At 65.0% G+C, this 115343-nt stretch carries 56 protein-coding genes, 1 pseudogene and 2 riboswitches (1 of these 59 running past the window's edge); of the genes and pseudogenes, 23 read left to right on the top strand and 34 right to left on the bottom strand.

All coding sequences use genetic code 11. The features are described from left to right. Positions 1-18255, bottom strand: an 18255-nt coding sequence (locus AC5Y49_RS18390; protein ID WP_499889567.1) for an amino acid adenylation domain-containing protein, incomplete at its 3' end; no start/stop codon positions are given. A gap of 774 nt (positions 18256-19029) precedes the next feature. On the opposite strand from AC5Y49_RS18390, the gene AC5Y49_RS18395 reads away from it, so the two are divergent. Beyond that, on the top strand, positions 19030-19254 hold the full coding sequence (locus AC5Y49_RS18395) for a hypothetical protein (protein ID WP_499889569.1): 225 nt from the start codon (positions 19030-19032) through the stop codon (positions 19252-19254). Positions 19255-19257: 3 nt separating this feature from the next. Here the strand turns inward: AC5Y49_RS18395 and fadD11 are convergent, their stop codons facing one another. Both fadD11 and AC5Y49_RS18405 read right to left on the bottom strand, forming a co-directional pair. After that, on the bottom strand, positions 19258-21084 hold the full coding sequence (gene fadD11, locus AC5Y49_RS18400) for a fatty acid--CoA ligase FadD11 (protein ID WP_499889572.1): 1827 nt from the start codon (positions 21082-21084) through the stop codon (positions 19258-19260). A gap of 22 nt (positions 21085-21106) precedes the next feature. Continuing rightward, positions 21107-21892: an enoyl-CoA hydratase/isomerase family protein gene (locus AC5Y49_RS18405; protein WP_499889576.1), complete on the bottom strand. Its 786-nt coding sequence runs from the start codon at positions 21890-21892 to the stop codon at positions 21107-21109. 69 nt (positions 21893-21961) lie between these two features. On the opposite strand from AC5Y49_RS18405, the gene AC5Y49_RS18410 reads away from it, so the two are divergent. Then, the gene (locus AC5Y49_RS18410) at positions 21962-23212 is read left to right on the top strand and encodes a metal-dependent hydrolase family protein (protein ID WP_499889578.1); all 1251 of its coding nucleotides are present in this window, start codon (positions 21962-21964) and stop codon (positions 23210-23212) included. Between the two features lie 4 nt (positions 23213-23216). On the opposite strand, the gene AC5Y49_RS18415 is transcribed toward AC5Y49_RS18410, so the two are convergent. After that, the gene (locus AC5Y49_RS18415) at positions 23217-24455 is read right to left on the bottom strand and encodes a GNAT family N-acetyltransferase (protein ID WP_499889579.1); all 1239 of its coding nucleotides are present in this window, start codon (positions 24453-24455) and stop codon (positions 23217-23219) included. A 163-nt stretch (positions 24456-24618) separates the two neighbouring features. Here AC5Y49_RS18415 and AC5Y49_RS18420 point away from each other — a divergent pair, with 163 nt between their 5' ends. Continuing rightward, positions 24619-26937 (top strand): MMPL family transporter, encoded by a 2319-nt coding sequence (locus AC5Y49_RS18420; RefSeq protein WP_499889581.1) that lies wholly within the window; start codon positions 24619-24621, stop codon positions 26935-26937. Here AC5Y49_RS18420 and AC5Y49_RS18425 read toward each other — a convergent pair. Then, positions 26934-27830 carry a DMT family transporter gene (locus tag AC5Y49_RS18425; RefSeq protein WP_499889585.1) on the bottom strand — a complete coding sequence of 299 codons (897 nt, stop codon included), beginning with the start codon at positions 27828-27830 and terminating at the stop codon, positions 26934-26936. The two genes, AC5Y49_RS18420 and AC5Y49_RS18425, sit on opposite strands and share 4 nt — an antisense overlap. A 36-nt stretch (positions 27831-27866) precedes the next feature. Then, entirely contained in the window at positions 27867-28256 is a 390-nt protein-coding gene (locus AC5Y49_RS18430) for a MerR family transcriptional regulator (RefSeq protein ID WP_499889588.1), read from the bottom strand. A 60-nt stretch (positions 28257-28316) separates the two neighbouring features. Here AC5Y49_RS18430 and AC5Y49_RS18435 point away from each other — a divergent pair, with 60 nt between their 5' ends. After that, positions 28317-28766 carry a PPOX class F420-dependent oxidoreductase gene (locus tag AC5Y49_RS18435; protein ID WP_499889589.1) on the top strand — a complete coding sequence of 150 codons (450 nt, stop codon included), beginning with the start codon at positions 28317-28319 and terminating at the stop codon, positions 28764-28766. Then, positions 28759-29796 carry an MBL fold metallo-hydrolase gene (locus AC5Y49_RS18440; RefSeq protein WP_499889590.1) on the top strand — a complete coding sequence of 346 codons (1038 nt, stop codon included), beginning with the start codon at positions 28759-28761 and terminating at the stop codon, positions 29794-29796. The genes AC5Y49_RS18435 and AC5Y49_RS18440 overlap by 8 nt, the downstream gene beginning before the upstream one ends. Here AC5Y49_RS18440 and dnaE read toward each other — a convergent pair. After that, positions 29762-33289, bottom strand: a complete 3528-nt coding sequence (gene dnaE / locus AC5Y49_RS18445; RefSeq protein ID WP_499889591.1) for a DNA polymerase III subunit alpha — start codon at positions 33287-33289, stop codon at positions 29762-29764. The two genes, AC5Y49_RS18440 and dnaE, sit on opposite strands and share 35 nt — an antisense overlap. Positions 33290-33477: 188 nt before the next feature. Between dnaE and AC5Y49_RS18450 the strand changes: the two genes are divergently transcribed. Further along, complete coding sequence (locus AC5Y49_RS18450) at positions 33478-33696, top strand: dodecin family protein (protein WP_065013640.1); 219 nt, start codon at positions 33478-33480, stop codon at positions 33694-33696. On the opposite strand, the gene AC5Y49_RS18455 is transcribed toward AC5Y49_RS18450, so the two are convergent. Both AC5Y49_RS18455 and AC5Y49_RS18460 read right to left on the bottom strand, forming a co-directional pair. Beyond that, positions 33693-34484: an SDR family NAD(P)-dependent oxidoreductase gene (locus AC5Y49_RS18455; protein ID WP_499889593.1), complete on the bottom strand. Its 792-nt coding sequence runs from the start codon at positions 34482-34484 to the stop codon at positions 33693-33695. The genes AC5Y49_RS18450 and AC5Y49_RS18455 overlap by 4 nt on opposite strands. A gap of 6 nt (positions 34485-34490) precedes the next feature. Beyond that, complete coding sequence (locus AC5Y49_RS18460) at positions 34491-35507, bottom strand: SDR family NAD(P)-dependent oxidoreductase (RefSeq protein WP_499889595.1); 1017 nt, start codon at positions 35505-35507, stop codon at positions 34491-34493. A gap of 127 nt (positions 35508-35634) precedes the next feature. Here AC5Y49_RS18460 and AC5Y49_RS18465 point away from each other — a divergent pair, with 127 nt between their 5' ends. Beyond that, positions 35635-36009, top strand: a complete 375-nt coding sequence (locus AC5Y49_RS18465; RefSeq protein ID WP_499889597.1) for a group I truncated hemoglobin — start codon at positions 35635-35637, stop codon at positions 36007-36009. 103 nt (positions 36010-36112) lie between these two features. Next, entirely contained in the window at positions 36113-36880 is a 768-nt protein-coding gene (locus AC5Y49_RS18470) for a class I SAM-dependent methyltransferase (RefSeq protein ID WP_499889601.1), read from the top strand. A gap of 1 nt (position 36881) precedes the next feature. Here AC5Y49_RS18470 and AC5Y49_RS18475 read toward each other — a convergent pair whose 3' ends face one another. Together AC5Y49_RS18475 and lspA are read right to left on the bottom strand one after the other, a co-directional pair. Continuing rightward, positions 36882-37808 carry an RluA family pseudouridine synthase gene (locus AC5Y49_RS18475; protein WP_499889605.1) on the bottom strand — a complete coding sequence of 309 codons (927 nt, stop codon included), beginning with the start codon at positions 37806-37808 and terminating at the stop codon, positions 36882-36884. Then, positions 37801-38364, bottom strand: coding sequence for a signal peptidase II (gene lspA / locus AC5Y49_RS18480; RefSeq protein WP_499889607.1), 564 nt, complete (start codon positions 38362-38364; stop codon positions 37801-37803). The genes AC5Y49_RS18475 and lspA overlap by 8 nt, the downstream gene beginning before the upstream one ends. A gap of 88 nt (positions 38365-38452) precedes the next feature. On the opposite strand from lspA, the gene AC5Y49_RS18485 reads away from it, so the two are divergent. After that, positions 38453-39361 (top strand): asparaginase, encoded by a 909-nt coding sequence (locus tag AC5Y49_RS18485; protein WP_499889611.1) that lies wholly within the window; start codon positions 38453-38455, stop codon positions 39359-39361. Here the strand turns inward: AC5Y49_RS18485 and AC5Y49_RS18490 are convergent. Further along, entirely contained in the window at positions 39326-40696 is a 1371-nt protein-coding gene (locus tag AC5Y49_RS18490; RefSeq protein ID WP_499889613.1) for a DNA polymerase IV, read from the bottom strand. The genes AC5Y49_RS18485 and AC5Y49_RS18490 overlap by 36 nt on opposite strands. Positions 40697-40730: 34 nt before the next feature. Here AC5Y49_RS18490 and AC5Y49_RS18495 point away from each other — a divergent pair, with 34 nt between their 5' ends. Further along, positions 40731-41297 (top strand): class I SAM-dependent methyltransferase, encoded by a 567-nt coding sequence (locus tag AC5Y49_RS18495; RefSeq protein WP_499889616.1) that lies wholly within the window; start codon positions 40731-40733, stop codon positions 41295-41297. A gap of 68 nt (positions 41298-41365) precedes the next feature. Here the strand turns inward: AC5Y49_RS18495 and ileS are convergent, their stop codons facing one another. Both ileS and AC5Y49_RS18505 read right to left on the bottom strand, forming a co-directional pair. Further along, a complete protein-coding gene (gene ileS, locus AC5Y49_RS18500; RefSeq protein WP_499889618.1) occupies positions 41366-44470 on the bottom strand; it encodes an isoleucine--tRNA ligase in 3105 nt (1034 codons plus the stop codon). Between the two features lie 234 nt (positions 44471-44704). Then, the gene (locus AC5Y49_RS18505; protein WP_499889620.1) at positions 44705-45079 is read right to left on the bottom strand and encodes an ACT domain-containing protein; all 375 of its coding nucleotides are present in this window, start codon (positions 45077-45079) and stop codon (positions 44705-44707) included. Positions 45080-45205: 126 nt separating this feature from the next. Here AC5Y49_RS18505 and AC5Y49_RS18510 point away from each other — a divergent pair, with 126 nt between their 5' ends. After that, on the top strand, positions 45206-45973 hold the full coding sequence (locus AC5Y49_RS18510) for a chymotrypsin family serine protease (protein WP_499889622.1): 768 nt from the start codon (positions 45206-45208) through the stop codon (positions 45971-45973). A 46-nt stretch (positions 45974-46019) separates the two neighbouring features. Further along, positions 46020-46781: a lipase family protein gene (locus AC5Y49_RS18515; protein ID WP_499889623.1), complete on the top strand. Its 762-nt coding sequence runs from the start codon at positions 46020-46022 to the stop codon at positions 46779-46781. 53 nt (positions 46782-46834) lie between these two features. Here the strand turns inward: AC5Y49_RS18515 and AC5Y49_RS18520 are convergent, their stop codons facing one another. The 5 genes from AC5Y49_RS18520 to AC5Y49_RS18540 all read right to left on the bottom strand — a co-directional run bounded on the left by AC5Y49_RS18520 (position 46835) and on the right by AC5Y49_RS18540 (position 50379). Then, the gene (locus AC5Y49_RS18520; RefSeq protein ID WP_499889625.1) at positions 46835-47056 is read right to left on the bottom strand and encodes an Rv1535 family protein; all 222 of its coding nucleotides are present in this window, start codon (positions 47054-47056) and stop codon (positions 46835-46837) included. A gap of 258 nt (positions 47057-47314) precedes the next feature. After that, a riboswitch (M-box (ykoK) riboswitch) is annotated at positions 47315-47483 on the bottom strand. Between the two features lie 165 nt (positions 47484-47648). After that, entirely contained in the window at positions 47649-48776 is a 1128-nt protein-coding gene (locus AC5Y49_RS18525) for an NAD(P)H-dependent flavin oxidoreductase (RefSeq protein WP_499889627.1), read from the bottom strand. A gap of 51 nt (positions 48777-48827) precedes the next feature. Continuing rightward, positions 48828-49415, bottom strand: a complete 588-nt coding sequence (locus AC5Y49_RS18530) for a carboxymuconolactone decarboxylase family protein (RefSeq protein ID WP_499889629.1) — start codon at positions 49413-49415, stop codon at positions 48828-48830. A gap of 53 nt (positions 49416-49468) precedes the next feature. Then, positions 49469-49933: a hemerythrin domain-containing protein gene (locus AC5Y49_RS18535; protein ID WP_499889631.1), complete on the bottom strand. Its 465-nt coding sequence runs from the start codon at positions 49931-49933 to the stop codon at positions 49469-49471. A gap of 5 nt (positions 49934-49938) precedes the next feature. Further along, positions 49939-50379: an OsmC family peroxiredoxin gene (locus AC5Y49_RS18540; RefSeq protein ID WP_499889633.1), complete on the bottom strand. Its 441-nt coding sequence runs from the start codon at positions 50377-50379 to the stop codon at positions 49939-49941. Between the two features lie 169 nt (positions 50380-50548). Further along, a riboswitch (ZMP/ZTP riboswitch) is annotated at positions 50549-50627 on the top strand. Between the two features lie 39 nt (positions 50628-50666). Between AC5Y49_RS18540 and AC5Y49_RS18545 the strand changes: the two genes are divergently transcribed. After that, entirely contained in the window at positions 50667-51359 is a 693-nt protein-coding gene (locus AC5Y49_RS18545) for a pyridoxine/pyridoxamine 5'-phosphate oxidase (RefSeq protein ID WP_499889635.1), read from the top strand. 57 nt (positions 51360-51416) lie between these two features. Further along, on the top strand, positions 51417-52091 hold the full coding sequence (locus AC5Y49_RS18550; protein WP_499889638.1) for a methyltransferase family protein: 675 nt from the start codon (positions 51417-51419) through the stop codon (positions 52089-52091). 12 nt (positions 52092-52103) lie between these two features. Here the strand turns inward: AC5Y49_RS18550 and AC5Y49_RS18555 are convergent, their stop codons facing one another. Both AC5Y49_RS18555 and AC5Y49_RS18560 read right to left on the bottom strand, forming a co-directional pair. Next, a complete protein-coding gene (locus tag AC5Y49_RS18555) occupies positions 52104-60158 on the bottom strand; it encodes an amino acid adenylation domain-containing protein (RefSeq protein WP_499889689.1) in 8055 nt (2684 codons plus the stop codon). A 113-nt stretch (positions 60159-60271) separates the two neighbouring features. Continuing rightward, the gene (locus AC5Y49_RS18560; RefSeq protein WP_499889640.1) at positions 60272-84556 is read right to left on the bottom strand and encodes a non-ribosomal peptide synthase/polyketide synthase; all 24285 of its coding nucleotides are present in this window, start codon (positions 84554-84556) and stop codon (positions 60272-60274) included. A 568-nt stretch (positions 84557-85124) separates the two neighbouring features. On the opposite strand from AC5Y49_RS18560, the gene AC5Y49_RS18565 reads away from it, so the two are divergent. After that, complete coding sequence (locus AC5Y49_RS18565; RefSeq protein WP_499889642.1) at positions 85125-86543, top strand: cytochrome P450; 1419 nt, start codon at positions 85125-85127, stop codon at positions 86541-86543. A gap of 232 nt (positions 86544-86775) precedes the next feature. On the opposite strand, the gene AC5Y49_RS18570 is transcribed toward AC5Y49_RS18565, so the two are convergent. The 6 genes from AC5Y49_RS18570 to AC5Y49_RS18595 all read right to left on the bottom strand — a co-directional run bounded on the left by AC5Y49_RS18570 (position 86776) and on the right by AC5Y49_RS18595 (position 92931). Then, on the bottom strand, positions 86776-88041 hold the full coding sequence (locus tag AC5Y49_RS18570) for a glycosyltransferase (RefSeq protein ID WP_499889644.1): 1266 nt from the start codon (positions 88039-88041) through the stop codon (positions 86776-86778). Between the two features lie 209 nt (positions 88042-88250). Continuing rightward, a complete protein-coding gene (locus AC5Y49_RS18575; RefSeq protein ID WP_499889645.1) occupies positions 88251-88619 on the bottom strand; it encodes a nitrile hydratase accessory protein in 369 nt (122 codons plus the stop codon). Then, entirely contained in the window at positions 88616-89281 is a 666-nt protein-coding gene (gene nthB, locus AC5Y49_RS18580; RefSeq protein ID WP_499889648.1) for a nitrile hydratase subunit beta, read from the bottom strand. Before nthB ends, AC5Y49_RS18575 begins: the two co-directional genes overlap by 4 nt. Next, entirely contained in the window at positions 89278-89919 is a 642-nt protein-coding gene (gene nthA / locus AC5Y49_RS18585) for a nitrile hydratase subunit alpha (RefSeq protein WP_499889652.1), read from the bottom strand. The genes nthB and nthA overlap by 4 nt, the downstream gene beginning before the upstream one ends. Positions 89920-90090: 171 nt before the next feature. Next, positions 90091-91335 carry an argininosuccinate synthase-related protein gene (locus tag AC5Y49_RS18590; protein ID WP_499889655.1) on the bottom strand — a complete coding sequence of 415 codons (1245 nt, stop codon included), beginning with the start codon at positions 91333-91335 and terminating at the stop codon, positions 90091-90093. A 315-nt stretch (positions 91336-91650) separates the two neighbouring features. Next, positions 91651-92931 carry a glycosyltransferase gene (locus AC5Y49_RS18595; protein ID WP_499889657.1) on the bottom strand — a complete coding sequence of 427 codons (1281 nt, stop codon included), beginning with the start codon at positions 92929-92931 and terminating at the stop codon, positions 91651-91653. A gap of 459 nt (positions 92932-93390) precedes the next feature. Here AC5Y49_RS18595 and AC5Y49_RS18600 point away from each other — a divergent pair, with 459 nt between their 5' ends. Beyond that, the gene (locus AC5Y49_RS18600; RefSeq protein WP_499889659.1) at positions 93391-94188 is read left to right on the top strand and encodes a GAP family protein; all 798 of its coding nucleotides are present in this window, start codon (positions 93391-93393) and stop codon (positions 94186-94188) included. Positions 94189-94303: 115 nt separating this feature from the next. On the opposite strand, the gene AC5Y49_RS18605 is transcribed toward AC5Y49_RS18600, so the two are convergent. Together AC5Y49_RS18605 and AC5Y49_RS18610 are read right to left on the bottom strand one after the other, a co-directional pair. Further along, complete coding sequence (locus AC5Y49_RS18605) at positions 94304-95218, bottom strand: sulfotransferase family protein (protein WP_499889661.1); 915 nt, start codon at positions 95216-95218, stop codon at positions 94304-94306. Positions 95219-95325: 107 nt separating this feature from the next. After that, positions 95326-96720: a WS/DGAT/MGAT family O-acyltransferase gene (locus tag AC5Y49_RS18610; protein ID WP_499889663.1), complete on the bottom strand. Its 1395-nt coding sequence runs from the start codon at positions 96718-96720 to the stop codon at positions 95326-95328. 228 nt (positions 96721-96948) lie between these two features. Here AC5Y49_RS18610 and AC5Y49_RS18615 point away from each other — a divergent pair, with 228 nt between their 5' ends. The 3 genes from AC5Y49_RS18615 to AC5Y49_RS18625 all read left to right on the top strand — a co-directional run bounded on the left by AC5Y49_RS18615 (position 96949) and on the right by AC5Y49_RS18625 (position 100607). Then, a complete protein-coding gene (locus tag AC5Y49_RS18615; protein WP_499889665.1) occupies positions 96949-98217 on the top strand; it encodes a glycosyltransferase in 1269 nt (422 codons plus the stop codon). 122 nt (positions 98218-98339) lie between these two features. After that, complete coding sequence (locus AC5Y49_RS18620; protein ID WP_499889691.1) at positions 98340-99095, top strand: GAP family protein; 756 nt, start codon at positions 98340-98342, stop codon at positions 99093-99095. 78 nt (positions 99096-99173) lie between these two features. Beyond that, a complete protein-coding gene (locus tag AC5Y49_RS18625) occupies positions 99174-100607 on the top strand; it encodes a hypothetical protein (RefSeq protein WP_499889667.1) in 1434 nt (477 codons plus the stop codon). Between the two features lie 17 nt (positions 100608-100624). On the opposite strand, the gene AC5Y49_RS18630 is transcribed toward AC5Y49_RS18625, so the two are convergent. After that, a complete protein-coding gene (locus tag AC5Y49_RS18630) occupies positions 100625-101524 on the bottom strand; it encodes a class I SAM-dependent methyltransferase (RefSeq protein WP_499889669.1) in 900 nt (299 codons plus the stop codon). 68 nt (positions 101525-101592) lie between these two features. Next, positions 101593-101952: a hypothetical protein gene (locus tag AC5Y49_RS18635; RefSeq protein ID WP_499889671.1), complete on the bottom strand. Its 360-nt coding sequence runs from the start codon at positions 101950-101952 to the stop codon at positions 101593-101595. Positions 101953-102259: 307 nt separating this feature from the next. Here AC5Y49_RS18635 and AC5Y49_RS18640 point away from each other — a divergent pair. Next, a pseudogene (locus AC5Y49_RS18640) lies at positions 102260-102954 on the top strand (hypothetical protein); the annotation flags it as partial. An 82-nt stretch (positions 102955-103036) separates the two neighbouring features. Here AC5Y49_RS18640 and AC5Y49_RS18645 read toward each other — a convergent pair. Continuing rightward, the gene (locus tag AC5Y49_RS18645; RefSeq protein ID WP_499889693.1) at positions 103037-103453 is read right to left on the bottom strand and encodes a type II toxin-antitoxin system VapC family toxin; all 417 of its coding nucleotides are present in this window, start codon (positions 103451-103453) and stop codon (positions 103037-103039) included. Beyond that, positions 103450-103677, bottom strand: a complete 228-nt coding sequence (locus AC5Y49_RS18650) for a ribbon-helix-helix domain-containing protein (protein WP_499889672.1) — start codon at positions 103675-103677, stop codon at positions 103450-103452. The genes AC5Y49_RS18645 and AC5Y49_RS18650 overlap by 4 nt, the downstream gene beginning before the upstream one ends. 187 nt (positions 103678-103864) lie before the next feature. Between AC5Y49_RS18650 and AC5Y49_RS18655 the strand changes: the two genes are divergently transcribed. From AC5Y49_RS18655 to AC5Y49_RS18665, 3 genes are all read left to right on the top strand, one after another. Continuing rightward, on the top strand, positions 103865-105259 hold the full coding sequence (locus tag AC5Y49_RS18655) for an MBL fold metallo-hydrolase (protein WP_499889674.1): 1395 nt from the start codon (positions 103865-103867) through the stop codon (positions 105257-105259). After that, positions 105256-106356, top strand: coding sequence for a sulfite oxidase (locus AC5Y49_RS18660; RefSeq protein ID WP_499889679.1), 1101 nt, complete (start codon positions 105256-105258; stop codon positions 106354-106356). Before AC5Y49_RS18655 ends, AC5Y49_RS18660 begins: the two co-directional genes overlap by 4 nt. A 148-nt stretch (positions 106357-106504) precedes the next feature. Then, the gene (locus AC5Y49_RS18665) at positions 106505-107161 is read left to right on the top strand and encodes a methyltransferase family protein (protein ID WP_499889695.1); all 657 of its coding nucleotides are present in this window, start codon (positions 106505-106507) and stop codon (positions 107159-107161) included. A 25-nt stretch (positions 107162-107186) separates the two neighbouring features. Here the strand turns inward: AC5Y49_RS18665 and AC5Y49_RS18670 are convergent, their stop codons facing one another. Then, positions 107187-115343, bottom strand: partial view of a non-ribosomal peptide synthase/polyketide synthase gene (locus tag AC5Y49_RS18670; protein WP_499889680.1) — the final stretch only. 13788 nt of this gene lie beyond the right edge of the window; only the last 8157 of its 21945 coding nucleotides appear in the window; its start codon lies beyond the right edge, outside the window — the gene reads right to left on this strand; it ends in the stop codon at positions 107187-107189.

The following is a 115343-nucleotide window of genomic DNA, read 5'->3' on the forward strand; positions in this document are numbered from 1 at the left end:
GTGTTGGGGGCGTGGCATTGCTTGGAGTGGGGCGCGGGCGGGGGCGTCGTGGTGGCGGTGTAGGTAGTCGGCCAGGTTTGCCACGGTGGAGGCGTCGAATAGGTAGCGCACGGGGACTTGTCTGTTGAGTGCTGATTGCAGTCGTGCGCTGACTCGGGTGGCGATCAATGAGTCCCCGCCCAGGGCGAAGAAGTCGTCGTCGAGTCCGACGCGGTCTAGTCCTAACACTTCGGCGAATACGTCGGCGACGATCTTTTCGGTCTGGGTCTGCGGCGCCCGGAAGGGTGTGGTGGCAAACACCGGTGCTGGCAGTGCTTTTCGGTCGATCTTGCCCGAGGAGGTCAACGGGAATTCGTCGAGCACCATGATTTGGGCCGGCACCATGTAATCGGGCAACCTTGTGCTCAACCATTGCCGCACCGCGCTGATCTTGGTGTTGGTTTGGGGATCATTGGCGTAGGTGTTGCGTTGGTGGACCCCGGCGGGAGGCAGGTAGAGGTCGGTCAGCGGTGGGGCGTGCTGGCCATCGCAGTCAGCGGGGATAACCAAGACGGCATCAAGAGTGCCCGGTTGGGCACCCCAGGTGAGCGCCACGTGGTAGCCGGCGGTTTGACCCAGGCGATGCAATTGTTCGGGAGTGGCGGCCTCAGCGGCCACGCTGGCCGCTTGGGCCACCGCATCGGCGAGCGGCAGCCCAGCGGCCAAGCCGGCTTCGATACCGACATCAGTGATCAGTCCGGCGCGGGGAATATCGGTGATGCGCACGACGTCTGGACGTTGCGATATCAACTCGGCATGCAGTCCACTAAGGCCGGCACATTGAGTCCATGCCCAGCTGGGCGCACCAGCCAATGAACGAACCGCTGTGGGGGTCTTGTGGATGGTGACGTCATAGCGATACCGGGTCAACTCGTTGTCGGCCAACCCACATTTGACTTCGATATCGAGCCCGGCCACCGATGCATGGTCGGCGGCCCAGGTGGTGAAAAACTCTGGAGCCAGCAGCAATTCAGGCTCACCAAGCACGGCGCGATGGACTCGTTGACGAATCTCAGCGGTGTCCTCACCGGTGGTGCGGGCAAGCGCGACACCGGTCTGAAACGCGCTTTGCAAGCTGTGGTTACGCACATCGCCGATGAACAACGCCCCACCAGGTGCCAGCAATCGCATCGCCACCACCAACACATCGGTCAGATACCCCGCACTGGGGAAATACTGGATTACCGAGTTGAGCACCACCACATCGAAATGGCCCTCAGGCAGCCCATCGGCCACATCGGCCGGCTGCACCCGCAACTGCACCCGATCCCCCCACGGCTGCCCAGCCCCCAGCGCCTGCAGCCGCTGAATCGTGGGCGCAGAGAAATCGGTACCCCAATACTCCACACACACCGGGGCGATCTGCGACAACACCAGCCCCGAGCCCACGCCGATCTCCAACACCCGCCGCGGCCCCAAAGCCATGATCCGATCCACCGTGGCCGACCGCCACTCCACCATCTCCTCAAGTGGAATCGGATCATCGGTGTAGCTGCTATTCCAGCCCCGGAAATCCATGCCGAACCCCGACACCGCGACATCAGCGTCATACAGCTTGTCGTAGATGTGTTGCCACTGGCCAACAATTTCGGCCTCGTCATCAGCGACAGTGACGGTGTGCTCAAGAGCCACATAGGCGACCAAATGCGAGCCAGTGTCACCGTGATGCACCGTGGCCGCGCCCTGGATGACCTGCGGACAAGCCAGCAGCGCGTTTTCAATTTCACCCAACTCCAGACGCTGTCCACGCAACTTGATCTGAGTATCGGCCCGGCCCAGATACTCCAAAGTGCCCGCAGACGTCCAACGCACCACATCACCGGTGCGATACATCCGCGCCCCCGCACCCCCATAGGGGTTGGCCACAAACCGTTCCGCAGTCAACTCCGTGCGCCCGATGTAACCATGGGCCAACGCCGGCCCGGCCAAATACAGCTCCCCCACCACCTTGACCGGCGCCGGACTCAGCCGCCCATCAAGCACCAGCGCACTAACCCCCGGAATCGGACCACCAATACTGACCGGCTGCCCCGCCACCAACGCACCACAGCTAGCCCAAATCGTGACCTCGGTCGGACCATAGGCGTTAAACATCCGCCGACCCGGCGCCCAAGCGGCCACCAACTCCCCCGCACAGGCCTCCCCACCAGTGATCAACGTGCCCAACCCATCTAGACGAGCGCGATCCAACGACGCCAGCACCGTCGGAGTCAACAACGCCGCACTGACCCGCTGAGCCTGCAACAACGCAGTCAACGCCTCCCCGCCATAAACATCCGCAGACGCCACCACCAACGCCGCCCCCGAGGCCACCGCCAACAACCACTCAAAAACCGACGCATCAAAAGTCGGCGCAGCCACCATCAACACCCGCGCACCCGCGCCCAACCCGAACACCTCACGATGGGCCGCCGCCACCCCCAACAGACCCGCGTGACTGACCGCCACCCCTTTAGGAACACCAGTAGATCCCGAAGTGAAGATCACATACGCGGTGTTATCCACTCCCAACGGAGCCAACCGCTGAGCATCGACAATCGGATCCGCACTGCCCCCACAAAGGTCCAAACCGTCGACGCGCAGCACCGGCCGCGGCCCAGCCGCCACCAGATCATCAGCACCGCAAGTCAATACACACACAGCCCCTGCCGCATCCAACACCGCAGCAATCCGCTCCACCGGATGAGCCCGATCCACCGGCACATACACCCCACCAGCCTTGAGCACCGCCCACCACGCCACCACCAACTCCACACACCGATCCATCGCCACGCCCACCGCACGCTCAGGACCCACCCCCACCTCAATCAGCACCCGCGCCAACCGCGTCGAGCACCCATCAAGCTCGCCATACGACAGCCGCCGGCCACCATCGATGACCGCCACCGCACCCGGATCGGCAGCCACCGCCGCCGCCAACAACTGCGGCGCCACCCCCACCGGCGCACCCACCCCCACACCAGACCACCCCGCCAGCACCAAATCCCGCTCACCGGCATCCAGCAACGACACCTCACCCACCACCACCGAGGCATCAACAGTCACCGCCTCGACCACCCGCCCAAACCAAGCCACCAACCGCTCGACAGTGGCCCGGTCAAACAAATCCGTGGCATACAACACCACCCCCGCAGCCATCGGCGCACCCGGATCCTCAGTAGCCACCTCACTTAACTCAATATCCAAATCAAATTTGGCGGTGCGGGTAAACACCGCCAACGGCTCAACACCGACCCCATCGAGCACCATCTCGGGACGCACATTGTTCTGGAAAGCCATCGCCACCTGAAACAGCGGATGATGCGCCGCAGAACGCACCGGATTAAGCTGCTCAACCAACAACTCAAACGGAACATCCTGATTGCTATAGGCATCCAGCGCCTTCTGACGCACCCGCTCAAGCACATCACTGAACCGATGCCCAGAATTGACACCCACCCGCAACACCCACATATTGACGAAAAACCCGACCAAATCATCAAGCGCCGCATCCGCGCGCCCCGCAATCGGCGAGCCCATCACCACGTCATCACCGGCCCCAACCCGGTGCAACACCACCGCCAACACCGCCTGCAACACCATCGAAGCCGTCGCATTATGCGCAGCCGCCACCCGCTTAACCCCCGCCCACACCAGCGGATCAATACGCAACTCCACCGCTTCACCGCGATAACTAGGCACCGGCGGACGAACCCGATCCGTCGGCAGCGACACCACCTCAGGCAGATCAGCCAACTCCTGCAACCAATACCGCAACTGCCCAGCAATCACACTGCCCGGATCAGACTCCACCCCCAACCACTCCTGTTGCCACAACGCATAATCGGCATACTGCACCACCAACGGCACCCACCCCGGCGCCCGCCCCACACACCGACTGGCATACGCAACCCCCAAATCCCGCGCCATCGGCGCCAACGACCAACCATCAAAAGCAATGTGGTGCACCACAATACCCACCACATACTGCTCACACCCCACCGCAAAAACCTGCACACGAATCGGAATCTCAGCCGACAAATCAAACCGATACCCCGCCAACCCCACCAACGCCGCCACCACATCACCCTCCGGCAACGACACCACCGCCGCATCCCCGACCCGCCACATCCCCGACCGAGCCGGCAACACCTCCTGGAACGGCACACCATCCACATCAGGAAAAACCGTCCGCAACGACTCATGACGCGCAATCACATCATCAAGCGCCGCCCCAAACGCCTCAACATCCAACGCCCCACTCACCCGCAACGCAGTCGGCATGTTATACGTCGCAACCCCACCCTCAAACCGATCGATAAACCACAACCGACTCTGCGCAAACGACAACGGAATCACCGCGGGCCGCGCAACCGGTATTAACCGCGGACGCCGGCCCGCCTCCGCACCAATACGGGGTGCCAGCTGGGCCACCGTGGGCGCTTCGAACACCGCACGCACCGCCAAACCCGCATCCAGGCCGGTGTTGATCGCGGCGACCAGGCGCATCGCCAAGATTGAATCCCCACCTAAGTCGAAGAACGAGTCGTCGACCCCAACCCGCTCCAGCCCCAATATTTGGGCGTAGATGCCGGCCAGGATTTCCTCTATCGCATCGCCTGGGGCGCGGTAATGATCGGTGTCCTGGTAGTCGGGTGCCGGCAGAGCGCGGGTGTCGAGTTTGCCGTTGGGTGTCAACGGCAACGCCTCGATCGCCACCACGGCGGCTGGCACCATGTAGGCCGGGAGTCGGTCGGCCAGCGCGGTGCGCAGCTCGGCGGGATCGGCGGTGCCGGTGATGTAGCCGACCAGGCGTTTGGTGCCGGGGTGGTCTTCGCGGGCGATCACCACCGCCTGCTCGACACCGGCCAAACCAGCTAGGGCCGTTCGGATCTCGCCGAGCTCGATGCGATACCCGCGGATCTTGACCTGATCATCGGCGCGGCCCAGATACTGCAACTGCCCATCGGCGCGCCAGCTCACCAAATCCCCGGTGCGATACATCTTTTGTCCGACGCCGCCGAATGGGCACGCCACAAACCGGGCTGCGGTCAACCCCGACCGCCCCAGATACCCACTCGCCACACCACTGCCGGCGACGTAGAGCTCGCCGACCACCCCGGGCGGTACCGGGCGCAACCACGCATCGAGCACGAACACCGCCGCCGTCGACACCGGCGCACCAATGGGTGCCGCCCCCGAACCCGCCACCAGTGGGGCGCTCATCGACGCATACACCGTGATCTCGGTCGGCCCATAGGCGTTGATCACCACCCGCCCCGGCGCCCACCGATCCACCACCTCAGCCGGACAGGCCTCCCCGCCGAGCAATACCGCCACCGACTCCAACCCCTGCGGCGACAACGCGTTCACTGCCGACGGGGTTTGGGTCAACACAGTGACGTGCTCACCAATCAACAAGTCGTGGAACTCATCGGGTGAGGTGACCACCGACTCGGGCACAATCACCAACCGGCCCCCACCCAACAACGCCGCCCAAATCTCCCACACCGAAAAGTCAAACGCATACGAATGGCACTGCGTCCACACCTGCACATCGGGCAACTGCGCCGGGGTCGATCGCGCCAGGTGACCCAAATTGCGGTGCGTGACCGCCACCCCCTTCGGGACACCGGTAGTGCCCGAGGTGTAGATGAGGTAGGCGATGTCGTCGGGAGCCGGATCCGGCAACGCCGTGTCAGGCTGACCGTCCACCGCCGCGTCGTTGACGTCAATGACCGTGACGTCATGACCATCCAGCCCCGCCGCCAACGCAGCGGTGGTGACCGCGACAACCGGCGCGGCGTCGGCGAGCATGAACTCCAGCCGCGCATCGGGCAGCGCCGGATCGATCGCCAAATACGCCGCCCCCGTCTTAAGCACCGCCAACATCGACACAATCGCCTCGGCCGAGCGCTCCAACACCAACGCCACACACTCACCGCGGCCCACACCCCGGCCAGCCAGTAAGTGCGCCAACCGATTCGACGCCGCATCCAACTCGCGATAAGACAGCGACCGCCCCTCAAAGCTGACCGCCACCGCATCCGGTTGACAGGTCACCCGCTCGGCGAACAACGCCGGAACCGACACCGGCGTGTCGGCAGGGGCGGTCAATACTGCCCGATTACCCAACTCGGCCAACCGCGCGTGCTCAGCTGCGTCGAGCACATCGATCGACGACAGCCGCCGATGCGGATCAGTGGTCATCGCCGCCAACACCCGCTCAAAGCGTGCGATCAACGCTGCGATGCTGGCCGCATCGAACACATCGGTGCGAAACTCCACTGCTCCCGAAATCCCAGCGGGCTCACCGCCCTCGGTGAAGCGTTCGGACAATGAAAACGCCAAATCCATCCGGGCAGTGGGGACATCCACCGGCAGCGGGATGACCTGCACATCACCCAAACTCAGTCGGGCAGCGGGATCCTCGGCGGCGTTCTGCCAGGCCAACGCCACCTGCACCAGCGGATGATGGGCCAGGCTTCGGGCCGGGTTGAGCCGCTCCACCAACACCTCAAAAGGCACATCCTGGTGCTCGTAGGCCGCCAGGCTGCGGGCGCGCACCTGAGCCAACAAATCCGCCACGCTGGGATCGCCACCCAGATCGATGCGCAGCACCAACGTGTTGACGAAAAACCCGATCAACTCATCCAGGGCCGGGTCGCGGCGCCCAGCGATCGGGAACCCCACCGCCACATCAGAGCTGGCGCTAAGCCTGCCCAACAACACGCCCAGCGCTGCCTGCATCACCATGAAACTCGTCGCATTATGCTCGCGAGCCACCCGAATGACCTGCTGCTGCAACTGTGCGGGCCACTGCACCGCCACCGTGGCTCCACGCTGATCGGCCACCGCCGGATACGGCCGATCGGTGGGCAACACCAACCGCTCGGGCATCCCGCCCAGCGCATCCCGCCAATAACTCAACTGCGTGGCGATCAGACTCTGACCATCGTCGAAATTGCCAAGGATTGCCCGCTGCCACAATGTGTAATCGATGTACTGCACCGCCAACGGCGACCACGTGGGCCCTTGCCCGGCACAGCGGCTGGCATAGGCCACCCCCAAATCGGCCACCAGCGGGGTGATCGACCAACCATCAGCAGCAATGTGATGCACCACCGCCGCCAACACATGCTCATCCTCGGCGACACGGAAAAGCTTTGCCTGCAACGGGGTTTCGGTAGCTAGGTCGAAGGTGTGCCGCACTGCGGCATCAATAGCCTCCTGCAGCTGGCTTGTCGACCATGCGGTGGCATCGACGACCTCCCAGCCGAAGTCAACCTGCTCCGCAGAAACCACCACCTGCCGCGCGATCCCCTCCACCACCGGGAACAACGTGCGCAGGCTTTCATGGCGGACCACCACATCGCGAAGCGCCGCACCCAACGCCGCCACATCCAATGCCCCACTGATCCGCAGCGCCGTCGGCATGTTGTGCACCGGCGAGGGCCCCTGCAATTGATCCAAGAACCACAACCGCTGCTGAGCAAACGACAACGGCACCACCGCGGGCCGCTCACCAGCCACCAACGGCGCCAACCCATCACCACCAACACCAATACGCGATGCCAACTGGGCCACCGTGGGCGCCTCGAACACGGTGCGTACTGAAAGGCCAGCGTCTAGGCCCGTGTTGATCGCGGCGACCAGACGCATCGCCGACAGTGAATCTCCACCTAAATCGAAGAACGAGTCGTCGACCCCAACCCGCTCCAACCCCAAAATTTGGGCGTAGATGCCGGCCAAGATTTCTTCGACGGCGCTGACCGGCGCGCGGTAGCGCTCGACGCCCTCGTAGTCGGGTGCCGGCAAAGCACGAGTGTCGAGTTTGCCGTTGACCGTCAACGGCAACGCCTCGATCGCCACCACGGCGGCTGGCATCATGTAGGCCGGCAACCGCTCAGCCAGCGCGGTGCGCAGCTCGGCGGGATCGGCGGTTCCGGTGATGTAGCCGACCAGACGTTTGATGCCGGGTTGGTCTTCGCGGGCGATCACCACCGCCTGCTCGACCCCATCCAAACCCGCTAGGGCCGTTTGGATCTCACCGAGCTCGATGCGATACCCGCGGACCTTGACCTGATCATCGGCGCGCCCCAAATACTGCAACTGCCCATCAGCGCGCCAACTCACCAAATCCCCGGTGCGATACATCCGCATATCGGCCCCGCCGAATGGGCAAGCCACAAACCGGGCTGCGGTCAACCCCGACCGCCCCAGATACCCACACGCCACACCACTGCCGGCGACGTAGAGCTCGCCGACCACCCCGGGCGGTACCGGGCGCAACCACGCATCGAGCACGAACACCGCCGCCGTCGACACCGGCGCACCAATGGGCGCCGCCCCCGAACCCGCCACCAGTGGGGCGCTCATCGACGCATACACCGTGATCTCGGTCGGCCCATAGGCGTTGATCACCACCCGTCCGGGCGCCCACCGATCCACCACCTCAGCCGGACAGGCCTCCCCGCCCAACAACACCGCCACCGACTCCAACCCCTGCGGCGACAACGCGTTCACTGCCGACGGGGTTTGGGTCAACACAGTGACCCGCTCACCAATCAACAAGTCGTGGAACTCATCGGGCGAGGTGACCACCGACTCGGGCACAATCACCAACCGGCCCCCACCCAACAACGCCGCCCAAATCTCCCACACCGAAAAGTCAAACGCATACGAATGGCACTGCGTCCACACCTGCACATCCGGCAACTGCGCCGGGGTCGACTGCGCCACATGACCCAAATTGCGGTGCGTGACCGCCACCCCCTTGGGCACACCCGTAGTCCCCGACGTGTAAATCAGATACGCGATGTCCTCGGGAGCCGGATCCGGCAACGCCGTGTCAGGCTGACCGTCCACCGCCGCGTCGTTGACGTCAATGACCGTGACGTCATGACCATCCAGCCGCGACCCAAAAGCAGCGGTGGTAAGCACCGCGACCGGCGCCGCGTCGGCCACCATGAACGCGATGCGCGCCTCCGGCAGCGCCGGATCGATCGCCAAATAGGCCGCCCCGGCCTTGAGCACCGCCAACATCGACACAATCGCCTCAGCGGAGCGCTCCAACACCAACGCCACACACTCACCGCGGCCCACACCCCGGCCAGCCAGCAAGTGCGCCAACCGATTCGACGCTTCGTCAAGTTCACGATAGGTCAGCGAACAGCTGTCCGAGGTCACCGCGACCGCCTCCGGGCAGCGGGATACCCGCTCGGCGAACAACGCAGGGACCGAAAGCGCCGGCAATACGGATTGGGTTAACACCATCCGATTACCCAGCGCATCCAACCGCGCATGCTCAACCTCATCGAGCGCATCCACTGACGACAACGGCTGCCCTGGATCGGCAACCATCGCCGCCAACACCCGCTCCAACCGCTCGACCAACGCTTCAACACTCACCGCGTCAAAGACATCGGTGTCGAATTCGACGCGCAGGCCGAGTTCGAGGCCCGGGCGGGCCGCCACGGTCAACGGGTAGTGGTTGTGTTCGCGACTGTTGACCTCGGTGATAGCCCACTCGTGGTCGCCCAACAATGCCGCGGTGTCGATCGGGTAGTTCTCGTACACGAACAAGGTGTCGAAAAGCTGTTCGTGGCCGGTGATGCGGTGAATTTCGTTGAGCGCCAAATGCTGGTGCTCAAGTGTGCGGTTCTGAGTGTTTTGCAGCTGGTCCAACAGGTCGGTGGTGGTGGTTGCCGGCGTGACGTTCGCCCGAACCGGCACGGTATTGATCAGCAGGCCGACCATCGATTCTGCCCCGGCCACCTCGGCAGGCCGCCCCGAGACGGCGACGCCGAAGGCGACATCGTGGTGGCCGGTCAGCCACATCAGCGACTGCGCCCAGGCGCCTTCCAGCACAGTGTTGACGGTGGTGTGGCAGGAGCGCGCCAGCTCGCTAAGGGCCCGCGTGGTCTCCTCGGACACGCGAAACGCTTCAACGCGTCGCGGTCCTAGCCCTAATCGGTCTGGCGGGCCGACCAATGTGGGCGCGTCAAAGCCGGCGAACGTCTCACGCCACGCCGCGCGGGCAGCGTCAAGATCCCGACCGGCCAGCCAAGTGAGAAAGCTGCGATACGACCCGGCGGCGGGCAGCCGCTGCCGGTGATAGCTGGCGAAGATCTCCTGCAGCAGGATTGGCAGTGACCAACCGTCGAGCACGATGTGGTGATTGGTGAGCACGAACCGGTGCCGGTCTGGTGCGCTGCGGATGAGGGCAGCCCGAAAGGCTGGCTGCCCGTCGAGCTCGCAGACCGCCGCGCGTTCGACGGCACACAGTCGCTGCATCTGCTCGTCGACATCGAGGTCTTCGCCGTCCAGCTCGACATAACGCCATCCCGCCGCGGGATCAGCCGGGATGATCTGGAGCGGCTCATCAAACCGGTCACAGAATCGGGCCGCCAGGTTGGGATGCCGGGCAACGACCGTGTGCACGGCATCGCGCAGGCGGTGCTGGTCAAGGGCACCGATCACAGTGAAGTCGAGCTGCACCGCATATATATCGTCATCGCTGGCCTGTGCGGTGTTGGCGTGAAAAAGCAGCCCCTGTTGCAGGGGGGTCAGCGGCAAAACGTCGGCAATCTCATATTGCTGGTGGAGCTCGTCGATCTGCTGCTGGCTTACTCGAGCGGGCGCGATATCGGAGGGGGTAAGGCCGCCGCCACCGCATCGCACATGCGCGCAGATGCCCGCCAGGGCGTCGAACCACAGCTGGCTGAGGCGGCTGATCTGGGTGTCGTCCAGCGCCGAGGGGGCCCAGGTCCAGGCGGCGTGCAACTGCGGGCCGGCCTCGGTGTCGACGGTGCCGGCGTTGAGTTCGACGGTGTGCCCCAGTGGCATCGGTATCGCTGCGGCGGCGGTGACTGAGACGCCATCCTGGCAGATACGCCACTCAATCCCGTCGGCGATCGGGGCGCCCAGTCTGCCGAGGTAGTTGAATCCGATGGTGGGGTCGGCGTCGGGCAGGTCGACGTCGGGGTTGAGGTAGCGCAGCAGTCCGTAGGTCAGGCCCTCGGGCAGGGCGCGCAGTTGTTCTTTGGCGTCTTTGATGACCGGGCCCAGCGCCGCCTCGCCGGCGATGACCTGAGACCAGTGCAGCCCGGCGAGGTTCAACGCCACCGGGTACTTGGTGGTAAACCAGCCCACCGTGCGGGAGAGGTCGACGTCGGGGGCGAGCTCGTCGTGGCGGCCGTGGCCTTCGACATCGATGGCCAGCGGCGTAGCGGTGGTGTCAAGCAATTGCGTCAACGCCAAGCCGTAGGCGATCAGCAGGATGTCTTGGATCCCGGCATGAAACGCGGCCGGGACCTCACCGAGCAGCAGGCGGGTGGTCTCGATGTCCAATGCAGCGGTCAAATGCCCAGCGCTGGCATAGGTGTCGTGCTCGGGCTGCACCGCCGGCAGCGCCGAGGTGATCGCCACCACCTGCCGCCAGCGCTCGGCTTGCTCGACCACCACCGCAGCACTCGCATGTTCGCTCAGCAGCGCTGCCCAGCGGGCAAAGGAGGTTCCGGTCACCGGCAGCGCGATCGGTTGGCCGTGATGATGTTGGGCCCAGGCGATGTTGAGGTCTTCCAGCAGAATCCGCCACGACACCGCATCCACGGCCAGGTGGTGAATGATCAGCGCCAGCTGACGCGTCGAGGTCGCCCACAGTGCACTGACCATCACCCCGGCAGCCGGGTCCAACATTGAGCGGGCCGCCACCAGCGCCTCATCACCCAACACGTCCACCGACACCACATGCGCAGTCACTGAGCCCGGAGCGGGCACCTGCAGCGACCACCCGCTGCCACCGTCATCGGTGACGCGGCACCGCAGCATGGCGTGGCGATCCAGCAGCGCCTGCACCACCACCGCCACGTCGGCCTCGGTCACCTCGGCCGGGGCTTGGACGACCACCGTCTGGTTGAACTGGTCCACCCCACCGCGGCTGCTGTGGATCTCGCCCAGCCACGCGATGATCGGGGTGCTCGCCACCGCACCCACGCCCTCATCGACCGGGCCGACCTCACCGCCGGTGACCGTCACCACCGAAGCCAGCCGGGCCACGGTCTGTTCGACGAAAATGTCGCGCGGTCGACACAGCACCCCTGAGGCTCGGGCCCGGGCCACCACCTGCATCGACAAAATGCTGTCCCCGCCCAGATCGAAGAACGAGTCATCGACCCCGACCCGCTCCAACCCCAAAACCTGCGCGTAGATGCCGGCCAGGATTTCCTCGATCGCATCGCCGGGGGCGCGGTAACGCTCGACGTCCTGATACTCCGGTGCCGGCAAGGCGCGGGTGTCGAGTTTGCCGTTGACCGTCAACGGCAACGCCTCGATCGCCACCACGGCGGCTGGCACCATGTAGGCCGGCAACCGCTCGGCCAACGCGGTGCGCAGCTCGGCGGGATCGGCGGTGCCGGTGATGTAGCCGACCAGCCGTTTGGTGCCGGGTTGGTCTTCGCGGGCGATGACCACCGCCTGCTCGACACCGGCCAAACCTGCTAGGGCGGTTTGGATCTCGCCGAGCTCGATGCGATACCCGCGGATCTTGACCTGATCATCGGCGCGGCCCAAATACTGCAACTGCCCATCGCCACGCCAGCTCACCAGATCCCCGGTGCGATACATCCGCGCCCCCGCACCCCCATAGGGGTCGGCCACAAACCGCGCCGACGTCAACCCCGACCGCCCCAGATACCCACACGCCACACCACTGCCGCCGACGTAGAGCTCCCCCACCACCCCGGCCGGTACCGGGCGCAACCACTCATCAAGCACAAACACCGCCGCCGTCGACACCGGCGCACCGATCGGCGCCGCCCCCGAACCCGCCACCAGTGGTGTGCTCATCGACGCATACACCGTGATCTCGGTCGGCCCATAGGCGTTGATCACCACCCGCCCCGGCGCCCACCGATCCACCACCTCAGCTGGGCAGGTCTCCCCGCCCAACAACACCGCCACCGACTCCAACCCCTGCGGCGAGAGCGCATTGACCGCCGACGGCGTCTGGGTCAACACATTGACCCGCTCGCTGACTAACAGCGCATGGAACTCATCGGGTGAACTCGCCACCGACTCGGGCACAATCACCAGCCGGCCCCCACCCAGCAACGCCGCCCAAATCTCCCACACCGAAAAGTCAAACGCATACGAATGGCACTGGGTCCACACCTGCGCCTGCGGCAACTGCTTTGGCGTCGACTGCGCCAGGTGACCCAAATTGCGGTGCGTGACCGCCACCCCCTTGGGCACACCCGTAGTGCCCGACGTGTAAATCAGATACGCGATGTCCTCGGGAGCCGGATCCGGCAACGCCGTGTCAGGCTGACCGTGCACCGCCGCGTCGTTGACGTCAATGACCGTGACGCCATGACCATCCAGCCGCGACCCAAAAGCAGCGGTGGTAAGCACCGCGACCGGCGCGGCATCGGCCACCATGAACTCCAGCCGCGCATCGGGCACCGCCGGATCGATCGCCAAATACGCCGCCCCAGCCTTAAGCACCGCCAACATCGACACAATCGCCTCGGCCGAGCGCTCCAACACCAACGCCACACACTCACCGCGGCCCACACCCCGACCAGCCAGCAAGTGCGCCAACCGATTCGACGCCTCATCCAACTCGCGATAAGACAGCGACCGCCCCGCACAGCTGACCGCCACCGCCCCCGGTTGACAGGTCACCCGCTCGGCGAACAACGCCGGAACCGGCGCGGGCTGAGTCAACACTGCCCGATTACCCAACTCCTCCAGACGGGCGTGCTCACCCGCGTCGAGCACATCGATGGACGACAGCCGCCGATGCGCATCTGTGGTCATCGCCGCCAGCACCCGCTCAAAACGTGCGATCAGCGCTCGGATACTGGCCGGGTCGAACACATCGGTGCGGAATTCCACCGTCCCACCGATGCCCGCCGGCGCACCGCCCTGAGTGCGACGCTCCGCCAGCGAGAAGCTCAGATCCATTCGGGCGGTATGGGTATCGGCCGGCAGCTGCGCCACCGTCAGATCACCCAACGCCAACCCGGGAGCTTCGCTGTCGTGGCCGGGCACGTTCTGCCAGGCCAACGCCACCTGCACCAGCGGGTGGTGGGTCAGGTTTCGGGCCGGGTTGAGCCGCTCGACGAGCACCTCGAAGGGCACGTCCTGGTTCTCGTAGGCGGCCAGGCTGCGCTGCCGCACCTGCGCCAGCAACTCGGCGACGGTGGGATCGCCGCCCAGATCGATGCGCAGCACCAAGGTGTTGACGAAAAACCCGATCAACTCATCCAGGGCCGGGTCGCGGCGCCCAGCAATCGGGAACCCCACTGCCACATCAGAACTGGCGCTAAGCCTGCCCAACAACACCGCCAAGGCGGCCTGCATCACCATGAAACTGGTCGCGTTATGCTCACGCGCACACTGGGCCACCTGCTGCTGCAACTCGGCACACCAACTCAGCGCCATCGTGGCACCACGCGAATCGGCCACCGCCGGATACGGCCGATCAGTAGGCAACACCAACCGCTCGGGCATCCCAGCCAACACATCCTGCCAATAACCCAACTGCGTGGCGATGCGGCTACCGCTGTCGTCGAAATCCCCGAATTGGGCGCGCTGCCACAACGTGTAATCGATGTACTGCACCGCCAACGGCGACCACGTGGGCCCTTGCCCGGCACAGCGGCTGGCATACGCCACCCCCAAATCACGCACTAGCGGGGTGATCGACCAACCATCAGCAGCGATGTGATGCACCACCGCCGCCAACACATGCTCATCCTCGGCCACGCGGAAAAGCCGCGCCCGCAACGGAATCTCACCAGCCAAATCAAATGGATGACGCGTCACCGCATCAATAGCCTCCTGCAGCTGGCTTGCCGACCATCCGGTGGCATCGACGACGTCCCAGCCGAAGTCAACCCGCTCCGCAGAAACCACCACCTGCCGCGCGATCCCCTCCACCGCCGGGAACAACGTGCGCAGGCTTTCATGGCGGATCACCACATCGCTCAGCGCCGCACCCAACGCCGCCACATCCATTGCCCCACTGATCCGCAGCGCTGTCGGCATGTTGTGCACCGGCGAGGGGCCCTGCAATTGATCCAAGAACCACAACCGCTGCTGGGCAAACGACAACGGCACTACTGCGGGCCGCTCACCAGCCACCAACGGCGCCAACACATCTCCACCAACGCCGATACGCGGTGCCAGCTGGGCCACCGTGGGCGCCTCGAACACCGCACGCACCGCCAAACCGGCATCCAGGCCGGTGTTGATCGCGGCAGCCAGACGCATCGCCGACAGCGAATCCCCACCCAAATCGAAGAACGAGTCGTCCACGCCGACCCGCTCGAGCCCGAGAATCTGGGCATAGATACCGGCCAAGATTTCCTCGATCGCATCGCCCGGGGCGCGGTAACGGTCAGTGTCCTGATAATCCGGTGCCGGCAGAGCTCGCTTGTCGACTTTGCCATTTGGCGTGAGCGGCAACGTGTCCAAGACGATGACCGCGGCCGGGATCATGTAGGCCGGGAGCCGGTCGGCTAGCGCAGTGCGCGCCTGGGCAGGGTCGACGGTGCCGGTCACATACCCGATCAGCCGCTTGTCGCCCGGGCGGTCCTCACGGGCGATCACCACCGCCTGCTCGACCCCGTCGAGCGCGTCCAGGGCGGTTTGGATCTCGCCGAGCTCGATGCGATACCCGCGGATCTTGACCTGCTCGTCCGCACGCCCCAGATAGCGCAGCTGCCCATCGGCGCCCCAACGCACCAGATCACCGGTGCGATACATGCGCATACCGGCTCCGCCGAACGGACACGCCACAAACCGGGATGCGGTCAACCCCGCCCGGCGCACATACCCCACACCCACGCCGCGGCCCGCCACATACAACTCACCGACCACGCCGGCCGGCACCGCCCGCAACCACCCGTCGAGCACAAACAACGCCGCCCCCGCCATCGGCGCACCAATGGGCACCACCCCCGGCCGTGCCACCAGCGGCGCACTCCTGGACGCATACACCGTGATCTCGGTCGGACCATAGGCGTTGACCATCACCCGCCCCGGCGCCCAGCGCTTTACCAACTCGGCCGGACACGGCTCACCGGCCACCACCAACGCCACCGAACCCAAACCCTCGGGCGAGAGCATCCCAACCGCCGAGGGGGTCTGACTCAACACACTGACCTGCTCACCAACCAACAAGTCATGCAACTCATCTGGTGAGCCGACCACCGACTCCGGTATCACCACCAGCCGCCCGCCGCCCAGCAGCGCAGACCAGATCTCCCACACCGAAACGTCAAAGGCCAAGGAATGCCACTGCGTCCACACACCCGTGCGCGGCACGCCGGGATCAAATGACTCCACCAGCTGGGTCAGGTTGTGATGGGTGATCGCCACCCCTTTAGGCACCCCGGTAGTACCCGAGGTGTAAATGAGGTACGCGATATGGTCCGGGCTTGGCGCCGGCAGCGCGGCGCTGGGTTGGCTGTTGATCGCCGGATCCTCGACATCGACGACCAACAGGTCCAGCCCGGGTAGACGCCCCACCACATCCGCGGTGGTAATTACCGCCACCGCCGCAGCATCGGCGAGCATAAAACCCATCCGCGCTCGTGGACACTGCGGATCGATCGGCAGATACGCCGCTCCCGTCTTGAGCACCGCCAGCATCGCCACGACTGCTTCCGCGGAGCGTTCCAACAGCAGCCCCACACACTGTCCCGCGCCCACCCCGTGACCAGCCAACAGATGCGCCAACCGGTTAGCCGCCTCATCCAGGTCGCAATACGTCAGCGACCGACCCGCACAGCTGACCGCTACGGCCTCTGGATGACAGGTCACCCGCTCGGCGAACAACGCCGGAATCGACGCCGTCGGGCATGCCGGCTGGGTCAAAACCGCCCGATTACCCAGCACATCCAACCGGGCATGCTCATCCTGATCGAGCACATCCACCGACGACAACAACCGCCCCGGGTCAGCAGCCATGGCCACCAGCACCCGCTCCAACCGATTCGCCAAATTGCGGAGATCACAATTCGGAAGCAATTGCCCCGCACCCGGTGTGCTGAGAAAAAGCTGATCCTCATCCCGGAAGAAGACCAGCCGAAACTGATCCCCTAGGCCATCGTGGGTCAGGGTCGCCGTCACCGCAGAACCAGCGAGATCCGCCAGATGTGTCGTCGGGATGAAATTAACCGCTATCCGATTCGAGATCTGCTCAGAGCCGCGGAGACGTGCCGCACTCTCGATGGTGTGCACTGGGAACCGCTGATGCTGCAGCGCTTCGTGGATCCGCGAGTCAACGTGTTCGCAAAAGCTTGTGACCGTGGCACCCGGCGATGCTTTTAGCACTAATGGGACCACACCGGAAATCATTCCGGGCACCACTTTTGACTCCAGACGAACGCGCCTGCTTACCGGAAAATCAAATACGACCTCTGAACTTTCAGCATCGCATCCACCAACTAGCAGTGCGGACGCTGCGGTCATCACTGACGATCGATGCACACCTAGCGCCCGGGCCAACTCATCGATCCCAGCAACTGCGGAAGGGTTCAATTGAACCGGCGCAGCCGTTACATGGGCATCATGCCCGTTCGTAGCATTCGCCAACCGATAACGCGGTTCGCTTTCGGACGGGAGGTTTCTGGCCCAGTATTCCTGATCATCCAGATAATCGGGAGACGCCTCGTACTCCAACTCGCAATCAATGAGATCACTCAGCGACCCAAAGTAAGTCGGAGGAATTGACCCACCAACAGCAATAGCGCTATAGATAGTTGCAATTCGATGCAGAACTAGAGCAAGGCCGATTCCGTCCGCTACTATATGATGGCAGCATACGAAAACATAAAATTCATCTGTACGTGTCTGCAATAACGCAAATTTGTACAGCGGCCCACTTAACGGCATTGCCGTCTGCTGAATCGACGAGGCTAGCCGATAAGCGTCCTGCTCGGGATCCTGCGATCCGATCAAGTCATAATGAGCCAGCTTGACGGGCGGATCATCAACCACTCGTTGAATAACCTGGCCATCAACCTGGAAAAACGCGGCCCTTAGTGGCTCAGCCTCGCGGACCACTCGACGGACCGCCCACTCCAACAAGTCGAGGTCAACCGGGCCCGCGATTCGCGCAAATACGCCGACTTGCCACCTGGCACCGAAACGACCTGTTTCCTCTGCAAGCCATATGTCGAGCTGGCCACGCGTTAACGGAAATACCCGATCAGCGACATCCATCGAAGCCCCCTGCAACGGATGCAAATTCAAGATTTATGTGTCGAACACTGGGCTTGCGCCAAGCCTCCCGCGCAAACCCCTCATCCCCGCGATCCCCCGGAGCTGATCACTTGACTATTCCGCGGCTGCGTCAAGCGGGATAGGGTAATCACCTACCCCAATCGAATGACCCCTCAGGAAATCCCGGTCCTGTCGGCATGCGATTTGCGCGTCGTGACGTCGGCGTCAGAGATGAAGACGCGCTCGTTGCCCAGCGCACGGCCGAGCCCCTCGAATACCCGTTGCGGTATGAATCACTGAGACTGCAGCACAAATCTCATCGAACGCCGAACCGCTGCGCCACCCCGCCGGTACATCCGCGAAACCCCTCCGCATGCTGCCCTTCCTATCGTTAACCAAAGTAAGGAAGCTGCCGCCTGTCATCATCGCACGGATCGGAACACGGACGATGGATCAATCGTGCGTAATGTTACGACGACTGATGGCGTCGTTCGGGCAATCAAGTTAAATCGCAGCGGGATCTTTCCTGCGTGCAACGACACGCTTGTTACAAATGCTGAAATTGTGATAGGCGAGTTTCTTGAGGCAGAAGATAAATGATTGTCGGTTTTGCGGAGGAGCCCTGCGGGGGAAGCCTGCGAGTGTGCGGTTCCATCCGCCTCAGCCGCGTGTCGCGTATGAAAGCGCACAATCGGCGCAGACATCCGGAGCTTCTTGGCAGTTCAGGGTGTGTTTCGGCTAGCCGAAAACTAGAGTGCCGGGTATCCTGAACTCATGACCACCTCCCAGCACGTCGACGCGCTAACCGGGCCCAAGCCGGCCGGGATGCTGGTCGCCGGTGTGCCGTGGCCAGCCCACAAGCTGGTCGCGCTGCTCGCGGGGCTGGCCACGTTGCTGATCGTCGGAGTGCTCACCGCCAGCGCGGCGCCCTCTGTCCTGGCCGCCGCAGCCGTGGCCGTCACGGCCGGACTGGTGTCCAAGTTGGTATTGCGCGCCTAAACCTCACGCCGGTTGCGTCGCGGACGAGGCTTTGGGTTCGTGCACGTCCGGTCCCGGTTCGCCGGCGTACAACTCCTCGATTTCGGCGGCGTACTTGGCGGCGATCGGCCGTCGTTTGAGTTTCATCGTCAGGGTGATTTCCTCACCGCCGGGCTCCCACAGTGTCGGCAGCACTCGAAAGCGCTTGATCTGCTCGACGCGCGAGAGCTTGGCGTTGCCCTCGGCGATCCCGGCCGCGATCCCCGCGATCACCTCCGGGTCGGCCGCGAGAGCTGCCGGCGAGGCATCGGCGAGTCCGTGTTGGGCCGCGTACGGGCCGACCGAGTCGGCATCGAACACCATCAACGCGGTGTTGTACGGTCGCCCATCCCCGACGGTGACCATCGCGCCGACCATAGGGCACGCGGCCAGGATCGCGTTCTCGATATTGGCCGGCGACATGTTCTTGCCGGCCGCATTGATGATCAACTCCTTTTTCCGGTCGACCACCCGCAGATATCCCTCGGAGTCCACGTCGAGAATGTCACCGGTGTGCAGCCAGCCGTCGGCGTCGATCGCATCGGCGGTCTTCGCCGGCTCTTTGCGATAGCCCTTCATCACCAGCGGACCGCGCACCAGGTATTCGCCGTCTTCGGCGATCTTGGATTCCAGCCCGGGAAGCAGCTTGCCGACGGTTCCCAGCCGCCCTTCGCGCGGATGAAAAACGCTGGCAACACAACTCAGCTCCGACATGCCCCAGACCTCGGCAATCGGGATGCCGATTCCGGCAAAGAAGCCGAGGGTCTCCTTCGGGATCGGCGCCGCCCCCGACACCGCCCACCGCAGCTGGTCCAATCCGAGCTTGGCGCGCAGCTTGGACAGCACCAACTCGTCGGCGGTGGTCCACTCCGCCGCCACGTCATCGGGCACCGGGTCTCCGGCGATCAATGCCGCAGCGCGCTTCCCGCTCACCGCCAGTGCCCATTGCAACGCCTGCCGCCGCTCCTCGTCGGGTTCATTCGCGACGGCGAATTGAATTGCGGCCTTGAGCTTTTCCCATACTCGGGGCACGGCTCCCCAAATGGTCGGCCGAACATCGGGCAACGCGGCCGCGATGGCACGCGCGTCGGAAACCACGGTGATCTGCGTGCCGAACACCTCTTGGTTGTAGAGCGCCATCATCCGGTCGGCGATATGCGCGGAGGGCAGGAACGACGTGATTCGGTCGCCGAATTCGACACCGAGAACGGCGTCGAGCGCCTGTCCTTCAAACAGCAGGTTGGCGTGCGTCATCTCCACGCCCTTGGGGTTTCCGGTCGTGCCGGAGGTGTAGATGAGCGTGACGATGTCGTCGGGTTGCACTGCACGCCAAGTCGATTCGAAGTCGAAATCGTCGGCGCCGGCGGCGTACAGATCCTCCAGAGACAGCGTTCCCTCCGGTGACCCGTCGATACACACAATGTGCTCGATGGGCGCACCGCTGGCTTGGATCCGCTCGACGTACTGCGCCTCGCACATCACCACTTTGGTTCCGGCGTTGCCGAACAAGTAGGTCAGCTGTTCGGCGGGCAGGGTGTTGTAGACCGAGAACGACGTGGCGCCGACGTGCTGTGCGCCCACCTCCAGGGGGTAGAACTCCACCCGGTTGGCCATCATCAGCGACACCGTGTCGCCGCGGCGCACCCCCAGCCCGGCCAGCCCGGCAGCGACCCGGCGTACCTGCGCCGCGTACTCGCGCCACGTCATGGTCTGGGTGTCGCCCGGGGTGCGAAGCGCGACGGCGTCGGGGTCGATCGCCGCCGTGCGCTGGAATGCGTCTGGCAGGGTGGTCGGACGCTCGGCCGTGGTCATATCGGTTCTCCTCCTTGGATGCTCAGCGGCGGCGTACCCGGTCCAGGTAGGCCTCGGCGGCTTTCCGCGACTCGGAATCGTGCAATGCAGTGACCAGAACGTCTGCGTCACTCCAGCTTCGCGCGGTGGCCACCATCCCGTCGGCCACGGCGTTGGTGTGGCGCTTCGTCGCGGCGAGCGTCAGCGCCGACTTGGTGAGTAGTTGTTGCACCAGTTGTTCGACCTCCTCGTCGAGATCGGTCTCCGGCACCACGCGGTTGAGGAATCCGGCTGCCTTGGCTTCATCGGCTCCGAATGGTCGACACGTCATCACCAGTTCCTTGGTAAGTGCGGGGCCGATCTCGCGCACCAGCCGCGGGATGCCGCCCCAGGCCAGCGGGATGCCGAGATCGACCTCGGGTATGGAAAACCGAGCCGAGTCGGCCGCGACCCGCAGGTCGCATGCGGCCGCGAGCACCAGTCCGCCGCCGACACAATGACCATGCAGCCGCGCGACGGTCACCGCACGCATGGCTTCGACGGCGTCGGCCATCCGCCGCCCGGCGTCGGCGGCTTCCCGCGCTGCGCCGGCCCCGTCGGCGGGATTGGTGAACACCGCCAAGTCCGCCCCGGCCGAGAACGCGCGACCATTGCCGCTGACGACGACGACTTTGACCTCAGGCCGGGCGTCGAACCAACGGGCGGCGGCCACCAGTTCGTTCAAGGTCTGCGTGCTGAGCGGGTTGAGCTTCGCCGGCCGGTTCAACGTGATCGAACCGCGTTGGCCATCAGCCACCACCTCGACAGTCGTCGGGTCGTGGGCTTCCATGTCTCCGACCGTAGGTCGCCGGGCAGGGCGCGGTGCCCAGAATCGACGTATGTTCTAGAGACTATGGCCATGGCAGCAACCTTGATCACCGGTGCGAACGTGTGGGACGGGGTGTCGGACGCCGCAGCGCCGCGGCACGTGCTGGTCGCCGACGGCCGCATCCAACGAGTCGAGGAGACGATCGACGCTCCTGCGGACGCGGAAGTGCTCGACCTGTCCGGGCACACCCTGACCCCGGGCTTCATGGACTGCCATACCCACGTGACATTGACACCGCCGCTTGGCCCGGCCACGGCCGCCGACTCCAGCACCGCAAAGACGTTGAAGTCGCTGCCGGTGCTACGGGCGCTGCTGCACAACGGCTTCACCACGGTGCGCGACCTCGGGTGTGGCGATCTCGACTATCCGACGGTCGACCTGCGCAACGCGGTAGCGGCTGGCATCATCGAGGGACCGCGCATGCTGGTGGCGCCACATATGATTTCGGCGCGCGGCGGCCACGGCGACTTCAGTGGATTCCTCGCCGACGAGTATCAAGGCTGTTCGCGACCACTGGAACTGGCGGCCGCCGATGGCGCCGACGAGATCCGCACCCGCGTCAGACAAGAGATTCGCGCCGGCGCGGACTGGATCAAATTCGGTGCGACCGGTGGCTTCGCCTCGCCGTCCGACGACCCCGGGCACGCCACCTACAGCCAGGAAGAGATGGACATCTTGGTCGCCACCGCGGCCGACCTCGAAATCCCGGCTACCCCGCACAGCTACGGCGACGACGGCATTCAACGAGCCGTCCGGGCCGGGGTGCGCAGCATCGAACACGGCAACCTCGCCTCGGCCGACACGCTGCGGATGATGGAGGACGCCGGGGTTTTTATGGTGCCGACTCAGTACGCGATCGTCTCCGGTGCCCGGCGCGACGAAAACGACCCGCTGTTGGCCGCCCTTCCGGAGTACGCGCTACGCAAGTTCCGCAAATACCGCGGCCCGCTGCTGGATGCTGCCGATCGGCTGGCCGGCAGCAACGTGCGGATTGCGTTCGGCACCGACGCCGGCATGTTTCCGCATCACGAGAACTGGCGGGAGTTCCCGATGATGGTGTCGACCGGCATCTCGCCGTTGCGTGCCCTGCGAGCAGCCACCAGCGTTGCGGCCGAACTGCTGCAACTCGACGACCTCGGTGTGATCGCCGAGGGCAAGATCGCCGATCTGATCGCCATGCCCGGCGACCCGTTCGCCGACATCGAGGTCACCGGTCAGGTCGACTTTGTCATGAAAAATGGTGTGATTCACAAACATCCGGCCGGAACACCGCCGAGCTAATGGGTCAAAAAAGGGTGCCGCAATAAGGTGCCCGGTCGGTACTGAAGGCGGCGTCCAGGTTTCGTACCGCACCGCTACGCAACTCGATGATGCGGTTGGCCCGGTGAAGTTCCGACGCCGGATGCGCACCCATGTAGATCGTTCCCAGTTCACCCAGACCGATTTCGACGTCGGCGGGACCGTCATGTGGCGTGCACTTTCCGGCACCGTCACGAGTCTGCAGCAGGAATCGTCCACCGGCGACGTCAAACGGATCTGTGACGTCCAGTACGACGTCAGCGTCGGCCGAGTACACCCGCGCTCCGAGCGCTTCGGGCACGTTCATGATTCGTATCCAGAGGAAATCACCCACCCCGGTCGTTTGAGCGGCACGCAGATCCTTGAGTTTGAGCGGAAGCGGATCGTCGGGCGGGACCTCGATTTCTATGTGCTCGAACACGTCCAAAGCCAACAACGCCTCGAGCAATTCGGTATGTGCTTCGTCCGTGATGGGGCAGAAGTCTTGGACAACCACGGTGCCGAACGGCGGCCGGAACGCGTGTGCCGCCGCTCCGACCACCCGGTATGTCAGGAAGCCGTCGGGATGGACGATGAAATTGAGCGCCGATCCGTCATCGCGCTGCGTCACTCTGTCTTCCAGAAAGTCGGACCACCAGGCGCTGTCCCGGGTCAGTGCGCCATGAGTCGCGGCACGCCATCGCTCGTAAATCCGGGGTAGTTGGTCTCTTGCCGCCGAAGCGCTGACTTCCCGTGCCCGCCTTACGCTTGGCGCGACTCGCAGCTTGGCAAAACGTGGCTCGATACGGAAAGCCCGCGCATAGCTCGCCACGCCGGCGCCCAAGGTCTCGTAAGCGGTTGGCCGGGTAGGGACACCACAAATGAACGAATAACCGCGGTCCAACAGGATTCCGGCGCCCTGGACGCTGATCTTCTGCCAAATTCCCCTTCCCTGATGTGATGCCGCCACGGTTGCCATGGTCAGCCACGCAGCACTGAGACTGCCGCCACCGGGCACGGTGACCTCCAGGCTGTAGCACAGCGAGGTTCCGACCACCAAAGGGTGCTGCGGATCGGACATATCCTCGGCAACCACAATGTCGTCGAGTTTGACCCGGCGCTTCCAGGCTTCGAAGTCCCCCGGCTCCGCGGAAAGTCCGAATGCGCGCGCCTGGTTCTCATAGACCGCCTGCAAGTCGCCATCGGATGGATGCCTGATTTTGATGGCGTCGTCCGTTGCGTTCATCGGTCATCCTTGCGGTTCAGTGCGGGTTCCGCCTGCGTACAGGTACCCACCGAATGAGCCGGCCAACCAGGAGCTCGCAACCCGATGTCCCCATCCAAGTGGTCAGGCGGCCCGAACCGGGTATGCGGTAGCGGCGGGCGAGCGACAGCGGAGGGACGCCGAGATGCTGCAAGCAACCACTCGACTTGCCATTAGCGCACCGCGACGCATCATCGCGGTCGCAGTCCTGGTTGCCTTGGCGGCCGCGGTGTTCGGCATCCCGGTGGTCGGCAGCTTGTCGGGCGGCGGCTTTCAAGACCCGAACTCGGAATCTGCCCGCGCGACGAAGTTGCTCAGGGACAAGTTCGGCCAAACCGATCAGAAGATGCTGATCGCGGTGACAGCACCTGCAGGCGCCCGCAGTGATCAGGCCCGCCGGGTGGCCACCGGCATCGTCGACCACCTGAAACGATCCCCGTGGGTGTTGGACGTGTCCTCGGCGTGGACATCGCCGCAGACCGCCGACCGGCTCATCAGCAAGGACGGCAAGTCCGGGTTGATTGTCGCCGGGCTGAAAGGCGGGGAGAAGACCGCGCAGAAATACGCCAGCACCCTCACCCGCGAACTGGTGCATGACCGCGACGGCGTCACCGTGCGCGCCGGTGGCATGGCGGTGGCCTATGCCCAGATAAACCACCTGAACAAGCGCGACCTGCTGCTGATGGAGTCCATCGCGATTCCACTCAGCTTCGTGGTACTGGTCTGGGTGTTCGGCGGTGTGGTGGCGGCGGCGCTGCCGATTGTGTTGGGGGCCTTGGCCATTCTCGGCACCATGTCAATGTTGCGGCTGATCAGCTTCGTTACCGACGTGTCGTCGTACGCACTGGACCTGTCCATCGCGATGGGTCTCGCCTTGGCAATCGACTACAACCTGTTGATCATCAGCCGCTACCGCGAGGAGTTGGCCCAGATGGGTGATCGGGAGCAAGCGCTGTTGCGGACCATGGCCACGGCCGGGCGCACCGTGCTGTTCTCTGCCACCACTGTCGGCTTGTCGATGGCCGTGATGATGGTGTTTCCGATGGATTTCTTGAAATCGTCGGCCTACACCGTGGTTGCCACCGCAGCGGTTGTTGTGGCGGCAACTGTCGTGGTGACACCGGCGGCGATCGTGCTGCTGGGGCCGAGACTGGACGCGCTGGACGCCCGCCCCCTGGTCTGCCGGATGCTGCCGCGTGCGAAGTGGTGCCGCGACCACGCGCACAAGACACCCGACTCGCTGTTCTGGTACCGATCGACCAAGTTCGTCCTGCGCCATGCCGTGCCGGTTGGTCTGAGCGTGGTCGCACTGCTCCTGCTGTTGGGCGTCCCGTTCCTCGGCGTGAAGTGGGGCTTTCCCGATGAACGCGTGCTGCCCCGATCGGCTTCGGCGCGCCAAGTCGCCGACATGTTGGACAACGACTTCCCCGACGGGATAGGGACGGCGGTGTCCGTCGTCGTCCCCGACGCACGTGGCGTGACCCGCGTCGACTTAGAGCGTTACGCCGCCGAGCTGTCACGCGTACCTGACGTGTCGGCGGTCACCGCACCGACTGGAACGTTCGTGGCCGGGCGCCTGATTGGACCGCCCGACGCGCCCACCGGTATCGCGCACGGCAGTCCATTCCTCACTGTCGCCAGCACCGCGCCGCTGTATTCGGAAGCCTCGGCCAGGCAGCTCGACCGGTTGCATGAAGTCGCCGGACCGGCCGGGCGGTCAGTGGAGATGACCGGGCTGGCGCAGATCAACCGCGACAGCGTCGACGCGATCACCAAGCGGCTTCCGCTCGTGCTGGGACTGATCGCCGTCATCACGTTCACGCTGCTGTTCTTGCTTACCGGCAGCGTGGTGATACCGGTGCAGGCGCTCGTGTGCAACGTGTTATCGCTGACGGCGGCATTCGGCGCAATGGTGTGGATCTTCCAAGACGGACACCTCGGCGCACTGGGGACGACCCCGAATGGGACGTTGAATGCCAACATCCCGGTGTTGTTGTTCTGCATCGCTTTCGGGCTGGCCATGGATTACGAGGTCTTCCTGGTCTCGCGGATGCGTGAGTTTTGGCTGACGTCCGGAGCCGCGGACAAGGTGCGACCGAGCGCGGCCGACGCCCACGCGGCCAGCGACGAGAGCACGGCCCTGGGCATAGCGGGCATCGGCCGGGTGGTCACCGCGGCTGCGGTGGTGATGTCGATTACGTTTGCCGCATTGATTCCGGCGCAGGTGTCGTTCATCCGAATGCTCGGTCTCGGCCTGACACTTGCGGTACTGGTCGACGCCACCCTGGTGCGAATGGTCCTGGTTCCGGCTTTCATGCACCTGGTTGGTCCGCGGAGCTGGTGGGCGCCCAAACCGTTGGCGTGGCTGCATCGACGGTTCACACCCCGGGGAACCGATGACCCGTCACAGCGCACGGCCGACGTGGAGCTGGAGCGGGCTTCGTCCGTGAGCGACCGAAGTTAGCGTCGCTGCGCAGCGAGCGCACCGACTGGCCGGCGGCGCCGTGAAGCCTCTCCTCGAATCCGCGCGAGCGCGAAGATTGCCGCCGTCATCACCAAAGCGGCTGCCGCCAGCGCAATCATCCTGGCACGACCGGTGTCCAGCGTCTCGCCGAGGACGGCGATACCCAGCGCTGCCGCCACTACCGGCTGCGACACCTGCAGCGTCGGCATCGACGCGGTCAGGGGCCCGGCCCGGAACGCTGATTGGCTCCACACGAGACCTCCCAGTGCGACCAGTAGCCAGGCATACAGCTCGGGTGTCCGGACCACCGCCCACCCGCCATCGCCCAGCCGGTGGACGACTTCCTTGGTGAGTACGGAGAAGACACCCCAGAGCGAACCCGATACGAAGGCGAACAGCACTGCAGCCAAAGCACCATCCCAAATCCGGCCGGCCACGATGCATCCGATTAGCGGCGGTCCCAGTACCGCCACCGCACCGGCCCACGTCTGAAGCGATGCGCTCGAACGACCGGCCTGCGGATGTCCCACGGTGACGATCACCGCAACGGCCACAGTCAACGACGCGGCCCAAATCCACTCTCGGCCGGTCACCGTGCGATGTGACAACGCTGCGCTGATCGGCAGGGCAAACAGTATCGACAACATGAGCAATGCCTGCACCAGCAACACCGACCCCTGAACCAGCGCGGCCGCCTGCAGCCCGATACTTGCCAGCAGGATCAATGTGCCGCACAGCCAGCGCTGATCGCGCAGGAGCTTCACGATTAGTTTGACGTGGCCGGTCCCTGCGTCAGTGATCCGTTGCGTTGCGCGTTGCTGCAGAACGTCGCCGATCGCGATGCACAGCGCAGAGCTCAGCGCGAGCAGAGCGGCAATGTGCACTGTGGCCATGTACCCGTTTTCGCGGCCGCGCCGTCGGGGTCGGGCTCAGGCCGGTATTGCCGGGTGAATCCCGCAGGTACAGGCGTCGATCGACGGGCAAGTGCAGCGCATGCCCCACTCGATCACCGCCCGCGCTCGCGCGAGCGAGGCCAGCTGGGCGTCGATCTCGGCGAGTTTGGCCTCGGCGAGAGCCCGGCTGACCGGACGTCCCGGCGCGTCGTCGGCGAATAGCAGCTGTATCTCGTCGAGCGCGAATCCGGCGGACTTGCACAGCCGGATCACCTCGAGTCGGGCCAGCACCGCGTCGTCGTAGCGACGCTGACCGCCCACCCGGTCCGGCGCCGGGACCAGACCAATCTGCTCGTAGTAGCGCAAGGTGGTCGCCGCGACACCGGCTTCGCGCGCCACTTCTCCGATCGTCAATGCCGCGGCCATCGGACCCTCCTGATATTCGAGCTTGACTTAGAGTCAACTCTAAGCTGTTGACTCGGTGGCATGCATACCCAATGCCTCGATGAGTTGCGCACCACCCGTTATGCGATGCTCCGGTCGTTTCGCCGCGACGGCACGCCCGTCGACACCCCGATCTGGTTCGGGTTCGATGGACCGACCGTGGTGTTTCGCACCAAAATCGGTCCCAAGACCCGACGGCTGGCGGCCCACCCGGAGGTCGAACTCACCGCCTGCGACCACCGGGGCCGAGTGCGCCCGGGGGCGTCGAAGCTCACCGGCCACGCCACGATCCTGTCGGACGCCGACGCCGATGCCGGCAATCGCATGTTGCACGAGCGGTACGGCTGGCAATGGAACATCGTGCCGCTGATCAAGGTGCCGGGTGTCACCAACGTGAACCGAGACCTGAGCCTGCGCGAGAAGCTGCGGCGCGCCCGTTATCGTGGCGTCTGGCCCGGCTTTGTGATTGTCGGGATCGCGCCCCATGCCTGATCCCGTCCGCTCCCCCGGTGTCATCGAATGCTGCACCGCCGCAGCCGGACTCGTTTGGGGCATGATTCGACCCCGGCAACCGGATCAGCGGTTCATCCGTAGTGTCGTCGACGTGGGGCTGCCAAATCCTGGTGCCACCGTGACCGTGACCGCACTACCGCAAATGCCGCGCTCGGTGCCGACCGCGATGATCGTGGAGGGTACGTTTGCGCCCCGACGGGTGCAGAACTCGTTGACGTCGTTTCTCGTCAGGCATCCAACGGCGACGTTCATCGTCGACCCTGCCGTGTGCGTCGACGTCGAACACCGGGCCATCGCCCAGCTTTCCGCGGCATTGCGTCCTGCGGTGCGTCCGCCCGCGAACACCATCCCCACGATCACCGCGCTGGAACAGCTGGCCACCACCCCCGAGTTGGATTTCGCGCTCCCGACCCACTCGCACTGGGACCACGTTTCGGGCCTGCTGGACATGCCCGGACTGCCAGTCCGGCTGCACCGCACCGAATATGACTGGGTCAACACCGGGCCGGTGGCCCCGGCGGGCGGGGTTCGCGATTCGCTGCGCGACCGGCCCGTCGTCGAATACGAACTCGACGGACCGCCGGTCCTGACCTTCACCAGAAGCCACGATGTGTTCGGCGACCGCTCCGTCATTCTGGTCGACCTCGCCGGACACACCCCCGGCAGCGTCGGCGTTCTTACCCACACCGCCGAGGGCTGGATACTGATCGCGGGTGACGCGGCGTGGCACGAGCTGCAGATCGAAAAAATCCGGCAAAAGGCAAGCTATCCAGGCGTTTTGGCCGACGAGAACCGCGGCGAAACATTCCGGACACTGCAGCGGCTGCACCTGGCGCGCCATGCGGTGACGATCATCCCGACCCACGACCACCAGGCGGTCCTGCAGTTACCCGCCTCCTCGACCCGCGAGCGTGAAACCCTTGCGAAAAACTCGCGAAAAACTCGCAACAGTTTCACGCTCGGCGCAAAAGATTTCAGCCCAGGCAGCCGGGACCCAGCAGCGCCTTGAGGTCGCCCATCAGCGCGGGCGATGGCGTCACCCGCAGCGAGGCGTCCAACTCCAGCGTGGTGATCCGATCCCCGCTGATCAGCCGCAAGCGCACCTGCGACGTGCCCGGATGGCGGGCCAGCACCTGTTTGAGCGCGCTGACCTTGTCGATGGTGCACTGGCGGGTGGGCAGGCTGACCGCCAGCGGCCGATCGACCTGTGCGCTGGAAAAATCTGGCACCACAAGCTCGTTGGCGATCAGGCAGACCCGGTCGTCGGAGATCTTCACCCGCCCGCCGACGAGGACCACGGCGTCGTCGACGATGTCGGCGCCGTAAGCGGTGTAGGTGTGCGGGAAGAACATCACCTCGATACCACCGGTCAAGTCTTCCAATTGTGCTGATGCCCAGGGCATCCCGTTCTTGTTGACCCGTCGGTTGACTGACGCCAGAATGCCGCCCACCCGTACCGAAGTGTCGTTGGGCACGTCGCCGTCGAGTATCGCCGGAATGGGCGTATCCACCTGGGTGGCCAGCAGATGTGCGATCCCGTTGAGCGGATGACCGGACACGTACAAGCCGAGCATTTCGCGCTCCAGCGCCAACTTGTGCTTGTCCTCCCACTCCTCGGTGGGCACTTTGATCGCGAACACCGACTCTGCAGCGGTATCGCTGCCGCCGAACAAATCGAACTGTCCCATCGCCTCGGCCTTTTTGGTGCCCAGCACCGAGTCCACCGCGTCGGTGTGCACGAGGAACAAACCCTTACGCGGATGACCCAACGAGTCGAACGCGCCGGCTTTGATCAGCGACTCGGTGACCCTCCTGTTGCAGGCGGCGATGTCGATCTTGTTCAGATAGTCGGAGAAGTCGGTGAACTTACCCTTATCGGTACGCGTATTCAGCAGTGAGGCAACGACATTGGCGCCGACGTTGCGCACCGCGCCCAGTCCGTATCGGATGTCGGTGCCGACCGAGGCGAAGTTCAGCCCGGACTCGTTGACGTCGGGGGGCAGCACGGTGATGCCGAGCTTGCGGCAATCGGCCAGGTAGACCGCCGCCTTGTCCTTATCGTCGCCGACCGAGGTGAGCAGCCCAGCCATGTATTCGGCGGGATAGTTGGCTTTGAGGTAGGCCGTCCAGTAGGACACCATGCCGTACCCGGCGGCGTGCGATTTGTTGAACGCGTAGTCGGCGAACGGCAGGATGGTGTCCCACAGCGCTTTGATCGCGCCACCCGAGAAACCGTTGGCCTTCATACCTTCGGAGAAGCCCTCGAACTCCTTTTCCAGCACTTCGCGTTTCTTCTTGCCCATCGCTTTACGCAGAATGTCGGCTCGGGCCAGCGAGTAGCCGGCCACCTTCTGCGCGATGCGCATGATCTGCTCTTGGTAGACGATCAGGCCGTAGGTCTCGGCGAGAATTTCGCGCAGCGGTTCCTCGAGTTCGGGGTGGATGGGTTTGATGGCCTGCCGGTTGTTTTTGCGGTCGGCGTAGTCGTTGTGGGCGTTCATGCCCATCGGGCCGGGGCGGTACAACGCCAGTACTGCGACAATGTCTTCGAACCCGGTGGGCTGCATGCGGCGCAGCAGGTCGCGCATCGGCCCACCGTCGAGCTGGAACACGCCCAGCGTGTCGCCGCGGCCCAGCAGCTCGTAGGTGGCCGGGTCGTCGAGCGGCAGTGACTCGAGGTCGAGGTCAATTCCCCGGTTGGCCTTGATGTTGTGGATCGCGTCGCCGATGATCGTCAGGTTGCGCAGCCCGAGGAAATCCATCTTCAGCAGGCCGATCGCCTCACACGACGGGTAGTCCCATCCGGTGATGATCGCGCCGTCCTGCGGCCGCTTCCACAGCGGAATCGCCTCGGTGAGCGGTTCGCTGCTCATGATGACCGCGCAGGCGTGCACGCCGGCGTTGCGGATCAGCCCTTCCAGGCCGCGCGCGGTCTGGTAGATGGTCCGCACATCGGGGTCGGTGTCGATCAGGCCGCGGACCTCGGCGGCCTCCTTGTAGCGCTCGTGGTTCGGGTCGGTGATGCCGGACAGCGGAATGTCTTTGGCCATAATCGCCGGCGGCAGGGCCTTGGTGATCCGGTCGGCGATCGCGAAGCCGGGCTGGCCGTAGTGGATGCGCGCCGAATCCTTGAGCGCGGCTTTAGTTTTGATGGTGCCGAAAGTGATGACCTGCGCGACCCGGTCCTGGCCCCACTTGTCGGCGGCGTAGCGCACCATTTCACCGCGGCGGCGGTCGTCGAAGTCGATGTCGATGTCGGGCATCGAAGTACGTTCCGGGTTGAGGAACCGCTCGAAGAGCAGACCGTGCGGGATCGGGTCGATGTCGGTGATGCCCAGCGCATAAGAGACCAGCGAGCCGGCCGCCGAGCCGCGGCCGGGACCGACCCGGATGTCGACCGAGCGCGCATAGTTGATCAGGTCTGCCACGATCAGGAAGTACGACGGAAATCCCTTGCCGCAGATGACTTCGATCTCGTAGGCGGCGCGCTCGGAGTAGCCGTCCGGGATACCGCCGGGAAACCGTCGTCGCAAGCCGCCGTCCACCTCGTGCCGTAACCAGGACGCCTGGTCGTGGCCCTCGGGCACCGGGAACACCGGCATCCGGTCGCGGGGAGCCCACACGTCGGCATAGGAGCTGACCCGCTCGGCGATCAGCAGCGTGGCATCGCACGCGCCGGGAAGCTCGTGATCCCAGATCCCCCGCATCTCGGCGGCCGACTTGAGGTAGTAGCCGTCGCCGTCGAACTTGAACCGATTGGGATCCGACAGCGTCTTGCCGGTCTGCACACACAGCAGCGCCTCGTGGTTGTGCGCGGCGTCGCGGGTGACGTAATGGCAGTCGTTGGTGGCCAGCGCGGGGATGTTCAGCGTCCGGCCGATCTCCAGCAGCCCCTCTCGCACCCGGCGCTCGATGTCCAGGCCGTGGTCCATCACTTCAAGGAAGTAGTTGTCGGCGCCGAAGATCTCCCGCCACTTGGCCGCCGACTCCAGCGCTTCGCGGCGCTGCCCGAGCCGCAGCCGTGTCTGGACCTCGCCGGACGGGCAGCCGGTGGTGCCGATGATGCCGGCGGCGTGCTCGGCGACCAGCTCGGCATCCATCCGCGACCACTTGCCGAGCTGCCCTTCGAAGGAGGCCAACGAGGACAGCTTGAACAGGTTGCGCAGGCCGGTGGCGTTCTCGGCGACCATGGTCAGGTGGGTGTAGGACCCGGATCCGGACACGTCGTCGCTCTTCTGGCCCGGGTCACCCCACAAAACCCGGCGGGTATCGAACCGCGACGCGGGCGCGACGTAGGCCTCCACCCCGATAATCGGCTTGATACCGGCTTCCGTGGCGGCGTTGTAGAACTCGCTGGCGCCGAACATGTTTCCGTGGTCGGTCATCCCGATCGCCGACATCTCCAGCCGCTGCGCCTCGGCCAGCATCGGCGCGATCTTCGCGGCACCGTCCAACATCGAGTACTCGGTGTGGTTATGCAGGTGCACGAAGGATTGGTTCATAGGGACGCCAGTCTATGACCGGGTGCCGACATGTGATCGGCGTGTCGCGAGGCGTGTCTGCGCGGTCTGGGTGCGCGCCGAGCGTGAACTGGTTGCGACCATCTGGCCGGATCGTGGCAACGACTTCACGCTCGGCGGCGTAATCGATTCCTCGGACAGGTCCGGCCGGGCTCCTCTAGCTTGAGCGCATGAGCGTGTACAGGGTCACCGACCTTATCGGGACGAGCACGGTGTCGTGGGAGGACGCTGCGGCGCAAGCAGTGCGACGGGCGCAGGAGACCATCGACGACATCCGCGTCGCCGAGGTTGTCGAGCAGGATCTGGCCCTGGACGCGACGGGTGGGATCACCTACCGCACGAAGCTCCGGCTCTCGTTCAAGATCAGGCCGCGAGGGTCTACCGCCTAGCCGCGCAGCTGCCGGACGATCCGCAGCGCGGGCAGCAGCACGCTGCGCGGCGCGAACCGGCCGCCCATGCTGGCGACCTTGGGAACGATCCCCGGCACCACGCTGCGCTTACCCTCGAGCATCCCCGCGATCGCGGCTTCAGCTACCTCTGGCGGCGAGACCTGCGCGATGCGAACGTTCACGTGCTCGGCATCGGCGATCTGGGCCCACTCGGTGGGCACCGGACCCGGACACAACACCGTGCAGGAGACTCCGGTTCCGTGCAGCCCCTCGTGGACGGCTTCGGAGAAGGTCTGAACAAAGGCCTTGGTGGCCGAATAGACCGCCATGCCCGGCAACGGCTGAAACGCCGCGATCGAGGCGATGTTGAGCACCGCACCGGCGCCGCGTTCGACCATTCCGGGCAGCGCCGCGTGCGTGAGTTCCATCAACGCCAGCGCGTTGAGCGTGATCTGTTCGCTTTCCCGCTCGACCGGCAAGGTATGAAAAGCACCGCTGGTGCCGAAGCCGGCGCTGTTGCACAAGCCGGCGATCGGTGTGTTGGCGATGTGCTCGACCAGCGCTACCCGGCTTTTGATGTCGGCCAGGTCGAGGGGCATGACGTCGACGCCGACCGAATGTTGGTCGCGCAGTTCGTCGGCGAGCTCGTCGAGGCGGTCACGACGCCGCGCGACCAGCAGCAGCGGGTAACCGCGCCGGGCCAGGCCGCGGGCCAGCTCGGTGCCGATACCGGAGGAGGCACCGGTGACGACGACGGTTGCCTGATTGTCAGGTTTGGGCAGGCTCATGATCACTCACCAATGAATTCCGCGGGTCGCTCGCACGAACGTCTCGCTGCGCTTGTCGAATTTGTTTGTGTCCCCGGGCTTTTCGCTGCCCTGAGCGGCTGCGGAGTCGTCGAACATACTGAACGCACGGTTGCGGACCAGGTCCATCACCAGCGGGCTGACGGCATCAGCGACCGCGGCGAACTGGCCGAACGGTGAGCTGACCCGACGTGGTCGGTGCACGATCGCGTCGGCGAGCACACCGGCTGCCTGATCGGGCGTCAGCGTCGGGAATTTGTCATACATGGTGGTCGGGCTGATCATCGGGGTGCGAACCAGCGCCATGTGCACGGTGGTGAACCGGACGTCGTCGTTGACTGTTTCGGCTTGCAACGCGTCGCAGAGCGTGTCGAGGGCGGCCTTGCTGGCGATGTAGGCGCCGAAGCGCGGTGCGCGGGTCTGCACGCCCGCCGACGACACGTTGATGATCTGGCCGAAGCCACGCTCTCGCATCCCCGGGGTGAATTTGAGGATGAGTTGCACCGCGCCGAGGTAGTTCAACTGCATGGTGCGCTGGTAGTCGTGGATCCGGTCGTAGGACAACTCGAGCGAGCGCCGAATGGAGCGCCCCGCGTTGTTGATGAGGATGTCGACTCCGTCGAGATCGGCCAGCACCTGGTCGGCCATCGCGGCGATGGCGTCCATGTCGGACAGATCGCACGGATAGATGTGAGCAGTCCCGCCCTCGCCGCGGATGTCGTCGGCGACTTTCTCCAGCTTCTCCGGGGTGCGCGCAACGAGCACCACCTCGCCGCCGGCGCGGGCGATTTTCTTGGCGGCCGCTTCCCCGATGCCCGACGACCCGCCGGTGATCAGGCTGACCCTGCCATCCACGGCGTCGCGCAGCGAGCGGCCCTCGACCGCGTCGAGCAGATTTCGCAGATAAAACGGGCGGTAGCGGCCCGCGGAGTTCGGAGTGTTGACGATGTTGGACACCGCGGCCACTGGCTTTGCTACGAGGTTGGTGAGGTCACCGAGATTCATGGGTCGAGTCTGCTACACCGCAATGGCGGGTTTCGGTGATTCGTGGGCAATCGGGTTGTTACGTCAGGCAATCGCCCCGTGACGGCGGCCTAACGGCCGCGCAACCCTTGGATGGTCGGCTATCGGTATGGAATCGCTCTACGACAGAATCGGCGGCTACGAAGCGCTCGAAGTGGTTGTCGAGGACTTCTACGCGCGTGTGCTTGCCGACGGTGAACTCGCAGTCTTCTTCGCGGGGACGAATATGAACCGGCTGAAAGGCAAGCAAGCCGCCTTCCTGGCCGCCGCGCTGGGCGGGCCGGAACCCTACTCCGGCGCGTCGATGAAGCAGGTGCATCAGGGCCGGGGAATCGCCATGCACCACTTCAACCTGGTGGCGGGTCACCTGTGTGACGCGTTGGCGGCGGCCGGAGTAACCGCCGAGACGATCAGCGAGATCGTTGCACTGCTCACCCCGCTGGCCGGCGACATCGCCTCGGACGTCGAGGCTGCGCGGATCTGAGTTCGGGTTTTCTCTCGCCGAGCGTGAAACTGTTGCGAAATTTCGCGCGATTTTTCGCAATGGCTTCACGCTCGGTGCACGAACGACAATGGACAATGCATCCATGCCGCAAACGTTCGACGAGCTGGTGGCGGAAGCCGCCGCAGCCCCGGTGGACGGCTGGGATTTCTCCTGGCTAGACGGGCGCGCCACCGAACAGCGCCCGTCGTGGGGATATCAGCGGCTGATGAGTCGGCGGCTGGCGGACGCGTCGGCCGCGCTGGACCTGCAGACCGGGGGCGGCGAAGTGTTGTCCGGCGCCGACAAGTTTCCGCCGACGATGGCCGCCACCGAGTCCTGGCCGCCGAACCGGGCTCGTGCCGCCAAGCTGTTACACCCCCGCGGCGTGGTGGTCGTCGCGACCACCGACGAGCCGGTGTTGCCGTTCGCCGACGAGGCGTTCGATGTGGTGACCAGCCGCCATCCGATCACGTTGTGGTGGAGCGAGATTCACCGGGTGCTACGACCAGGCGGCACCTACTTGGCCCAGCACGTCGGGCCGGCGACCATGGTCGAGCTGATCGAGTTTTTCCTCGGACCAAAGCCGGCGGTGGGAGCCGAACGGGACCCTGCCGTCGAGCGGGCCCAGGCAACCGCCGCCGGTCTGGAGATTCTGGACATGCGGATGGAGCGACTGCGCGCAGAGTTCTTCGACGTCGGCGCCGTCATCTACATTCTGCGCAAGGTGATTTGGACGGTGCCCGACTTCACTGTCGACCGCTACCGAGACCGGCTGTGTGAACTCCACCAGCGCATCGAGGCGCAGGGCCCGTTCGTCACGCATTCCACCCGGACGCTTGTCGAGGCCCGCAAGCCCGGGCAATCGACCTGAGTCACCCGTCGGCCCGCAGCACATCCAGCGCGTGCTGCAGGTCCGGCGGGTAGGGGCTGACGATCTCCAGCTGCCGACCGTTGCCCGGATGGGTGAACGACAGCGCTCGCGCATGCAGCCATTGCCGTTCCAGGCCAAGCTTTTTCGCCAGCTTCGGGTTGGCGCCGTAGGTCAAGTCACCGCAGCACGGGTGGTGCAGGGCCGCGAAGTGCACCCGAATCTGGTGGGTGCGACCGGTTTCCAGGTGGACGTCGAGCAGGCTCGCCGCCACAAACGCTTCCAGGGTGTCGTAGTGAGTGAGGCTGTGCCGGCCGTTGGCGGTGACGGCGAACTTCCAGTCGTGGCTGCGGTGCCGGCCGATCGGCGCGTCGATGGTGCCGCTGGACGGATCCGGATGTCCCTGCACCAGCGCGTGATAACGCTTGTCGACCGTGCGCTGTTTGAACGCACGCTTGAGTGCGGTATAGGCGCGATCGGAGATCGCCACCACCATCACACCCGACGTGCCGACGTCGAGGCGATGCACGATGCCCTGCCGTTCATGGATGCCCGACGTGGTGATTCGGTAACCGGCGGCGGCCAGCCCGCCCAGCACCGTCGGCCCGCTCCATCCCACCGACGCGTGGGCCGCCACCCCTGCGGGTTTGTCGACGGCGACGATGTCCTCGTCGGAGTACAGCACCGTCATGCCCTCGATGTCGACGGGCGTGTTCTCCAGCGGTGCGGGCGCCTCAGGCAGCCGGACGTGCAACAAGGCGCCGGCGGCCAGCCGATCGGACTTGCCTGCCGGCACGCCGTCCAGTTCGACTTCGCCGTCTTCGGCCAGAGCCGCCGCGGCGGTTCGCGACAACCCCAGCAGACGCGCCAGCCCCGCATCCACCCGCATGCCCGCCAACCCCTCAGGGATCGGCATCGACCGGTCAGGCATCGGGCTTACGGCGGCCCACGGTGTCGAAGTCGAAGCCGAACACCGACAGCGCGACCAGCAGGATCGCTCCGCCCACCACCGACGGGTCGGCCACGTTGAACACCGGCCACCAGCCGATCGACAAGAAGTCCACGACATGGCCGCGCAGCGGGCCCGGGGAGCGGAAGAACCGGTCGACCAGGTTGCCCATCGCGCCGCCGAGGATCATGCCCAGCCCGACGGCCCACCACGGCGAGACCAGCCGACGTCCCATCCAGAAAATGCCGACCACCACGCCGGTGGCGATCAGCGTCAACAGCCAGGTGTATCCGGTTGCCATCGAAAACGCCGCCCCGGAATTGCGCACCAAAGTCCAGGTGACGGTGTCGTCAATGATCGGCACCGGTTGGCCCGGGGTTAGCAGTTTGACCGCGATCACCTTGGTGATGATGTCGAGCGCCAGCACGACCGCCGCGACCGAAAGCAGCAGGCGCAGCCGTCGCGGCGGCGCGGGAGCTTCGGCGTCTCCCGCCGTCGTGACCGGCTCGGCCGATCGTGTTGGTTCCTCAGTGGACAAGCGCCGCTCCTCCTCATCGCTTCGTCCCCAGCTTCGCGGGGACCCCGCTGCATCGTCTCGCCGGCGGCTACACCCCTATCATCCCAGCATGGGCCGCCTCACCGTTATCGCCACCGGCGGCACGATCGCCACCAGCACGGATGCCGACGGTGTGCGACGGCCGACCCGCGGCGGCGCCGACCTGACCGCCGGCCTCGACGTGGACGTGGTCGACGTGCTGGCGCTGGACAGCTCGCAGCTCACACCGGCCGACTGGGATGTGATCGGCGCGGCAGTGCGGGCCGCCGCCGAGCACGGCGCCGCGGGGGTGGTCGTCACCCATGGCACCGACACTCTCGAGGAGACGGCGCTGTGGCTGGACCTGACGTATGGCGGCCCGGTCCCGGTCGTTCTCACCGGAGCGTTGCGCAGCGCCGATGCGCCCGATGCCGACGGCCCGGCCAACCTGCGCGACGCGCTGTCGGTGGCGGCCAGTTCTGCTGCCCGCGACCTGGGGGTGCTGGTGTGTTTCGGTGGGCGGGTGCTGCAGCCGTTGGGTCTGTACAAGGTGGCGACGGGCTTCACTGGGGCGCTGCTGGGCACCGTCGACGGTGGGATCGCCGAACCGAAAGCCCGCCCCTACCTGGGCGAGTTGAGCGCCGCGGCCGGCCCGCGGGTGGACATAGTCGCGGTCTACCCGGGCAGCGACGCGGTGGCACTGGATGCCTGCGCCGCCGCGGGCGCGCGGGGCGTGGTGCTGCAGGCGCTGGGATCGGGTAACGCCGGCGCGGCGGTGATCGACGGGGTGCGCCGGCTTCGTGCCGACGGCGTGGTGGTCGCGGTGTCCACCCGGGTCGCCGGCGGCCGGGTCAGCCCGGGTTATGGCCCCGGCCGCGACCTGGTCGACGCCGGCGCGGTGATGGTGCCGCGGCTGCCGTCCAGTCAGGTCCGGGTGCTGGTGATGGCGGCCCTGGCCGCGCAACTACCGGTGCGCGACGTCGTCGGCCGCTGGGGCTGATTCGACCAGCGCCGCAACGTATTCCGGCCACTGGAGGCTGTCGATGGGATTGGCGGGAGTGAGTTCGCCGGTGACGAGGGGAAACGTGCGGGCCGGGCCCGGTCCGGTGCTGCGGGTTTCGAACCGCACCGTGACCACGCCGTGGCCGGCGCCCTGCACCCAGCCGTGCCCGAACGCGCGGTGCATGACGTCGTCGCCGATCCGCCACGTCGTCGCGTCCGGCTCCACGTCTGCGGCGTGATCGGCTTCCGAGGTTTCCGCCGAGACCTCCAGGCCAGGGAACAGCGATTCCTGGCGGACGTCGGACAGACCCGAAAACCCAACGCCGAGTAGCCGAATCGGGCCGACTTGGCGCGGATCCAGCAGCAGGCGGCGAGCCACCGCGGCCAACGCGGCGGCATCGGCGGTGGCATAGGGCAGGGTGGCCGAGCGGGTCAGTGTGCTCATGTCGGATTTCTTCAACTTCACCGTGACCGTGCGCGCGCCGCGGCCATCGCGGGACAGCCGCTGGTGGGCGTGCTCGGCGATCGGGCCGACCGCGTCGCGCAATTCGTCGAGGGTGGTCAGGTCGGCCGGGAAGGTGGATTCGGCGCTGATCTGCTTGGCTTCGGCACGTTCGGCGACCGGGCGGTCGTCGATGCCGCAGGCCAGCCGGTGTAGGGCGGGGCCGATCGTGGCGCCCAAGATGCTGGCCACTTCGGGCTGGCTCAGCGCGGCCAGCTGCCCGATCGTTTCGATGCCGAGTCGATGCAGCTTCTCTTCGGCGACCGGGCCTATCCCCCACAGCCTGCGCACTGGAAGCCCGCCCAGCAGCGCCGTCTCCTCGGCGCGCCTGACCACCCGGATCCCGTCGGGCTTGGCCAGACCCGAGGCGATCTTGGCGATCTGCTTGCCCGAACCGGCGCCGACGGAAGCGACCAGGCCGGTCTCGTCGCGCACCCGTCGACGCAGGTCCTCGCAGTAGGCCTCGACGTCGGCGGCTGAGGAGCCGGCCAGTTCCGAAGGCTCGGCGAACGCCTCGTCGAAGGACAGCTGCTCGACGACGGGCACCGCGTTGCGTACGGTCTCGAACACCCGCCGGCTGGCCACCCCGTAGACCACCCCGCGCGGCGGCAGCACTACCGCCTGGATGCCGACGAGTCGACGGGCCTGATGCATCGGCATCGCCGAACGGGCGCCGAAAACCCGGGACTCGTAGCTGGCGCCGGCCACCACGCCACGGCCCCCCAGCCCGCCGACCAGCACCGGGCGGCCGCGCAGGGTCGGTCGAGTGAGCTGCTCGACGGACGCGAAGAACGCGTCCATGTCGAGGTGCAGCACCCAGCGGGAGTCCACAGCAATCGATGCTATTGCGCTAGCGTCTGAATCCATGGCCATGAATCTGTGTCACCGGTTGTGTTGCAGCTCGACCCGCTACTTCAAAGCTGTCGAGGACGGGCTGCTGCCATGGGTGCTCGGCGACATCGACTTGGGCGACAACGTGCTCGAGATCGGACCGGGTTACGGCGCCAACATCCGGGTGCTGATCGACAAGACCCCGCACTACACCGCCGTGGAAATCGACCCGCCGATGGCGCAGCGGTTGCAAGGACGGTACGGCGAGCAGGCGCGCATCATCAACGGGGATGGCACCGACACCGGGCTGCCGTCCGACGAGTTCAGCTCGGTCGTGTGTTTCACGATGCTGCACCATGTGCCGACACCAGCGTTGCAGGACCAGTTGTTCGCTGAGGCGTTTCGGGTGCTGCGGCCTGGCGGAGTGTTCGCGGGCAGTGACAGCGCGGCGTCAACCCTGTTCTCGATTTTGCATTTCCGCGACACCTGCAACCCGGTGTCGCCGGACACCCTGCCGGACCGGTTGCGCGCGGCGGGTTTTGACGATGTCGACGTGGATGCTAATCGCCGTCGACTACGCTGGCGCGCGGCCAAGGCCTAGCTGTTGCGCCGAGATCGACGCTAGCGCCAAAAATCGTGACAAATCCAGCGCTAGCGTCGATCTCGGTGCTAGACCTTGGTCAGCGATACCCGCACGCCGTCGCCGATTTCCACAGCATCGACGGGCTCGCCGAATTCGAAGCTGGTGGCCAGGATTTCGCCGGCGATCAGCTCCGAGTGTGCGCGTGCCCAGTCGGCCCGCTCAGCAGGCACCGACATCACCACGCTGATGCGGTCGGAGACGTCGAGGCCGGTCGACTTGCGTAGCTCCTGCAGCTCGCGGATGCGGTCTTTGGCCCAGCCTTCGGCTTCCAGTTCAGGGGTGACCGTGCCGTCGAGCACCACCAGGCCGGCGCCGTCGGGCAGCGCGGCGGTGTACTCCGGGTCCGCTGCCACCAGCCGGGAGCTGTACTCCTCGGGCTGCAGCACCGCCGGCCCGGCGGTCAGCGTGCCGTCGTCGTTGACGACGCCCTCGCCGGCTTTCACCGCTTTGATGGCCGCCTGCACGTCTTTGCCTAGCCGCGGTCCGGCGACCCGGGCGTTGACGGTGAGCTCGAATCGCCCGTAGCGGGCGATGTCCTCGGTGAGCTCGATGCTTTTCACGTTGAGCTCATCGGCGATCAGGTCGGTGAACGGCTCCAGTTGCGACGGATCATCGACGGCCACAGTAAGTTTCGGTAGTGGCAGCCGCACCCGTAGCTGTTTGGCTTTGCGCAACGACGACGCGGCCGAGCACACCTCGCGGACCAGGTCCATGGCGGCAACCAGGTCGGTGTCGGCGGGCACCTCGCCGGGGGCCGGCCAGTCGGTGAGGTGCACCGAGCGTTCGCCGGTGATATTGCGCCAGATAACTTCGGTGGTCAGCGGTAGCAGCGGCGCAGCCAGCCGCGCGGTCACTTCCAGCACAGTGTGCAAGGTGTCGATCGCGTCGGCGTCCTCCTCCCAGAACCGCTGGCGCGACCGCCGCACATACCAGTTGGTCAGTGCTTCGGTGAACTGGCGCAGCTGCTCGCAGGCGCCGGAGATGTCGCAGACGTCCATCTCCGCGGTGAGGTCCTCGCGCAGCGCCGCCAGCTTGGCCAAGATGTAGCGGTCCAGCACATGCCGCGAGTCAGTGCGCCAGCTCCCGACTTTCGGCGCGTACAGCGCCAGGAAGCTGTAGGCATTCCAGAACGGCAGCATGACCTGGCGCACGCCCTCGCGGATACCGGGTTCGGTGACGATCAGGTTGCCGCCGCGCAAAATCGGCGACGCCATCAAAAACCAGCGCATCGCATCGGAGCCGTCGCGGTCGAACACCTCGGACACGTCGGGATAGTTGCGCAGCGACTTGCTCATCTTCTGACCGTCTGAGCCCAGCACGATCCCATGTGCCACACAGGTTTTGAACGCGGGCCGGTCGAACAGCGCAGTGGCCAGCACGTGCAGGGTGTAGAACCAGCCGCGGGTCTGGCCGATGTATTCGACGATGAAATCGCCCGGGTAGTGGGTGTCGAACCAGTCCTCGTTCTCGAACGGGTAGTGCACCTGGGCGTAGGGCATCGACCCGGAGTCGAACCACACGTCGAACACGTCGGGGATACGCCGCATCGTCGAGCGCCCACTGGGGTCGTCCGGATTAGGCCGGGTGAGCTCGTCGATGTAGGGGCGGTGCAGGTTATCCGGGCGCGCCCCGAAGTCGCGTTCCAACTCGTCGAGACTGCCGTAGACGTCGACGCGCGGGTAGGCCGGATCGTCAGAGGCCCACACCGGAATCGGGGTGCCCCAGTAGCGGTTTCGGGAGATCGACCAGTCGCGGGCTCCTTGCAGCCACTTGCCGAACTGGCCGTCCTTGACATGCTCAGGATACCAGGTGATCTGTTGGTTGAGTTCGACCATGCGGTCCCGGAATTCGGTCACGCGGATGAACCACGACGACACTGCCCGGTAAATCAACGGGTTTCGGCAGCGCCAGCAGTGCGGGTAGGGGTGCTCGTAGGTTTCGTGGCGGATCAGCACCGCGCCGTTGGCCGCCGCAGCGCCGGTTCCGTTCTTCAGGTCGCGGATGATGTGTGGGTTGGCGTCGAAGACGTGCTGCCCTTGGTAGTCCGGGACGGTGGCGTCGAAGCGGCCTTTGGCGTCGACGGGTGTCACCGGCACGATGCCGGCCAGGGCGGCGATGTCCATGTCGTCTTCGCCGTAGGCCGGGGCCATGTGCACGATCCCGGTGCCGTCGTCGGTGGTCACGAACTGGCCGGGCAGCACCTGAAACGCGTTGGGCGAGTCCATGAAATACGGGAACGGCGGCACATACCGCAGACCCACCAGTTCGGCTCCGCGATACCGGGCCAGCACTTCGGGTTCGTCGCCGAATTCTCGCGCATATGCGGCCAACCGGGCCTCGGCCAGCACCACCCGCCGGTCACCGACCTGCACCTGCACGTAGCTGACCTCGGGATTGACCGCGACGGCCAGGTTGGACGGCAGCGTCCACGGGGTCGTCGTCCACACCAGCAGGTAAGCGCCGGCCAGTTCCCCGTCGGACACCCGGAACCCGACCGTGAGCGCCGGGTCCTGGCGGCTCTGGTAGATGTCGTCGTCCATCCGCAGCTCGTGGTTGGACAGCGGCGTCTCGTCGCGCCAGCAGTACGGCAACACCCGATAGCCCTCGTAGGCTAAGCCCTTGTCCCACAACTGCTTGAACGCCCAGATCACCGACTCCATGTAGGACAGATCCAGCGTCTTGTAGTCGTTGTCGAAGTCGACCCAGCGGGCCTGGCGGGTCACATAGGCCTGCCATTCGTCGGTGTAACGCAACACCGATTCGCGGCAGGCCTCGTTGAACGCGGCGATACCCATCGCGTCGATCTGCGATTTGTCGGTGATGCCGAGTTGTCGCTCGACCTCGAGTTCAGCCGGCAATCCGTGGGTGTCCCAGCCGAACCGGCGCTCCACCTTGTATCCGCGCATGGTGCGATACCGCGGAACGATGTCTTTCACGTAGCCGGTGAGCAGATGCCCGTAGTGCGGCAGGCCGTTGGCGAACGGCGGGCCGTCGTAGAACACGTATTCCTCGGCGTCGGCACGGCGGGTGATGCTGGCACGGAACGTGTCGTCGTGGTCCCAATAGTCGAGGACCTCGAGTTCTGCTGCCGGGAAGTCGGGCGCGCCGCCGGTCGGCTTCGGATAGGTCAAAACGTCGTCTCCCTGTGCCACGTCTCTGGCCGGGGACGACGGACGCGCCGGTAGGCGCGAGCGCCGCGGTACCACCCCGCTTGCCGCACCGAAGCGCGACCGCTCTACGACGGCTGTGACGGGCCTACCCGTTCGGTTCTACTGGGCCTGAAGGGGCTGTTCTTCCGAAGGCTCCCCGGTGATGGCCGGATCGACGCCGCTGCAGCGATTGTACGGGGCGGACGCAAATCCGAATCAGTCCAGCGCCGCCCTCGCGCCGGCGAAATTGTCGGCCCGCAGCACCAGGCGGGTGTTGGTCGCAAGGTAGACGGTTTCCAGGTTGACCTGCGCGGCGCCCAGCTTGTGCACGGCCTCGCCGAGCGCGCCGGGGCGGTCCTCCACATCGAGCACGATCACCTCTTGCTCTTCGGCGATTTGGATGCCGGCATCCTGCAAGGCCTCGAATGCCGATGTGGCGTCGTGGACCAGGATATGAACCTTGGCCTGCCCGCCCCCGCTGGTGACGGCGCACAGGCCGGCGATGTTGACGCCTGCCTGGCCCAGCACGTCGCCGACTTGGGCCAACTCGCCTGGGTCGTCGTCGAGATAGAGCATCAGATCGGTGGCCATGCGCGCTCCCTTCGGACCGGCTCGGGTACGTCAACGCTACTGCGGATCCCGACGCCGGTGGAAGCACAGCAGCGCTCGGTATGCTCACAATGCTTTCCCGCCAACCGCGTGGGAGGAGGTGCGGCGGTGCGGCTGAATGTGGCGCTGTGGGCCGTCATCGCACTTCTGGCGGCGTTTTGGCGCTGGCACAGCGCCCCTGAGCCACCGACACCGATGCCCGCGACGAAATCGTCGTTGCCCGCGGCCGCCGCCATTGGTCCCGGTATTGCGATCGCCGCCTCCTACGCCGATGGTTCAGGTGGCATGCGCTGCACCGCGGGGTTTTTGGTGCGGTCGAGCACCGGACATCCCGGCATGCTCTCCGCGGGACACTGCAACCGTCCCGGCGGGCCCGGCACAGCTGCCATCACGTATGCGGTGACCGACACCTACGAGATGGTGGGCACCTTCGCGACGACGGTGTTCGACGGCGACGGCTGGGGACACCACGACATCGCGGTCATCGCGCTGGACAGCCCCGGCGCCATCCCGCTGACGTCGGATATCGCCGACCGGATGGCGGTGACCGACGTCGACGACAATGTCACCGAAGGCGAGCAACTCTGCCATCTCGGCGTTCGCACCGGAATGCAGGTCTGCGGGCCGGTCGTGAAAAACAGCGGCGGCAAGGTCGCATTCGCGGCGCCTACCGGGTGCGGTGATTCCGGCGGACCGGTCTACACCGTTCGCCCCGACGGCACCGCCGCCGCGGTGGGCGTGCTGGTCGCCGGTTCCAACGGCGACGAATTCAAGCCGGGCTGCGAAAGGTCGGCGCGGTTCTCGGTGGCCGAGCTCATCAAGCCGTGGCTCGACGAGTGGCAGCTCACGGTCGTCACCACACCGGCCCAGCCGTAGCCGTCAAACGTCCACGAAACCGGGGCGGCCGTCCTTAAACTGCGGTGTGGCTTTCGACGCGTCGTTTGCTCGCGACGTGGTTCTGCCGCTGGCGACGGCGGCATACACCGTGATGGATGGCAGTGCCCCGGCACTGCCGTCGGGATTCGTGCAGACCTCGCTGATCCAGGCCAGCGGTGTGGTGCTGGCCGCGATGATCAACCCGCATCCCGCCGTCACGGCAATGACCAAGGACACCAACATTTTCGGGTTGATGGGTCACAACACCACCAGCCGCACCGCGTTCTTGTCGTTTCGCGGCACCTCGGACGTCGCCGATTGGGTTGCCGATCTCGACGCCGTCCCCGAGAACTATCGGCCGCTGGCCGGGTTCGGTCAGGTGCATGACGGCTTCCAGGATGTCTACGAGACCATTCGCACCAGTATCGCCGCGGATCTGCCCGCCGCGACCGCAGGCTGCGATCAGATCCTGGTGACCGGGCACAGCCTCGGCGCGGCGCTGGCCGTGCTTGCGGCACCCGACATTTTCAAGAACATGCCGCCCAACACCATCGAACCCAGACTCATCACGTTCGCCGGGCCGCGCGTCGGCCTGATCGACTTCGCCGCGGCGTTCAACGCCACCATCGAAAGCTGCTTTCGGGTGGTCAACTTCCTCGACATCGTCCCGCACGTGCCGCCGTCGCCGTACGTGCACGTCGGCAGCCAAATCACCGTCGACAGCGGCGGTCCGATCGACATCGGGTGGCGCCACAGCCTGGTCGCCTACCGCGACGGCTTGAGCGCGCTCATCGCGGCCCAGACATGAGACGCTCCCGGAACCGAGGCGGACACCTCAGCGCCGGGAGCGACGACAACTTCTTACGAGCTGATCTCCAGCACGCCCGCCCGCCACAGTGCGGCGTAGAGCTGCCGCAGCGGAATGGACAGCAGCCGGGCCGCCCCCTCGACTAGCGGGTCACCAGCGAATAGCCGATCGGACTGCTTGGAGACGTGCTTGGTCGCCGCCGTCGGCTGGGGCACCACCCTCAGCTTCGGCGTCTGCGTTGCCGTTACCACTTCGTCGTACAGTGCAGCGGTCATGGTCGCCTCCTAAGCGGAAAATCAAACGGGAACAACAGGATTCGGATGTCCCGTCCGAAACGGCGCCTTGAGGCAAACGCGCTGGCTCAGCTGAGCGCGGCGTGCCGGAGGCCGGATCGGGACGAAACAAAGCCCGGATATCGGTCCGGACTATCACTGGAACTCATGCGTCCCTCACCTCCTCGCGGCCGTAGGTGTGCGGCTATCCGCACATTTCGCGCGCAAGCAGGAGTACAGAACCCGATGATTCTCGGGAAACCCGCACCCCACTCGTCAGAGCTTCGGCACTACACGGCGTATCCGGAATCCGGAAGCCACTTGGGCTCAACCCTTAAGCCGGGAGGAGCTGTCCTGACCCTGGGCGTCTCTCGACGTTCGGGGTCAGTGGCCTGTATCCATGTAGACGCCTCGCCTAACGAGGTGCTTACCCAACCGATGATGCATGAAGACCCCGACTGGGTCAATTCAAACACACCTGTGAATTCGCTGAACCACCGCTGAATGCGGTGAACTGCGGTTATGCCGCGACTACGAACCAGACCGGGCATGTCGCGGCTAACCGCTCGACGGCGGGTTCGGGTACCGGTTGGACTCACCGATCGACCAGCTCGTCGAGGTGCCCGACGGCGTCGATGAACTCCGACACCATCTCGAGCACCACCGACCGCGCCGGCTGCACCTTGTCAAGCGATCCGACCACCTGACCGACGAAGTAGGTCGCCAGCTCGCGGGCTTTGGCGTCGGCGTGGCCGGCGGCCTGGTTGATGCGCACCTGCGGGTCGGCGACCAGCGCGCTTTGCAGCGGCATGCCGAGCGGGGACGGGCTTTCGGGCCGTTCCCACTCGTCGGTCCACGCGGTGCGCAGCATGCGCGCGGGTTTGCCGGTCAACGAGCGTGAGCGCACCGTGTCCGACGACGACGCGGCCAGGAATTTGTCCTTGACCACCGGCGGCGTCTCGGCTTCCTCGGTGGTCAGCCACACCGATCCGCACCACACCCCCTCGGCGCCCAGGGCCAGCGCCGCGGCGACCTGGCGGCCGCGGGCAATCCCGCCGGCGGCCAGAACGGGCAGTGGCGCAACGGCGTCGACAATTTCGGGAACCAGCACCATCGTCGCCACTTCGCCGGTGTGGCCGCCGGCCTCGGTGCCCTGAGCCACAATCAGGTCCACGCCGGCGGCCGCGTGCCGCAGGGCATGCTGCGTCGTGCCCGCCAGCGCGGCTACCAGCACGTCGTTGTCGTGGGCGCGGGTGACCAAATCCGCTGGTGGTGGACCCAACGCGCTGGCGATCAAGCGGATGTCGTGGTCGAAGGCCACGTCGAGCAGCGGCTGATAGCCCTTCGGGGACACATTCAGTCCGGCGGTGGGCCGGGGCTTCGATTGGTCGCTGGCCGCCGAGATGCCGTAGCGGCCCAGCAGGTCGTCCAGAAACGCGCGGTGCTCCTCGGGCAACAGCTCTCGCACCTGTCCCGCGTCGATACCGCCCGATTCGGCGCCGACGTACTTAGGTGGCAGCAGCAGGTCGACGCCGTACGGCTTGCCACCGGTTTGCTCTTCAATCCAACTGAGTTCGCTGTCCAGCCGCTGCGGGCTGTGTGCGACGGCACCGAGAACACCGAAGCCGCCGGCGTTGGTCACCGCGGCCACCACATCGCGGCAATGGCTGAATGCGCAGATCGGAAACTCAACGCCGAGCATCTCGGCGGCTCTGGTTCGCACGACGACGACGCTACGACAAGCTCCGCCGAATGGCCAGTTATCGCACAGCTTTTAGTCGGATGCGTGTCGTAACTGGCCGCTCGGCGCGCGCCCGTCGGGTGGCCAGCCGGAAACGCCGTCCTCCAGGGGGACTCGCAGGCTGTGCAGGATCGACGCGATCATCCGCCACGCGCTGATCGCGGTGATCAACTCGATGAGCTCTGTGCGATCGCCGAATTCGCGTTCGCACGCGGCCCAACTGTCGGCACTCACCGCGCCGTCGCGTACGACGTCGTCGGTGGCAGCCAACACCGCGCGTTCGGCGCCGCCGAATCCGTTGTGGGACTGCCAATCACGTACGCCCAGCAGATCATCGGCTGAAATGCCGAGGCCTTGCGCCACCCGCCAATGTTGGGTCCACTCGTACTCGGAGGCGGTGAGCCAGCCGATGCGCATGATCGCCAATTCCCGCAGCCGCGAGTCCAGCACACCATGCCAGAGCATGGTGGCCAGCAGATCATTGAGTGCGCGGGCCAGGCTGGGATGGTTCAGCAGCATCTGAAAGATGTTGAGCTCGGCCATGTAATCGGGTACACCGGCTTCGTCGGCGGCGGCCTTGGCCTCGGCGACGGGCAAGAGCGGCAGGCGGGGTTCGGTCATTGGCGCTGCTCCTCCACATCGCTAACAATCGGCAGTGGGAGCCCCCGTGTCAATCAGGCAGCGGTCTGGCATACCCAGCCGGCCGGCGTGCTACCGCTTTCGATGAAGCGGGCTAGCTCCGTGGCGGTGTGGGCGGGCAGACCGGTGTCGGCGTGTGGGTAGATGACCGGTTCTTCCTTGGAATTGTGCTGCTCGAGTTGGCTTAGCAGCGTGCGGCAGGATGTCGCCAACCCCTCGCTGTCGGTTCCGGCTGTCAGCAGATCGCTCAGCTCGTCCATGGTGCGCCACAGCTCGCCATGTTCGCGCAGCATCACGAAGATCGGCATCACCATCCCGGCTTCGCGTAGCGGCGGGAACAGGAACACCTCTTCGAGATAAATGTGTCGTCGCAGCGCTTCCAGTGCTGTGAGCAGCTGTTCGGGTTGCCCGTCACCGCCGTCCAGCGTTTCGACGAAAGTAGCGATGCCGGCGTCGATTTCGTGGTGTTCGCGTTCCAGCGCTGCTGCCAGGTTGGGCACGGTGCCTACTCGAGTTCGGCGTCGACGCTGATCTCGGCGCCGGCAAACAACCGCGACACCGGGCACAGCGCAGCGGCCTCGTCGACGATGGTCGCGAAGGCGCCGGCATCCAGGCCGGGCACCCGGCCGCGCACCTTGAGCCGGGAGGTGGTGATCGTCGGGAGGCCGTCCACCTCGTCGAGCGTCACAGTGGACTCGACGTTGAGTCGCTCTGGCGGAGTCTTGTTCTCGCCCAACTTCAGCGCCAACGCCATCGCGAAGCACGACGAATGCGCGGCGGCAGCCAGCTCCTCGGGACTGGTCTTGCCGCCCGGCTGCTCGGTACGCGCCGCCCAGCTCACCGCCAAGCCGTCGAGCGCCCCGCTGCTCCCCTCAAAAAGGACACCGCCGCCACGTGCCAGCGGGCCTTCCCATGTCGTCGTCGTAGATCGTTCGGCAATGCTCATCGGCACCGACTCCTCTAAAGCTCTGCTGCCCGCGCTGACAGGAGGACAGCGGTTTTTACAACTTAGACTTGTGTAAACACTAGCCCACCCCGACGGCGATGAGAAGGTGCAGATTGTGCTTGCGCCGATTCGTACGTCCTTGGCGAGCAATTCGGCATCGAGTAAGGTTTGCAGGGTTGGCGACTGGCGCAGGTGGCATACCACCGGGAAGCCAAAATTCGGACGCATCGACCGCCTGGGTGCTCCTCACATCGGAGGAGTCAAGCCGTGCCTACCACGATCGTGTCATGACGCGTCGGCATCGCGACCGCCCGCAGTGGTCTGAGGACGACGGTGGCCGCACATACCTTCGAAGCCTGCCTGTCCTAACTGGCAGCGGCCCAGGATTTAACACTGACGATGTTCCCGCAGAACCGGTCTCGTTGTTCGTCACGTGGTTGCAGCACGCCGTCGATGCCGCCGTGCCCGAACCACACGCAATGACGCTGTCAACCGTCGACGCACAAGGACTACCGCGGGCCCGGGTACTGATCCTCAAAGCCGTCGACGCGCAAGGGTGGCATTTCGCCGTCAGCTCGGTAAGCCAAAAAGGTCGCGACCTGTCGGCCAATGCTTTTGCGGCTTTGACTTTTTACTGGCCGACTCTGGTCCGACAAATACGGATCGGCGGCATAGTCGTCGATGATGGAGCCGAGGCGAGCGCACAAGACTTCCTGGCTCGTCCGTTAGGGTCACGCGCGATGGCATTGACACTCAGGCAAAGCCAACCGCTGACGGATAGCGCAGAGCTAGAGGCAGAGATCGACAAGGCCCATCGCAAGCTCGGTGATAACCCCGATCTCGTTCCGGACGAATGGATCTCATACGCCGTGCAACCTCACTATGTCGAATTCTGGGAGGGCGCACCAGACAGGCGCCATCAGCGACTGTGCTATCAGCGCAACGGAGAACGTTGGGATCGGGGCCACCTATGGCCGTAGCGGCCCCACGATGTGCGCTGTTAGCATGCGGTACCGGTCGGACGGTAAGGCGGTTGCGTGAAAAACATTGCTAAAGTGCTGCTATTCGGGCTTGTTGAACTTGTGGTGTTCGGCCTGGTGCTGTTTTCGGCAGCCGGCACGTTCAACTACTGGCAAGCATGGGTTTTTTTGGCGTTGTTTGTCCTGTGGACGTGGGTGCCCAGCGTTTACTTGCTGCAGACGAATCCCGATGCGCACCAGCGGCGTAGGCGCGCGGGGCCCACGGCGGAGAGCCGAACCGCGCAGAAGGTCGTTATCGCCGGCTGGTACTTGTCGCTGGCAGCAATGGTCGTGGTGAGCCCGCTTGACTACCGCTTTGGCTGGTCGTCGGTACCGACGGCGCTGTGCTTGGTGGGTGACGTGCTGGTGTCGGTTGGATTGGGACTGACGGTGTGGGTGGTCATCCAGAACAGCTACGCGGCCTCAACCGTCCGAGTGGAGGAAGGCCAGCGGCTCATTTCGACCGGGGTGTACGGGCTGGTGCGCCACCCCATGTACACCGGCAACGTGATCGCGATGGTCGGCTTCCCTCTTGCGCTCGGCTCCTACTGGGGGCTGGTGTTGGTAATACCCGGCGTGATCGTGCTGATCTTGCGCATCCGCGATGAAGAAAAGCTGCTCCGAGAAGAGTTGGACGGATACCTCGAATACACGCAGAAGGCGCGCTACCGCCTGGTACCACTGATGTGGTAGGCGTAGCCGAATCTAGCGCAGGCCAACGTTATCCGAGTCGACGTCTCGGCCCAGCTGCTGGCTGAGGCTTCGGACGGACGGCGCCTCGAATAGGGCGGGCACCGCAAGGCGGGTATCGAGCGCGGCGTTGATCGCTGCGATCGCCCGCAGCGCGGCGAGCGAGTCACCACCCAGATCGAAAAATGACTCTTCGACGCCGACCCGGTCTACTTCCAGCACCTGGGCATAGATGCCGGCCACGATCTGCTCGACCAGCGTCGCTGGGGCCTGATACTCACCGTTGGTGTTCTGCGGTTTGGATGACGACACCGCCGTGCTGGCCGACTGGGCCGACAGCGCCCGGTTGCCCCACCCATCCAGCCCGGCGTGCTCGGCCCCTTCCAGCAGATCCAACGACGCCAACGGCCGCGTCGGATGGGCGGTCATGGCCACCAACACCTGCTCGAACCGCTCGACCAGCGCTTCGATCTTGGCCAAATCGAAAATGTCGGTGTCGAATTGGACGCGAAGGCTCAGTTCCGTCCCCGGCCCGGCCTGGACCGTCAGCGGGTAGTGGTAGTAGTCGCGGCTGGTGAAGCCGGTGATGGACAGCCCGTCGAAGCCCGGCGTTGCACCGGTGTCGGTCGGATAGTTCTCGTACACGAACACGGTGTCGAAAAGGCGTTCTTGACCGGTTATGCGGTGAATGTCGCTCAGCGCCACGTGCTGGTGTTCGAGCGTCTCGTTGTGGGCGTTTTGCAGCTGGTCGAGCAGGTCCGCGGCGGTGGTTGCCGACGCGACGTGCGCGCGCACCGGAACCGTGTTGATCAACAGCCCGACCATCGATTCCGCGCCGACCACTTCGGGGGGCCGCCCCGAGACCACGGTGCCGAATGCCACATCGTGCTTGCCGGTCAGCGAGGTGAGCAGCAGCGCCCAGGCGCCCTGCAGCACGATGTTGACCGTGGTGTGCTGCGCGCGGGCTAGCCTGCTAAGGGCCTGAGTGGTCTTCGCCGACAACCGGAACGATTCAACACTTCGCCGCCGCAGACCCGGCTTCTGCCGCGGACCGATCAGGGCGGGGGCGTCGAAGTCGGTGAACACCTCGCGCCAGGCCGCCTGGGCGGCAGCGCGATCCCGTTGGGCCAGCCAGTTCATAAAGCTGCGATACGGCGAGGCCGCGGGCAACCGCTGCTGGTGGTAACTGGCGAAGATTTCGTGCATCAGGATCGGCATCGACCAGCCGTCGAGCACGATGTGGTGATTGGTCAGGACAAACCGGTGCCGGCCTCGGCCGGTGCGGACCAACGCCACCCGGAAGGCCGGCTGGTCGACCAGGTCGCAGACCGCGGCCCGTTCGGCGGCACAGATTCGCTCGATCTGCACGTCGAGATCGCCGTCGTCCAGTTCGTCGTACCGCCAGGGCGCTACGGGATCAGCGGGAATGATCTGCACCGGTTGGTCGAACTGCGGGCAGAATCTGGCCGCCAAGTGGGGATGCCGACGGACGGCTGCCTGTACGGCGTCGCGCAGCCGGTACTGGTCGAGCGGACCGCTCAACGCGATGTCCAGCTGAACCGCGTACGCATCGTCTCCGGATCCTTGGGCGATGCTGGCGTGGTAGAGCAGTCCCTGCTGCAACGGCGTCAGCGGCAACACGTCGGCGATGCGGTGATGGCGGCACAACTCGTCGATCTGGTGCTGACTCAACCGGGCAGGCAGGATGTCCGACGGGGTGAGCCCGCCCCCACCGCGCCGGACATGCGCGCAGATGCCGGCCAGGGCGTCAAACCACAACCGGCTGACCCGGGTTACCGCGGTGCGGTCGAGCGCCGAGGGTGCCCACGTCCAAGTGGCGTGCAGGTGCGGGCCGGTGTCCGTGTCGATCGTGACGGCGTTGAGCTCCACAGTGTGCGCCAGCGGCATAGGCAACGCAGCGGCGGCGCCCGTCAACGACAAGCCCTCTTCGCTAAAACGCCACACATCGCCGAACGCATAAGCGGCCGGGGCACCCAGACGCCCGAAATAGTTGAACCCGATCTGTGGGTCGGACGCGTGGAGGTCCACCTCGGGGTTCAGGTAGCGCAGCAGGCCATAGGTCAGGCCGTCGGGCAGGGTCCGAAGCTGCTCCTTAGCCTGCTTGATCACCGCGCCCAGTGCCGCCTCCCCGGCCACCACCTGTGTCCAGCGCAGTTCGCCGACGTTCACCGACACCGGATATTTGGTGGTGAACCACCCCATCGTGCGCGATAGGTCCACATCGTCAGCTCCACCCAAATCTTCGACGCGCCCGTGGCCCTCGACGTCTATGCCGATCGGCGTGCCACCAGCGCCCAAGTATTGCGCCCACGCCAAGGCAAAAGCGATCAAGAGGATGTCGTGTACCCCGGCACGAAACACCGCCGGTACCTCACCAAGCAACATGTGGGTGGTCTCGGCGTCCAGCAATTCCGACAGGTGCCCGGCAGTGGCAAACGTATCCAGCTCAGGTTGCACCGGCGGCAGCGTGGCCGGAGTCGCCGCGACCTGCCGCCACAGCTCCGCGTGGTCAACCACTTCTGGATCGCGGGCATGCTTGGCAAGCAGGTCTGCCCACCGGGCAAACGACGTCCCGCCTGCGGGCAACGCCACCTGATGCCCGCCGCGATGCTGCGCCCAGGCGATGTTCAGGTCTTCCAACGCAATCCGCCACGACACGCCGTCGACAGCCAGATGGTGAACGATCAGCGCCAACTGACCAGTGGCGGAACCCCACAATGCACTGAGCATCACCCCGCCGGCCGGGTTCAACCGCGACCGCGCCGCCACCAACGCCTCGTCGGACAACACCTCCACGGTCTGAAGGCACTCGCGCGCATCTACCGAGCCCGGCTCGGGCACCGTCAACGACCACTCGCCGGCGCCGTCATCTTCCGTACGCAACCGCAACATGCCATGCCGATCCAGCAACGCTTGCAGCACGACCAGCACGTCGGCCTCGGTCACTCCAACCGGTGCCTGCAGCAGCACGGTCTGGTTGAACTCGTCGACGGGGCCCTCCACACCTTGCAGCCACCGCATGATCGGGGTGGCCACTACCGGCCCGACACCCTCATCAACCGGACGGTCCGCGCCGCTGGTCACCATCGCCACTCGGGCCAGCCGGGCCACGGTCTGCTCGACAAAAATGTCGCGAGGGCGACACACCAAGCCCGCCGCACGGGCCCACGTCACCACCTGGATAGCCGAAATGCTGTCTCCGCCCAGGTCGAAGAAAGAGTCATCAACGCCGACTTGCTCCAACCCGAGGACTTGGGCGTAGATGGCGGCCAGCGTCTCCTCGATCTTGCCGTCCGGGGCGCGGTAATGATCGATGTCTTGGTACTCCGGTGCCGGTAAGGCGCGAGTGTCGAGTTTGCCGTTGACCGTCAACGGCAGCGCCTCGATCGCCACCACCGCGGCCGGCACCATGTAGGCCGGCAGCCGCTCAGCCAGCGCCGCCCGCGACCCGGCCACGTCGACGGCGCCGGTCACGTAACCCACCAGGCGCTTGTCGCCAGGGCGGTCCTCGCGGGCGATCACCACTGCCTGCTCTACCCCGTCCAGCCTGGCCAACGCCGCGCGCACCTCACCGAGTTCGATGCGATACCCGCGGATCTTGACCTGCTCATCGGCACGCCCCAAATATCGGAGTTGCCCATCAGCACCCCAACACACCAAATCACCCGTGCGATACATCCGTCTTCCGGGGGCCTCCTGGCCACCGAACGGACACGCCACAAATCGCGACGACGTCAACGCCGATCGGCGCACGTACCCGTAGGCCAGCCCGGCGCCGGCCACATACAACTCTCCGACCACCCCGACCGGCACCGGATGCAACGACCCATCCAGCACAAAAAAACCTAGGTGCCCCAATGGCACCCCGATCGGGCTGGCACTGCTGTCGACATCGGCGGCGACGATTTCCCGGAACGAGGCATGCACGGTGGTCTCGGTGGTGCCGTACATGTTGATCAAGCGCGGTGATCGCGGGTGGTGGTTCACCCAGGTTCCGAGACGCCGCGTGTCTAGCCCTTCCCCTGCGAACACCACCGCTCGAAGCGAAAGTTGTTGTCCCAGCTCCGGTGCGAGTGCGTCGGCTGATTGCAGAGCATAAAACGCCGACGGGGTCTGGCTTAACACATCGACCTGTTCGGTCACCAGCAACGCGTGGAAGTCTTCTGGGGAACGTGCCACCGCTTCGGGTACGACCACTAGCCGCCCACCACCGAGTAACGCACCCCACATCTCCCACACCGAGACGTCAAACGCCAGCGAATGCCACTGCGTCCACACCTGTTCAGACAGCTCCATGCAAGTGCCTGCCGCGTCTAGCAGCTGGGTCACGTTGCGGTGCGTGACGGCAACTCCCTTCGGGGTACCAGTCGTGCCCGACGTGTATATGAGGTAGGCGATCTCCTCTGCTACCGGTACCGGCAACGCTGTGCTGAGTTGCGTGTCAATGCGGGGGTCGTCGACATCGATGATCAGCAGATCGCAGTCTGTCAGCCGGCCGGCCAAATCGGCGGTAGTGATCGCGACGATCGGCGCGGCATCCGCAACCATGAACTCGAGTCGAGCTTTCGGCGCCAACGGGTCGATCGGAAGATACGCCGCCCCAGTCTTGAGCACCGCCAAGATAGCCACGATCGCCTCAGCCGACCGAGACAGCAGCAGCGCCACACACTGCCCCGGACCGACATCCTGCCCAGCAAGCAAGTGCGCCAACCGGTTCGCGGCCTCGTCAAGCTGCCGATAGGTCATCGCACGGCCGTCGAAGGTCAGCGCCACAGCCTCCGGAGCGCGGGCGACCTGGGCGGCAAACAATTCAGGAATCGACGCTGACACCATCTCCGGCTGGGTCAGTACCGCGCGGTTACCCCACCCCGCTAACCGAGTGTGCTCACTGCGATCGACCACATCGATCGACGAGAGGCGCTGACCCGGATCGGCAGCCATGCTCATCAACACACACTCGAACCGCTGGATCAGCGTCTCGATGCTGGCATGGTCGAACACATCGGTGCGGAACTCCACCGTCCCGGAAATCCCGGCGGGCTCACCAGCTTCGGTCCAGCGTTCGGCAAACGAAAACGACAGATCCATGCGAGCGGTGTGGGTGTCCAGCGGTAGCTGGGTGACCTCCAAATCGCCCAACGCCAGCTCGGTGGCTGAATCGCCGGTTTGTCCGGGAACGTTCTGCCAGGCCAACATCACCTGCACTAGCGGATGGTGAGTCAAAGACCGGGCAGGATTGAGGCGCTCGACGAGCAGTTCAAACGGCACGTCTTGGTGCTCGTAGGCCGCCAGGCTGCGGGCTCGGACCTGTGCGAGCACCTCGGCAACGGTCGGATCTCCAGCGACATCGATTCGCAACACCAGTGTGTTGACGAAAAACCCGACCAGCTGATCGAGGGCCGGATCACGGCGCCCGGCTATCGGGAAGCCCACGGCCACATCCGAACTCGCGCTGAGTTTCGAGAGCAGCACCGCCAGGGCGGCCTGCATCACCATGAAGCCGGTCGCGTTGTGCGCCCCGGCCATCCGGCTAACCTGCTGCTGCACCTGGGAGGGCCAGTCCACGGCCGCCTTGGCGCCACGGTGATCGGCTACCAGCGGATAAGACCGGTCGATAGGCAGCGCCAACCGCTCAGGCATGTCGGCAAGCGCATCTTCCCAAAATCCCAGTTGCGTGGCGATACGACTGTCGCTGTCGTCGAGATCGCCGAGCTGCGCGCGCTGCCACAGCGTGTAATCGGCATATTGCACCGGCAGTTCCGTCCACTGCGGGGCTTGCCCTGCACACCGGCCGGCGTAGGCCACTGCCAGATCGGCCACCATCGGACTGATCGACCAGCCGTCGGCGGCGATATGGTGTACCACGACCACCAGCACGTGATCGTCCTCGGCGACGCGGAAAAGCTTTGCATACAAAGGGATTTCGCTGGAAAGGTCGAACGTGTAGCGCGCCGCGGCTTCGATGACCTGATGCAGCCGGCCTGTCGCCCATCCGGTGACATCAACGACGTCCCAACCGAATTCAGCCCGTTCAGGGTGCGTGATTACTTGATGCGGGATGCCGTCGGGGGCAGCGAACAGGGTGCGCAAGCTTTCATGTCGACCCACCACATCGCCGAGCGCCGCGCCTAAAGCATCAACGTCAACGCGCCCGCCCAGTCGCAACCCCACCGCCAGGTTGTAAACCGGGGAGGGACCCTGTAACTGGTCGATAAACCACAGGCGGGATTGCGCGAACGACAATGGAATCACCGCAGGCCGCGGGCCAACCACCAACGGCTCCAAGCGTCCGCCCTCATCCTCGCCAAGACGGGGTGCCAGCTGGGACACCGTGGGTGCCTCGAACACGGTGCGCACCGTCAGCCTGGCGCCCAGGCCGGAGTTGATTGCGGCGACCAGACGCATCGCCGAGAGCGAATCGCCACCCCGGTCGAAAAACGAGTCATCGGCGCCGACGCGATCCACACCCAGCACATGGGCATAAATGCCGGCCAGGATCTCCTCGGTGGGGGTCGCGGGGGCGCGGTAATGATCGGCATCGAGGTATTCCGGGGCCGGCAGGGCGCGGGTATCAAGTTTGCCGTTAACCGTCAACGGAAGTACATCTAAGGCCACCACCGCAGTCGGCACCATGTACGCCGGCAGCTGCTCGGCCAGCTCAGTGCGCAGTCCGGCAGGATCGACAGCCCCGGTCACATAGCCCACCAAGCGCTTGTCGCCGGGATGGTCCTCGCGGGCGATCACCGCTGCCTGTTCGACGCCGTCGAATCCTGCTAGCACCGCCTGGATTTCGCCGAGCTCGATGCGGTATCCGCGGATCTTGACCTGCTCATCGGCGCGGCCCATATACCGCAGCTGTCCGTCGGCATCCCAACACACCAAATCCCCGGTGCGGTACATCCGTATCCCGGGGTCCCCCGGCTCTGCGAACGGGCAGGCGACGAACCGCGACGAGGTCAACCCGGCCCGGCCCACATAGCCGTAACCCAGTCCTGCACCGGCCACATACAACTCGCCCACCACATCCGACGACACTGGGCGCAGCCAACCGTCGAGCACAAAAAAGGCCAGATGCGCCAACGGCACCCCGATCGGGCTGACAGTCTTGCCGGCGTCGGCTTCGACGATCTCGCGGAATGAGGCGTGCACGGTCGTCTCGGTGATGCCGTACATGTTGATCAACCGCGGTGACGCCGGGTGATCGTCCAACCACGACCGAAGACGTTGTGGTTCCAGCGCTTCGCCGCCGAATATCACCGCCTCGAGCTCGAGCTGAGCGCCCAGCTCGGGCTGCTGCGCATCCAGGGATTGCAGCACATAAAACGCCGAGGGGGTCTGACTCAAAATGCTGATGCGCTCGGCGATCAGCAAGGCATGGAACTCTTCGGGTGAGCGGACCACCGAATCGGGCACCACCACCAGCCGCCCGCCGTGTAACAGTGCGCCGAAGATCTCCCACACCGAGTAGTCGAACGCCACCGAATGACTTTGTGTCCACGCCTGTCCCGTCGACAACGTCAGATCAGCGTCCAGTGCCGCCAACAACTGGGTGACGTTGCGGTGTGGGATCGCAACGCCTTTCGGGACCCCGGTGGTGCCGGAGGTGTAAATGAGGTACGCGATATTGTCCGGGTTCGGCGCGGGCAGCGCCGTGCTGGGCTGGCTGTGAACCGTCGGGTCGTCGACGTCGATGACCAACAACGCATACTCGCCCAGCCGATCTGACAGGTCCGGCGTGGTGATCGCGGCGACGGGCCCGGCATCGGTGAGCATGAAGTCGATCCGCGCATCGGGCACCGCCGGGTCGATCGGCAGATATGCCGCCCCGGTCTTGAGCACCGCCAGGATCGACACAATCGCCTCGGCCGATCGGGGCAACAGTAACGCCACCCGCTGTCCCGGGCCGATACCGTGAGCAGTCAGCAAGTGCGCCAACCGATTCGCGGCCTCGTCCAGCTCGAGGTAGGACCACGACCGGCCTGCAGCGGTCAGCGCGACGGCCTGCGGGTGACGGGCCACTCGCTCGGCGAACAACGCCGGAATCGACACCGGCATCGGCGCGGGCCGGCTCAGTACCGCGCGATTGCCCCACTCATGCAGCTCGCTGTGCTCGTCGTCATCGAGCAGGTCCAGCGATAACAGTCGGCGGGTGGCGTCGGAGCTCATGATTGCTGCACCGAATCGTCAGTCATGGCCGCCAGCACCCGCTGGAAGCGGTCGATGACCTTTCGGACCCGTTTGGCGTCGAACACGTCGGTGTCGAATTCGACGCGCAGCACCAGTTCGTTGCCGGGCATAGCCTGCAGGGTCAGCGGGTAGTGGTTGTATTCCCGGCCGTTGAACTCGGTGATCGCCAGCCCATTTGTGGTGAGGTTAGCGGCGGCCTCCACCGGGAAGTTCTGATACACGAACAGCGTGTCGAAGAGCTGCTCGTGGCCGGTGGCACGGTGGATCTCGTTGAGCGCCAAATGCTGGTGATCCAGCGTGTCGGTGTGCCGGCGTTGCAGGCCATCGAGCAGGTCGGCGATGGTGGTATCCGGGGTGATGGTGGCCCGAACTGGCACGGTGTTGATCAGCAAACCGACCATCGATTCCGAGCCGGTCACCTCGACCGACCGCCCCGAGACGGCGACACCGAAGACGACGTCGTGTTGGCCGGTCAGCCACATCAGCACTTGTGCCCAGGCGGCTTGCAGCACGGTGTTGGCGGTCGTGTGGCAGCTGCGGGCCAGCTCGTTGACAGCGCTGGTGGAATCGGCGGGCAGCCGGAAGGTTTCGGTGGCTCGCCGTCCCGGTCCTGATCGGCCGCGCGGCGCGACCAGAGTCGGAGTGTCGAATCCGGCCAGGACTTCCCGCCAGGCGGCGTGGGCGGCGTCGACATCTCGATCCGCCAGCCAGGTTACGAACCGTCGGTAGGACCCGGCGGCGGGCAGCCGATGCTCGTAGTAGCTCGCGAAGATCTCCTGGAGCAGGATCGGCAGCGACCAGCCGTCGAGCACGATGTGGTGGTAGGTCAGGACGAAGTGGTGCTCACCGTCGCCGGTACGGATTAGCACCGCGCGGAAGGCCGACTGATGGACCAAGTCGCAGACCGCGCCGCGTTCGGCGGCGCACAACCGCTGAATCTGCTCGTCGATGTCGGCGTTGTCTGCGGCGATGTTGAGGTATTGCCACGGAACGTTGGGTTCGGCGCAGATGATCTGCACCGGGTCGTCGAATTGCTGGTTGAACCGGGCAGCCAAGTTGGGGTGGCGGTTGGCCACCGTTTGCACCGCCCTGCGAAGCCGGTGCGCTTCCAGCGGGCCGGTAATGGTGACGTCGAGCTGCATGGCGTAAAGGTCGTCTTGGTCGCTGCCGCTGGTGGCGTTGGCGTGGAATAGCAATCCCTGCTGCAGCGGAGTCAGCGGCAAGATGTCCGCGATCCGGTGTTGCTGGCTCAGCTCGTCGATCTGTTGCTGAGTCAGCCGGGCAGGGGTGATATCGGAGGGGGTCAGGCCGCCGCCACCCTGGCGTACGTGCTCGCAGATACCGGTCAGGGCGTCGAACCACAGCTGGCTGAGTCGGCCGATCTGGTTGTCGTCGAGCGCCGACGGAGCCCAGGTCCAGCTGGCATACAACTGTGGTCCGGCGTCGGTGTCGACGGTACTGGCGTTGAGTTCCACCGTGTGCGCCAGTGGCATGGGTAGTGCCGCCGCGGCCGCGCTGAACGACGCCCCGTCGTGGCTGACCTGCCACAGTTCGGCGGCGAGCTCCGCCTCGACCGCTGCAGCCGCACCCAGCCTGCCGAGGTAGTTGAACCCGATGGTGGGGTCGGATCCGGATAGCTCGGCGTCGGGGTTGAGGTAGCGCAGCAGCCCGTACGTCAACCCGTCAGGTTGGCCGCGGAGTTGTTCCTTGGCGCCCTTGATCACCGGGCCCAGCTTCGGCTCGCCGGCCACTACCTGAGACCAGCGCAGTCCGCCGACGTTCAATGCCACCGGGTACTTGCTCGTGAACCAGCCCACGGTGCGGGAGAGATCCACGTCGGGAGAGACGTCTTCGTGGCGGCCGTGACCTTCGACGTCGATGGCCACAGGCGTGTCGGTGGTGTTCAGCAACTGGGTCAACGCTAGTGCGTAGGCGATCAGCAGGATGTCTTGTATCCCGGCGTGGAACGCTGCTGGGACTTCACCGAGCAGCATCTGGGTGGTCTCGATATCCAGTGATGCCGTCAGGTGCCCAGCACTGGCATAGGTGTCCAGCTCGGGTTGCACCGCCGGCAGCGCGGGCGGGACCGCCAATACTTCTCGCCAACCGTCGGCCTGGTCGGCCACCGTGACCGCATGCGCGTAGTCGCCCAGCAGGGCCGCCCAGCGGGCAAACGAGGTTCCGGTCACCGGCAGCGCGATCGGCTGGCCGTGATGATGTTGGGCCCAGGCGATGTTGAGGTCTTCCAGCAGAATCCGCCACGACACCGCATCCACGGCCAGGTGATGAATGATCAGCGCCAGCTGACGCGTCGAGGTCGCCCACAGCGCACTGACCATCATCCCCGCAGCCGGGTTTAACGCCGAGCGGGCCGCCACCAGCGCCTCATCACCCAACACGTCCACCGATTGCAGCTGCGCAGTCACTGAGCCCGGCGCGGGCACCTGCAGCGACCACCCCCCGGCGCCGTCGTCCTCGACGCGGCAGCGCAGCATGGCATGGCGATCCAGCAGCGCCTGCACCACCACCGCCACGTCGGCCTCGGTCACCTCGGCCGGGGCTTGCAGCAGCACCGTCTGGTTGAACTGGTCAACGCGGGCGCCGCTGCTGTGGATCTCGCGCAGCCACGCGATGATCGGGGTGGTCGCCACCGCACCAACACCTTCATCGACGGGGCCGACCTCACCGCCGGTGACCGTCACCACTTGGGCCAGTCGGGCCACGGTCTGTTCGACGAAAATGTCGCGCGGTCGACACTGGACACCCGAGGCTCGGGCTCGGGCCACCACCTGCATCGACAAAATGCTGTCCCCGCCCAGATCGAAGAACGAGTCATCGATTCCGACTCGCTCGAGCCCGAGCACCTGGGCGTAGATGCCGGCCAGGATTTCCTCGATCAGGGTGGCCGGGGCGCGGTAGTGCTCGACGTCTTCGTAGTCGGGTGCCGGCAAGGCGCGGGTGTCGAGTTTGCCGTTGATCGTCAACGGCAACGCATCGATCGCCACCACTGCGGCTGGCACCATGTAGGACGGCAACCGATCGGCCAGCGCGCTGCGGAGGTCGGCGGGATCGGCGGTGCCGGTGATGTAGCCGACCAGACGTTTGATGCCGGGCTGATCTTCGCGCGCGATCACCACCGCCTGCTCGACACCGGCCAAACCCGCCAGGGCCGTTTGGATCTCACCGAGCTCGATGCGATACCCGCGGATCTTGACCTGATCATCCGCGCGCCCCAAATACTGCAACTGCCCATCGCCACGCCAACTCACCAGATCCCCGGTGCGATACATCCGCATATCGCCTCCGCCGAATGGGCAGGCCACAAACCGGGCTGCGGTCAACCCCGACCGCCGCAAATACCCACACGCCACACCACTGCCGCCGACATAGAGCTCCCCCACCACCCCGGGCGGTACCGGGCGCAACCACTCATCAAGCACAAACACCGCCGCCGTCGACACCGGCGCACCAATGGGCGCCGCCCCCGAACCCGCCACTAGCGGTGCGCTCATCGACGCATACACCGTGATCTCAGTCGGCCCATAGGCATTGATCACCACCCGCCCAGGCGCCCACCGATCCACCACCTCCGCCGGACACACCTCCCCACCCAACAACACCGCCACCGACTCCAACCCCTGCGGCGAGAGCGCATTGACCGCCGACGGCGTCTGAGTCAACACATTGACCCGCTCGCTCACTAACAGCGCATGGAACTCATCTGGAGAGGTGACCACCGACTCGGGCACGATCACCAACCGCCCCCCGCCCAGCAACGCCGCCCAAATCTCCCACACCGAAAAGTCAAACGCATACGAATGGCACTGCGTCCACACCTGCGCCTGCGGCAACTGCTTGGGCGTCGACTGCGCCACATGCCCCAAATTGCGGTGCGTGACCGCCACACCCTTGGGCACACCCGTAGTGCCCGACGTATAAATCAGATACGCGATGTCCTCGGGGGCCGGATCCGCCAACGCCGTGTCGGGCTGACTGTGCAGCGCCGGATCGTCGATGTCGATGACCATGACGTCATGACCATCCAGCCGCGACCCAAGAGCAGCGATGGTAAGCACCGCGACCGGCGCAGCATCGGCCACCATGAATTCGATGCGCGTCGCGGGCACCGCCGGATCGATCGCCAAATAGGCCGCTCCGGTTTTGAGCACCGCCAGCATCGAGATGATCGCTTCGGTGGAGCGCTCCAACAACAACGCCACACACTGGCCCGGGCCAGCGCCCCGATCAGAGAGTAAGTGCGCCAGCCGATTCGCGGCCTCGTCAAGTTCACGATAAGTCAGCGAACGGCCCGCACAGCTGATCGCCACTGCCTCCGGCGCACGCGCCACCTGGGCGGCGAACAGCGCCGGAACGGACGCCGGCGTGCCCGCGGCCACTGTCAACACTGCCCGGTTACCCAGCTCCTCCAACCGGGCGTACTCACCCTCGTCGAGCACATCGATCGACGACAGCCGCCGATGCGGGTCGGTGATCATCGCCGCCAATACCCGCTCAAGGCGCGTGATCAGCGCTCGGATGCTGTCCGCGTCGAACACATCCGTACGGAATTCGACCGTGCCTGAAATTCCGGCAGGCTCACCGGCCTGGGTACGCCGTTCCTCCATGGAGAAGCTCAGATCCATGCGGGCGGTGTGGGTATCGGCCGGCAGCTGGGTGGCCTCGAGATCCCCAAGTGCCAGCCCGGGACCAGTGTTGTCGTGTCCGGGAGCGTTCTGCCAAGCCAACGCCACCTGCACCAGTGGGTGATGGGTGAGGCTTCGGGCCGGGTTGAGCCGCTCGACGAGCACCTCAAACGGCACGTCCTGGTGTTCGTAGGCGGCCAGGCTGCGCGCGCGCACCTGAGCCAGCAACTCCGCCACCGTCGGATCGCCAGTTAGATCGATGCGCAGTACCAACGTGTTGACGAAAAACCCGATCAGCTCATCCAGGGCGGGGTCGCGGCGCCCGGCGATCGGGAACCCCACCGCCACATCAGAACTCGCGCCAAGCCTGCCAAGCAACATCGTCAGGGCAGCTTGGATCACCATGAAGTTGGTCGCGTTGTGCTCGCGAGCACATTGGGCTACCTGCTGTTGCAGCTCGGCGCACCAGTCCACGGCCATTGTGGCACCACGCGAATCGGCCACCGCCGGATAAGGCCGATCAGTGGGCAACACTAAGCGTTCGGGCATTCCAGCCAACGCCTCCTGCCAATAGGCCAGCTGGGTGCCGATGCGGCTTTGGCTGTCATCGAGATCACCGAATTGGGTGCGCTGCCACAACGTGTAGTCGACATACTGCACCGCCAGCGGCGCCCAACTGGGGGCCTGTCCGGCGCACCGGCTGGCGTAGGCCACCGCCAGATCGCCCACCAACGGAGTGACCGACCAGCCGTCGGCGGCGATGTGGTGAACGACCGCCACAAGGATGTGCTCGTCCTCGGCGATGCGGAAAAGCCGTGCGCGCAACGGTATCTCGGCGGCCAGATCGAATGTGTAACGTGCTGCGACGCCGATGACCTCCTGCAACCCGCTCGCGGTCCAACTGGTTGCATCGACGACGTCCCAGCCGAAGTCGGCCCGCTCGGGGGAAATGACCAACTGTCGCGGCACCCCTTCGACCGCGGGGAACAGGGTGCGCAGAGTTTCATGGCGTGCCACAACGTCGGCCAACGCCGCACCCAACGCGTCGACGTTCAATGGCCCGCTGAGCCTAAGGGCTGTCGGCATGTTGTAGACCGGCGAGGGTCCCTGCAACTGGTCTAAGAACCACAGTCGGGATTGGGCAAATGACAACGGAATCACCGCGGGCCGAGGGCCGGCCACTAAAGCCGCTAGCCGATCCTCACCCGCACCGATCCGAGGTACCAGTTGGGCTACCGTGGGCGCCTCAAACACAGCGCGCACCGAAAGACCGGCATCCAATGACTTGTTGATCCCGGCGACCAAACGCATCGCCGACAGCGAATCTCCGCCTAGGTCGAAGAAGGAGTCGTCGACGCCGACTCGCTCGAGTCCGAGGACTTGGGCGTAGATGCCGGCCACGATCTCCTCGGTGAGGGAGGTCGGGGCGCGGTAGCGCTCGACGTCCTGGTAGTCCGGCGCCGGCAAGGCTCGAGTGTCCAATTTGCCGTTGACCGTCAACGGCAGCGCGTCCAGGACCAGGACCACGACGGGAACCATGTACTGGGGAAGTCGGTCCGCCAATGCGCTGCGCGCCCCTGCCGCGTCGACCGCTCCGGCCACCGACTCGGTGACATAGCCAACAAGACGCTTAGTGCCCGGATGGTCCTCACGCGCGATCACCACCGCCTGCGAAACGCCGTCCAAACTTGCTAAAGCTGTTTGGATCTCACCGAGCTCGATGCGATAGCCGCGGATTTTGACCTGGTCATCGGCGCGGCCCAGATACTGCAGCTGCCCATCAGCACGCCAACTCACCAGATCCCCGGTCCGATACATGCGTTGCTCGGGCGACCCGAAGGGGCAGGCCACGAACCGCGACGCGGTCAACCCTGACCGGCCCATGTACCCGCACGCAACCCCGCTCCCAGCGACGTAGAGTTCACCGACGACCCCGCTCGGCACCTGCCGCAAGCACTCGTCAAGCACGAACAACGCTGCGGTTGACACGGGCGCACCGATAGGCGCCGCGCCCGATTCGGGCAGCAGTGGCGCACTCATCGACGCATACACAGTGACCTCAGTCGGACCATAGGCGTTGATCACCAACCGCCCCGGCGCCCAACGGTCCACCACATCGGCCGGACAAGCCTCACCGCCGAGCAGCAACGCCACCGACTCCAGCCCCTCCGGGGCAAGTGCGTTCACCGCCGACGGGGTTTGGGTCAACACGTTGACCCGTTCGCTGACTAGCAGGGCATGGAAATCGTCCGGTGAGCTCGCTACCGATTCGGGTACCACCACCAGCCGTCCGCCACCTAGCAGCGCAGCCCAAATCTCCCACACCGAGAAATCGAAGGCATAGGAGTGACACTGGGTCCACACCTGTGCCTCCGGCAAGGGCTCAGGCGACGACTGTGCCAAGTGGCTGAGATTGTGGTGCGTGATGGCCACGCCCTTAGGGACACCGGTAGTCCCCGAGGTGTAAATGAGGTAAGCCATGTCCTCCGGGGCCGGTGCCGGCAAGGCAGTGCTCGGCTGGCCGTCCACTGCGGGATCGTCGACATCAATGACTGCGCCGTCATAGCCATCGAGCCGCGAAGCAAGATCAGCGGTAGTGACCACGGCGATCGGCGCAGCATCATCGAGCATAAATTCCAGCCGCGTGTCGGGCACGGTCGGGTCGATCGCCAGATAGGCCGCCCCAGTCTTCAATACCGACAGCATCGACACGATCGCCTCAACCGACCGGGAAAATAGCAGCGCCACAATATGTCCCGGCCTCACACCGTGGGTGGCCAGCAAGTGCGCCAATCGATTCGCAGCGCCGTCGAGTTCCCGGTACGTCATGTTGCGTTCGTCGAAGCTGAGCGCCACTGCATCAGGGGCCCGCGCGACGCGTTCTGCGAACAGTACTGGAATCGATAGCTCGGCAGGCGCCGGCTGGGACACAACCGCACGGTTGCTGAGCACATCAAGGCGGGCGTGCTCAGTCTCATCAACCAGATCGATCGACGACAGTCGCCGATGCGGATCGGCCGTCATCGCCGCCAACACCCGCTCAAACCGCGTGATGAGTGCTTCGATGGTGGCCGGATCGAACACGTCGGTGCGAAATTCCACGGCTCCGCCGATCCCGGCTGGCGCACCGGCACTCGTCCAACGTTCCGCCAGGGAGATGCTCAGGTCCATGCGGGCCGTGTGGGTGTCCACGGGCAGCGGCGTGACCTCGAGATCACCCAGGGCCAGCCCCGCTGCCGGGTCATTGTCTTGTCCGCGGAAGTTCTGCCAGGCCAACGCAACCTGCACCAGCGGGTGATGGGTGAGGCTTCGGGTGGGGTTGAGCCGCTCGACCAACGCCTCGAAGGGCACGTCCTGATGTTCGTAGGCGACCAGGCTTTGCCGTCGCACCTCGGCCAGCAGCTCCACCACCGTGGGGTCACCGGCCAGATCGACGCGCAGCACCAAGGTGTTGACGAAAAACCCGACCAGCTCGTCGAGGGCGGGGTCGCGGCGCCCGGCGATCGGGAACCCAACCGCCACATCAGAACTCGCGCTGAGCCTGCCCAGCAGCACCGCCAGGGCGGCCTGCATCACCATGAAACTCGTCGCGTTGTGCTCACCAGCCACCGCGCGCACCCGCTGCTGCAACTCCGCCGGCCAGTCCACCGGCACACTGGCGCCGCGCTGATCGGCGACGGGCGGGTAGGGGCGATCGGTGGGCAGCTGCAAGCGTTCCGGCATTCCGGCCAGCGCATCCTGCCAGTAGGCCAGCTGCCCGGCGATACGACTTTCACCGTCGTCGAGATCACCCAGCTGGCCGCGCTGCCACAGCGTGTAGTCGACGTACTGCACTGCCAACGGCGCCCAGTCCGGCGCTTGCCCTGCACACCGGCTGGCATAAGCCACACCCAAATCCGCCACCAGCGGCGTCAACGACCAGCCGTCCGCAGCGATGTGGTGCACCACGGCCACCAGCACGTGCTCATCGTCGGCAACTCGGAAAAGCCTTGCCCGCAAAGGGATTTCGGATGCCAGATCAAAACTATAGCCCACCGTGGCGTCGACGGCCTCGGCCAGCCGGTTTGCCGGCCATCCAGTGGCGTCAACGAAGTCCCATCCGAGGTCCGCCCGCTCAACGGGGATTACCACCTGCTGGGGTGTTCCGTCGACGGCCGCGAACAAGGTGCGCAGGCTTTCGTGGCGGCCCACCACATCGGCCAGCGCCGCCCCCAGCGCGTCGGCGTCCAGGCGCCCGCGCAGCTGCAATCCGACCGCCATGTTGTAAACCGGTGAGGGACCCTGCAATTGGTCGATAAACCACAGCCGGTTCTGGGCGAACGACAGCGGAACCACCTCGGGCCGCGGCCCAGCCACCAGCGGCTCCAACCGCCCCGCGCTCTCGCCGATACGCGGCGCCAGCTGGGCCACCGTGGGCGCCTCGAACACCGCACGCACCGGGAGGTCGGTATCCAGTGCGCTATTGATCGCCGCGATCAGCCGCATCGTCGACAGCGAATCCCCACCCAGATCGAAGAACGAGTCGTCGACCCCGACCCGCTCCACACCCAGCACGCGGGCGTAGATGCCGGCCAGGATGTCCTCGACTGCGCTGGACGGAGCGCGATAATGGTCGGCGCCGTAGTCGGGTGCCGGAAGCGCGCGGGCGTCGAGTTTGCCGTTGACGGTCACCGGCAGCGCCGCCATCGCCACCACGGCGGCGGGCACCATGTAGCCCGGCAGTCGATCGGCCAATGCGGTACGCACCGTGAGCGGGTCGGCGGTCCCGGTGATGTAGCCCACCAGGCGCTTGTCACCGAGGCGGTCCTCGCGGGCGATTACCGCCGCCTGCTCGACGCCCTCCAGCGCAGTCAATGCAGACTGGATTTCGCCCAGCTCGATGCGGTACCCGCGGATCTTGACCTGTTCATCGGCACGCCCGAGGTAGTCCAGCTGGCCGTCGGCGCGCCAGCGCACCAGATCCCCGGTCCGATACATCCGGGTTCCGGGCTCCCCGAACGGACAAGCCATAAATCGAGTCCCGGTCAACCCGGCCCGACGCCAATACCCAGCCCCGACCCCGGCGCCGGCCAGATACAACTCCCCGACCACGCCCGCCGGCACCGGCCGCAGCCATCCGTCGAGCACGAAGAACGCGGCCCATGCCACCGGCGACCCGATCGGGGGCGCCCCCGACCCCGCCGCCAACGGCTTACTGGCACATAGCCACATCGTGGTCTCGGTCGGGCCGTACACGTTGACCATCACCCGCTCGGGTGCCCACCGGTCCACCAGCTCGGGCGGGCAGGGCTCCGCGCCGATCACCAGCGCCGCCGACTCCAGGCCCTGCGTGGAGAGCACGCTCACCGCAGACGGTGTCTGGGTCAGCACGGTGACCTGTTCGCGCACGCACAACGCGTGGAAGTCCTGCGGTGAGCGCGCCACCTGCTCGGGCACCACCACCAACCGACCACCGTGCAGCAGCGCACCCCAGATCTCCCACACCGAGAAGTCGAACGCATAGGAATGGAACTGCGTCCACACCTGGCCCGGCGCCAGCGGCACACCGATCTGCAGTCCGTTGAACAGCTGCGTCACGTTGCGCTGGGCGACCGCCACTCCCTTGGGCACCCCGGTGGTACCGGAGGTGTAGATGATGTGGGCCAGGTCATCGGGAGCCGGCCCCGGCGGCGCCGTGCTGGGCTGAGCACCGACCCGCGGGTCCTCGACGTCGATCACCAGCAGCTCATGGCCGTCGAACCGGTCAGCCAGCCCGGCGGTGGTGAGCGCGGCGATCGGTACGGCATCGGCGAGCATGAACTCGATTCGCGCCGCCGGCAACGCCGGATCGATCGGCAGATAGGCCGCGCCCGCCTTGAGCACCGCCAGAATCGCGACGATCCCCTCGGCCGATCGCGGGAACAGCAGCGCCACCCGCTCCCCCGGGCCCGCGCCCTGGCTAATCATCAAGTGCGCCAATCGGTTAGCGGCCTCGTCGAGTTCCCGGTAGGTCAGCGACCGGTCCCCGCAGACTAGCGCCACCGCCTCGGGTGTGCGGGCGGCCTGGGCGGCGAACAACTCCGGCACTGACGTCTCGGGCACCGGTTGGGCCAACACCGCCCGGTTGCCCCAGTCGTCCAGGCGGGCGTGCTCGGCTTCGTTCAGCACATCCACCGACGTGAGCGGCCGTCCCGGGTCGGCGGTCATCGCCGCCAACACCGTCGTGAACCGCCCGATCAGTGCTCGAATGCCTTCCGCCTCGAACACGTCGGTGTCGTACTCAAGGCGAAGGCCCAATTCGCGTCCCGGCTGGGCTTGCACGGTCAAGGGGTAGTGGGTGGATTCGCGGAAGGCGAGCTCGCTGATCGCCAACTGCTGGTCATCCGACGACGCCGCGATGTCGATCGGGTAGTTCTCGTACACCAACAGGGTGTCGAACAGTCGATCCTGACCGGCGACGCGGTGAATGTCGCTGAGCGACAGGTGTTGGTGCTCGAGTGTGTCGTTGTGGGCGCTTCGCAGTTGGTCCAGCAGGTCCGCGGTGGTGGTGGCCGGCGTGAAGGTCGCCCGCACCGGCACGGTGTTGATCAACAGGCCGATCATCGACTCCGCGCCGGCCACGTCGGTCGGGCGACCCGAGACGACGGTGCCGAAGGCGACGTCATGCTGGCGGGTCAGCCAGCACAGCAGCCGCGCGAAGGCGGCCTGCAGCACGATGTTGACGGTGGTGTGGTGCGAGCGCGCCAACTCGCCCAGTGCCCGGGTGGTCTCCTCAGGCACCCGGAACGATTCGATACCGCGCTGCCCGAGCTGCAACGGATTCGGTGGCCCGACGAGGGTGGGGGTATCGAAGCCGGCGAGCACCTGACGCCATGCCGCATGGGCGGCATCGAGATCTCGGTCGGCCAGCCAGGTGATGAAGCCGCGATACGGCGCGTTCGCTGGCAGCCGCTGTCCGTAATAGCTGGCGAAGATCTCCTGCAGCAGGATCGGCAGCGACCAGCCATCGAGCACGATGTGGTGATTGGTCAGCACAAACCGGTGCCGGTCTGCTGCGACGCGGATCAATGCTCCTCGGAAGGCCGGCGCGTGGACCAGGTCGCAGACCGCGGCCCGTTCGGCGGCGCAGAGCCGCTCGAGTTCCTCATCGGAGGCGGCGTCGCCGTCGAGGTCGATATAGCGCCACTCGATCGCGGGAGCGGCCGGAATGATCTGCACCGGCTCGTCGAACGCTTGGCTGAAGCGGGCCACCAGGTTCGGATGCCGGTTGACCACCGTGTGCACCGCATCGCGCAGCCGGTGCGGGTCAAGCGGACCGGTCACGGTGATGTTCAACTGAGCGGCGTACAGGTCGTCGCTGGCCTGCGCGGTGTTGGCGTGGAAGAGCAGACCCTGCTGTACCGGGGTCAGCGGCAGCACGTCGGCGATCGGGTATTGCCGCTGCAACTCGTCGATCTGCTGTTGGGTCAGCCGGGCGGGTGCGATGTCCGACGGGGTCAGTCCGCCGCCGCCGTCGCGCACGTGGGCGCAGATGCCGGCCAGCGCCTCGAACCAGAGTTGGCTCAGCCGGGTGATTTGCCCGTGGTCGAGCGCCGAGAGCGCCCACGTCCAGCCGGCGTGCAGGTGCGGGCCGGTGTCGGTGTCGACGGTGCCGGCGTTGAGTTCCAGGGTGTGTGCCAGCGGCATGGGCACTGCCGCGGCGGCAGCCGTCATTGCCGGTCCGTCTTGGCAGATCAGCCAAATGTCGCTGGATCCGCCGCCTGCTGGGCCACCCATGCGGCCCAGATAGTTGAATCCGATCGGTGGGTCTGCGTTCTGCAGGTCGGCCTCAGGGTTCAGATAGCGCAGCACGCCATAGGTCAACGGGTCCGGCAGGGCCCGAAGCTGCTCCTTGGCGTCTTTGATCACCGCGCCCAGCGCCGCGTCGCCGGCCACCACGTGCGCCCAGGACAAGCCGCCGACCGTCAGCGACACCGGGTACTTGGCGGTGAACCACCCCACCGTCTGGGACAGATCGACGTCGGCGCCCAACTCCTCGTGGCGCCCGTGCCCCTCGACATCGATGCCGATCGGCGTGCGGGCGCTGGCCAGCAACTCGGCCACCGCCAACCCGAACGCGATCAGCAATATGTCCTGCACGCCGGCGTGAAACGCCGCGGGCACCTCTTCGAGAAGCATGCGCGTGGTGTCGGCGTCCAGCGACGCCGACAGCTGGCCTGCGTTGGCAAACGTGTCGACCGTGGGTTGCACAGCCGGCAGCGCCGCCGGGGCGGCCGCGATCTGCTTCCAGGAGTCCGCCAGGTCCAGAACGTCCCGACGCTGCGCGTAGTCGGTCAGCAGCGACGCCCAGCGCTGGAACGACGTGCCCGCCGCCGGCAACGCCACCTGCCGGCCGCTGCGATGCTGGGCCCAGACAATGTTGAGGTCATCCAGCAAGATCCGCCACGACACTCCGTCGACGGCCAGATGGTGAATCGCCACGACCAGCTGATTCGCCGACACCAGCCATAGCGCGCTCAGCATCATCCCCGCGGCCGGGTTCAACTGCGACCGCGCCGCCACCAGCGCCTCGTCGGATAGCGCGTCCACCGATTGCAGGCAGCTTCCGGCATCGACCGACCCCGGCTCGGGCACCGCCAACGACCACCCGCCGGCGCCGTCGTCCTCGACGCGCAGCCGCAGCATGGCATGCCGGTCCAGCAAGGTCTGCAGCACGAGGACCACGTCGGCCTCGGTCACGCCCGCCGGCGCCTGCACGACCATCGTCTGGTTGAACTGGTCCACTGGGCCGTCGATGTCGTGCAGCCACTTGATGATCGGGGTAGCCGACACCGGGCCGACACCCTCGTCGATCGGGCCACTCGCGTCGGCCACTCCGGCGACCCGGGCCAGTCGGGCGACGGTCTGCTCGACGAAGACGTCCCGCGGGCGACACACCAGGCCGGCGGCCCGGGCCCGGGCCACCACCTGCATCGACAGAATGCTGTCCCCACCCAGGTCGAAGAATGAGTCGTCGACGCCGACCCGCTCAAGTGCGAGGACTTCGGCATAGATGCCGGCCAAGACTTCTTCCACCGCGTCGGCCGGGGCGCGGTACCGGTCGCCGCCGTCGCGATAGTCGGGTGCGGGCAGTGCGCGGACGTCGAGTTTGCCGTTGACCGTCAACGGCAGCGCGTCCAGCACCACCACCGCGACTGGGACCATGTAGGCCGGCAGCCGCTCGCCCAGCGCGGCACGGACCCCGGCGGGGTCGACGGCGCCGGTGACGTAGCCCACCAGACGTTTGTCGCCGGGCCGGTCTTCGCGGGCGATGGCCACCGCCTGCTCCACGCCGTCCCGGCCAGCCAGGGCGGCTTGGACCTCACCGAGCTCGATGCGATAGCCGCGGATCTTGACCTGCTCGTCTGCGCGGCCCAAATATTGCAGCTGCCCGTCAGGACGCCAGCACACCAGGTCCCCGGTGCGATACATCCGCGTGGCCCCGCCGAACGGACACGCCACGAACCGCGAAGCGGTCAACCCGGTCCTGCTCAGGTAGCCGTACCCCAGCCCAGAACCGGCCACATACAGTTCCCCGATCACGCCGGGGGGCACCGGCCGCAACCGCTCGTCGAGCACGAACAACGCCGCCGCGGGGACCGGCGAGCCGATCGGCACCCCCGACCCGGCGGTCAGCGGCGCACTGATCGCTACGCACATCGTCGTTTCGGTGGGCCCGTAGGCGTTGATCATCACCCGCCCGGCAGCCCACTGCTCCACGACTTCGGGAGCACACGCTTCACCGACCACCACCAACGCCGCCGACTCCAAGCCCTCGGTCGGCAAAACCCTTACTGCAGAGGGGGTTTGGGTGAGCACGTCGACGTGTTCGCGAACCAGCAACGCGTGGAAGTCTTCTGGTGAACCCGCGACGTCCTCGGGCACCACCACCACTCGTCCACCGCGCAGCAGCGCACCGAAGATCTCCCACACCGAGACGTCGAAGGCCAGTGAATGGCACTGCGGCCACACCCCGGCGCGCGGCAGCCCGGCGTCAAGCGTCTCCAGCAGTTGCGTCACGTTGTGGTGAGTGATCGCAACCCCTTTGGGCACGCCGGTCGTACCCGACGTGTAGATGAGGTACGCGACGTCGTCGTGGCTGGGTGCCGCCAATGTTGTGCCGGGTCCGGCGTCGACGGCGACATCGTTGATATCGATGACGGGCAGGTCGGTGCCGTTCAGTCGCGAGCGCAAACCGGCGGTGGTGATCACCGCGATCGGCGCAGCGTCGGCCAGCATGAACGCCATCCGCGCCACCGGCACTGCCGCGTCGATCGGCAGATATGCCGCCCCGGTCTTGAGCACCGCCAGGATCGCAACGATCGCTTCGGCGGAACGGTTGAACAGCAGCGCCACGCACCGTCCGGGGCCGGCACCTTGTTCGATAAACGTGTGCGCCAACTGGTTTGCGGCATCGTCGAGTTCGCGGTAGGTCCACGAACGCTCGCCGCAGGTGATGGCCGCCGCGTCGGGCGCGCGTGTCACGTGCTCGGCGAACAACGCCGGAATCGACACCGGCCTAGGCGCGGGGCGGGTCAATGCCGCCCGGTTACCGATCGCATCGAGTCGGAGGCGTTCATCGGCGTCGAGCACATCCACCGACGACAACCGTGCCGTCGGGTCGGAAGTGATGGCGGTCAACACCCGCTGCAGTCGGGCGACCAGGTTTTCGATGCTGGCCGGGTCAAATACGTCGGTGCGGAATTCCACCGTGCCGCCGATTCCGGCGGGCTCACCGGCTTGGGTCCGACGTTCGGACAGCGAGAAGCTCAAGTCCATCCGGGCGCTGTGGGTGTCCACCGGCATTTGGGTGACGTGCAGATCTCCCAGCGTCAACCCGGCGGCAGGATCGTTGATGTCTTGTCCGGGAACGTTCTGCCAGGCCAACCCAACCTGCACCAGCGGGTGATGGGTCATGCTGCGGGCCGGGTTGAGCCGCTCGACAAGCACTTCGAACGGCACGTCCTGGTGCTCGTAGGCGGCCAGGCTGCGGGCTCGCACCTGGGCCAGCAGCTCGGCGACAGAAGGATCCCCGGCCAGGTCGACGCGCAGCACCAAAGTGTTGACGAAGAACCCGACCAGTTCGTCGAGCGCCGGGTCGCGACGTCCGGCGATCGGGAACCCAACGGCCACATCAGTACTCGCGCTGAGCCTGCCCAGCAGCACGGCCAGGGCCGCTTGCATCACCATGAAGCTGGTGGCGTTGTGCTCTGCGGCTACCCTGGCAACCTGCTGCTGAAGTTCGACGGGCCAATCCACCGTCAACGTGGCGCCGCGCTGATCGGCCACCGGCGGGTAAGGCCGATCGGTGGGAAGCTGCAGGCGTTCGGGCATCCCGGCCAGCGCGTCCTGCCAGTAGGCCAGTTGGGTGGCGATGCGGCTGCCACTTTCGTCGAGGTCACCGAACTGGGCGCGTTGCCACAGCGTGTAATCGGCGTATTGCACCGGAAGTTCGGCCCACTGCGGGGCTTGTCCGTCGCACCGGCTGGCGTAGGCCACACCCATGTCGGCCACCAGTGGGGTGATTGACCAGCCGTCGGCGGCAATGTGGTGCACCACGACTACCAGCACATGGTCGTCGTCGGCGATGCGGAAAAGCGTTGTCCGCAACGGGATTTCGGTGGCCAGATCAAAGGTGTGCCGCACTGCGGCGTCGATGGCCTCGCTCAGCGGGCTTGCCGGCCATCCGGTGGCATCGACGACGTCCCACCGCAATTCGGCTTGCTCCGGGGCCAGCACCACCTGCTGCGGGATGCCGTCGGAGGCGGCGAACAGGGTCCGCAGACTCTCATGGCGACCCACCACATCGGCCAGTGCCGCGCTGAGCGCGTCGACATCCAGTGTCCCGCTGATCCGAAGCGCGGCGGCCATGTTGTAGACCGGTGAGGGCCCCTGCAACTGGTCGAGGAACCACAAGCGGGATTGCGCGAACGACAACGGAATGACCGCAGGTCGCGGTGCCGCCACCAACGGCTCCAGCCGTTGCTCGTCGCCGCCGATGTGGGGTGCCAGCCGAGCCACCGTGGGGGCCTCGAACAAGGTGCGCACCCCGATGCCGGCACTCAACGATTTGTTGATCGCAGTGACCAGACGCATCGCCGACAGCGAATCGCCGCCCAAGTCGAAAAACGAGTCGTCGACCCCGACAAGGGACAGCCCGAGGACGTGCGCGTAGAGGCCGGCCAGGATTTCTTCGACTGGGCCCTCCGGCGCGCGGTAGCGATCTGCGTCCTGGTAGTCCGGCGCCGGTAGGGCTCGGGTGTCGAGTTTGCCGTTGACCGTCAACGGCAGTGCGTCCAACGCCACCACCGCAGCAGGCACCATGTAGGCCGGCAGCCGTTCAACCAGCTGGGCCCGGATCTGGCTCGGGTCGGCGGAGCCAGTGAGATAGCCGATCAGGTGTTTGTCGCCGGGACGGCCCTCGCGGGCGATCACCACGGCCTGCTCGACACCGTCCAGCGCGGCCAGAGCTGCCTGGACTTCACCGAGTTCGATGCGATACCCGCGGATCTTGACCTGCTCGTCAGCGCGCCCTACGAACTGCAACTGCCCGTCAACACGCCATGAGACCAGATCGCCGGTGCGATACATCCGCTGTCCCCGCGTCCCGAACGGACACGCCACAAACCGTGAGGCGGTCAACCCCGTCCGGCGCCAGTACCCGCAGCCCACCCCAGCACCGGCCACGTACAGTTCACCGACCACACCCGCTGGCACCGGGCGTAGCCAGGCGTCCAGCACAAAAAAGGCCGCCCCTGCCACCGGTGAGCCGATCGGCGGCACGCCCGACCCCTCCGCCAATGGCGAACTCACAGACGTATACACCGTGGTCTCGGTGGGGCCGTAGGAGTGGACCATCACCCGCCCGGGCGCCCACCGATCCACCACCTCCGCCGGGCAGCTCTCACTTGCCGCCACCAATGTCACCGAGTCCAACCCCTGCCGCGACAACGTCCCCACCGCCGACGGCGTCAGGATGAGCATGTTGACGTGTTCGCTGACGAGCAAGCCGTGCAGGTCTTCCGGTGAGCGGCCGACCGACTCAGGCACCACCACCAGCCGTCCACCATGCAACAACGCGCCCCACATCTCCCATGCCGAAACGTCGAAGGCCAAGGAATGCCACTGCGACCACACCCGCGCCGATCCCGCCGGCATGCCGCCATTCACTGACTCCAGCAGCTGGGCCAAATTGTGGTGAGTAATCGCCACGCCCTTCGGGACGCCAGTCGTGCCCGAGGTGTAGATGATGTAGGCGATGTCGTCGGGAGTCGGTCCCGGTAATGCGGTGCTGGGCTGGGTGTCGATAGCAGGGTCGTCGACGTCGATGACGTGCACGTCGCATCCATCGAGTCGCGACCGTAGCCCGGAGGTGGTGATCGCGGCGATCGGCGCGGCGTCGGCCAGCACGAACCCGATGCGCGACCCCGGCAACGCCGGGTCGATCGGGACATAGGCCGCCCCGGTTTTGAGCACCGCCACAATCGACACGATCGCCTCGGCCGACCGGGACAACAGCAGCGCCACACTTTCGCCCTGACCCGCACCGTGATCGGCCAGCAGATGTGCCAGCCGGTTAGCGGCCGCGTCGAGTTCGCGGTACGTCATCGAACGGCCGTCGCAGGTGACCGCCAACTCGTCGGGGATACGCGCCACTTGTTCGGCGAACAATGCCGGAACGGATGCCGTGGTCGTCGGCCAGGTCAACGCCGACCGGCTGCCCCAGCTATCCATGCGGGCATGCTCAGCCGCATCGAGCAGATCCACCGCCGAGAGCCGTCGCCCGAGGTCGGTCGCCATCGCCACCAACACTCGCTCTAACCGCTCGATGAGGGCTTTGATGCTGTCGGCGTCGAACACATCGGCGTCGTATTCGATGCGAAGACCCAATTCGCGGCCCGGCTGTGCTTGCACCGCAAGGGGGTAGTGGTTGGTTTCGTGGAAATTGAGCTCGGCGATGGTCAGCCCGTCGGTGCCCAGCGGCGCGGCGGTGTCGATCGGGTAGTTCTCGAACACAAACAGCGTGTCGAACAGGCGGTCGTGACCGGTGAAGTGGTGGATGTCGGTGAGCGCCACGTGCTGGTGTTCGAGCGTGTTGTTGTGCGCGTTCTGCAGCTGGTCGAGCAAGTCTGCGGTGGTGGTGGTCGGCGTCAACGTCGCCCGCACCGGCACCGTGTTGATCAACAGGCCCACCATCGACTCCGCGCCGGCCAGTTCATCCGGCCTACCCGAGACCGCCACGCCGAAGGCGACGTCATGCTGGCCGGTCAGCAAGGTGAGTAACTGTGCCCAGGCGCCCTGCAGCACGATGTTGGTGGTGGTGTGCTGCGAGCGGGCCAGCTCGCCAACCGCCCTGGTGGTCTCCCCCGATAACCGGAACGATTCAATGCCTCGCCGGCCTAGCCGTAGCCGGGCGGGCGGACCCACCAAGGTGGGGGTGTCAAAACCGGCGAGCACCGCACGCCACGCCGCTTGGGCCGCCTCGACGTCCCGCTCGGCCAACCAGGTGACATATCTGCGGTATGGCGGGGCTGCGCGCAGCCGCTGCCCGAGATAGCCCGCGAAGACTTCCTGCAGCAGGATCGGCATCGACCAGCCGTCGAGCACGATGTGGTGGGTGGTCAGCACAAGCCGATGCCGGTCTGGTGCGGTGCGGATGAGGGCGGCCCGGAAGGCGGGCTGGTCGAGGAGGTCGCAGACCGCGACGCGCTCGGCGGCGCGGACCTGCTCGATCTCCTCGTCGGGATCGCCGGCGTCCAGGTCGACGTATCGCCAGGGCGCCACCGGATCAGCGGGAATGATTTGCACCGGCTCATCGAACCGTTCGCAGAATCGGGCAACCAGGTGTGGATGCCGGTTGACCACGGCCTGCACTGCATCGTGTAGCCGGTGCTGGTCGAGCGGGCCGCTCAACACCAAATCAAGTTGCATCGCATACACGTCGTCGCCGGGGCCTTGCGCGACGCTCGTGTGGAAGAGCAGTCCCTGCTGCAGCGGGGACAGTGGCAGCACGTCGGCGATCGTGTAGTGCCGCTGGAGCTCGTCGATTTGCTGCTGGTCCAGCCGGGCCGGCGCGATATCCGACGGGGTCAACCCACCCCCACCGCTGCGCACATGCGCGCAGATGCCAGCCAGGGCCTCGAACCACAGCTGGTTCAGCCGGCTGATGTGACCGTGATCGAGAGCCGAAGGCGCCCAGGTCCAGTCGGCATGCAGCTGCGGCCCGGCATCGGTGTCGACGGTGCCGGCGTTGAGTTCGACGGTGTGCATCAACGGCAGCGGCACCGCGGTGGCCGCAGCGGTGAGCGAGAAGCCCGGTTGGCGGAGCCGCCACAGATCCTCGGAGAGCTCGGCGGCACCAGCTCCCAGACGACCCAGATAGTTGAAGCCGATCGCCGGGTCGGACCCGGCCAGGTCCACATCGGGGTTCAGGTAGCGCAGTAAGCCATAGGTCAGGCCGTCGGGCAGGGCCCGCAGTTGCTCCTTGGCGTCTTTGATCGCCGCGCCCAGCGCGGCATCGCCGGCCACCACCTGCGTCCAGTGCAGCCCGTCGGCGTTGAACGCCACCGGGTATTTGGTGGTGAACCAGCCCACCGTGCGGGACAGGTCAATGTCGACAGCTCCACCCAGATCTTCGACACGCCCGTGCCCTTCGACATCGATACCGATCGGCGCAGCGGGATTGCCGACGAACTCGGCCACCGCCAACCCGAACGCGATCAAAAGGATGTCGTGCACCCCGGCGTGGAACGCCGCGGGTATTTCACCGAGCAGCATGCGGGTGGTCTCGGCATCCAGTTCCGCCGACATCCGCCCGGCACTCGCATACGTGTCCATGTCGGCGCGCGCGGCGGGCAGTGCGGCCGGAGTCGCCGCAACCTGACGCCACACCTCGGCCTGACCAACCACTTCTGGATCGCGGGCATGCGCAGCCAGCAGCTCCGCCCACCGGGCAAACGACATCCCGCCGGCAGCCAGCGCCACGGGTTGGCCGTTGTGATGTTGGGCCCAGGCGATGTTGATGTCTTCCAACACGATTCGCCATGACACACCGTCGACGGCCAGATGGTGAACGACCAACGCCAGCTGTCCGCGGACGGGATCCCATAAGGCGCTGAGCATCACCCCCGCGGCCGGGTCCAACCGCAACCGCGCCGCCACCAGCGCGTCGTCGGACAACGCATCCACCGTCTCCACGCACCGGCCCGCGTCCACCGAGCCTGGCTCGGGCACCGTCAGTGCCCACCCACCCGCGGCGTCGTGCTCGGCGCGCAGCCGCAACATGGCATGCCGATCCAGCAAGGCCTGCAATACAACCGCGACGTCGGCCTCGGTCACCCCGGCCGGAGCCTGCAACAGCACCGTCTGGTTGAACTGCTCAACCGGGCCGTTTACGTCGCCCAGCCACCGCATGATCGGCGTGGCCACCACCGGGCCGAGACCCTCATCGATCGCGTCATCCGCAGCGGCGGCGGCCGTGACCACCCGGGCCAGCCGGGCCACGGTCTGCTCGACGAAAATATCGCGCGGGCGACACACCAGGCCGGCAGCACGGGCCCGTGAGGCCACCTGCATCGACAAAATGCTGTCCCCGCCCCGCTCGAAGAACGAGTCGTCAACCCCGACCCGGTCGACGCCGAGGACTTGGGCGTAGATGCCGGCCAGGAGCTCCTCGATCGCGCTGGCCGGGGCGCGGTACTGATCGACGTCCTGATACTCCGGAGCGGGCAGCGCGCGGGTATCGAGTTTGCCGTTCACCGTCAACGGGAATAGGTCTAGCTCCACCACTGCGGCCGGCACCATGTAGGCCGGCAGCCGCTCAGCAAGCGCGGCACGCAATTTGGCCGGGTCGACAGCCCCGGTCACGTAACCCACCAGCCGCTTGTCACCGGGACGGTCCTCGCGGACGATCACCACCGCCTGCTCGACGCCGTCCAGCCCGGCCAGCACCGCCTGGATTTCACCGAGCTCGATGCGATACCCGCGGATCTTGACCTGCTCGTCGGCGCGGCCCACGTACTGCAGCTGCCCGTCGGAACCCCAACACACCAGATCGCCGGTGCGATACATCCGCAGACCGGGCTCGCCCGGCTCGGCGAACGGACAGGCCACAAACCGCGATGACGTCAGCCCCGCCCGTCTCACATACCCATAACCCAGCCCGACACCGGCCACATACAGCTCGCCGACCACACCGGTCGGCACCGCCCGCAGCCACCCGTCGAGCACGAAAAAGCCCAGGTGCTCCAGCGGCCCACCGATGGGACTGGCGGCGCTGTGGACATCGCCGAAGCCGATCTCCCGGAACGAGGCGTGCACCGTCGTCTCGGTGATGCCGTACATGTTGATCAGCCGCGGCAACCCGGGATGGTTGTCCAACCATGACCCGAGACGCTGGGGCTCCAGCGCCTCACCGCCGAACACCACCGCTTCGAGCTTGAGCTGAGATCCCAACTCGGCGGCCACCGCGTCGACGGTCTGGAGCGCATAAAACGCCGAGGGCGTCTGGCTCAGGATGCTGACCTGCTCGGTGACTAGCAAGGCATAGAGCTCTTCGGGCGAGCGGACCACCGAATCGGGCACCACCACCACGCGTCCGCCACGCAGCAGGGCGCCGAAAATTTCCCACACCGAGAAGTCGAACGCCAACGAATGACACTGCGTCCACGCCTGACCCGCCGACAGCTCAAGATCAGCGTCCAGCGCCTCCAGCAACCGGATCACATTGTGATGAGGAACCGCCACGCCCTTGGGCAACCCGGTGGTGCCGGAGGTGTAGATCAGATAAGCGATCTGGTCCGGCCTCGGCGCCGGCAGGGCAGTGCTGGGCTGGGTGTCGCCCGCGGGGTCATCGACGTCGATGACGAGTAGCTCGAATCCGCTCAGCCGATCGGCCAGATCCGACGTGGTGACTGCGGCGACGGGTGCGGCGTCGGCGAGCACGAACTCCAGCCGCGCATCGGGCACCGCCGGATCGATCGGCAGATAGGCCGCCCCCGTCTTGAGCACCGCCAGCATCGACACGATCGCCTCGACCGACCGGGAAAACAACAGCGCCACAGACTGACCTGGACCCACACCGCGGGCAGCCAACAGGTGCGCCAACCGATTAGAGGCCTCATCAAGCTGTTGATACGTCATGGCGCGGCCGTTGCAGCTGATCGCCACCGCCTCGGGGGCGCGCGCCACATGGACGGCGAACAACGCCGGAATGGACACCCCGGTCGGCGCGGGCGCAGCCAACACCGCGCGGTTGCCGACCGCATCGAGGCGGGCGTGCTCGTCGGCCTCGAGCACATCGATCGCCGACAACCGCCGGATGGGATCGGCCGTCATCGCCGTCAACACCCGCTCTAACCGGTCCGCTATGTCGCGGGCATCGCAGTCAGCAAACAATTGCCCGACGCCGGTGGGGCTGAGAAAAAGCTGTTCGTCGTTCCGGATAATGACCAGCCCAAACTGGTCCAGGAGGCCGGTGTGGGTCACGATCCCCGACCCGGCAGCATCGGCAAGATCTGCTAAGCGGGTCGTGGGAATGAAATTGATGGTCGCCCTATTCGACGGGTGTCCAAGGTCCTGGATATGCGACTTGTGCGCAATAGTGCGCACCGGGAACCGCTGATGTTCCAGCGCTTCTTGTACTTGCTTGTCGACGTGTTCACAGAAGCCGGCGACCGTGGTCTCCGGCGAAGTTTTCAACACCAGTGGCACCACTCCGGAAACCATTCCGGGCACAAACATTGCCTCCGGACGCACGCGCCTGCTCACCGGAAAATCGAGTACAACCTCCGAGCCCGCGGCGTCGTGCCCATGTACCAGCAGCGCGCACGCCGCGGTGATCACCGAGGCCCGGCGTACCCCCAGCGCGTGTGATAACTCGCGGGTCCTGGCAACGACGGATGGATCTAGTTGGACAGGCTCAGAGGGCACGTAGTCACGCGGCTGGCCTGCGGTGCCGCCGCGCACCAACCCATAACCTGGTTCGCGTTCGAGCGGACGGTTCCTTTCCCAGTAAGCCTGATCATCGAGATAGTCGTCGGAAGCTTCGTATTCCAACTCGCAGTCGATCAGATTGCTCAGCGATCCGAAAATCGGAGGAGGAATCGGAGCACCGGTAGCGATTGCGGTATAGACGCCGGCAATTCGATGACAAAGGAGACCGATGCCGATTCCGTCGATCGCTATGTGGTGGCAGCACACGAAAAGATAGCATTCATCGGCTCGTGTTTGAAAAATGGTGAATTTGAACAGTGGCCCATTAAGTGACATCGGAATGCGTTGAATCGACGATGCCAAACGATAGACTTCCCGCGCAGAATCCTGCGAGCCGATGAGGTCATAGCGGGCAACCTCGATATCCGGGTAATCGACAACCTTTTGGAAAACTTGGCCGTCGGCCTCGAAAAAGGTCGCTCTCAGTGGTTCGGCCTCGTGCACGACGTGTTGGATCGCCGATTTCAGCAAATCGGGGTCGATCCGGCCCTCGATTCGGCCGAACATGCCAATCTGCCACTTAGTGCCGGAGAGTCCCGCTTCCTCAGAAAGCCATATGTCCAACTGTCCGCGCGTCAGCGGCAGCGCCCCACCGTCACGTTCCATCCGACTCCCCCGAGCAGCAAGGTTCACTTCTCAGAAGCCTGGACCGCTACCAGCCTCTCGCGCAGAGTCTTCGACCGCATGTGCGGCCAGCCCTGGTCGCAGTAGCCCGAACCCGCAGGTCGATCCGCTTTGCCGAACCGCACCCGCCGCAGGCCGCGTCGCCTGTCACTGGCCGAAAACCTGCCGCTGTCGCAGCCGAACGGATTGACGCCCACCGATTCCTCGTACCTCACAGTCGACACGTGTAAATCTCGCTCCAGACCATAGTGGAGGCGGCCAGGCATGTCCGGATTTTGGACAAAATCTCGGTGTGACCTACCGCTCAGTAATAGCTGCGCTGCGCAAGGCTCGCGTTACCTCAAGTGAAGCTACCAAATAGAACGCCACCCAGGTCAATGGCATCCAAAACTCTAGTTCGGAAATGCTGCCTCGAAACGTCCCGGCCAAATCAGCACATGGCCGCCAGGTAACCCCGTCACAATCGACGCTAGCAGCGTCAACCAGTCGGTGGCACCGATTGCGATCATCCCGGCGATCCCTGCCAATAGCTGATAGCTACGATCGGCGGGTGACCGATACCGCGTCTACCACACTGCCGCCCGGACCTCCCCTTCCCCTATTTGTGCAGTCCTTATTGACGTTGCGCTACGGGTTACGCTTTTTGACCGCATGCCAACGCCGCTACGGCGACGTGTTCGCGGTGCGTGAACCGCTGAAGGGCACAATGGTATATCTCGCGAATCCCGCCGACATCAAGACGGTGTTCGCCGGCGATCCGCGGGTTTTTCATGCCGGCGAAGCGAACGCGATGTTGGGCGGGCTGCTCGGCGAAAGTTCTCTGTTTGTCCTCGACGAGGATGAGCACCGCGACCGGCGTCGTCTCATGATGCCGGCGTTTCATCGCGATGCCGTCGCGCACCAGGCTGGTCAGATGGCCGAGATCGCTGCCGCGAACATCGCCCGATGGCCCATAGGCAAAAGTTTCCCGGCGGCGGCCAGGATGACTGAGATCACCCTGGAGGTGATCTTGCGGACCGTCATCGGCGCCACAGATCCGGCCCGTCTGGCCTCGCTTCGCAAGGTCGTGCCCGCGCTTCTCTATCTGAGCCCGTGGGAGACGCCGGCGATTGCGAAGCCGAACCTGCGGCAGCGTCGCCCGTGGCGAGGGTTGGGCCGGCGCTTCGCGGAAGTCGACGCTCTCCTCTACACCGAGATCGCCGAGCGTCGTGCCAATCCCGACCTGGCCGAACGCGCCGATGTGCTGGCGATGCTGATCCGCGCTGCGGACGACGACGGACGCGGGATGGATGACCGCGAACTGCGCGACCAACTCCTAACGCTGATCGGGGCTGGCCACGAGACCACCGCGTCGACGCTGGCCTGGGCGCTGGAGCGCCTGACCCGCCACCCGGGCGCGTTGGCCAAGGCGGTGCGGGCTGCCGGCGCCAGCGCGGCCGGCGATCCGGCAGGCGACGAGTACCTCGAAGCGGTGGTAAAAGAGACGCTGCGGATCCGCCCGGCGGTATTCAGTTCGGCCCGGCTCCTGACCGAGCCGACCGAGGTGGGCGGCTACCGCCTGCCGCCAGGCACCATAGTGAACCCGGCGATTGGTCTCGTGCACGCGAGCGCCGCCCTGTATCCGGATCCGGACGGGTTCGACCCGGAGCGAATGATTGGCGCGGACCTGAGTCCGACCACCTGGTTGCCGTTCGGCGGCGGCGCCCGCCGTTGCCTCGGAGCCAGCTTCGCTATGGTCGAGACGCGCGTTGTGTTGCGTGAGATCCTGCGACGCGTCGAGTTGAGCACCACTACAGCAGCCGATGAGAAGCGGAAGCTGAAGCACGTCACCTTCGTGCCACATCGTGGGGCGCGGATCGAAGTCCGGGCGATCAAGGACGTCAGGCCAGCATCGCAGGCAACAGACACCCCCCGGTGTCCTGCGCAGACCAACGGCACAACACCGCCGAACGACTCGTCGCAGAAGTAGCGGTGCTGTAATGCATTGTGCGACCGCACAATTTACGCTGGCGCATCCAGCTACCGCGTAACAACTTGGCCGCTGCGACCTAGGTCGACATCACTTTCCGGCGGCCTAGCGTCGGATCTAGGACAGAGCGTGAATCTCTGTTAGACAACGGGTGTCGCCCAGTGCATAGACGGCGATCAGCGGCGTCATCGCATGCCGCGCTTCGGTGTTCGATTGGACGGGTGTCGCTGAGTCATCGAGAACTGAGGCTGGCGAAATTTTCCACAAGGTCGGCGGCGGCCGTAATGCATTCGGCGGGTTTGGTCACCTGAGTGGCGATCTCGCGGGCCCGCGCAGCGTATGGCGCGGCCGAGATGGTGCGTAAATCTGCGACCAGAGTTTCTTCCGTAGTGGCCGAGAGACGCCGAGTGGCGCCCACCTTCAGTCGTTTGACCCGAGATCCCCAGAGCGTCTGGTCGAAGTCCGTCGAAAGGATCAGCTGGGGCACTCCAGCGCGCAACCCTATGGCCGTGGTACCCGTACCGCCGTGGTGCACGACCGCGCGGCAGGCGGGAAAGGCGGCCGCGTAATTCAGCGTGCCCACCACTTTCACGTGCTCGACCGGCGGCACGTGGCTGTAGTCAGTCCCAGCGGCGCAAACCAACGCCCGCTCGCCCAACTGCGCACAGGCCGAGCTAATCATCGCAAGTGTGTCGGCGGCAGATCCGACGGGAATGCTGCCAAAGCCAAAGAAAATCGGCGGTGTTCCCGCAGCAATCCACGATAAGGCCTCGTCGTCAGCATCGGTTGGCAACTCCATCGTCAACGCGCCGACAAAACGCCGTCGGTCCGCGAATTTCGCCCATTCCTCTGCTAGACCGGGAAAGCAAACCTTGTCGTAGGCCTGAATTTCCAGCGATCCACGCCCGGTGATCCGCCAGGGTGAGGGCCTTGACGCCTTTGGTAAGCCCAATTCACGGCGCTGTACGCCCTCGACCTTCCTCGCAGAGCGCCAGCCCAGCCACTCGGCCCCCGTCATTGCGGTGCGGCCCAACGGTGCCGGCAGGAATGAAAGAAGCTGGCCATTAGCCCGGATTGGGAACATATGCAGCGTGGCCAACGGAATGCCATAGTACTCCGCGACGTTGCCAGCGGCGTCCTCGAAATTCACGCCGGTAAACAGCAGATCGGCGCCCTCCGCCAGCGATGTCAGTGTCCTGATGATCTCTGTCCAAGACTGGAGGAAGGGCTCCATCACTTCGCGCCGCAACTTAATCAGATCCTGGATTTTCCAAAAGTTGCGAAACACATGAGTCCAGAAGTTGCGGTGGGCGTCCAGAACGTCCTGCAAATCTGGTCCGTAGGGGACCGCCTCAGGACCAGCCGCCTCGGCGAAGCCGACCAGATCGGGCGGGACGGCCATCCGCACTTCGTGCCCGCGACGCAGTAGCTCTCGGCCGACAGCGACGCATGGCTCGATATCGCCGCGGGTTCCATAGCTTGCCAGCACAAATTTCATCGGGATCTCAACCCTTCACTTCCCGTGCAGTTCCTGCGGATTGAAAGTGCGCGTCTCGCACCGCAGGTTCAACTGCCGGGCAGCATAACCCACTACCTGCGGGACCGACCGACATCCAGAAGTTCCGGGACGGCTTCGATCATTGCCACTCCGGGACTTGCGCTGCCTGCCGGTCGAGGGGTGTCTTTCGGTTTTGCGGCACGCGCCGCTCAGCTGTTGTGTCTTGCGGCAAAGTCATCGGCTTGTAGTTCGATCGGCTTGCCATGGGGTGTGCGGCTGGCCGCATGTTCCCACGCATCGCGCCAGCGCGCCGTCTCGGACGAGCCGATGCCTTTGCGCGCCAACAGGTCTTCAAGTGCCCCGAGCCAGTGGTGGTAGTAAGTGTCGCCGATGTCGGAGTCACCAGCTGCCTGTGCCGCTTTGATTCGGGTTGCCAGTGCGTCGGCCCACTCGGCCCAGGTGTACAACCCGCGCCCGTGCAAAGAAACTACGATCGCGAAAGCCCTTGCCTCCCAGGGCTCTGCGAACACCGGCTCATCGCCGCTGGCGGCCCCGGGAGCCCAAGCGGGCTGATTCATGCTGCCTCCAAGTACGGTTCCCATGCGTCAACCGACACCGTCAGGCCTGGCTCGGCGTCCGGCCACAGCTCGGCGCCCCGGAACACCACGGTGTACAGCCACTGGGGCTGTTCGCCGTGACCACCGGCATTTGCATCGGCAAAGACGTGCATTCCGTGCATCCGTTCAATCACCGCTGGCTTGGCCTGCGCATAGCTGGGTAGCCGCGTGTGATGCTGGATGGGCCCCGCGATCGTGCGCACGCGCTGACCGACGGTGAACCGCGGACCCTTGGTTGCGAGCCGCTCGGTGGGCGCGCCGCGAACCTGCAGTGTCGGCACATCGTTCGCGTGCAGGACGCGCGGCAACGCACATGCCGGATGCAGCGACCGGCCCGCAACCAGTTCCTCGGCGGAGACCAAGCCCCGCTCCTCAAGCTGTTTGAGTAGCGCGCCGAACCAGATTTCGTAGTAGCTGCGTTGGTCGTAGTCCGGTAGAGTCTCGCGCGCGGCGCGTGTCATGTCGAGATTCCAGGCCCCAGTAGCACCCATCGACAGTTGAAGCGCGAATACTCGCGGCTCCCAAGCCGCGTGCCACGGTCCGCGCTCGGCCTCGAGCTTGATCGGACCGTATCCCAGCTGGCCGCCCAGATCGGCGTGAGTGACGTACTCGTCGCTGCTCATGCGTCGACGGTCGTCGGGCTGCAGGGTAGACCGGTTCCGATCATCGAATCGCGGGTCACCAGCGCGGCGAGCTCCTCTTCATTGAGGTCATCACTTCCGACCGGTCGCATGGGCAGCACAAGATAACGGACTTCGGCCGTCGAATCCCACACCCTGATATCTGTGTCTGGCGGTAGGGTCATGCCGAACTCGGTCAGCACACCACGCGGGTCACGTACCGCACGCGAGCGGTACGCCGAGCTCTTGTACCACTTGGGAGGTAGGCCCAACACCGCCCATGGGTAGCAGCTGCACAGCGTGCAAACCACGAGATTGTGACGCTGAGGCGTGTTTTCCACTGCGATCATGTGCTCGCTCTGCCGACCGGTATAGCCTAGCCACGCGATCGCGGCGGTGGCGTCGGTCAGCAGCCAGTCGCGGTAAGTGGCATCAACCCACGCCCGAGCGATCACACGCGCACCATTACGGGGACCAATGCGAGTCTCATAGGTATCAATGAGCTCGTCTAGTGCCGCCGGATCGACGTACCCTTTGTCGACGAGCACGCTTTCCAGCGCCCTTACCCGCAGATCCATCTCACCGATCTCGCTAGGGTGACCTGCGTTGATGCCACGAGCATGGTCCCCGGGCCCGCTCATGCTTCGACGCTATGCCTACGTTGTCGAGTTCGGATCATCCGGCGCGGCACGCATGCAGCTTCCTGGTGGCCAGCGGTATACGGCAACGTCACGCGGCGGGCACCCCGGCACGTGCAACACATTCTCGCGGCCGGGTAGATGCTCCCTGCCAGCGTCGGGCCGTTCGACAAGCTAGCCAAGACCACTGCTGCGCCCCGTCAAGATGGAAGGGCCGTCGAGCTCGCTTGTCGTAACAGACCTCGCGACCGCAGCTTTTCGGTACTCCCACTGCTCCCGGTCACGGATGTAAAGCGGTGATACAGCCTTTAAGCCCGCGAGTTCAAACCCGCCGTTTCGAAGAGTAAACCGGACGTCCCCACTAACGCGTTGAGCGCTCACTTCGAGGAAGGACTGCAACGCCTTTCGGAGATTGCGAAACCATCGCCCCTCTACAGCCTCCATAATCAAAGCTTCCCCAAGAGTGCGCATCCAACGAAGTGTCTCCACCTCGACCGTCGCCGACGCGAGCTGAGCGAAAGCCTCCAGGATGAGTGTTGCAGCAGGAGCCTCACGTACCTCGAGGACCTTCTCGCCACCTTCTAGGTGCTCGAGGCCGGAGAACCGTCCGATGCCGTAACGGCCAACTTTCGCGTTGAGGCCGGAGATCAGTTCGACAAGATCAGTGACAGGCTCCGAATCCACGGATACGACACGTCCTCTATCGAAGCGCAGCTCGATGACACGGCTCGCCGTTTCAGTTGGGACCGACCACTGATACAGGTTTTCATCGATTTCGAAACCTTCGGGGTCGTCCAGGGTGCCACTCTCGAACTCTCGGCACCACAAGTTGCTGTCGACGCTTATCAACCGATTCGCGAACCCAGAGATGCCAAACGCCTCTCGGAGTTCTAAACGCTTGAAGTCGCGGGCCAGGGCATCGACCTCGTATGGCGATCCGAAGTAACCGTCAAAGCCCAGGTCGGAAATGGCTCCATTGAGCCTCCTCAAGCTATTCTGCGACTGATTGGCTGTGTGGAGCAGACACTTGGCGCCGACTGATCGCGCGAACTCCACCCCGACTCTGGCGATCAATGGTCGTGACAGCGATGCGCTAATGGGGTGCTGACCGAGATATCGGCCGCCAGCAAGAATCGATGGGTAGACAAACTCCTCCACAAATTCTTTTCTACAGTCGAGACGCGTGACATTTACATCAAATTTGTCCGCGAGGTATGAGAATTGTTCGATATCGAAGTCATCCCCGATATCGACGGACAGAGCAATAAGTTGCACATCAAGTTTCGACAGCTGTGCTAACAGATACGCGCTGTCTAATCCACCACCGCACAATGTCACAATAGTGTCATTGCGGTGACACAATTCCTGTATATCTGAAAAGGAGCGGACTTTCCTGTGATTCATGTAGTCAGCTACCATGCTTAAACCCTTTTCGGGCTGCCAGCAGTGGTCACAGGTGTAAACCTCCGTTGTCCGCTAAATGCCTGTCATTCCAAATATCGTTCGGCCGGAGGATCCGAGAGCGACAGCTCGCGCCGACGACGTTGGAAGGCTCGAACCCGACTAACGGTCCGCATCCTTACAACTGGGTCAGGCTAGCACCCCCGGATTCAAGGCACGCTAGTTCTGTCAAACTGCACGATTGGCAGGTCCCCCGTAGTCGGTCCACCTGGTGACGCGTGCCAGGCGGTGGACGGGCCGGCGCCGCTCGTTTCGACGTAGCCGCCGTTGCTGTCAGCCGACACTTCTGAGCCGGGCGAAATTTTCCAGGAGGTCGGCGGCGGTCGCGACGCTTTCGGCGGGTTTGGTCATCTGGGTGGCGATCTCCCGGGCCCGGGTGGCGTATTCCGGAGCCAAGATGGTGCGCAGGTCTCTGACTAATGATTTCTGCGTGGTGGCCGAAAGACGCCGGGCGGTACCCACCTTCAGTCGTTTGACGCGAACTCCCCAAAGCGTCTGATCGAGGTCGGTCGAAAGGACCAAGGTGGGAATCCCGGCGCGCAGGCTCGCGGCCGTAGTGCCCGCACCACCGTGGTGCACAACCGCGCGGCAGGCCGGAAAGGCTGCCGCATAATTCATCGTGCCCACAACCTTGACGTTCTCGAAATGAGGAACATTGCTGAATTCGCTCGAGCCGGTGCAAACCAACGCCCGCTCGCCCAACTGCGCGCAAGCTGTGCTGATCATTGCCAGCGTATCCGTGGCGGATTTGACCGGGATGCTGCCAAAGCCGAAGAAAATCGGCGGTGTTCCAGCGGCAATCCACGATGCTATGTCGTCATCGGCGTCGGTCGGCAACTCCATTGTCAGCGCGCCAATAAGGGGCCGTCGACCATCCCATTTCGTCCATTCTGCAACCAGTCCCGGAAAGCAAACCTCATCGTAGGCCTGAATTTCCAGCGACCCGCGTTCGGCGATCCGCCATGGCGAAGGCTTTGTCGCCTTCGGCAAACTCAGTTCACGACGCTCTGCGCCGTCGAGCTTTTTCATCATGGGCAATGCCGACCACTCGCCCATCTTCATCATGAAACGAGTCAACGGCGCTGGCAGACCCGGAATGAGCTGGCCGTTGGCCCGAATCGGGAATACATGCAGCGTGGCCAACGGAATGCCGTAATGTTCCGCAACGTTACCGGCCGACTCCTCACCAATAACTCCGGTAAACAGCAGGTCGGCGCCCTCAGCTAGCGACCTTAGTGTCGTGCTGAGCTCCTGCCAGCACTGGGTGAACAACTGCCAGTTCTCACGCACCAATCCGACCAGGTCCCCGATCTTCCAGAAGTTCTTCCAGAACTTCCGCAAGAAACGTGCCATGAAGTCATGGTTTACGCTTTGCCACACCTTCACCTCTGGCCCGTACGCAACCGGCACAAGACCAACCGCCTCGGCAAAGCCAACCAGATCCGGCGGAACGGCGATCCGAACGTCGTGCCCACGACGCAGCAACTCGCGGGCCACAGCGACACCGGGCTCGACATCGCCACGAGTCCCATAGAACGTCAGCACAAACTTCATCGCTTCCCCCAGCCCTTCCTCCCCATTCGCGTTCTGGGAAACCAAAGCGCAAGTTAGACCATATGCATGCTCAACCGCCGCGCAGCATAACCCGACACCCTGCACCAACGACCTGAAACCCAAAAGTGTTGGGCACACGAACTATCGCCCAACCGTGCTGTTCGCGCACGCCTCACTTGCCGTAAGGCAAACCGGCCTGGTCACCGCAGCACTTCCGATTGAGTCGTACGCCGCGCTTTTCCCGCTCCCAGATTCGCTTGGCTCTAAAGATCTGAACGATTGGCACGTCTCTGCAACACGCCGTTAGCCTCGCTGCCAAAAACTGAACCAAGGTTGAGCACCGAAGCCCTGCACGGCTCAGCCACTCAACACCACACAGGAATCGTGCGCCCACCGGCGTCAGAAAAACCCGCGGTTGCTTCGATAAGCCAGCAGACACACACGGTAGTGTTTGCGGCCGTGTGGGGCTCACTGCTGGCGCTGGCGTTTCTGATGGCGTTCAACCCAGTGCGTCTCGCCCTTATCCTTCTCGTGATCTCGCGGCCACGTCCCGTGCAAAACCTGCTCGCCTACGGGGCCGGCTGCCTAATTGGGTGTATCCCCGCTGTGGTGATCCCGCTGACGCTGTTGCATGTCACACCAATGTTCCGATCGTTTGCGGACAATTTGGCCCCGAGCCCCACCGTCCGGTACATCCGACTCGGCATGGGTGTGCTCGCGCTATCGATTGCCGCGGTGTTGACAGTGCGCTCTTTGACGCGGCGGCGGCAGTCGGTACATCGGCCGAAACACACGGCGGACAAGACGTCGACCCTGGTACTGGAGTCGAATACACCGGCCGCAATCTCCTGGTTGGTTGGCCGCACACAGGACGCGGCGACGGAGGGCACGTCGGCAATCCGACGCCTTCTACAACGCATCCACAATGCGTGGGAAAGCGGATCGCTGTGGGTCGCGTTTGTGATCGGCGTGGCATTCGGCGGGGTGGAACCCGACGCGGGCCTATTCTTGTTGGCTATCATCGTGGCCTCAGGAGCCGCGATCGGCACGCAAATCGCCGCCGCGACAGTGTTCGTCATCGGCGTGCTTACGGTTGTCGAGATCACCCTAGTCAGCTATTTGATCACGCCAGTGAAAACACAAGCGATAGTGCAACGGCTGCACGACTGGGCGTTGGCACACCGTCGGAAGATCCTGGTAGCCATGTGCACAGTAGCCGGAATCTCACTGGTGGCCAGCGCCATGGCAGGCATCTGAAGGAACTCAGGAACGTATCGAAGCCTATGTCGTGGATTCGACACGCTGATTCCGCAAATGGCGCGTGTTTCGGGGATGCGTACCGCGAGCGAACGTCGTTCAGGACGCTCGAATTTCAGGCCCAGGTGCCTTTGCGTCGGTGAGCGAGAGCGGCGATTTCGAAGATAAGTTTGCGTGGAATGAAGCGCTGCGCCTTGGTGACTCGCTGATAATTGTCAAGCGCGGTGCGCAAGTGTTGTTCGCTGCCTCGGTAGTCGAAGAAGACACCGTCTAACTCGTCTTGGCTCCAGGTGTCGCCATCCGCGGCCCGGTGCAGATTGCGGTAGGTAGTGGTCAGCCATTCGGTGCCGAATGGTTCCGGGCATGCGGATCCGTCGGCCTGTTGATGACGTTCGTCGACGGCGAGAAATTCATTGATCGCCGTCTCGTCGGGTTTGAGATCGATGTCCAGGGCTGCGGAGATCTTTTTGACCTCGCCCCGCCAATCCTTGAGGAGGTGAGAGTATTCCACGAACACGCGGGGCAGCCCGCGTGTGTAGCGTTCAGCGAGCAGGCTGTTTTTTAGCCAAAGCGCGGCGGCGAGTTCGGGTTTGATCACTGGCATCATTGCGGTGGCGGACTTGATGACTTCGTGGGGGTGGCGTACCGCGATCACGGTGCCGACGTTGTAACCGGCGATGCGGGCGGCTTCGAACCACATACCGGCTATCGCGGTCATCTGAAGATCCTTGATGACGTAGAGGTCCGACTGCGGCAGTGCGGTGAGGTAGGCCTTGATTTCGGCGATATCTTTTCGGTCGGCGGGTTGTTCGTGCAGGTGCAGCGTGGGGTCAGCGGAGCCGCTGTGGTGGCGGCGCAGGATTTTTTCGTTGAGGTAGCTGGCTTGACGTGGCTCCCAGAAGCCACGCGGGTTGGCTTTCGCGGCCCCGATCATCCCGGGCGGAAGTGCGGCCCCAGATAGCGACAGGACCCGTGTCAGTGCGGCGGTCCCGGATCGGGCCATCCCCAGCACGAACAAGAATGTTGTCATTAGCCGCTACCCTTCGCGTATCACTCAGCTACAAACTGGGGCTCTAACTGGATCCCGTTAGACGGGTTGATAGTACGTGAGGGCAAAGTGCTCCCGATCTTGACGACTCACCGATTGGCGGCTTGCTGTCGGACAGGCCGCCGGCGCTCGTGCTGATTTGTCACTGGTTTGACCGCGGGCGCTCCGATATACGTACCGGTGAGTGAGAAGTCATTCAAGGTCTTCGAAAGGTCTTGTCGCAAAGCGTCGTTCGAGTTGGTATAACCCGGCTGATAAACAGTGGCCGAGACAAAGACCTTCCCCTGCGCAATTCCCGACAACACGTACAGTGCTCCGCCCAAACGGTGCATCAACGTTTTGGTCACCCCTCGGTAGGAAAGCCTTGAGGCCCAGAGATCGGCGTCTGTACCGTCTGGCCGGGTGACGGCCGGGTTGACCACACCGATATTGGATGAGACGACGGTGTTGTCGACCAGCCTGACAAACCGCTTGGGCATCAGACCCAACAGGGGAACGAAGGACATCACTGCCTGCTCGTCGTCGCGCAGCTCCTGGTGGTCGATCAGCGCCTGTTTGACTGCGGCCCGGATCTCGCGCAGATCCGTCGTCGCGCGGGCGGGGTCAACCGTGACGTTGAGATGACTGACCGCGTTGGCGTGCGTATCACCGACGGCACGCTGATTAACCGGCATCCTCATGAGGACCGAGCCGTCGGCGGTGACCCGTCCAACTCGCTGGGCCAAGTGGGCCGCCAATCCCATAAGGAGCGCGTTGCTGGTCCCGCCTAGCGCTTGGGCGCGGGCCTCCCACTCGCCGACTTCGACGAAGGCCGTTGTCATTGGAGGGGTGACGGGTTCGTCGGCGCCAGCCGGAAGTCTAAGTGGCGTGGTGGACGGCGCGCCTCCGGCACCGTCGCGCATGGCACGCCGGGCCAGCCGTACCGCGGCAACGGCACCACGGCCGAGAGCGGGAATGTCGCGCACGGTTTGACGGGCGTCCTCGCGCAGCGCTTGCCACCGCCGGCGCGACCCAGCGGCAGGCCAGCTGATGGAGGCGTCGCGGCCATCCGTAGCGTCCGCCATCGCCTCCAACAACCCGGCACCGTCGGCGAGACAATGTGAGACAGCCAAGCTCACCGCCGCGCCGCCGTCGGTGAAGGGCAGCACTGCAAGGTGCCACCCGGGTCCGTGCTCTGCATCGATGGGAATGGTGGCCTGCTCCTCGAGCCAGGCGTCGAGTTCTGCGCGCGGCCGGGGCGTCGCTGCGATCTCAATCTCGGTTGGTCCGGCGGCTGATACCCAGCGGTGACGGCCGAACCGCAGTGGTGACCGTTCGATGCGGCGAGGCAACCATCCGCGCTGAAGATGCTGATGGAACTTCCGCAGACCGTCGATGTCGACCGGGCGGTTGTATACCCAGAAGGGATGCGGCATCGACGCGACTCCCGTCGCTCGCTCGGCGTCAAACGTGAGCTGGTCAAGCGGGTCGAGTAGGTTGTCCATCGTCGTACCGTACTTCCGACAGCTTGTCTTCGAAGCCATTCACCCCGCAATGACAATGGAGGCTGTCAGCCGGAGGACTTGCAGCAGCTTTGGGTTCATTACTTCTGAGTTATAGTCACAACTCACTACGCCCGGCGCGGTCGTGGATTAGCCGCTGACCACCCAGCGCCACAGGTACAAAGCAGTTCGCTGCAGATCAGAGGAAGCTTTCATGCCGAAAGATCCGCGATGAAATGTGTGCTGGCAAGCTATGGAACGCGTGGCGATGTAGAGCCTTGCGTCGCTGTCGGCCGTGAACTGCTGCGCCGCGGCCACGACGTGCGCCTAGCAGTTCCGCCTGACCTGATTGGCTTCGCCGAGTCGGCTGGGCTTACGGCGGTTGCCTTAGGTCCGGACACACAAGAGTGGTGGGGCGCGCACCGCGACTTCTGGACGCGTTCATTCCGCAACTTCTGGAAGATCCGAGATCTGATCAGGTTGTGGCGCGAAATCGGGCAGTCGATCATCCACTACTGGGAACAGATCACCACGACGCTGCGGTCGCTGACGGAGGGGGCCGATCTATTAGTCACCTTTCTGAATTTCGAGCACTCCGCTGCTAATGTCGCTGAGTATTACCACATTCCGTTGGCCACGCTGCATATCGCCCCGGTGCGGGCCAACGATCAGTCCCTGCCATTCCTGCCGTGGTCATTGGGCCGTTACGCAATGAGTGGGTACGAGTGGGTGAACTGGCGTGGGGTGAAGAAGTTCGATGACGCACAGCGGCGTGAATTGGGCCTGCCGAAGACGAAGCGCTCCGCGCCGCGACGCATCACCGAGCGTGGATCACTGGAAATTCAGGCCTACGAAGAGGCTTGCTTTCCTGGGCTGGCAGCCGAATGGTCGAAATTCAATGGGCAACGGCCCTTTGTCGGCGCGCTGACGATGGAATTACCCACGGATGTCGACGAGGAGGTCAACTCATGGATTGCCGCGGGGACACCTCCGATTTTCTTCGGGTTTGGCAGCACGCCGGTCAAATCTCCCGCCGACACGCTCGCCATGATCGCCGCGGCCTGCGCGAAGTTGGGCGAGCGGGCATTGGTGTGCTCAGGCTGGAGCAACTTCAGCGATATCCCCCATTTTGACCACGTCAAGGTGGTGGACACCGTGAACTACGCAGCTGCCTTCCCGGCCTGCGCCGCGGTCGTGCACCACGGTGGTATGGGCACCACGGCCGCGAGTCTGCGCGCAGGAGTCCCCGCCTTGATCCTTTGGACGGCACCAGACCAGGCGATCTGGGCGGCTCGGGTCAAACGACTGAAAGTTGGCTTGGGGCGGCGTTTTTCGACAACTAGCCCGGAATCGCTGGTCGCGGACCTGCGCCGAATCCTCGACCCCGAATATGTCATTCGGGCCCGCGAGGTCGCCGCCCAGACGACCAAGCCAGCCGAAAGCGTTGCCAACGCCGCCGACCTCCTCGAAAGTTTCGTCCGCTTAAGCCGTGTTGACTGACGTGGGATGGTTACTGTGGCAGCCCCTCTCAAAGCTCTGAGCCGACCGCGCCGTGCAGAACGGGCCTGCGGCCAGGTCGTGACAGGGTAGGGTTCCGGGCCGTGTGGGCTTTCGTGCTGGGGATGGCGCTTCTGTGGGCGCTTAATCCCGTACTTCTCGGCCTTGTCCTTCTTCTGATCTCCCGACCGCGGCCGATCCAAAATCTGGTTGTCTGCTGGATCGGTTGCCTGATAGCGAATGTTCCCGCCCTGCTGATTCTGTTGCTGATGCTGCATGTCATGCCCGGGTTCAGATCGGTTGCACATGAGTTGGCCACGGCGGGCCCAGACTCCACCGCCCGACACATTCAGCTCGGCATGGGTGTAGTCGCACTATTGGTCTCCGCGCTGATCGCAATGCGCTCCCGGGTGCGTCGGCGGGAAGACGTGCCGACACCGGTCGGCAGCTCTAAAACACCGACCTCAATCTCGCCGCCGCAGAGCCGCGACCAAGATGGAGCGACGGAGCGCCGGTCCGCAATCCGGCGCTTGGTTGACGACGCGAACAATGCGTGGGAAAGCGGATCGTTGTGGGTCGCTCTGGTGGTCGGTTTGACGTTCATACCGGCGGGTCCCATCATGCTTCTACTCGTAGACACCACGATCGTGGCCTCGGGCGCCCCGATCGGTACACAAGTCATCGCCGCCATCGCGTTCGTCGTCGTGATGTTTGCAGTCTTCGAGATCACCCTCGTCAGCCATCTGCTGGCGCCAGCGAAAACCCAAGCGGTGCTGCAACCGCTGCACGAATGGGCGCTGGCTCACCGCCTACAGGTCCTGGCGGCCATCTTCGCGGTGGTTGGGCTCTCGCTGGTGGCCAGGGGCGCGGGTGTCATCTGAGCTGATGGCCAAAAGGCCAAATCGTAACCATACGGCGATTCGCGGCGAGAGCACCGAGTCACCGTCTATTCTGCGGCCATGACCATGAGCCGACGGCCGGCCCGGATTGCTCGTACACGACCATCCTTCAACAGACGCATCTCCAAAGCGGATGAGCGAGTGGACAATCGGCTCGCGCTGGTGGACCAAGGATTGTTCGCGGGGCATCGTGCCGCCGGGATTAACCTCGTCATCCAAGTCGTGTGGCTGTATGAGCACGATGTCGACCTTGATGGGCTGAAACGTCTCAACCGCAATCTCGGTCACGGGATGTTGGGACGCCTCATCGAACGTTCTCCGCTGCCGTTCGCGCGGCATCGGTGGGTCATAGGTCGACGGCCTTCCGATATTGATGTCAGTGAGTGCGCCCGCCCACGCGCTGAGCTCAGCGACTGGGCTGACGAACGCTCACAGGTGCGCATTGATCCGGAACGGGGACCCGGCTGGCATTTCGGCGTCCTTCCCCTTACCGACGGCTCGACCGCGGTCTCCATGGTGCTTTCCCACTACGTGGTCGACGGCCTCGGGCTCCACATGGTAGTAGCCGATGCCGTGCTTGGTAACACGCACGATCTTGGCTACCTACCATCGAATTCACGTACGCGGCGGCGTGCGCTGGTTCAGGATGCCCGCCTAACGGCACGGGAGGCGCCTGAGGTCGGCCGGGCGCTTGTCACGGCAGCACGGCTGGCCCGGAAACAGGCAGGTGCGCGACAGGATGGTGCGCGGTCGCCAGCACGGCGACCTGTAGCCATCCGCGCGGGTGACGGCGATGATGCTGTGGTCGTGCCGGCCGTCTCGATACAAGTCGATCTTGATGAGTGGGATGCCCGCGCAAAGGCTCTCGGCGGAACGGGGAAGACGCTGATCGCAGCGTTGGGTACGAAACTTGCCGAGGGCCTGGGGCGACAACGCGCTCGCGACGGCTTCGTCACTTTGCACCTGCCGATGAACGATCGCAGCGAGGGTGATACGCGTGCGAACGCAATGTCGATCGCGACGGTCAGCGTCGACCCGAGCCGAGTAACGACCGATCTGCGTGACATCCGTGACGCCATCAGGCAGGCACTGAGGACTCTACGGGAGACGCCTGACGAGGCACTGCAGTTGCGCTCGCTGGTCCCGTTCACGCCGAAGCGGGCGTTGAAAAGGATGGTGGATGCGGGACTCACCGACCCGGATGCTCCCACGCTTTGTTCAAATCTCGACGAGTTCGACCCCGTGGTGTTCCGTCCGGATGGCACCGACGGTGAGATCATCCTGACGCGGGTGACTGGGCAGGGCGTAACGCGGCAGTGGCTCGAGGTAACCGGCGGACAGATGACTCTGCAGTCTTGGCGCGTTGAAGGCGGCTCCAAGATCTACTTCACCGTCAACGCCTACCAACCAGGTGCAGAGAACACAAAGCCCGCCTTGCGTGAACTGGTTGGGGACACACTGGCCGAGTTCGGCCTGACTGGCGAGATCTATTAACGAACGGGTTCGTGCCCTCACTTGACACGTAAAACAAAGCCGGCCTGGTCACCACGGCCCTGCCGGTTGAGTCGATCCGCGCGTTTTGCCCACTCCCACATTTGCTTGGCCCCAAACATCCGAACGATTTTGGGGTCAGTCACCGCAACGTCCCGCCGATAGGCTTCGCTTCCCAAAAACTGACCCAAATTCGAATCGTCAAATGTCCGCTCGACTCGCAGCCCGGCCTTCTCAGCTGCCAGTGCCATTGCCTCTCGTGAAGGTATGACGAAATGCCGAGGCGCATCGATCTGCACCCAATCGGCGGCATATGTAGCCCATGCTTCGGATGAGGTCGTCGGCACGCGTGCCAAACAAACGCCTCCGGCAGCGAGCTTCTCGTATGCCAACTTGAGGGTCGCGATCGGGTCAGGAACGTGTTCAAGCGAATGATTGAACATGATGAGGTCAAATTCGCCAGCCACATTACCCAAATCTCGCTTCATCAGCGGCACTCCGCTAGGAGTCTTCTGATCGGCTGGGATGAACGGATCTGCGCCAGACAGGTTGCTGAATCCGACTCTGGCCAATCGCTCCAGCAGCAAACCGCTACCACAGCCCACGTCTAAGATTCGCGCGCTCCGTTCAAGCGGAAGCTGAGCGAGCATTCCGAGGACGTCTCCTCCGAGGAGAAGGCGGAGGATGCCCTCGGGCAAGCGCCGCGCCAGGAGGGCACCGACCAGCCGGCCGCCGGTCTGCAATTTATAGCGGTCTTGCCGCGTGATGAGCCATCGAAGAATCCCGGGTTCGTTGTACGAGTGATAACCTCCGGGATAATGGCGCATGAGCTCTTCACCCTCGGGCTCATTCACAATTTGTAACGTGTCGCACGCGGCGCAGATAAAATATCCAAACCGCTCTCCGGTGCCGAACATCATCTCGCGAACCACAATAGTTCGATGGGGACCCGTCGATCCGCATAGCCGGCATTCTCTATTAATCTCGTTCACTCAGCCCCTCCAACGAACAAAGCTTTGTCTGGGCGAAGCGGTACATTCGGTAACACGTTGCTCAGCTTCGCAGGTTGTGGCAGAACTTCGAAAAAGACCGATCGTCTAAGGATCCCGGAAAGGGGCGGTTTCACTTTCTTGAACCGTCCGATGTTCCTCTCCAGCCCGCGCACAACCTTTTCATTGGTAAGCCTTTCCGCGATGAATTGCACGGAGGAGTTGTGCAAACCCGCCTCCCTGCTGGCGACGTGGTCGTGGCAACCGGTGCCGATGTAGTCGATGTACTGATCCGCGAAGGGGAGGCCCTCGGCGTTACTACACACGAAGTCCAGGGCGGGTACGTGGCTGAGGGCCATCAGTGGAGTATGCCAGGACCCGCGCAGGGTTCCGGGCAGTAGCACCCGATCGGGTTACTCTCATCAATGGGTGCGCCGCCACCCGGAACCCGGCCGCATAGGAACACGCAAATAGCTGGCTGTCGGCGCCACCGTGGGTGAGTGACCCAACGAAATGCCCCAATCCTCCGCGGTATTGGCAGCAAGCGGCCGGCTCTAAACTCAAGCTGGCTCGGCGCCATCCGTCAGCGGCACAGGGTCGTGTGAATCTCCCGGTCAATTGTGCTCACATGTGCCGCGACCCGTCACCTCCGCGCAACACGACGGCGACGGCGTTGTCGTCGTGCCGGCTGTCACGACCTACATCGACCTGGACGATTGGGATGCCCGCGCGGAGGCTTTGGGCGGAGCGAGTCACACGATGGCGGCCGCGTTCGCTGCCAAACTCGCCGAGCGCATCGGGCGCCGACGAGCCGATGACGGCGCCGTCACGCTGCAAATCCCGATGAGTGATCGCACCGAGGATGACACGCGTGCGATGGCACTGTCTTATGCGCGGGTCACCGTGGACCCGACTGGGCTGACGACGGATCTGAGCGACATCCGGGCCGCCATCAAGCAGACGTTGAAGACGATGAAAGAGACCCAGGACGAAGCGAAGCAGGTCCTGTGGCTGCCCTCGTTCACGCCGACGCGGGCGGTCAAACGGATGGTCGCCAATGACTGCTGACCCCGATGCCCCAGTGTTTTGTTCGTATCTCGGCGACCTTCCGTCGGTGATCGGCTGTCCCGACGGCACCGTCGCCGAGGTGGAGAATGCGCGCGGCACCGGGCAAACGCGAAACCCGCCGCTTCCTGGAACGACTCGGCGGCCGAATGATCATTCTGTCCGGGCGCATCAATGGCAAGATCTTCATCAGTATCGGCGCCTACCAACCGGGCGCCGAGAACACCAAATCCGCCTTGCGCGAGGTGACCGCGAGCACCCTGGCCGACTTCGGCCTGACTGGGGACATCGACTAAAGCGACTAATGGCTCAAATGTGGTGCGCACGTCAGCGCGGTTCTACCGCTGGCGTGAGCCGACTCCGGCGACACCCGGGGGTTCACGGAAGAACGGTGAAGCTCTCGGTATGGCACGGACGGACGACCGTGAAGTGACGGCGGTCGACGGTCGCGATCTCGCTGATGCCCAACCGTTCTGCTGTGGTCACCACGGAGGCGTCTACGGTGCCAAGCGGCAAGTCTCGGTACCGCGCAACAAGCTCTGCGATCCGCAGCCAATCTCCCGCGGCTACCGGTTCGACGGCGAACGCACCATCGGCCAGGTCGCCGAGGAATCGCACCTCAGCTTCGGCGCCCAGCCTGGTGCCCAGTAGGTAGGCCACTTCGGTGATGACGAGTGTCGGGACGATCAACGGACCCGGATGGGTCTTTAGAAGTTCCAGCGACGGCACATGGTGAGCGTCGTCGGCGTCGACATAGGCATATAGAGGACCCGCGTCGACAACAATTGCCCCTATGGTCTGACCTCGGCAGCCAAGATCTCCTCGATACGCTCGGAGACATCGCTTCGACCGCTACGGCCGGCGGCCGCTGCGTTGAGGCGCCGACGGGCACCGGTCGTGCCAAGGTATGCCTCGAGCGCTTCACGGCTAACCTCCGAGATGGTCAAATTCCGTCGCTCAGCCTCGTGCCGCAGGCGAGCATCCAGCGCGTCGGGGATCTTGACCGTCGTCCGTTTCATGTATGCCAGCATACCTCGGCTGTCCATCGTGCACCGGCCAGAAGTGCCCACCACGCCCGCCGTATGCGGATACCTGGCTAGATTGGCCTTGATTACCAATCTCAGTATTTTTACTGAAACACTCGCGTTCACTGCTCGTCGCGCCTAAGCTCCGAAGCACCCGGTTGCCCACCAAAGGAGCGGCGACATGATCTTCCGGCAGTATTTCGTGGCTTCCCTGTCCCAGCTGTCCTACTTGATTGGTGACTCTGCCTCGGGCCGTGCGGTCGTGGTCGATCCGCACCGCGACATCGCGGCTTACCGGCATGACGCCGAGGAGGACGGCCTTTTCATCGAGCGGGTGATCGAAACCCACTGCCACGCAGACTTTCTCTCCGGTCACCTCGAACTCGCCGCCGCGACCGGTGCCACGATCTGCTACGGCGCAGGCACCACCACCGATTACCCGATCGAATCGCTGCACGACGGCCAGCGGCTCCATCTGGGCGACGTGGCACTGGAGATTCGAGCGACCCCGGGGCACACCCCGGAATCGATCAGCATCGTGGTGTACGAGCACCGCGACCATGCCGCACCCTACGGCGTGCTGACCGGGGACACCCTGCTCATCGGCGATGTCGGCCGGCCCGACTTGACGTCGGGTGTCGGCTGTACCAGCGCCGACATGGCGCACCAGCTCTACCATTCGCTACATCGCAAACTGCTGACGCTGCCCGACGAGACTCGCGTGTTTCCCGCCCACGGCCCGGGTTCGCCGTGCGCCCGCAACGTCTCCGCCGACACCTCGTCCACCATCGGCCAACAGCGGCGGACCAATCACGCGCTGGCACTGCGCGACGAGGCGCAATTCGTCGCCGCGGTCACCACGGGTCAGCCACCGACACCGCCGTACTTCTCCTTCGCCGCCCAACGCAACCGCGAGCGGCGCCCACTGCTCGACGAGGCAACCGCGCCGCCCCCGCTGTCGTTCACCGCACTGGCCGCGCAGCGATCCGCGGGCGCGGTCGTGCTCGATGCGCGCGACCCCTCGGATTTCGCGGCCGGCCACGTGCGCGGATCGGTCAACGTCGGCCTCGACGGCCGGTTCGCCGAATATGTCGGCAGCGTGCTGCCTCCCGACCAGCGTCTCGTCCTGGTATGCCCGGAAGGTAGAGAACTCGAGGCCACCATTCAGCTCGGCCGGATCGGTTACGACAATGTCGTCGGCTACCTCGACAACCCGCTGGCCGCTTTCCTCGACCATGCCGATGCGATCGAGGCCAGTTCACGACTCACCGCGACGGCACTGGCGACACACCGGGTCGACACACCCGGATTGGTGCTGCTGGACGTGCGCAATCCGGGCGAGCTCACCAACGGTGTGATCCCGGGCGCTGCGCACATACCGTTGAGCCGGCTGGTGCAACGGGCCCACGAACTGGACCGCACCTCCCCGACCACCGTCTACTGCGCCGCCGGCTACCGCTCGATGATCGCGGCGAGCTGGCTGACCGCGGCCGGCTTTGTCGACGTTTCTGATCTCGTGGGCGGGTATGGCGCCTGGGCGGCGCTGCCGGTTGCCGAGCCGGTCGCGGCCCGATGATCACCGCGCTGACCACTCCACCCATCGGATGGGAGGAGGCCTACTCTCAGGCAGTCGAAGCGGGTTTGCACGTCCATACCCCCCATCCGCTCAACGCCGAAACGCCGCTGCTCAGCATGCTCGGCACCGACATCACCCCGGCCGATCACTTCTACGTGCGTAATCACTTCGCCATCCCCGCCGTGGACGCGACGGACTGGCGGCTGACGGTCGGCGGCCACGTGCTGCGGCGCCAGACGTACAGCCTCGAAAAGTTGCGTGGGCTACGCTCCCATACCCGGGTCGTGACCCTGGAGTGCGCCGGAAACAACCGCTCCACGCTAGACCAGCAGTTGCCGGATCTGCAGTGGGGCCTCGGCGCCGCGGGCACCGCCGCATGGACCGGTGTGCGACTCGTCGACATCCTGGACGAGGCGGGCGTGGCAGCCGATGCGTGCGAGGTGGTGTTCCGGGGCGCCGACTGCGGGCACGTCGACGGACGCGCCGAAACCACATTCTTTGAGCGCAGCCTTGCGCTGGCCGACATCGCCGACGGCGGTGCGTTGCTGGCCTATGCGATGAATGGAGCGCCGTTACCCCGCCACCACGGCTATCCGTTACGCCTGGTGGTTCCGGGGTGGTATGGAATGGCGTCGGTCAAATGGTTGACCGACATCGAGGTCATCGACCACAGCTTCGAAGGCCATTTCCAGACCGACCGATACCGCTACGAATGGCTGCAGGACGGACAGGCCGTCAGCGCGCCGGTTCGGCGACAACGAGTGCGCGCGGTCACCACGGAACCCGTTGCAGGACAACAGCTTCACCGCGGTACGGCGACGATTCGCGGCTTGGCGTGGTCCGGTGCGGCGCCGATCGCCCAGGTCTGGGTCAGCGTGGACGAGCGGCCCTGGCAGCAGGCGCGCCTTTTGGGTCGTCCGGTGCGGGGCAGATGGCGGCAGTGGGAGCTGGGCATCGAGCTCGATCGCCCCGGAGCGGTGACGGTCCGCGCGTGCGCCGTCGACCACGCCGGTCGTGCCCAGCCCAGGCAACCCCGGTGGAACAGACTGGGATACGGAGCAAATGCCGTGCAAACAGTCACGGTTCACGTCGTTTAAGCCAGCCGGCGCCCTTCGAAGCCGCCCGACCTCGACGCGTTGGTCTGACGTTGGGATCGGCATCGTAAACTTGCCGCACCCGACCTGGGTTTATTCGTGCTCGCTATCATCGTGCCGGTAAGGAGGATGTGTGAAAACCACTCCTAAAATGTTGCTATTCGCACTCGTTGAGCCGGTTGTGTTCGGCACGGTGCTGTTTTTGGTGGCTGGCACCGTGAACTACTGGCAAGCCTGGGTTTTTCTGGCGGTATACGTCCTGTCGACGTGGATTCCCAGCACCTACTTGCTACGTACGAATCCCGTTGCGCTGCAACGACGGATGCGCGGGGGGCCGACCGCGGAGACCCGAACGGCGCAGAAGGTGGTGATGGGCGGCCTATGGCTGTCGCTGACGGCGATGTTCGTGGTCAGCGCCCTTGACCATCGCTTTGGCTGGTCGCCGGTGCCAACGGCAATCTGCTTGGCCGGAGATGTGCTGGTGGCCGTGGGACTGAGTGTGATGATGCTGGTGGTCATTCAGAACAGCCACGCGGCCGCCACCGTCCGGGTGGAATCAAGCCAGACGCTCGTCTCGACCGGCCTCTACGGACTGGTGCGCCACCCCATGTACACCGGCAACGTGATCATGATGGTGGGCGCCCCACTTGCGCTCGGCTCCTTCTGGGGGCTGGTCTTCGTCATACCGGGCGTGATCGTGCTCAGCATGCGCATCCGCGACGAAGAGAAACTGCTCCGAAGAGAGTTGGCCGGATACCCGGAGTACACGCAGAAGGTGCGTTATCGCCTAGTGCCACTTATGTGGTGACCGCCGCACGGCTTGGCGTCCTTAACTATTCGGACGCCGGGCTGAGGTCGGGGACTTCTTGGCTCAGGCTTCGGACCGACGGCGCCTCGAATAAGGTGAGCACGCCGAGGTGGGTGTCGAAGGTCGCGTTGATAGCAGCGATTGCGCGCATCGCCGACAGTGAGTCTCCGCCGAGGTCGAAGAAGGAATCGTCGACTCCGACCTGGTCTACCCCGAGTACTTGGGCGTAAATGTCAGCCAGGATCTGCTCGACCAGGCTGGCCGGGGCGCGGTGATGACCGTTGCCGGGGCGCGGGGGCGTCGATGCCGGCAGTGGGGTGTCGCGGTGATCGAGCAGCCCGGTGGAGGACGGCAGCGGTTGGGTGGGGTTGGTAGTCATGGCCACCAGCACCTGCCGGAAGTGTTCGATCAGAGTGTCGATGTCGGCGGGGTCGAACACGTCGGTGCGGAACTGAACACGTAGGTGCAGTTCGCGGCCCGGCACGGCTTGGATGGTCAGCGGGTAGTGGTAGTAATCGCGGAACTCGGTGATGGCCAATTGGTGTTTGCCCGACAATGCATTGGCGTCAGCCGGGTAGTTCTCGTAGACGAAAACGGTGTCGAACAGCTGCTTGTGACCGGTGATGGCCTGAATGTCGCTTAGGCCTAGATGCTGGTGGTCCAGGGTGTGGTTGTGGGCGGTTTGGAGTTGGTTGAGCAACTCTGTGGTGGTGGTGTGCGGTGTGGTGGTCGCGCGCACTGGCACGGTGTTGATTAAGAGGCCCACCATGGCCTCGGCGCCGGCCAGCTCGGCCGGACGCCCGGAGACCACCACGCCAAAGGCCACATCACGCTGGCCGGTCAGCCCCATCAACAGCTGGGCCCAGGCGGCCTGCAGGACGGTGTTGACGGTGGTCTGCTGGGAGCGGGCCAACTCGGCAACTGCGCGGGTGAGCTGCTTGGACAGCTGCGCCGAGGTCATGCTGCGCAGACCCGCCGTCCACCACTGCGCCGGGCCGACCAGGGTCGGCGTGTCAAACCCGGCCAAAACCTCACGCCAGGCCTGCGCGGCGGCCTCGCGGTCGCGCTCGGCCAGCCAGGTGATAAACCGGCGATAGGGCGACGACGCGGGCAACCGCGCGTCGTTGTAGCCAGCGAAGATCTCACCCAGCAGGATCGGCAGCGACCAGCCATCAAAGACGATGTGATGGTTGGTCAGCACCAGCCGGTGCCGATCGGCGCCGGTGCGGATCAACACCGCCCGAAAGCCTGGCGCCTCGGCCAGGTCAAAGACCCCCGCCCGCTCACCGGCACACACCTGCTGGATCTGCTCCTCGACGCCGGCGCCGTCGAGCTCGATATAGCGCCACGGCGCTACCGGATCGGCGGGGATGATTGACACCGGCTCACCCGACCCGGCCCGGAAGCGGGCCACCAGGTTGGGATGGCGAGCCACCACAGTCTGCAACGCAGCACGCAACCGGCCGGCATCCAACGGCCCAGCCACGCTGATATCCATCTGGACCGCATACACGTCATCGCCGCTGGCCTGCGCAAGGCCGGCATGAACCAGCAGCCCCTGCTGCAGCGGGGACAACGGCAACACATCCGCAATGCGATGCTGCGCGTGCAGTTCATCGAGCTGCTGCTGGCTAATCTTCGCCGGAACAACATCCGACGGGGTCAACCCGCCCCCGCCCCCGCGCACATGGGCGCAGATCCCGGCCAGCGCCTCGAACCACAGCCGGCCCAGCCGGCTGACTTGCGCCTGATCCAACACCGAGGGCGCCCAGGTCCAGTTGGCGTGCAGCTGTGGGCCGGTGTCGGTGTCGACGGTGGCGGCGTTGAGTTCCACACTGTGGGCCAACGTCATCGGGATCGCCGCGGCCGTCGCCGTCAACCCCACACCCTGTTGGTTGACCCGCCACACATCACCTGAGGCATAGGCCGACGGCGCACCCAACCGCCCCAGATAGTTGAACCCGATCGGTGGATCCGACTCGGACAGGTCCACCTCGGTGTTCAGATACCGCAACAACCCATAGCTCAAGCCGTCGGGCAGCGCGCGTAGTTGTTCTTTGACGTCTTTGACCGCCGCCCCCAACGCGGCCTCACCGGCAAGCACCTGCCCCCAGTCCACCCCCCCAACCCGCATCGCCACCGGGTACTTGGTGGTAAACCAGCCCACCGTGCGCGACAGGTCCACCTCGTCGGCCAATTCCTCATGGCGCCCATGACCCTCGACATCGATGCCGATCGGCGCGCCACCGGTGCCGAAAAACTCCGCCGCCGCCACCCCGAAGGCGATCAGCAACACCTCATGTACCCCGGTATGAAACGCCGTGGGCACCTCACCGAGCAGCATCGAGGTGATCTCGGTATCCAACTCCATCGTCACGTGCCCGGCGCTGGCAAACGTATCCACACCCGGCTCTACCGCCGGCAGCACCGCAGGAATCTTCGCCACCCGTTTCCAGGTGTCCGCCTGGTCGACCACCTCGGGGTGATAGGCGTGCTCAGCCAGCAGCGCCGACCAGCGGGCAAACGATGTCTCACCGGCGGGCAATGCCACCGGCTGTCGGCTGCGATGCTGAGCCCAGGCGATGTTGAGGTCTTCAAGCAGGATCCGCCACGACACCCCATCAACGGCCAAATGGTGAACGATCACCACCAACTGTCCCGCCGGGGCCGCCCACACCGCGCTCAACAGCATCCCAGTGGCCGGGTTCAACCGCGACCGCGCCGCGACCACCGCCTCATCAGACAACACTTCCACGGTGGACAGACACCCGCGCGCATCCACCGACCCCACCTGGGGCACCCTCAGCGACCACCCGCCAGCCCCGTCGTCCTCAACCCGGGCCCGCAACATGGCATGGCGATCCAACAGCGCCTGCAACACCACGACCACGTCGGCCTCGCTCACCCCGGCAGGGGCCTGCAACACCACCGTCTGGTTGAACTGCTCAACCAGACCCTCCAGGCTATGCAGCCACCTCATGATCGGGGTGGCCACCACCGGTCCCAACCCTGCATCAACTGCGCCGTCGGCGCGCCCGGATATCCGGGATACCCGAGCTGGCCGGGCCACCCTGGCCAGCCGGGCCACGGTCTGCTCGACGAAGACATCGCGCGGTCGACACACCAGCCCCGCCAGCCGGGCCCGCGCGACCACCTGGATCGACAAAATGCTATCGCCGCCCAGTTCGAAGAACGAGTCATCGACCCCCACCCGCTCCACACCGAGCACCTCAGCGAAAATGCCGGCCAACGTCTCCTCGACCGAATCGCTTGGGGCACGGTAGCGATCGATGTCCTGATATCCCGGTGCCGGCAGGGCCCGGATATCAAGCTTGCCGTTGACCGTTAACGGCAGCGCCTCCAGCACCACCACCGCGGCGGGCACCATATAAGCCGGCAACCGCTCAGCCAACTTCGTGCGCGTGGCGCCCGGATCGGCGGTACCGGTGACATAACCGACCAGCCGCTTGTCGCCGGGGTGGTCCTCGCGGGCAACCACCACCGCCTGCTCGACCCCAGCCAGTCCGGCTAGCGCAGCCTGGATCTCCCCCAACTCGATGCGATAACCGCGAATCTTGACCTGCTGATCAGCACGTCCCAGATACTCCAACTGCCCATCGGGGCCCCAACGAACCAGATCCCCGGTGCGATACATCCGTGCCCCCGGCCCGCCGAAGGGACAGGCCACAAACCGCGACGACGTCAATGGCGACCGGCGCACATACCCATAGGCCAGCCCGGCGCCGGCCACATACAACTCCCCCACCACCCCGGCGGGCACGGGGCGCAGCCACCCGTCGAGCACGAAAAAGCCCAGGTGTGCCAACGGCACCCCGATCGGGCTGACGCTGCGATCGACATCCGCCTCGACGATCTCGCGGAACGACGCGTGCACCGTGGTTTCGGTGATGCCATACATATTGATCAACCGCGGCGAACCCCGGTGATGATCCAGCCAACCGCCAAGGCGCTGCGGTTCCAGCGCTTCCCCACCGAACACCACCGTCTCCAGCTTGAGCTGAGCTCCTAACTCGGGGGCCAGCGCATCGGCGGTTTGCAGCGCATAGAAGGCTGCCGGCGTCTGACTCAGCACAGTGGCCTGCTCGCTGGCCAGCAACGCATGCAACTCTTCGGGCGAACGCACCACCGCATCGGGCACCACTACCAGCCGCCCCCCATGCAGCAGCGCGCCGAAGATCTCCCAGACCGAGAAATCGAACGCCAACGAGTGACACTGCGTCCAGACTTGCCCTGCCGACAACTCCAGGTCAGCATCCAACGTGTCCAGCAGCCCGACCACGTTGCGATGAGCAACCGCCACGCCTTTGGGCGTTCCGGTGGTGCCTGAGGTGTAAATCAGATAGGCGATGTCGTCAGGCTTTGGCGTAGGCAGCGCAATGCTCGGTTGGCTGTCCACAGCGGGGTCGTGGATGTCGATGACCGCCACGTGATGGTCACCAAGTCGTCTGGTCAGCCCGGCGGTGGTGAGCGCGGCGATCGGCGCGGCATCGGCCACCATGAACCCGATCCGGGCATCGGGATGGCCGGGGTCGATCGCCAGATACGCTGCCCCCGTCTTCAGAACTGCCAGCATCGCCACAATCGCTTCGGCGGATCGCTCCATCAGCAGCGCCACACACTGCCCCGCACCGGCACCGTGCTCAATCAGCAAGTGCGCCAATCGATTCGACGCTTTGTCGAGCTCTCGGTAGCTCATGGCACGACCCTCAAAGCTGACCGCCACCGCCTCCGGAGCACGTGCCACCTGCGCGGCGAACACCACCGGAATCGACGCTGACGCCACCACCGGCGCAGCCAATACCGCCCGGTTAGTCCACTCATCCAGGTCGGTGTGTTCACCGGCATCCAGTACATCGATCGACGAGAACTGCTGCGCCGGGTCCGCGGCCATCGCCATCAACACGCGCTGCAACCGCTCAACCAATGCGTCGATGCTGGCGGGGTCGAACACATCGGTGCGAAACTCCACCGTGCCACCGATCCCGGCAAGCTCCCCGGCTTCGGTGAAACGTTCCGCAAGCGAGAACGTCAAATCCATTCGGGCGGTGTGGGTGTCCACCGGCAGCGGGGTCAGCTCCACATCACCCAAACGCAGCCCGGTGACCGGATCCCGGGCGAAGTTCTGCCAGGCCAACGCCACCTGAACCAGCGGGTGATAAGTCAACGACCGGGTCGGGTTGAGACGGTCTACCAGCACCTCGAAAGGCACATCTTGATGCTCGTAGGCGGCCAGGCTGCGCGAGCGCACCTGCGCCAACAACTCCGACACGGAGGGATCACCGGCCACATCGACGCGCAACACCAAGGTGTTGACGAAAAAGCCGACCAACTCATCCAGGACCGGGTCGCGCCGCCCGGCGATCGGGAACCCCACCGCCACATCAGAACTGGCGCTGATCTTTGCGAGAAGCACTGCCAGGGCGGCCTGCATCACCATGAAGCTGGTCGCGTTGTGCTCGGCTGCCAGCGTCCGTACCCGCTGCTGCAACTCGGCCGGCCACTGCACCGCTACAGTGGCACCGCGCTGATCAGCCACCGGCGGATAGGGCCGATCGGTGGGCAACGCCAGGCGTTCGGGAATTCCGGCCAATGCGCCTTCCCAATAGGCTAACTGGGAGGAGATCAAGCTGTCGCTGTCATCGAGCTCACCGAATTGTGCGCGCTGCCACAGCGTGTAGTCCACGTATTGCACTGCCAGCGGCGCCCAATTGGGCGCCTGCCCGGCTGACCGGCTGGCATAAGCCACACCGAGATCAGCCACCAACGGTCTCATCGACATACCATCGGCAGCGATGTGGTGCACCACCGCCACCAGCACATGCTCATCCTCGGCAACGGTGAAAAGCCGTGCTCGCAAGGGGATCTCGGTCGCAAGATCAAACGGCCGGCCCGCCGTCTCCTCAATGGCCTCGCCTAGCTGGTTTGCCGGCCAACCGCTGGCGTCAACGGTGTCCCAAGCCAACTCAACCTGATCAACAGGGATTACCGCCTGCTGCGGGACACCATCAGCGGCGGCGAACACCGTGCGCAAGCTTTCATGGCGGACCACCACATCGCCCAGCGCTGCACGCAACACCTCGGTATCTACGCGCCCACCCAGCCGTAAGGCCACCGCTAAGTTGTAAACCGGTGAGGGACCCTGCAATTGGTCGATAAACCACAACCGGTTCTGGGCGAACGACAACGGCACCACCGCCGGCCGGTCGCCAGCCATCAACGGCGCCAAGCCAGGTCCGCCAGCAGCCAGCCGCGGCGCCAACTGCGCAACCGTGGGCGCCTCAAACAACACGCGCACCGCCACACCGGCATCCAAAGCGGTATTGATCGCGGCGACCACCCGCATCGCCGAGAGCGAATCCCCGCCCAGATCGAAGAACGAGTCATCGACCCCGACCCGTTCGATCCCCAGCACTTGGGCGTAGATGCCGGCCAGGACCTCCTCGACCGGGTTGCCCGGAGCGCGGTAATGGTCAGCACTCTGATACTCGGGAGCAGGCAGGGCGCGGGTATCCAATTTGCCGTTGGGGGTGAGCGGCAGCGCCTCGAGCACCACCACCGCCGCGGGCACCATAAACGCCGGCAACCGTTCAGCGAGCTTCGAACGCGCGGAGGCCGCATCCACGGTCCCGGTGACATAACCGACCAAGCGCTTGTCACCAGGGCGGTCTTCACGGGCCACCACCACCGCCTGCTGCACCCCGGCGAGCAGCGCCAGCGCGGCCTGAATTTCCCCCAACTCGATGCGATAGCCGCGGATCTTGATTTGCTCATCGGCACGCCCCAGATACCGCAACTGACCATCGGCGCCCCACCGCACCAGATCGCCGGTGCGATACATCCGCCGTCCAGGCGATCCCGCATCCCCGAAGGGGCACGCCACAAACCGTGATGCGGTCTGCCCCGACCGGTGCCGATACCCGTAGGCCACCCCATCACCGGCCACATACAACTCACCGACCACCCCGATCGGCACCGGGCGCAACCACCCATCGAGCACAAACAACGCCGCCCCAGCCACCGGCGACCCGATCGGCACCCCCGACCCAGGCACCAACGGCGCACTGATCGCCACACACATCGTGGTCTCGGTGGGCCCATAGGCATTGAGCATCACCCGCCCAGACGCCCACCGATCCACCACCTCAGCGGGGCACGCCTCCCCGACCACCACCAACGCCGCCGACTCCAACCCCTGCGGCGACAACACCGCCACCGCCGACGGCGTCTGAGTCAACACATCGACGTGTTCACGAACCAGCAAGGCGTGCAGGTCTTCTGGCGAGCGAGTCACCCATTCCGGGGCCACCACCAACCGCCCACCGCGCAACAGCGCACCAAAGATCTCCCACACCGAAACATCGAAGGCCAACGTATGAGTCTGCGACCACACCCCCGGATCGGGCAGGCCCTGCAGCGACCCCAACAACTCGGTCACACTGCGATGCGCAACCGCCACCCCCTTGGGCAATCCCGTGGTGCCCGAGGTGTAAATCAAATAGGCGATGTCGTCGGGCCCCGGTGCCGGCAAGGCGGTGTCAGGCTGGCTGTCCACAGCGGGATCGTCGACGTCGATGACCGCCATCTCGTGCCCGTCTAGCCGCCCGGCCAAATCCGCGGTCGTGATTGCCGCGATCGGGGCGGCATCGGCCACCATGAACTCGATCCGGGTATCGGGATGGCCCGGGTCGATCGCCAGATATGCCGCCTGCGTTTTGAGGACCGCCAGCATCGCCACGACCGCTTCGGCGGATCGCTCCATCAGCAACGCCACACACTGCCCCGCACCGGCCCCGTGATCTACCAGCAAGTGCGCCAACCGGTTCGCTGCCTCATCCAACTCCCGATACGTCATCGAAGAGCCATCGCAGCTCAGCGCGGCCGTCGCTGGCGCGCGCGCGACCTGCGCCGCGAACAACACTGGAATCGATACCCCAGCAGGCGCTGGCAGACTCAACAACGCCCGGTTACCGATCTCATCGAGGCGGCTGTGCTCACTGGGGTCAACCACATCCATCGACGACACTCGCCGGGCCGGGTCAGCGGTCATCGCCACCAATACCCGCTCGAACCGCTGGATCAAGACCTCGATGCTGGCCGGGTCGAAGACATCGGTGCGAAACTCCACCGCTCCATCGATTCCCGCAAGCTCACCATCCTCAGT

The organism is Mycobacterium sp. NGS62 (assembly GCF_059812285.1).

What these genes read in the sequence shown, in the direction of transcription:
- nthB (WP_499889648.1), bottom strand. Translation starts at nt 89,281, where the DNA reads ATGAGCAGCGACGAGTACGTCACTCACGCCGATCTGGGCGGCCAGCTG.
- AC5Y49_RS18650 (WP_499889672.1), bottom strand. Translation starts at nt 103,677, where the DNA reads ATGAAACGGACGACGGTCAAGATCCCCGACGCGCTGGATGCTCGCCTG.
- AC5Y49_RS18430 (WP_499889588.1), bottom strand. Translation starts at nt 28,256, where the DNA reads ATGGCCGCGGCATTGACGATCGGAGAAGTGGCGCGCGAAGCCGGTGTC.
- AC5Y49_RS18450 (WP_065013640.1), top strand. Translation starts at nt 33,478, where the DNA reads ATGAGCGTGTACAGGGTCACCGACCTTATCGGGACGAGCACGGTGTCG.
- AC5Y49_RS18465 (WP_499889597.1), top strand. Translation starts at nt 35,635, where the DNA reads ATGGAATCGCTCTACGACAGAATCGGCGGCTACGAAGCGCTCGAAGTG.
- AC5Y49_RS18460 (WP_499889595.1), bottom strand. Translation starts at nt 35,507, where the DNA reads ATGAATCTCGGTGACCTCACCAACCTCGTAGCAAAGCCAGTGGCCGCG.
- AC5Y49_RS18590 (WP_499889655.1), bottom strand. Translation starts at nt 91,335, where the DNA reads ATGGTAGCTGACTACATGAATCACAGGAAAGTCCGCTCCTTTTCAGAT.
- AC5Y49_RS18420 (WP_499889581.1), top strand. Translation starts at nt 24,619, where the DNA reads ATGCTGCAAGCAACCACTCGACTTGCCATTAGCGCACCGCGACGCATC.
- AC5Y49_RS18545 (WP_499889635.1), top strand. Translation starts at nt 50,667, where the DNA reads ATGACGCGTCGGCATCGCGACCGCCCGCAGTGGTCTGAGGACGACGGT.
- AC5Y49_RS18610 (WP_499889663.1), bottom strand. Translation starts at nt 96,720, where the DNA reads ATGGACAACCTACTCGACCCGCTTGACCAGCTCACGTTTGACGCCGAG.
- AC5Y49_RS18665 (WP_499889695.1), top strand. Translation starts at nt 106,505, where the DNA reads ATGTTGCTATTCGCACTCGTTGAGCCGGTTGTGTTCGGCACGGTGCTG.
- AC5Y49_RS18485 (WP_499889611.1), top strand. Translation starts at nt 38,453, where the DNA reads ATGGGCCGCCTCACCGTTATCGCCACCGGCGGCACGATCGCCACCAGC.
- AC5Y49_RS18505 (WP_499889620.1), bottom strand. Translation starts at nt 45,079, where the DNA reads ATGGCCACCGATCTGATGCTCTATCTCGACGACGACCCAGGCGAGTTG.
- AC5Y49_RS18620 (WP_499889691.1), top strand. Translation starts at nt 98,340, where the DNA reads ATGGCGCTTCTGTGGGCGCTTAATCCCGTACTTCTCGGCCTTGTCCTT.
- AC5Y49_RS18520 (WP_499889625.1), bottom strand. Translation starts at nt 47,056, where the DNA reads ATGACCGCTGCACTGTACGACGAAGTGGTAACGGCAACGCAGACGCCG.
- AC5Y49_RS18595 (WP_499889657.1), bottom strand. Translation starts at nt 92,931, where the DNA reads ATGAAGTTTGTGCTGACGTTCTATGGGACTCGTGGCGATGTCGAGCCC.
- AC5Y49_RS18470 (WP_499889601.1), top strand. Translation starts at nt 36,113, where the DNA reads ATGCCGCAAACGTTCGACGAGCTGGTGGCGGAAGCCGCCGCAGCCCCG.
- AC5Y49_RS18635 (WP_499889671.1), bottom strand. Translation starts at nt 101,952, where the DNA reads ATGGCCCTCAGCCACGTACCCGCCCTGGACTTCGTGTGTAGTAACGCC.
- AC5Y49_RS18570 (WP_499889644.1), bottom strand. Translation starts at nt 88,041, where the DNA reads ATGAAATTTGTGCTGGCAAGCTATGGAACCCGCGGCGATATCGAGCCA.
- AC5Y49_RS18475 (WP_499889605.1), bottom strand. Translation starts at nt 37,808, where the DNA reads ATGCCTGACCGGTCGATGCCGATCCCTGAGGGGTTGGCGGGCATGCGG.
- AC5Y49_RS18615 (WP_499889665.1), top strand. Translation starts at nt 96,949, where the DNA reads ATGAAATGTGTGCTGGCAAGCTATGGAACGCGTGGCGATGTAGAGCCT.
- AC5Y49_RS18435 (WP_499889589.1), top strand. Translation starts at nt 28,317, where the DNA reads ATGCATACCCAATGCCTCGATGAGTTGCGCACCACCCGTTATGCGATG.
- AC5Y49_RS18495 (WP_499889616.1), top strand. Translation starts at nt 40,731, where the DNA reads ATGGCCATGAATCTGTGTCACCGGTTGTGTTGCAGCTCGACCCGCTAC.
- AC5Y49_RS18440 (WP_499889590.1), top strand. Translation starts at nt 28,759, where the DNA reads ATGCCTGATCCCGTCCGCTCCCCCGGTGTCATCGAATGCTGCACCGCC.
- AC5Y49_RS18660 (WP_499889679.1), top strand. Translation starts at nt 105,256, where the DNA reads ATGATCACCGCGCTGACCACTCCACCCATCGGATGGGAGGAGGCCTAC.
- AC5Y49_RS18655 (WP_499889674.1), top strand. Translation starts at nt 103,865, where the DNA reads ATGATCTTCCGGCAGTATTTCGTGGCTTCCCTGTCCCAGCTGTCCTAC.
- AC5Y49_RS18630 (WP_499889669.1), bottom strand. Translation starts at nt 101,524, where the DNA reads ATGATGTTCGGCACCGGAGAGCGGTTTGGATATTTTATCTGCGCCGCG.
- AC5Y49_RS18415 (WP_499889579.1), bottom strand. Translation starts at nt 24,455, where the DNA reads ATGAACGCAACGGACGACGCCATCAAAATCAGGCATCCATCCGATGGC.
- AC5Y49_RS18410 (WP_499889578.1), top strand. Translation starts at nt 21,962, where the DNA reads ATGGCAGCAACCTTGATCACCGGTGCGAACGTGTGGGACGGGGTGTCG.
- AC5Y49_RS18605 (WP_499889661.1), bottom strand. Translation starts at nt 95,218, where the DNA reads ATGACAACATTCTTGTTCGTGCTGGGGATGGCCCGATCCGGGACCGCC.
- AC5Y49_RS18530 (WP_499889629.1), bottom strand. Translation starts at nt 49,415, where the DNA reads ATGACCGAACCCCGCCTGCCGCTCTTGCCCGTCGCCGAGGCCAAGGCC.
- fadD11 (WP_499889572.1), bottom strand. Translation starts at nt 21,084, where the DNA reads ATGACCACGGCCGAGCGTCCGACCACCCTGCCAGACGCATTCCAGCGC.
- AC5Y49_RS18455 (WP_499889593.1), bottom strand. Translation starts at nt 34,484, where the DNA reads ATGAGCCTGCCCAAACCTGACAATCAGGCAACCGTCGTCGTCACCGGT.
- AC5Y49_RS18575 (WP_499889645.1), bottom strand. Translation starts at nt 88,619, where the DNA reads ATGAATCAGCCCGCTTGGGCTCCCGGGGCCGCCAGCGGCGATGAGCCG.
- AC5Y49_RS18540 (WP_499889633.1), bottom strand. Translation starts at nt 50,379, where the DNA reads ATGAGCATTGCCGAACGATCTACGACGACGACATGGGAAGGCCCGCTG.
- AC5Y49_RS18560 (WP_499889640.1), bottom strand. Translation starts at nt 84,556, where the DNA reads ATGGAACGTGACGGTGGGGCGCTGCCGCTGACGCGCGGACAGTTGGAC.
- AC5Y49_RS18405 (WP_499889576.1), bottom strand. Translation starts at nt 21,892, where the DNA reads ATGGAAGCCCACGACCCGACGACTGTCGAGGTGGTGGCTGATGGCCAA.
- dnaE (WP_499889591.1), bottom strand. Translation starts at nt 33,289, where the DNA reads ATGAACCAATCCTTCGTGCACCTGCATAACCACACCGAGTACTCGATG.
- AC5Y49_RS18625 (WP_499889667.1), top strand. Translation starts at nt 99,174, where the DNA reads ATGACCATGAGCCGACGGCCGGCCCGGATTGCTCGTACACGACCATCC.
- nthA (WP_499889652.1), bottom strand. Translation starts at nt 89,919, where the DNA reads ATGAGCGGGCCCGGGGACCATGCTCGTGGCATCAACGCAGGTCACCCT.
- AC5Y49_RS18425 (WP_499889585.1), bottom strand. Translation starts at nt 27,830, where the DNA reads ATGGCCACAGTGCACATTGCCGCTCTGCTCGCGCTGAGCTCTGCGCTG.
- AC5Y49_RS18395 (WP_499889569.1), top strand. Translation starts at nt 19,030, where the DNA reads ATGACCACCTCCCAGCACGTCGACGCGCTAACCGGGCCCAAGCCGGCC.